77 protein-coding genes, 1 tRNA gene and 1 pseudogene (1 of these 79 running past the window's edge) are annotated in these 115,343 nt (G+C 70.7%); 53 read left to right on the forward strand and 26 right to left on the reverse strand.

Translation table 11 applies throughout. The features are described 5' to 3' along the window. The first annotated feature begins 737 nt into the window (after positions 1–737). The 22 genes and pseudogenes from IFT90_RS06025 (at position 738) to IFT90_RS06130 (ending at position 23,527) form a co-directional block, all read left to right on the forward strand. Positions 738–1,718 (forward strand): hypothetical protein, encoded by a 981-nt coding sequence (locus IFT90_RS06025; RefSeq protein ID WP_199861729.1) that lies wholly within the window; start codon positions 738–740, stop codon positions 1,716–1,718. Then, on the forward strand, positions 1,711–2,715 hold the full coding sequence (locus IFT90_RS06030) for an HAD-IIA family hydrolase (protein WP_371812152.1): 1,005 nt from the start codon (positions 1,711–1,713) through the stop codon (positions 2,713–2,715). The genes IFT90_RS06025 and IFT90_RS06030 overlap by 8 nt, the downstream gene beginning before the upstream one ends. Position 2,716: 1 nt before the next feature. Then, positions 2,717–2,932 carry a hypothetical protein gene (locus IFT90_RS06035; protein ID WP_207106316.1) on the forward strand — a complete coding sequence of 72 codons (216 nt, stop codon included), beginning with the start codon at positions 2,717–2,719 and terminating at the stop codon, positions 2,930–2,932. 8 nt (positions 2,933–2,940) lie between these two features. After that, positions 2,941–3,786 carry an SAM-dependent methyltransferase gene (locus tag IFT90_RS06040; RefSeq protein ID WP_192042248.1) on the forward strand — a complete coding sequence of 282 codons (846 nt, stop codon included), beginning with the start codon at positions 2,941–2,943 and terminating at the stop codon, positions 3,784–3,786. Positions 3,787–3,791: 5 nt separating this feature from the next. Further along, positions 3,792–4,715, forward strand: coding sequence for an NAD kinase (locus tag IFT90_RS06045; RefSeq protein WP_371740959.1), 924 nt, complete (start codon positions 3,792–3,794; stop codon positions 4,713–4,715). Continuing rightward, the gene (recN, locus tag IFT90_RS06050) at positions 4,712–6,421 is read left to right on the forward strand and encodes a DNA repair protein RecN (protein WP_192041472.1); all 1,710 of its coding nucleotides are present in this window, start codon (positions 4,712–4,714) and stop codon (positions 6,419–6,421) included. The genes IFT90_RS06045 and recN overlap by 4 nt, the downstream gene beginning before the upstream one ends. Before the next feature lie 140 nt (positions 6,422–6,561). After that, the gene (locus IFT90_RS06055; RefSeq protein WP_192041473.1) at positions 6,562–8,307 is read left to right on the forward strand and encodes a CTP synthase; all 1,746 of its coding nucleotides are present in this window, start codon (positions 6,562–6,564) and stop codon (positions 8,305–8,307) included. 3 nt (positions 8,308–8,310) lie between these two features. Next, entirely contained in the window at positions 8,311–8,883 is a 573-nt protein-coding gene (locus IFT90_RS06060) for an NUDIX domain-containing protein (RefSeq protein WP_371740835.1), read from the forward strand. A gap of 34 nt (positions 8,884–8,917) precedes the next feature. After that, positions 8,918–9,841, forward strand: a complete 924-nt coding sequence (locus tag IFT90_RS06065; protein WP_192041474.1) for a site-specific tyrosine recombinase XerD — start codon at positions 8,918–8,920, stop codon at positions 9,839–9,841. 94 nt (positions 9,842–9,935) lie between these two features. After that, the gene (locus IFT90_RS06070; RefSeq protein ID WP_192041475.1) at positions 9,936–10,835 is read left to right on the forward strand and encodes a ParA family protein; all 900 of its coding nucleotides are present in this window, start codon (positions 9,936–9,938) and stop codon (positions 10,833–10,835) included. After that, complete coding sequence (locus IFT90_RS06075; protein WP_192041476.1) at positions 10,819–11,676, forward strand: segregation/condensation protein A; 858 nt, start codon at positions 10,819–10,821, stop codon at positions 11,674–11,676. The genes IFT90_RS06070 and IFT90_RS06075 overlap by 17 nt, the downstream gene beginning before the upstream one ends. Then, positions 11,666–12,292: an SMC-Scp complex subunit ScpB gene (gene scpB, locus IFT90_RS06080; RefSeq protein ID WP_192041477.1), complete on the forward strand. Its 627-nt coding sequence runs from the start codon at positions 11,666–11,668 to the stop codon at positions 12,290–12,292. Before IFT90_RS06075 ends, scpB begins: the two co-directional genes overlap by 11 nt. Further along, positions 12,282–13,064 (forward strand): annotated as a pseudogene (locus tag IFT90_RS16865) (pseudouridine synthase); the annotation flags it as partial. The gene scpB and the pseudogene IFT90_RS16865, both read left to right, overlap by 11 nt. 1,355 nt (positions 13,065–14,419) lie before the next feature. Beyond that, complete coding sequence (locus tag IFT90_RS06090; RefSeq protein ID WP_192041478.1) at positions 14,420–15,607, forward strand: prephenate dehydrogenase; 1,188 nt, start codon at positions 14,420–14,422, stop codon at positions 15,605–15,607. Then, positions 15,604–16,437: a (d)CMP kinase gene (gene cmk / locus IFT90_RS06095; RefSeq protein ID WP_199861731.1), complete on the forward strand. Its 834-nt coding sequence runs from the start codon at positions 15,604–15,606 to the stop codon at positions 16,435–16,437. Before IFT90_RS06090 ends, cmk begins: the two co-directional genes overlap by 4 nt. Positions 16,438–16,445: 8 nt before the next feature. Beyond that, positions 16,446–17,954 (forward strand): ribosome biogenesis GTPase Der, encoded by a 1,509-nt coding sequence (gene der, locus IFT90_RS06100; RefSeq protein WP_123545333.1) that lies wholly within the window; start codon positions 16,446–16,448, stop codon positions 17,952–17,954. A 143-nt stretch (positions 17,955–18,097) separates the two neighbouring features. Then, positions 18,098–18,445 (forward strand): hypothetical protein, encoded by a 348-nt coding sequence (locus IFT90_RS06105; RefSeq protein WP_192041479.1) that lies wholly within the window; start codon positions 18,098–18,100, stop codon positions 18,443–18,445. A 59-nt stretch (positions 18,446–18,504) separates the two neighbouring features. Further along, a complete protein-coding gene (locus tag IFT90_RS06110; RefSeq protein ID WP_192041480.1) occupies positions 18,505–20,238 on the forward strand; it encodes a hypothetical protein in 1,734 nt (577 codons plus the stop codon). Continuing rightward, positions 20,235–20,765 carry a hypothetical protein gene (locus IFT90_RS06115; protein WP_192041481.1) on the forward strand — a complete coding sequence of 177 codons (531 nt, stop codon included), beginning with the start codon at positions 20,235–20,237 and terminating at the stop codon, positions 20,763–20,765. The genes IFT90_RS06110 and IFT90_RS06115 overlap by 4 nt, the downstream gene beginning before the upstream one ends. A 34-nt stretch (positions 20,766–20,799) precedes the next feature. Further along, on the forward strand, positions 20,800–21,405 hold the full coding sequence (locus tag IFT90_RS06120) for a hypothetical protein (RefSeq protein ID WP_371812155.1): 606 nt from the start codon (positions 20,800–20,802) through the stop codon (positions 21,403–21,405). A 25-nt stretch (positions 21,406–21,430) separates the two neighbouring features. Then, positions 21,431–21,874: a MarR family winged helix-turn-helix transcriptional regulator gene (locus IFT90_RS06125; protein ID WP_133737342.1), complete on the forward strand. Its 444-nt coding sequence runs from the start codon at positions 21,431–21,433 to the stop codon at positions 21,872–21,874. A gap of 111 nt (positions 21,875–21,985) precedes the next feature. After that, positions 21,986–23,527 (forward strand): MATE family efflux transporter, encoded by a 1,542-nt coding sequence (locus IFT90_RS06130; protein ID WP_192041482.1) that lies wholly within the window; start codon positions 21,986–21,988, stop codon positions 23,525–23,527. A gap of 207 nt (positions 23,528–23,734) precedes the next feature. Here IFT90_RS06130 and IFT90_RS06135 read toward each other — a convergent pair whose 3' ends face one another. Further along, positions 23,735–24,187, reverse strand: a complete 453-nt coding sequence (locus IFT90_RS06135) for a helix-turn-helix domain-containing protein (protein ID WP_192041483.1) — start codon at positions 24,185–24,187, stop codon at positions 23,735–23,737. A 54-nt stretch (positions 24,188–24,241) separates the two neighbouring features. On the opposite strand from IFT90_RS06135, the gene IFT90_RS06140 reads away from it, so the two are divergent. After that, complete coding sequence (locus tag IFT90_RS06140) at positions 24,242–25,438, forward strand: MFS transporter (RefSeq protein WP_192041484.1); 1,197 nt, start codon at positions 24,242–24,244, stop codon at positions 25,436–25,438. 282 nt (positions 25,439–25,720) lie between these two features. Here IFT90_RS06140 and IFT90_RS06145 read toward each other — a convergent pair whose 3' ends face one another. The 3 genes from IFT90_RS06145 to IFT90_RS06155 all read right to left on the reverse strand — a co-directional run bounded on the left by IFT90_RS06145 (position 25,721) and on the right by IFT90_RS06155 (position 28,876). After that, on the reverse strand, positions 25,721–26,503 hold the full coding sequence (locus IFT90_RS06145) for an ABC transporter permease (protein ID WP_371812289.1): 783 nt from the start codon (positions 26,501–26,503) through the stop codon (positions 25,721–25,723). A 188-nt stretch (positions 26,504–26,691) separates the two neighbouring features. Next, complete coding sequence (locus tag IFT90_RS06150; protein WP_192041485.1) at positions 26,692–27,819, reverse strand: aliphatic sulfonate ABC transporter substrate-binding protein; 1,128 nt, start codon at positions 27,817–27,819, stop codon at positions 26,692–26,694. Between the two features lie 142 nt (positions 27,820–27,961). Next, a complete protein-coding gene (locus IFT90_RS06155; RefSeq protein ID WP_192041486.1) occupies positions 27,962–28,876 on the reverse strand; it encodes an ABC transporter ATP-binding protein in 915 nt (304 codons plus the stop codon). A gap of 200 nt (positions 28,877–29,076) precedes the next feature. On the opposite strand from IFT90_RS06155, the gene IFT90_RS06160 reads away from it, so the two are divergent. The 17 genes from IFT90_RS06160 (at position 29,077) to IFT90_RS06240 (ending at position 67,163) form a co-directional block, all read left to right on the forward strand. Continuing rightward, positions 29,077–29,153, forward strand: a tRNA-Pro gene (locus IFT90_RS06160). Between the two features lie 700 nt (positions 29,154–29,853). Next, entirely contained in the window at positions 29,854–32,730 is a 2,877-nt protein-coding gene (locus IFT90_RS06165; RefSeq protein ID WP_244644829.1) for a helicase-related protein, read from the forward strand. Positions 32,731–32,732: 2 nt separating this feature from the next. Next, positions 32,733–37,382 carry a DNA methyltransferase gene (locus IFT90_RS06170; RefSeq protein WP_192041487.1) on the forward strand — a complete coding sequence of 1,550 codons (4,650 nt, stop codon included), beginning with the start codon at positions 32,733–32,735 and terminating at the stop codon, positions 37,380–37,382. Then, complete coding sequence (locus IFT90_RS06175; RefSeq protein WP_192041488.1) at positions 37,382–43,810, forward strand: DEAD/DEAH box helicase; 6,429 nt, start codon at positions 37,382–37,384, stop codon at positions 43,808–43,810. The genes IFT90_RS06170 and IFT90_RS06175 overlap by 1 nt, the downstream gene beginning before the upstream one ends. Positions 43,811–43,812: 2 nt before the next feature. Next, positions 43,813–46,005 carry a 3'-5' exonuclease gene (locus IFT90_RS06180; protein WP_192041489.1) on the forward strand — a complete coding sequence of 731 codons (2,193 nt, stop codon included), beginning with the start codon at positions 43,813–43,815 and terminating at the stop codon, positions 46,003–46,005. Positions 46,006–46,049: 44 nt separating this feature from the next. Beyond that, the gene (locus IFT90_RS06185; protein ID WP_199861732.1) at positions 46,050–47,885 is read left to right on the forward strand and encodes a DUF262 domain-containing protein; all 1,836 of its coding nucleotides are present in this window, start codon (positions 46,050–46,052) and stop codon (positions 47,883–47,885) included. Then, positions 47,878–50,157, forward strand: coding sequence for a DUF262 domain-containing protein (locus tag IFT90_RS06190; RefSeq protein ID WP_192041490.1), 2,280 nt, complete (start codon positions 47,878–47,880; stop codon positions 50,155–50,157). Before IFT90_RS06185 ends, IFT90_RS06190 begins: the two co-directional genes overlap by 8 nt. A gap of 177 nt (positions 50,158–50,334) precedes the next feature. Then, a complete protein-coding gene (locus IFT90_RS06195; protein ID WP_192041491.1) occupies positions 50,335–51,462 on the forward strand; it encodes a hypothetical protein in 1,128 nt (375 codons plus the stop codon). 131 nt (positions 51,463–51,593) lie between these two features. After that, the gene (locus IFT90_RS06200) at positions 51,594–51,788 is read left to right on the forward strand and encodes a hypothetical protein (protein ID WP_192041492.1); all 195 of its coding nucleotides are present in this window, start codon (positions 51,594–51,596) and stop codon (positions 51,786–51,788) included. A gap of 251 nt (positions 51,789–52,039) precedes the next feature. Further along, positions 52,040–57,628: a DUF3320 domain-containing protein gene (locus tag IFT90_RS06205; protein WP_192041493.1), complete on the forward strand. Its 5,589-nt coding sequence runs from the start codon at positions 52,040–52,042 to the stop codon at positions 57,626–57,628. A gap of 445 nt (positions 57,629–58,073) precedes the next feature. Then, on the forward strand, positions 58,074–59,678 hold the full coding sequence (locus IFT90_RS06210) for an ABC transporter substrate-binding protein (protein WP_192041494.1): 1,605 nt from the start codon (positions 58,074–58,076) through the stop codon (positions 59,676–59,678). Beyond that, the gene (locus IFT90_RS06215) at positions 59,675–60,772 is read left to right on the forward strand and encodes an ABC transporter permease (RefSeq protein WP_192041495.1); all 1,098 of its coding nucleotides are present in this window, start codon (positions 59,675–59,677) and stop codon (positions 60,770–60,772) included. The genes IFT90_RS06210 and IFT90_RS06215 overlap by 4 nt, the downstream gene beginning before the upstream one ends. Beyond that, complete coding sequence (locus IFT90_RS06220) at positions 60,769–61,695, forward strand: ABC transporter permease (RefSeq protein ID WP_192041496.1); 927 nt, start codon at positions 60,769–60,771, stop codon at positions 61,693–61,695. The genes IFT90_RS06215 and IFT90_RS06220 overlap by 4 nt, the downstream gene beginning before the upstream one ends. Further along, positions 61,695–63,881: an ABC transporter ATP-binding protein gene (locus IFT90_RS06225; protein ID WP_244644830.1), complete on the forward strand. Its 2,187-nt coding sequence runs from the start codon at positions 61,695–61,697 to the stop codon at positions 63,879–63,881. Before IFT90_RS06220 ends, IFT90_RS06225 begins: the two co-directional genes overlap by 1 nt. Before the next feature lie 167 nt (positions 63,882–64,048). Then, positions 64,049–64,336, forward strand: coding sequence for a hypothetical protein (locus IFT90_RS06230; RefSeq protein ID WP_192041497.1), 288 nt, complete (start codon positions 64,049–64,051; stop codon positions 64,334–64,336). Further along, entirely contained in the window at positions 64,333–66,423 is a 2,091-nt protein-coding gene (locus tag IFT90_RS06235) for a CocE/NonD family hydrolase (RefSeq protein WP_371812156.1), read from the forward strand. Before IFT90_RS06230 ends, IFT90_RS06235 begins: the two co-directional genes overlap by 4 nt. Then, positions 66,420–67,163, forward strand: a complete 744-nt coding sequence (locus tag IFT90_RS06240; protein ID WP_371812157.1) for a TetR family transcriptional regulator C-terminal domain-containing protein — start codon at positions 66,420–66,422, stop codon at positions 67,161–67,163. The genes IFT90_RS06235 and IFT90_RS06240 overlap by 4 nt, the downstream gene beginning before the upstream one ends. 260 nt (positions 67,164–67,423) lie before the next feature. Here IFT90_RS06240 and IFT90_RS06245 read toward each other — a convergent pair whose 3' ends face one another. Continuing rightward, positions 67,424–69,940 carry an FN3 domain-containing metallophosphoesterase family protein gene (locus IFT90_RS06245; RefSeq protein ID WP_192041498.1) on the reverse strand — a complete coding sequence of 839 codons (2,517 nt, stop codon included), beginning with the start codon at positions 69,938–69,940 and terminating at the stop codon, positions 67,424–67,426. A gap of 305 nt (positions 69,941–70,245) precedes the next feature. Here IFT90_RS06245 and IFT90_RS06250 point away from each other — a divergent pair, with 305 nt between their 5' ends. From IFT90_RS06250 to IFT90_RS06260, 3 genes are all read left to right on the forward strand, one after another. Further along, positions 70,246–71,085, forward strand: coding sequence for a MerR family transcriptional regulator (locus IFT90_RS06250; protein WP_192041499.1), 840 nt, complete (start codon positions 70,246–70,248; stop codon positions 71,083–71,085). Then, positions 71,082–71,813, forward strand: coding sequence for a GPP34 family phosphoprotein (locus IFT90_RS06255; protein ID WP_192041500.1), 732 nt, complete (start codon positions 71,082–71,084; stop codon positions 71,811–71,813). Before IFT90_RS06250 ends, IFT90_RS06255 begins: the two co-directional genes overlap by 4 nt. A gap of 127 nt (positions 71,814–71,940) precedes the next feature. Further along, entirely contained in the window at positions 71,941–72,675 is a 735-nt protein-coding gene (locus IFT90_RS06260; RefSeq protein ID WP_197980368.1) for a small multidrug efflux protein, read from the forward strand. 300 nt (positions 72,676–72,975) lie between these two features. Here IFT90_RS06260 and IFT90_RS06265 read toward each other — a convergent pair whose 3' ends face one another. The 3 genes from IFT90_RS06265 to IFT90_RS06275 all read right to left on the reverse strand — a co-directional run bounded on the left by IFT90_RS06265 (position 72,976) and on the right by IFT90_RS06275 (position 75,449). Then, positions 72,976–73,926 carry an NAD(P)-dependent oxidoreductase gene (locus IFT90_RS06265; protein WP_192041501.1) on the reverse strand — a complete coding sequence of 317 codons (951 nt, stop codon included), beginning with the start codon at positions 73,924–73,926 and terminating at the stop codon, positions 72,976–72,978. Then, the gene (locus IFT90_RS06270) at positions 73,919–74,563 is read right to left on the reverse strand and encodes an RraA family protein (RefSeq protein ID WP_192041502.1); all 645 of its coding nucleotides are present in this window, start codon (positions 74,561–74,563) and stop codon (positions 73,919–73,921) included. The genes IFT90_RS06265 and IFT90_RS06270 overlap by 8 nt, the downstream gene beginning before the upstream one ends. Positions 74,564–74,624: 61 nt before the next feature. Further along, a complete protein-coding gene (locus tag IFT90_RS06275; RefSeq protein ID WP_192041503.1) occupies positions 74,625–75,449 on the reverse strand; it encodes an IclR family transcriptional regulator in 825 nt (274 codons plus the stop codon). 140 nt (positions 75,450–75,589) lie between these two features. Here IFT90_RS06275 and IFT90_RS06280 point away from each other — a divergent pair, with 140 nt between their 5' ends. Genes IFT90_RS06280 through IFT90_RS06300 form a run of 5 tightly spaced genes read left to right on the forward strand, consistent with a single transcriptional unit; the run spans position 75,590 to position 80,955 of the window. Continuing rightward, positions 75,590–76,591, forward strand: a complete 1,002-nt coding sequence (locus IFT90_RS06280) for a Bug family tripartite tricarboxylate transporter substrate binding protein (RefSeq protein ID WP_371812159.1) — start codon at positions 75,590–75,592, stop codon at positions 76,589–76,591. Next, positions 76,588–77,187: a tripartite tricarboxylate transporter TctB family protein gene (locus tag IFT90_RS06285; RefSeq protein ID WP_199861733.1), complete on the forward strand. Its 600-nt coding sequence runs from the start codon at positions 76,588–76,590 to the stop codon at positions 77,185–77,187. The genes IFT90_RS06280 and IFT90_RS06285 overlap by 4 nt, the downstream gene beginning before the upstream one ends. Continuing rightward, a complete protein-coding gene (locus IFT90_RS06290) occupies positions 77,187–78,743 on the forward strand; it encodes a tripartite tricarboxylate transporter permease (protein WP_192041505.1) in 1,557 nt (518 codons plus the stop codon). The genes IFT90_RS06285 and IFT90_RS06290 overlap by 1 nt, the downstream gene beginning before the upstream one ends. Continuing rightward, the gene (locus tag IFT90_RS06295) at positions 78,740–79,996 is read left to right on the forward strand and encodes a CaiB/BaiF CoA transferase family protein (RefSeq protein WP_371812160.1); all 1,257 of its coding nucleotides are present in this window, start codon (positions 78,740–78,742) and stop codon (positions 79,994–79,996) included. The genes IFT90_RS06290 and IFT90_RS06295 overlap by 4 nt, the downstream gene beginning before the upstream one ends. Then, entirely contained in the window at positions 79,993–80,955 is a 963-nt protein-coding gene (locus IFT90_RS06300; RefSeq protein ID WP_371812161.1) for a citryl-CoA lyase, read from the forward strand. Before IFT90_RS06295 ends, IFT90_RS06300 begins: the two co-directional genes overlap by 4 nt. 231 nt (positions 80,956–81,186) lie before the next feature. On the opposite strand, the gene IFT90_RS06305 is transcribed toward IFT90_RS06300, so the two are convergent. The 9 genes from IFT90_RS06305 to IFT90_RS06345 all read right to left on the reverse strand — a co-directional run bounded on the left by IFT90_RS06305 (position 81,187) and on the right by IFT90_RS06345 (position 96,876). Continuing rightward, entirely contained in the window at positions 81,187–84,870 is a 3,684-nt protein-coding gene (locus IFT90_RS06305; protein ID WP_192041506.1) for an ATP-binding protein, read from the reverse strand. Beyond that, entirely contained in the window at positions 84,867–85,742 is an 876-nt protein-coding gene (locus tag IFT90_RS06310) for a DUF4194 domain-containing protein (protein ID WP_192041507.1), read from the reverse strand. Before IFT90_RS06310 ends, IFT90_RS06305 begins: the two co-directional genes overlap by 4 nt. Further along, on the reverse strand, positions 85,739–87,403 hold the full coding sequence (locus IFT90_RS06315) for a DUF3375 family protein (RefSeq protein WP_192041508.1): 1,665 nt from the start codon (positions 87,401–87,403) through the stop codon (positions 85,739–85,741). The genes IFT90_RS06310 and IFT90_RS06315 overlap by 4 nt, the downstream gene beginning before the upstream one ends. A gap of 196 nt (positions 87,404–87,599) precedes the next feature. Continuing rightward, complete coding sequence (locus IFT90_RS06320; RefSeq protein ID WP_192041509.1) at positions 87,600–88,562, reverse strand: DUF4380 domain-containing protein; 963 nt, start codon at positions 88,560–88,562, stop codon at positions 87,600–87,602. Further along, on the reverse strand, positions 88,559–89,734 hold the full coding sequence (locus IFT90_RS06325) for a zinc-binding dehydrogenase (RefSeq protein WP_197980371.1): 1,176 nt from the start codon (positions 89,732–89,734) through the stop codon (positions 88,559–88,561). Before IFT90_RS06325 ends, IFT90_RS06320 begins: the two co-directional genes overlap by 4 nt. 3 nt (positions 89,735–89,737) lie before the next feature. Beyond that, a complete protein-coding gene (locus IFT90_RS06330) occupies positions 89,738–90,787 on the reverse strand; it encodes an ABC transporter permease (protein WP_192041510.1) in 1,050 nt (349 codons plus the stop codon). Between the two features lie 14 nt (positions 90,788–90,801). After that, positions 90,802–92,346 (reverse strand): sugar ABC transporter ATP-binding protein, encoded by a 1,545-nt coding sequence (locus tag IFT90_RS06335; RefSeq protein ID WP_192041511.1) that lies wholly within the window; start codon positions 92,344–92,346, stop codon positions 90,802–90,804. A gap of 81 nt (positions 92,347–92,427) precedes the next feature. Continuing rightward, the gene (locus tag IFT90_RS06340) at positions 92,428–93,441 is read right to left on the reverse strand and encodes a substrate-binding domain-containing protein (RefSeq protein ID WP_197980372.1); all 1,014 of its coding nucleotides are present in this window, start codon (positions 93,439–93,441) and stop codon (positions 92,428–92,430) included. Between the two features lie 9 nt (positions 93,442–93,450). Then, positions 93,451–96,876 carry a DUF5107 domain-containing protein gene (locus IFT90_RS06345; protein ID WP_192041512.1) on the reverse strand — a complete coding sequence of 1,142 codons (3,426 nt, stop codon included), beginning with the start codon at positions 96,874–96,876 and terminating at the stop codon, positions 93,451–93,453. Positions 96,877–97,004: 128 nt separating this feature from the next. On the opposite strand from IFT90_RS06345, the gene IFT90_RS06350 reads away from it, so the two are divergent. Continuing rightward, complete coding sequence (locus IFT90_RS06350) at positions 97,005–97,871, forward strand: AraC family transcriptional regulator (RefSeq protein WP_192041513.1); 867 nt, start codon at positions 97,005–97,007, stop codon at positions 97,869–97,871. A gap of 202 nt (positions 97,872–98,073) precedes the next feature. Continuing rightward, positions 98,074–101,493, forward strand: a complete 3,420-nt coding sequence (locus IFT90_RS06355; protein ID WP_371812162.1) for a TM0106 family RecB-like putative nuclease — start codon at positions 98,074–98,076, stop codon at positions 101,491–101,493. Positions 101,494–101,586: 93 nt separating this feature from the next. On the opposite strand, the gene IFT90_RS06360 is transcribed toward IFT90_RS06355, so the two are convergent. The 3 genes from IFT90_RS06360 to IFT90_RS06370 form a co-directional block, all read right to left on the reverse strand. Next, on the reverse strand, positions 101,587–102,069 hold the full coding sequence (locus tag IFT90_RS06360) for a very short patch repair endonuclease (RefSeq protein ID WP_192041514.1): 483 nt from the start codon (positions 102,067–102,069) through the stop codon (positions 101,587–101,589). A 109-nt stretch (positions 102,070–102,178) separates the two neighbouring features. Then, positions 102,179–102,478, reverse strand: a complete 300-nt coding sequence (locus IFT90_RS06365; protein ID WP_192041515.1) for a hypothetical protein — start codon at positions 102,476–102,478, stop codon at positions 102,179–102,181. 173 nt (positions 102,479–102,651) lie between these two features. Further along, positions 102,652–103,008 (reverse strand): hypothetical protein, encoded by a 357-nt coding sequence (locus tag IFT90_RS06370; RefSeq protein WP_192041516.1) that lies wholly within the window; start codon positions 103,006–103,008, stop codon positions 102,652–102,654. 193 nt (positions 103,009–103,201) lie between these two features. Here IFT90_RS06370 and IFT90_RS06375 point away from each other — a divergent pair, with 193 nt between their 5' ends. Then, a complete protein-coding gene (locus IFT90_RS06375; protein WP_192041517.1) occupies positions 103,202–103,555 on the forward strand; it encodes a hypothetical protein in 354 nt (117 codons plus the stop codon). Between the two features lie 176 nt (positions 103,556–103,731). Here IFT90_RS06375 and IFT90_RS06380 read toward each other — a convergent pair whose 3' ends face one another. The 4 genes from IFT90_RS06380 to IFT90_RS06395 form a co-directional block, all read right to left on the reverse strand. Then, a complete protein-coding gene (locus tag IFT90_RS06380; protein WP_192041518.1) occupies positions 103,732–105,519 on the reverse strand; it encodes a DEAD/DEAH box helicase in 1,788 nt (595 codons plus the stop codon). Between the two features lie 147 nt (positions 105,520–105,666). Beyond that, on the reverse strand, positions 105,667–106,464 hold the full coding sequence (locus IFT90_RS06385; RefSeq protein ID WP_199861735.1) for an excalibur calcium-binding domain-containing protein: 798 nt from the start codon (positions 106,462–106,464) through the stop codon (positions 105,667–105,669). A 158-nt stretch (positions 106,465–106,622) separates the two neighbouring features. Next, entirely contained in the window at positions 106,623–108,458 is a 1,836-nt protein-coding gene (locus IFT90_RS06390) for a threonine/serine exporter ThrE family protein (protein ID WP_244644832.1), read from the reverse strand. 10 nt (positions 108,459–108,468) lie between these two features. Next, positions 108,469–109,137: a T6SS immunity protein Tdi1 domain-containing protein gene (locus tag IFT90_RS06395; protein WP_192041519.1), complete on the reverse strand. Its 669-nt coding sequence runs from the start codon at positions 109,135–109,137 to the stop codon at positions 108,469–108,471. Between the two features lie 122 nt (positions 109,138–109,259). Here IFT90_RS06395 and IFT90_RS06400 point away from each other — a divergent pair, with 122 nt between their 5' ends. Then, positions 109,260–110,378, forward strand: coding sequence for an SDR family oxidoreductase (locus tag IFT90_RS06400; RefSeq protein ID WP_192041520.1), 1,119 nt, complete (start codon positions 109,260–109,262; stop codon positions 110,376–110,378). Between the two features lie 198 nt (positions 110,379–110,576). Here IFT90_RS06400 and IFT90_RS06405 read toward each other — a convergent pair whose 3' ends face one another. Both IFT90_RS06405 and IFT90_RS06410 read right to left on the reverse strand, forming a co-directional pair. Then, positions 110,577–110,972 (reverse strand): hypothetical protein, encoded by a 396-nt coding sequence (locus IFT90_RS06405; RefSeq protein ID WP_192041521.1) that lies wholly within the window; start codon positions 110,970–110,972, stop codon positions 110,577–110,579. Positions 110,973–111,055: 83 nt separating this feature from the next. Further along, a complete protein-coding gene (locus IFT90_RS06410; RefSeq protein ID WP_192041522.1) occupies positions 111,056–114,655 on the reverse strand; it encodes a DEAD/DEAH box helicase in 3,600 nt (1,199 codons plus the stop codon). A 195-nt stretch (positions 114,656–114,850) separates the two neighbouring features. Between IFT90_RS06410 and IFT90_RS06415 the strand changes: the two genes are divergently transcribed. Next, positions 114,851–115,343 carry the 5' portion of a beta-phosphoglucomutase family hydrolase gene (locus IFT90_RS06415; RefSeq protein ID WP_192041523.1) on the forward strand. It continues 377 nt past the right edge of the window, so 493 of the gene's 870 nt are visible here — the first part of the coding sequence; its start codon is at positions 114,851–114,853; the stop codon falls past the right edge of the window.

Genomic DNA, 115,343 nt, shown 5'->3' on the forward strand with positions numbered 1-115,343 from the left:
CGATGGTACTGCAAGGGGGACCTTGTGGGAGAGTAGGACACCGCCGGACTCCTTTTGAAAGAAGAGCCCCTCCACTGGAGGGGCTCTTCTTGTTTAACCCGTCAGTGGCCGACAGATGCTGGCTCGCCTCGGGCCCATCCGTTGGTAGTCTCGTACCTCGGCCGCAGCGAGCACCTCTCGTCCTGGCCGATCGACTTCCGGGGCACGAGCCCCCACAACACAACAGCTGCCTGCACGACAGAACGAGGAGCATCTCCGTGAGCGACCGCGACGACGACCGACCCGACCGACCCCGACGAGACGCGTCCTCCGGACGTGACGGCGGTGCACGGGGGGAGCGGCCGTCGGGTCGCTCGTCGGGCGGCGACCGCGGGGCCCGAGGCGACCGGCCCCAGCGCGGTGAGCGTCCTGCGTACGGGGACCGTGCCTCCTCGGGTCGGCCGCAGGGTGGGGGAGACCGGCGAGGCGGTCCCTCGACCGGCGGTCGTGCGGGCTCGACCGGCGGTCGTCCCTCGACCGGTTCCGGTCGTCCCTCGACCGGTTCCGGTCGTCCCTCGACCGGTTCCGGTCGTCCCTCGAGTGGTGGGCGTCCGTCCACCGGTGGCGGCGGTCGGACTTCGACGGGTGGTGGGCGTCCCTCCACCGGTGGACGTCCCTCGAGCGGATACCAGGGGAACCGCGAGACGCCTGAGGATCGCGATCCCTACGGCCTGAAGTCGGTCCGGCCGGCGCAGGAGGTGGCGCACGTCCCCGACGACGTCGAGCCCCGCGACCTGGACAAGGTCGCCCGCGGCGAGCTGAAGACGCTGAGCAAGGAGAACGCCGACTGGGTCGCGAAGCACCTCGTCATGGCGGGGCGCCTCATCGAGGAGGAGCCGGAGGAGGCCCACAAGCACGCGCTGTCGGCCGGTCGTCGCGCTGGTCGCATCGGCGTCGTGCGCGAGACGATCGCCATCACGGCGTACACGGTGGGGGACTACGCGCTGACGCTCCGCGAACTGCGGACGTACCGGCGCATCACCGGCCGTGACGACCAGCTGCCGCTGATGGTGGACAGCGAACGCGGGCTGGGGCGTCCCGAGCGCGCGCTCGAGCTGGGGCGCTCGGTCGACGTCTCGACCCTCGCGCCGTCGGTGCGCGTGTCGCTCGCCATCGCGATGAGCGGTGCCCGGCTCGACCTCGGCCAGCCCGACGCGGCGCTCGGCGAGCTCGAGATCCCGCAGCTCGACCGCCGGCGCGCGTTCGAGTACAGCCCTGCCTTGTTCGACGCCTACGCCACCGTCCTCGAGGACCTCGGTCGCGACCGGGACGCCGAGGAGTGGCGCACGCTGGCCGAGCGGGCCGACGCGGCGCTCGAGGCTCACCACGGCGACGACGACCGGGAGACCGTCGAGGTCGTCGAGGAGGAGCTCGAGCTCGACGAGTCGTGGGGCGCTGAGGACGAGTCCGTGTCGCTCGAGGAGCCTGCGGCGGACGACGTGGCCGAGACAGACGGGGCATTGGCTGCCGATGAGGAGCCTGCTGCCGTTGAGGAGCCTGCTGCCGTTGAGGAGCCTGCTGCCGTTGAGGAGCCTGCTGCCGTTGAGGACCCTGCTGCCGATGAGCAGCCGGTCCCCGCCGATGAGCAGCCGGTCCCCGCCGATGAGCCTGCCGGCGACGACGAGCCCGTTGGCAACGACGAGCCCGTCACGGACCAGGAGCCCGAGCACCGTGGCTGACGGCCCCACGCCCCTGGACGGCGTGGACACCGTCCTCGCGGACCTCGACGGGGTCGTCTACCGCGGTTCCGTCGCGATCGACCACGCCGTCGAGAGCCTCACCGCGGCGGCCGAGACCCACCGGGTCGGCTACATCACGAACAACGCCTCGCGCACCGCGGCGACGGTGGCCGCGCAGCTGAGCGGCTACGGGCTGCAGGTGACCGCGGACGACGTGGTGACCTCCCCGCAGGCGGCCGTGCGCCTCCTCGTCGACGCCGTGCCGGCCGGCTCGACCGTCCTCGTCGTCGGGGGAGACGGGCTCACGTCCGTGCTCGAGGCCGAGGGGTTCCGTGTCACCCGGTCCGCGGACGACGAGCCCGCGGCCGTCGTCCAGGGCTTCAGCCCCGAGGTCGGCTGGTCCGACCTCGCCGAGGCCTCGTTCGCCCTCGCGGCGGACATCCCGTGGATCGCGACGAACACCGACTGGACGATCCCCCAGGAGCGCGGCACAGCACCCGGCAACGGCACGCTCGTCAGCGCCGTGCACACCGCCGTCGGCCGTCTGCCCGTGACCGCGGGCAAGCCCGAGACGCCGATCTTCACCGCCGCCGTCGAGCGCTTCGGCGCCACGACCGCGATGTTCATCGGCGACCGGCTCGACACCGACATCCTCGGCGCCCGTCGTGCCGGGCTCGTCTCCGTGCTCGTGCTGACCGGCATCGACGGCGCCAAGCAGGTGCTCGCGGCCGAGAAGGGCTCGCGGCCCGACTTCATCGTCGGCGACCTGCGCGAGCTGAGCCAGCCGTATCCCGAGATCGTCGAGCACGACGAGGACGACGTCCACGTGGTCACCGTGCGTCAGGCCCGCGTCGCCGTCCGCGGCGGCGTCGTCCGGGTCCTCGCGGCCGGTGGCGACCCCGTCGACCTGCTGCGCGCCGGGGCGCACGCCGTCTGGGGCACCGGACGGGCGATCTACGGCCTCGACATCGACCCTGCCCTGCACCCCGGTGAGTAGGGTGGACGACACCATGCAGCAGGAGCCGAGGACAGTCGACACGACGTCCGACGAGGAGGCGACGGCCGAGTTGGCAGGCCGCCTCCGGACGATCGAGGCCCTCCCCCTCGACCAGCGTGCCGTCGCGTTCGGCGCCGTGCACGACGAGCTGCGGGTCGCCCTCGAGGGCACGAGCGGGGACACCGGTCAGACCGACGACAGCCCGGGTGGTCGGTGACCGTCCGCATCGAGGAGCCGGAGGACGCCGCCTCGTCCGCCGAGCAAGCGGAGCGGTCCGGTCAGCGCCTCGACGCGGCGCTCGCGTCTCGGGGGCTCGCGCGATCCCGCACGCACGCCGCCCGCCTCCTCGCCGACGGCCTCGTCACGGTGAACGGATCGGGCGCCGTCAAGGCGTCGACCCGCGTGGCCGAGTCGGACACCGTCGAGGTGGCCGGCCTCGACCACTACGTGAGCCGCGCGGCTCACAAGCTCCTCGCGGCGCTCGACGCCTTCGACGTCGACCCGAGCGGTCGCACGGCGCTCGACGTGGGCGCGTCGACGGGCGGCTTCACGCAGGTGCTGCTCGAGCGGGGCGTCGACCACGTCGTCGCGCTCGACGTCGGACACGGTCAGCTGTCGCCGTCGATCCGCAGCGACCAGCGCGTCACGGTGGTCGAGGGCGTGAACGCGCGCTACCTCGAGGCCGACCAGCTGCAGGGCCTCAGCGACCGCGCCTCCTCGATCGACCTCGTCGTCGCCGACCTGTCGTTCATCTCGCTCACGATGGTGCTGCCGGCGCTGGTGGCCAGCGTGCCTGTGGAGAGCGACTTCGTGCTGCTCGTGAAACCGCAGTTCGAGGTGGGACGGCAGGGCATCCGAGAGGGAGTCGTGCACGACGCCCGGCTGCGGAACGAGGCCGTCACCGGAGTCCTCTGGGCTGCCCATGACCTGGGCCTCGGCACGGCGGGGATCATCCCCTCACCGATCGTCGGGACGGCGGGCAACAAGGAGTACGTCGTGCGGTTCTCGGCTCGCCACGGGTCGAATCCGACAGAATGGCTCGGCAGGTCCGAGAGCACGACGGGAGCGTGAGACAGATCGACACGACGACACGGCACGTCCTCGTCGTCTCCCACACCGGGAGACGCGACTCGCTCGACGCCGCCCTCGAGGTCTGCGCCCTCCTGGTCGGCGCGGGCGTCGTGCCCGTGCTCTCGCGTGACGAGTGGGACGACATCAAGACCGCGGCGCCCGACATCGAGCCGGTCGACATCCTCGGCGAGGACGTCGCGCTCGACGCCCTCGAGTGCGTCATCGTCCTCGGCGGCGACGGCACCATCCTCCGGGCCGCCGAGCTGGTCCGGGGCACGCGTGCCCCGATCCTCGGGGTCAACCTCGGCCACGTCGGGTTCCTCGCCGAGAGCGAGCGCGACGAGATGGCGTACGCCGTGTCACGCGTCGTCGCGCGCGACTACGACGTCGAGGAGCGCTTCGCCCTCGACGTGCGCGTCGTCGAGGGCTCCGAGGTCGTCTGGCGCACCTGGGCGATGAACGAGGCGACCGTCGAGAAGGCGTCGCGCGAGCGGATGCTCGAGGTCGTCATCGAGGTCGACGGGCGGCCCCTCTCGTCGTTCGGCTGCGACGGGGTCGTCATGTCGACGCCCACCGGGTCGACCGCCTACTCGTTCTCCGCCGGAGGCCCGGTCGTCTGGCCCGAGGTGCAGGCGCTGCTGCTCGTGCCGCTGAGCGCCCATGCCCTCTTCGCCCGTCCGCTGGTCGTCGGCCCCGACTCGACGCTCGCCGTCGAGGTGATGAGCCGCACCGACGGCCGCGGCATCCTCTGGTGCGACGGACGCCGCGAGCACGACCTGCCGCCCGGCGCCCGTGTCGAGTGCACGCGCTCGGACCAGCCCGTGCTGCTGGCCCGCCTGCGACAGGGGCCGTTCACCGACCGCCTCGTCGCCAAGTTCAAGCTCCCCGTGACCGGCTGGCGCGGCCCCGAGCAGGGAGACGCGTCGTGATCGAGGAGATCGCGATCCGCGACCTCGGCGTCATCGGCCGCGCGACCCTGCCCCTCGGGCCGGGCTTCACCGCCGTGACCGGCGAGACCGGCGCCGGCAAGACCATGGTCGTCACCGCGCTCGGACTGTTGCTCGGACAGCGCGCCGAGAGCGGCATCGTCCGCTCGGGCAGCACCCAGGCGGTCGTCGACGGCCGGTGGGTCGTCCCGGCCGACGGCGCCGTGGTCGAGCGCGTCCGCGACGCCGGGGGAGACGTCGACGACGGCGAGCTCTTCCTCAGCCGCGTCGTCTCGGCCGAGGGCCGCAGCCGGGCCGTCGTGGGCGGTCGGTCCGCCCCGATCGGCGTGCTGGGCGACCTCGCCGACCACCTCGTGGTCGTCCACGGGCAGTCCGAGCAGATCCGGCTCAAGTCGGCGCAGGCGCAGCGGGCGGCGGTGGACGCGCACGGAGGTGCGCCCCTCGCTGCGGCTGCCGCCTCCTACCGGGCCGCGTTCGAGGCGTGGACGGCCGCCCGTGACGAGCTCGCCGAGATCACCCGCGACCGCGACGAGCGCCGTGCCGAGGCCGACGCGCTGCGCGCCGCCATCGACGAGATCGAGGCGGCGGCTCCCGTGGCCGGCGAGCTCGACGAGCTGGACGCGACGGCCGACCGGCTCAGCAACTCCGAGGACCTCCGGCTCGCCGCCGGCCTCGCCCACGAGATCCTCTCCACGGACGCCGTCGACGGCACCCGCGACGTCCTCTCGCTCGTCGAGGAGGCGCGGCGGCAGGTCGAGCGCGTCGCCCCGCACGACCCCGCGCTCGCGCCGATCGCCGACCTGCTGGCCGAGGTCAGCGTGCAGGTGTCCGAGTCGTCGTCACGCCTGTCGAGCTACCTCGGCGGCCTCGACGCCGACGCGGCGGGCGACCTCGAGGCGGTCCAGACCCGTCGTGCCGAGCTGTCGTCGCTGCTGCGCAAGCACGGTCCGGGCCTCGACGACGTGCTGCGGCTGCTCGACGAGGGCAGCAGGCGCCTGGTCGAGCTCGACGGCGACGACGACCGGCTCGCCTCGCTCGACGACGAGGTGGCGCAGTTCCGGGCCGAGGCCGAGACCAGGGCCGGGGTCCTCAGCGACCTGCGCCGCGCCTCCGGTGCCGACCTGTCCGAGCGCGTCAGCGCCGAGCTCTCCGCGCTCGCCATGGCCGGTGCCGAGATCGTCGTCGAGGTCACCCCGCGCGACGAGCTCGGCAGCACCGGTGCCGACGTCGTGTCGCTGCTGCTGCGCCCGCACCCGGGCAGCGAGCCCCGGCCGCTCGGCAAGGGCGCCTCGGGAGGCGAGCTCTCGCGCGTCATGCTCGCCCTCGAGGTCGTCATGGCCGGGTCGAGCGACGTGCCGACCTTCGTCTTCGACGAGGTCGACGCCGGCGTCGGCGGGTCGGCGGCGATCGAGATCGGCCGTCGGCTGGCCGCGCTGTCCGAGCGCGCCCAGGTCATCGTCGTGACCCACCTCGCGCAGGTCGCCGCGTTCGCGACGAACCACCTCCGCGTCGTGAAGGACGCGTCGGGCGAGGTCACCGCGAGCAGCGTGCAGCAGCTCGAGGGCGACGAGCGGGTCGCCGAGATGGCCCGGCTGCTCTCGGGGCTGCCCGACAGCGCGAGCGGGCTCGACCACGCCCGCGAGCTGCTCGAGCTCGCGGCGGCCGGCCGCGCCGTCACACACTCGTGACAGGCAGCGGTGGCCGACCGGCCTCGCGTGACATAGGATGGAATCCCGTGGTGAACGTTGAGAACTCGGGCCTTGATTCCTCCTCGATCGACGGAGGTGGGCCTTCTGAGTCTCCTTCTGCGGGTCGCAGCAACCCCAGCGTGACGAAGCACATCTTCGTCACCGGCGGCGTCGTGTCGTCGCTCGGCAAGGGCCTGACGGCCGCCAGCCTCGGCAACCTGCTCACGGCGCGCGGGCTGCGCGTGGTCATGCAGAAGCTCGACCCGTACCTCAACGTCGACCCGGGCACGATGAACCCGTTCCAGCACGGCGAGGTGTTCGTCACCGACGACGGCGCCGAGACCGACCTCGACATCGGCCACTACGAGCGGTTCCTCGACATCGACCTCGACCAGGCCGCCAACGTGACGACGGGCCAGGTGTACTCGACCGTCATCGCGAAGGAGCGTCGCGGCGAGTACCTCGGCGACACCGTCCAGGTCATCCCGCACATCACGGACGAGATCAAGCGCCGCATGCGCCAGCAGGCCGAGGGCGACGTGGCCCCCGACGTCATCATCACCGAGGTCGGCGGCACCGTCGGCGACATCGAGAGCCAGCCGTTCATCGAGTCGGCTCGTCAGGTGCGCCACGAGCTGGGGCGGAACAACGTCTTCTTCGTGCACGTCTCGCTCGTGCCCTACATGGGCGCCTCGGGCGAGCAGAAGACGAAGCCGACGCAGCACTCCGTCGCGGCGCTCCGCTCGATCGGCATCCAGCCCGACGCGCTCGTGCTCCGCAGCGACCGCCCCGTGAGCGAGGCGAACAAGCGCAAGATCGCGCTGATGTGCGACGTCGACGAAGATGCGGTCGTCAACGCGAAGGACGTCGCGAGCATCTACGACATCCCCTCGATGCTCAACGAGCAGGGCCTCGACTCGTACATCATCCGCCACCTCGGCCTGGCCGAGAAGGCGGGCGAGGTCGACTGGTCCGGCTGGCAGACCGTGCTCGACGCGGTGCACCAGCCGAAGCACGAGGTCACCATCGGCCTCGTCGGCAAGTACATCGACCTGCCCGACGCCTACCTGTCGGTCACCGAGGCCCTCCGTGCCGGTGCCTTCGCCCACCAGGCCAAGGCGAAGCTCGTCTGGATCCCGTCGGACGACTGCGAGACGCCCGAGGGCGCCGCGGCGGCGCTGTCGCAGGTCGACGGCATCTGCGTGCCCGGCGGCTTCGGCATCCGCGGCATCGAGGGCAAGCTCGGCGCCCTGAAGTTCGCCCGAGAGAACGGCATCCCGACGCTCGGCCTCTGCCTCGGCCTGCAGTGCATGGTCATCGAGTACGCCCGCGACAAGGCCGGCCTGGCCGGCGCCTCCTCGTCCGAGTTCGACCCCGACACCGAGTTCCCGGTCATCGCGACGATGGCCGAGCAGGTCGACATCATCGCCGACGGCGACCTGGGCGGCACCATGCGACTCGGCCTCTACCCGGCCGCCCTCCAGCCCGGCTCGCTCGCGGCTGAGCTGTACGGCTCCGAGCTGGTCGACGAGCGCCACCGCCACCGCTACGAGGTCTCGAACCAGTACCGCCAGCAGATCGCCGACGCGGGACTCGTGTTCTCGGGCACGTCGCCCGACGGCACCCTCGTCGAGTACGTCGAGCTCGACCGCGCCGAGCACCCGTTCTACATCGGCACCCAGGCGCACCCCGAGCTGCGGTCGCGCCCCAACCGCGCGCACCCGCTCTTCAGCGGCCTCGTCGGGGCGTCGCTCGAGCGCCAGAACTCGAGCCGCCTCTTCGCGGACGAGGGCGACGACGCGAGCGAGACCCGTGCCGACGCGGTCGCTGCGGCCGTGGACACGGCCGACGGCGCTGCCGAGGCCGCTGCCCCCGGGCGGTCCTGAGCCGTGGCCGACTCCGAGCTGCTGCGGGACGAGCCCGCCGACCCGACCGTCACCTCCTCCGAGACGGTCTTCGAGGGCGCCGTCTGGAACGTCGTCCGCGACGTCGTCGACTACAACGGCTCGCCGATGACGCGCGAGTACGTCGCGCACACCGGTGCCGTGGCGGTGCTCGCGGTCGACGAGCACGACCGCGTTCTGGTCATCAAGCAGTACCGGCACCCGATCCGCACCCGCGACTGGGAGCTGCCCGCCGGCCTGCTCGACGCCGAGGGCGAGTCGAAGCTCGACGCGGCCAAGCGCGAGCTGGCCGAGGAGGCCGACCTCGAGGCGACCGACTGGGACGAGCTCGTCTCGTTCCACACCACCCCCGGGGGCAACGACGAGATGGTCACGGTCTACCGGGCCACCGGCGTGACCGCGACCGCTGCTGCTTTCGACCGCACCGACGAAGAAGCAGACATCGAGAAGCGCTGGGTCGCCCTCGACGAGATCGTCGACGGCGTGCTCGCCGGGCGCCTGCACAACTCCATCCTCAGCATCGCGGCCCTGGCCGCGACCGTCGCCGCCCGCCGCTGACGACGCGGCGGCCGGCGGTCGGGACGAGCGGACGATGACCTCGATCGAGGAGGCGGTAGCCCGCTACCTGAGGCACGTCACGGTCGAGCGCGGCCTGTCCCCGAACACCACGGCCGCCTACCGGCGCGACCTCGTGCTCTGGGCGGCGCACCTCGAGGAGGCGGGACGCGCCTCCGTCGAGGAGGTCGCGCCGGCGGACGTCGCGGCCTTCCCGGCCGCGCTGGCGACCCGTGCGGACGACCCGCTGCGCGCCTCCAGCGTGGCCCGGGTGCTCTCGTCGGTGCGGGGCCTCCACCGGTTCCTGCACGAGGAGGGGCTGGTCGCCGTCGACGTCGCGGCCGGCGTCCGCCCGCCGAAGCTGCCCTCGCGCCTGCCCAAGGCCATCTCGGTCGCGCAGGTCGAGGCCCTGTTGGCCGCGACCGACGGCGACGAGCCGGCCCGCGTGCGCGACAAGGCGCTGCTCGAGCTGCTCTACGCGACGGGCGCCCGCGTGAGCGAGGCCGTGGCGCTCAACGTCGACGACGTCATCGACGGGGGAGACGTCGTGCGGCTGTTCGGCAAGGGCGGCAAGCAGCGGATCGTGCCCGTGGGCAGCTTCGCGCGGCGGGCGCTCGACGCGTGGCTCGTGCGGGGCCGACCCGAGTTCTCGGCGCGCGGCGACGCGACGCCCGCGCTGTTCCTCGGGGCGAGGGGCGCCCGGCTCTCGCGCCAGAGCGCCTGGCTCGTCATCCAGGCCGCGGCCGAGCGCGCCGAGCTCGACGTCGACGTCTCGCCGCACACCCTGCGGCACTCGTTCGCGACGCACCTGCTCGAGGGCGGCGCCGACGTGCGAGTGGTGCAGGAACTCCTCGGGCACTCGTCCGTCGCGACGACGCAGATCTACACGCTCGTGACGGCGGACGCCCTGCGGGACATGTACGTCACGGCCCACCCGCGGGCCCTCCGACCTGCCTCCTGACCAGGCACTACCTTCATCCGCCGCATGAGGCTTCCTGCCCGCGGGACGGGCGCGTCAGCCCGGCCGGGCCGAGGGCCGCCGGTACCATCGACGTGTGAGCACCAAGTCGACCTCGAGCACGCCCGCCCTCTTCGAGAGCGCTCCCGCGACCGTCCCCGCGAACGGTCCCACCGGTCGCCCGCGCACCGAGTTCGCCGTCCCCGAGCCCCTCGACGGCCACGGCCCCGCGCGCATCATCACCCTCTGCAACCAGAAGGGCGGCGTCGGCAAGACCACGACCACCATCAACCTCGGCGCCGCGTTCGCCGAGTACGGCCGTCGCGTGCTCGCCATCGACTTCGACCCCCAGGGCGCCCTCACCGCGGGTCTCGGCGTGCAGGCGCACGACCAGCCCACGATCTACGACCTCATGATCGGCTCCGTCAAAGATGCGCACGACGTGATCGTGCCGACCCGCGTGCACGACCTCGACGTCATGCCCGCGAACATCGACCTCTCCGCCGCCGAGGTGCACCTCGTCAACGAGGTCGCCCGCGAGCAGATCCTCGCCCGCATCATCCGCCAGGTCAGCGCCGAGTACGACGTCATCCTGATCGACTGCCAGCCCTCGCTCGGCCTGCTGACCGTCAACGCCCTCACCGCGGCGCACGGCGTGCTCATCCCGCTCGAGTGCGAGTTCTTCGCCCTGCGCGGCGTGGCCCTGCTCGTCGAGACGATCGAGAAGGTCCGCGACCGGCTGAACCCCGCCATCACGCTCGACGGCATCCTGCCGACGATGTTCGACTCGCGTACCCTGCACAGCCGCGAGGTGCTCGAGCGGGTCGTCGACGCGTTCGGCGACGAGGTGCTCGAGACCGTCATCGGCCGCACCGTGAAGTTCCCCGACGCCTCGGTCGCCGGCATCCCCATCACCCAGTTCGCCCCCGAGCACCCGGCGGCGCAGGCCTATCGCCAGCTGGCCCGAGAGCTGATCGCGCGTGGTGCCGCAGCCTGAGGCCCCCGCCGTCGTCGCCGACCCGAGCGGTGCCCCCGATCCCGCAGCCGGTGCGTCGGCGCGGGGGTTCGAGGTCGTCCTCGACAACTTCAGCGGTCCGTTCGACCTCCTGCTGACCCTGATCGGCAAGCGCGAGATGGACGTCACCGAGGTGGCGCTCAGCGCGGTCACCGACGAGTTCATCGCCTACCTGCGCACCGTCGACACCGACGAGGACCTCGACCAGGCCAGCCAGTTCATCGTCGTCGCCGCGACCCTGCTCGACCTCAAGGTCGCCGGCCTGCTGCCCCAGGGCGAGCTCGTCGACGCGGAGGACGTGGCGCTGCTCGAGGCGCGCGACCTGCTCTTCGCCCGGCTGCTGCAGTACCGCGCCTTCAAGCAGGCGGCCGAGTGGTTCGCCGAGCGCGGCGCCGTCGAGTCCCGCCGCCACCCCCGCACCGTGCGGCTGGAGGAGAAGTACCGCGTCACGACGCCCGAACTGGTGTGGACGCTCTCGCCCGACGACTTCGCGGCGCTCGCCGCCTTCGCGCTTACTCCCCAGGCCGTGCCGACCGTGGGCCTCGACCACCTGCACGCCCCGCTCGTGAGCATCCGCGAGCAGGCCGCCTGGGTCGTCGCGATGCTGCGCCGCGCCGGGGTCGCCACGTTCCGCGAGCTCGTGGCCGACGTCGACCAGAAGGGCGTCGTCGTCGCGCGGTTCCTCGCGCTCCTCGAGCTCTACCGGCACGGATCGCTGAAGTTCGAGCAGGTCGAGCCGCTCGGCGAGCTCAGCGTGCGCTGGGTGGCCGAGCACTGGACCGACGAGGCGCTGGACTCGCTGGGGGCCGACTATGACGGCTGACGCGACGACCGCCTCCTCGGCTCGCCGCGCCGTCGACGACGGGCCGCGCCACCGCACCGACGACGACCGCGCGACCGCCCGGGCGCTCGAGGCCGTGCTGCTGGTCGCCGACGAGCCGCAGTCGCTGCTCTCGCTCGCCGCCGCCGTGGGGCGACCGACCGCGGAGGTGCGCCGTGCGGTGGCCGACCTGGTCGCCGACTTCGACGGCGTCGACGGCACGCGCCGGCGCGGCTTCGAGCTGCGAGAGGTCGGCGGGGGCTGGCGGTTCTACGTCCGGGAAGAGCTGGATCCCGTCGTCCGCGATTTCGTGCTGACGGAGAACCCGTCCAGACTGTCGCAGGCGGCTCTCGAGACGCTGGCGGTCATCGCCTACAAGCAACCCATCACCCGGAGCAGCATCGCGCAGATCCGCGCGGTCAACGTCGACTCGGTCGTCCGTACACTGGTGGGTCGCGGCCTGGTCACGGAGTCGTCCACCGACCCCGAGACCGGCGCCCTCACCTACGAAACGACGGATCTCCTGTTGACCCACCTCGGCATCGCCTCGCTCGACGAGCTCCCGCTGATCTCCCCGCTCCTCCCTGACGGATCCGGAGGATTCGACGATGTCATCTGACCCCACCACCACCCCCGACGACGACCTGCCCACGGGCGAGCGCCTGCAGAAGGTCATGGCCGCCGCGGGCGTCGCCTCGCGCCGCGTCTCCGAGGACCTGATCGCCGCAGGACGTGTCACCGTCAACGGCAAGGTCGTCACCGAGGCCGGTCGCCGCATCGACCCCGAGAAGGACAAGGTCGTCGTCGACGGCGCCGCGGTCCAGCTCGACACGACGCGTCGCTACGTGATGCTCAACAAGCCCGTCGGCGTCGTCAGCACGATGAGCGACGAGGCCGACCGCCCCGACCTGCGCCAGTTCACCTCGGACTTCGAGGAGCGCCTGTTCAACGTCGGCCGCCTCGACGTCGAGACCAGCGGCCTGCTGCTGCTGACGAACGACGGCGAGCTCGCCCACGTGCTCGCGCATCCGTCCTTCGGCGTCACCAAGACCTACATCGCCAAGGTGCGCGGCGTCGTCACGCCCGCCGTGCTGGCGCAGCTGCTCGCCGGCGTCGACCTCGAGGACGGCCCGATCGCCGCCGACCGCGCCACCGTCGTCGCAGGAGGCGCGGGCCTGTCGCGCTCCGCCGACTCGTCCCTGGTCGAGATCACCCTGCACTCGGGGCGCAACCGCATCGTCCGCCGCATGATGGAGGAGGTCGGCCACCCCGTCATCGACCTCGTGCGTCGCTCCTTCGGGCCGCTGCACCTCGGCACCCTCAAGGCGGGCCACGTCCGCTCGCTGAACAAGACCGAGCTCGGTGCCATCCTCACGATCGCGCGCGACGCCTCGCCGTCGCCGAAGGTCGACTCCGTGCCCACGATCGAGAGCGGCGACGCTCCCGTCGACGAGGCCGACGTGGTCGAGGTCGCCCTCGACGCGGACGAGGTCGAGAAGGAGTTCTACGACGAGGACGACGACGAGTACGACCCCGAGACCGACGCCCGCGACGCCCGTCGCCGCGTGCCCGGTGCCGGTCCCCGTGCCGGCGTCGGCAAGGGCGACGCCCCGGTGTCGCGACGCGCGGAGGTGCGGCGCGAGCAGGCAGGACGCCGCGAGCAGGGCGCAGACCGCGGCGGGCGCCCCGTGCGTGACGACCGTGGCGGACGCCCTGAGCGCGGCGGCTACCAGGACCGTGGCGATCGTGGGGGCTACGCCGCTCGCGAGGACCGTGGCGGCTACGCCCCCCGCGCCGACCGCCCGGGCTCGGGCGCTCGCGGCGGAGCTGCTCGCGACGACCGTGGTGGACGCCCCGAGCGTGGCGGGTACCAGGGTCGCGACGACCGTGGCGGGCGTCCTGCCGGTGGCGGGTACCAGGGTCGCGACGACCGGCGTGACGACCGTGGTGGACGCCCCGAGCGTGGCGGCTACCAGGGTCGCGACGACCGTGGCGGGCGTCCCGCTGGTGGCGGATACCAGGGTCGCGACGACCGTGGTGCCCGTCCCGAGCGCGGTGGCTTCGTGTCGCGTGACGACCGTGGCGGACGCCCGGACCGCGGCGGCTACGTGTCCCGCGACGACCGTGGCGGCGCTCCCCGTGGTGGAGACCGCCCGCTGAGCCCCGGCGAGGAACGCGCCGCCGGCTACCCGAACCGCGACCTGCCCAAGGACCCGCGCACCGGCCGCCCCTCCGGCGTCCGTGCCGGCGGACCCGGATCCGGCCGCGGCGGCCGCGAGGACCGCAGCGCCCGTGACGGCGACGACCGCGGCGGCTACCAGGGTCGCGACGACCGTCGTGCACGTGACGACCGCGGTGGACGCCCCGAGCGCGGCGGCTACCAGGGTCGTGACGACCGTGGCGGTCGCCCGGCGGGTGGCGGCTACCAGGGTCGCGATGACCGTGGTGCACGTGACGACCGCGGTGGACGCCCCGAGCGCGGCGGCTACCAGGGTCGCGATGACCGTGGTGGTCGTCCTGCCGGTGGTGGCTACCAGGGTCGTGATGACCGTGGTGGTCGTCCTGCTGGTGGCGGTTACCAGGGTCGTGATGACCGTGGTGGTCGTCCTGCCGGTGGTGGCTACCAGGGTCGTGACGACCGTTCCGGTCGCGACGACCGTGGCGGACGCCCCGAGCGCGGCGGCGACCGTCCGTTCCGTGGCCGCCCCGACGACGGGGGACGTGGTCCCCGCGGGGGCGGGCGTTCGTGACCGACCCGACCCGCGCCTCCTCGACGGACCTCAGCGTCGCTGACGCGAGCACGGGCTCGGCACGCCCCGGTGCGACCGTCGACGACCTCGTCGGCGGCACGCGCCGTCTCGACGGCCAGGTGCGGATCGTGGGCTCCGGCCTGCTCGGCACGAGCATCGGGCTGCGGCTGCGCGAGCACGGCGTCGACGTGATCCTCGACGACGCCTCGCCCGCGGCCCGCAGCCTGGCCGTCGACTACGGCGCGGGTCGCGTCGCCGCCGAGGGCGACGCCCCTGTGCTCGTCGTCGTCGCCGTGCCGCCCGACGTCACCGCCGAGATCGTGCACCGCGAGCTCGACGCGTTCCCGGAGGCGCTGGTCACCGACGTCGCCTCGGTCAAGGTCGCGCCGCTCGACGAGCTCCGTGCCCGCGGCGCCGACGTCTCGCGCTACATCGGCTCGCACCCCATGGCCGGTCGCGAGCGCGGCGGCGCCATCTCGGCCCGCGCCGACCTGTTCGCCGGCCGTCCGTGGGTCATCGCCGGCCACGACGACATCAGCTACCGCCGCGCCGCGGCCGTCGAGGACCTCGCCCTCGACCTCGGCGCCACCCCGATCGAGATGACGCCCGAGGAGCACGACGCGGGCGTCGCCCTCGTCAGCCACGTGCCGCAGGTCGTGTCGAGCCTCATGGCGACGCGTCTGCGCGACGCGACCGACGCCTCCCTGGGGCTCGCCGGCGGGGGAGTGCGCGACGTCACGCGCATCGCCGCCAGCGACCCGGCCCTGTGGGTGCAGATCCTCGGCGCCAACGCGTCCCGCGTCGTGGAGGTGCTGCGTGACCTGCGCGACGACCTCGACGGCGTGATCGCGGCGCTCGCCGACCCCTCGGCCCCGGGCGCACGCCGCACGGTCGCCGAGGCCATCGGTGCCGGCAACACCGGCGTCGCACGCCTGCCCGGCAAGCACGGGCAGTCGACACGGTTCAGCTCGGTCGTCGTCATCGTCGACGACGCCCCGGGCCAGATCGCCCGCCTGCTCGCCGACATCGGCGACATCGGCGTCAACCTGGAAGACCTGCGGCTGGAGCACTCGCCCGGCGCGCAGGTGGGACTCGCGGAGGTCAGCATCGTGCCCGAACAAGAAGAACGACTCGTCGCCGAGCTCGAGGGGCGCGGCTGGACCGTGTCCGGGGCGTTCGCATGAGCGCCGAGGGCACGACCGGGCCCGTCGGCTCGGCTGGCTCCGCAGGCTCGCCCGTCGAGACCGACCTCGAGCGCACCCCGGGCGAGCACGGCGTGGGCGGCCCTGCCGGCGAGGCGCACACCGCCGAGCTGCGCGAGCGGACCGCGGAGGCGGTGCACCGGCACGTCGTCGTGGCCGTCGACGGCCCGGCCGGCAGCGGCAAGTCCAGCGTGAGCCGCGCCTCCGCCTTGGCCCTCGGCTACGACTACCAGGACACGGGCGCGGCCTACCGCGCCTTCGCCCTGCACGCGCTCGACAGCGGCGTCGACCTCGACGACCCGGACGCGGTGATCGGGGCGCTGCCCTCGTTCGCGTACGCGATCGAGATCGACCCGGCCCGCGCCTCCTCGGTGACCGTGGGAGGCGCGGACGTCACGGACGAGATCCGCACGCCCCGCGTGACCGGCGCCGTCAGCCACGTGGCCAAGCTGCCGGAGGTGCGGCGCTTCATGGTGGACCTGTTCCGTCGCATCATCGCCTCGACCGACCGGCCCGGCATCGTGACCGAGGGCCGCGACATCACCACGGTCGTGGCGCCCGACGCCCAGGTGCGCATCCTGTTGACGGCGAGCGAAGAGGCTAGGATGGCCAGGCGTTCCGCCGAGGTCACCGGGCAGTCCGCCGAGGAGACCGCTCGGCAGCTGTCGACCCGCGACCGGCTGGACAGCAAGGTCGTCGACTTCATGACCGCCGCCGAGGGCGTGTCGACCGTCGACTCCACCCATCTCGACTTCGACCAGACGGTGCAGGCCGTGGTCGAGCTCGTGCGAGCGAGCACCCCCACACGCTAGGAGCCTCCATGGCAGACGACGACAAGTACCCCGAGCTCGACGACCAGATGGTCGGCCGCATCCAGGCGATGCCCGACGAGGACGCGGAGCAGCGCGCCCGCGCCCTGCGTGCCGGTCTGTCCGACTACGAGCTGGACGACGAGGACGTCGACGTCCTCGAGGGCGGCGAGTGGGACCCTGACGCCCTCACCTACGCCCCGGCCCTGCCGGTGCTCGCCATCGTCGGCCGACCGAACGTCGGCAAGAGCGCCATGGTCAACCGCATCCTCGGCCGCCGCGAGGCCGTCGTCGAGGACAAGCCGGGCGTCACCCGTGACCGCGTCTCGTACAAGGCCGAGTGGGGCGGACGCCGCTTCACCCTCGTCGACACCGGCGGGTGGGAGCCCGACGCGATCGGCATCGACAAGTCCGTCGCCATGCAGGCCGAGATCGCGGTCGACCTGGCCGACGCCGTGCTGTTCGTCGTCGACGTCAACGTCGGGGCCACGTCCACCGACGAGCACGTCGTCCGCATGCTGCGTGCCTCGCACAAGCCGGTCATCCTGGTCGCCAACAAGAGCGACGACGCCCGGAAGGACCTGGAGGCGGCCTCGCTCTGGACCCTCGGCCTCGGCGAGCCGTTCCCCGCGTCGGCCCTGCACGGCCGCAACGTCGCCGACCTGCTCGACATGATCATGACGAAGCTGCCCGCCGTCTCGACGGTCGCGAAGGAGGAGATCGGCGGACCCCGCCGCGTCGCCATCCTCGGTCGCCCGAACGTCGGCAAGAGCTCGCTGCTGAACAAGGCTGCGGGCGAGGAGCGCGTCGTCGTCAACGAGCTGGCCGGCACCACCCGCGACCCGGTCGACGAGCAGGTCGAGATCGCCGGGCGCATCTGGACCTTCGTCGACACCGCGGGCATCCGCAAGCGCGTGCACCTGCAGCAGGGCGCCGACTTCTACGCGTCGCTCCGCACCTCGGCCGCGCTCGAGAAGGCCGAGGTCGCCGTCGTCGTCATCGACGTCACCGAGCCCATCTCGACGCAGGACCTGCGCATCATCGACCTCGTGCTCGAGTCGGGCCGCGCGCTCGTGCTCGCCTTCAACAAGTGGGACCTGCTCGACGACGACCGTCGTCGCTACCTCGAGCGCGAGATCGAGCAGGACCTCGACCACGTCTCGTGGGCGCCTCGTGTCAACATCTCGGCCCGCACCGGTCGTCACCTCGAGAAGCTCGTGCCGGCCCTCGAGCTCGCGCTCGAGTCGTGGGACACCCGCATCCCCACGGGCAAGTTCAACGCCCTGCTGGCCGAGCTCGTCGCCGAGCACCCGCACCCGCTGCGCTCGGGCAAGCAGCCGCGCATCCTGTTCGGCACCCAGGCGGCCAACCGCCCGCCGACCTTCGTGCTCTTCACGACCGGCTTCCTCGACCCGCAGTACCGCCGCTTCATCACGCGTCGCCTGCGCGAGATCTTCGGCTTCGAGGGCACCCCGATCACGGTGAACATGCGCGTGCGCGAGAAGCGCAAGCGCCCGTAGCTCGTCTCTCCCCCCGCCCCCTGTGGGCAGAACGCCCGGTTGTGGATCCGTCCACGGCCGGGCGTTCGGCGTTGCTAGGGTGATGTCCCACGAACTGCATTGACATATCGGTGCTGCAGTTCGATACGGACGGAGGGCGAGGCATGACGGCGACGATCGACGTGGACCTGGACGAGCTGGAGGCGATGGCCGCGGCGGCGCGGGCGGCGGGAGACGGGCTGCCCTTCTCGCACGTGCTGACGGGTGACTGCTCGGCGGCGCTGGGCTCCGCGGGCGTGGCCGCCGTGCTGGGCGAGGTGACGGTGCACCTGGCCCGACGCGTCGACCTCGCGCTCGAGCTGCTCGGGCGGCTCGCGTCACTGCCGGCGGACTTCGCGGCGGGGATGCGGGCGGTGGACGACGGGCTGGCAGCTCAGGCAGGTGGCGGCGCGGCCGGTGCCGGAGGGCACGGGGTCGGTCGGCCCGGCGTGGCCGTCGAGGTCGGCCGGTGATCGTGGACGAGCTCGACCCCGGCAGGGGCAGTCCCGCTGAGGTCTCCCGTCTGGCGAGGGTGAGGCGAGAGAAGCACGACGACCTGGGTCTCGCCCTGCATCGCCTCGAGGCGTGCCTGCGCTGGGCGGCGACCGACTGGCGGGCCGAGGCCGGCTCGGCCTTCTGCGACACGGGCGAAGTGCTCGTCGCCGAGCTCACGATCCTGATGGACGCCGTGGAGCAGCACGGGGTCGCCCTCGAGGCGTACGGCGTCGAGGTCGGCGACATCGCCGCGGTGCAACGGCTGCTCGCGCGTCGGCGGGTCGAGGTCGCCGAGTCGCTCCGCTGGACCGCCGACTCGCTCCTCGTGCTCGAGGCGGAGGAGGCGGCGTCACCGGCCTTCGGGACCGGGCGCCGTGACTTCGAGGCACGCGCCCTCCGTCGCGCCGAGCAGGCCGACCACGACGAGCTGGCCTCGGTCGGGCGTCGGTGGGCCGAACTGGTCGATCGTCGGGACGCGGCGGACACCGCCTGCATCGCGGCCCTCTACGGGGCCGCGGCCACCAGCGACTTCGAGAGCGCCTCCTCCGACATCCGAGAGGCTACGACGTCGGAGCAGGCGCTGCGCCGCCTCGACGGCCTCTCCGTCGTCGACCTCGCGCTCCTGTTCGCCGAGAACCCGCTCCTCGCGAAGCTGATCGCGGAGGCCTCGCCGGAGGCGGTGCGGGAGTGGTGGGACTCGCTCGCGCTGCTGCGCCCCCTCCAGGGCGACGGCCTGTCCGGGGCGCAGCAGGCCCTGCTGCTCGCGGTGCCGTGGCTGATCGGCAACCTCGACGGCGTTCCGCCGCTCGCGCGCATCAAGGCCAACGCGTCCACGGCAGCGGGACAGGTGGTCGAGAACCAGCGGATGATCGACGACATCGCCCGACACCCCCTGGACGACCCTCGGGCCCGGGAGCTGATCGCGGAGCTCGAACAGGAGAACGCGTACCTGCGGGGTGCGGCGGCTGTCCCGCCGAGGGTACAGCTCTACACGTACGACCGGGCCGCCGACCGGATCGTCGAGATGCTCGGGAAGTGGCCTGTCGCGGGTGCTCCTGAGCGCGTGTACACGTACGTGCCGGGCACGTCAGCGCAGATGAAGGACTTCTGGAAGACCGGTCCGGGCCCACAAGACCTGTCGGGCAGGCTGATGGCGGACGACGGGGTGGACAGCGTCGCGTTCATCTACAAGGACGGCAGGTTCCCGGGCGGGGGCGACCAGGTCTTCCCTGCAGAGCGGAAGAGCCTCGTCGCGGCCCTCGCCCAGGCGAACTCCTCGCCGTTCGCCCGCGAGTCGGGGGAGCGGCTCGCGTCGTTCCGCGCGGGTCTCGACGTCGGCGGGGCAGCGGCCGGGTCGCCTGCTCCACGCTCGGTCGGGATCGGGCACAGCTGGGGCACGGCGAACATCCTCGCCTCGGAGCTGGCGGGCGCCCGGTTCGACCACGTGGTCTCGCTGGCCGGCGCGGGTGTCGTGCCGGAGTGGGCAGGCTCTCCCGGCACCGAGTACGACTCGTTCCGGTACGACGACGCACTCGGTGTCGTGCAGGCGACGGGCATCGTGTACCGACACCGCAACCCGCAGTACCTCGGCGAGTTCGAGCAGCACGAGTACGACAGCTTCGCGGATCGTGCGATGGAGTGGAACTCGCCGGCCATCCTCAGGCTCGCGGCGCTGCTCACGAACCACGCGCTGATCGCGTCGGACGGGCCGGGGAACGACGAGGTGGTCTCCGACATCCTCGACGAGCTCAAGACCCTGGACCCGCTGTGACGCGCGCCCAGGTCCGCCGAGCAGCGACAGCGGGGATCGTCCTCCTCACGATCGTGCTCGGCGGGTGCGCGGTTCCGCCGTTCGAGCCTCGACGACCTGCACCCCCGCTCTCGCAGCAGACGCTGGTCGAGGTCGAGCAGGTCGTCAAGACCATCGAGGTCGAGCTCGCCTCGTTCGTGCCGGACGAGGTGACGGTCGCGATCGAGGAGAAGAGTCGCGGCTCGGTCATGGGTTGTGCGCCTGGCGGCATGAGCTGGGGGAGCTCCACCGTCGTCCGGGTGGCGGAACAGCCGGATCTGGGCGGCGTCGAGGCGGCCGTGCTGAGCAGCTGGGAACGCGCCGCCGACTTCGACATCGAACTGACCCAGGGGCCGACGGGGGACCCCCGCTTGGTACTGAGGAGCGCAGAGCTCGGCAACTACCACTTCAGGCAGTTCGACGACAAGGTGCAGGTCCTCTCCTTCTCGACGTGCTTCGCGTACGACGCGGAGCGCGACGGCCACCGCTGGGAGATCGCGGCGGAGTGACGGGCCAGCCCGTCGGATGCGGCACGATGGGGTGGTGCGGACGGTGCGAGGCGGGGTGGTCGGGCCCCGGGACGGTGTGGACGCGACCAGCGCCCTCAGCGACTCCGCCGACCGGCTGTGGAGGCGCCTCCGGCTGGACAGGATCGCGGGAGGGCGTCAGGCCGAGCACGTCATCCACGAGGACATGCGGGAGCACCCGCGGACCGTCCGGGCGTTCATGGGCATCCGGTGGCTGCTGCTCGGCGAGACCGTCGTCGGGCTCACCGCGATCTTCATCGCCGCCGTGCTGTGGAGCCGGGGCGAGCACGTGCCGTGGGCCGTGTGGTTCCGCTCGACCGTGGTGCTCTTCATCACGGCGTCGCTCTACGTCTTCGCCTGGCGGGCGCAGCTCGGCTACTGGTGGGCGTACTCGCGGCTGAGGCTGTTCAGCCGGATCTTCCCGATCGTGACGCTGATCGTCGCGACGATCCCCGGGCTCTACCCCGGCTGGATGGTCGTCGAGCAGATCGTGTTCTCGTTGCTGATGATCGGCATCGGCGACCTGCTGACGACGGACCACATGCGGGCGGCGTTCCCGCGACCGGTGAAGGTGAAGGACGCCGACGAGGTCGCCTCTCACCGGCGCCGCGTTGACAGTTAGATAGCTAACAGTTAGAGTCCTGAACATGGATGAACCCGAGGGCATGCGCACCACCCCGCTCGGACTCGTGCGCTGGATCGCCTGGGCCCAGCGCAAGGGCGGGGAGGACTGGGTGCGCAGCCGCGATCTCACTCCCGAGCAGGCGTTCGTGCTCGGGTACCTCGTGCAGACCCCCGGGGTCATCCAGCGTGACATCGCCGAGATGACACGAACGAGCCCGGCGAGCGTGTCGAGCCTCGTCCAGGGACTGGAGCGCCGCCTCCTCGTCGAGAGACGCAGCGAGGACGGCGACGAGCGCCGCAAGCGCGTCTACGCCACCGCCGCGGGGGCCGAGCTCGTCTCGGGCTTCACCGAGGCGATGGCCGAGGTCGACGACGCCATCCTCGCGCCGCTCGACGACGACGAGCAGGCCCAGCTGCTCGCCCTGCTCACCACGATCACCGCGCAGCTGGCCCCGCCGCGCCGGTGACCGGCGGCGGGGCGTCCTGACGGGCGCCGCGCCTCCTCCCGTCCGTTCCACCCCCTCGCCGTGCCGGCGTCCGTCGGCGCGCGCTCCAGCCTGCCCCGGAGAGGAGCAGCCATGGACTCCGTCGAGCCCTCGTCCACCACCACCGCCACAGCCGGCACTGCCGTCACCGACGCCGTCACCAACGCCGTCGGCACCGCCGACAGCACCCGCGTCTCCGGCGCCGCCGTGAGCGATCCGCCCTCCGCGCCGGAGCCCGGCACCGACCGCTGGTACCTCTCGGCCGCGCCGATCGTCCGGGCCCTCGTGCACCTCTGCGTGCCGATGGCCGCCGCGCTCATCGTCGGCGCGCTGTACAACGTCGTCAACGCCGGGTTCATCGGCTCGCAGCGCGACACTGCGATGCTCGCCGCCGTCACGTTCGGCACCCCGCTGCTCGGCCTCGTCATGGCCGTCGGCGGAGTCTTCGGCGTGGGCGGCGGAGCGCTGATCTCGCGGCTGCTCGGAGCCTCCGAGACGGACCCGTTGAAGGCGCGCGAGATCAAGCACGTGTCGGCGTTCGCGCTCTGGGGCGCGGTCGGGACGGGAGCGGTGCTGGGAGCCGTGGGGCTCCTCCTGCTGCCCCAGCTCGTCGCCGTGCTCGGCGCCGACGAGGCCGCCCGAGCCGAGACGACGAGCTACGTCGCCGTGATGCTCGCCTTCGTGCCGGTGCTCGCGGCCGCGTTCTGCCTTGAGCAGATCGTCCGGGCCGGGGGAGCGGCCCGCCAGACGATGATCGGCCTGATCATCTCGACGGTGGCCAACGTGCTGCTGGACGTCGTGTTCATCCTGGTGCTGCACTGGGGCGTGGCCGGCGCCGCGCTCGGGACGGGGCTCGCGAACGCGGTCGCCGTCGCGTGGTTCGCGGTGTGGCTGAGCCGGCACGGCGAGCACGTCAGCCTGGCTCCGCGCTGGGTCACGCTGGCGCGCCGCGTCACCGGGCCGGTGTTCTCAGTGGGGGCGAGCGAGCTGCTGCAGGCGTCGTTCCTCATCGTGACGTCGCTGGTGCTCAACCGCCTGGCCGCCGCCTACGGGGACGGGGCGCTCGCCGCCATGGGCGTCGCGGTGCGCATCGCCCAGGTGCCCGAGTTCCTCGTGATGGGGATCACCCTCGGCGTGCTGCCGCTGCTCGCGTACTCGTTCGGCAAGGGCGACGGGGCTCGTCTGCGGGCTGCGCTCCGCACCTCCGTCGTGGCGGTCGCGCTGGTGATCGGCCTGTTCGCCGGTGTCGTGTTCGTGTTCCGCGAAGCCGTGTTCGGCGCGTTCTCGGCCGACCCGTCGGTGCTGGCGATCGGCGTGACGATCCTCACGGCGCAGCTCGTCGCCGCGGTCGCGAACGGGTTCACGGGGCTGCTGACGTCGCTGTTCCAGGCGACCGGGCGCGCCGTGCCAGCGATCGTGCTGTCGATGGGGCAGGGAGTGCTGTTCATCCCGATCGTGCTCGTCGGCAACGCGGTGTTCGGGCTGGCCGGGATCGTCTGGTCGCTGACGGTGAGCGAGGTGCTCGTGCTCGTCTTGGGCGTGGGGATGTGGCTCGCAGTGCGCGGGTCGATCGCGCGCGGGGTGGCGGCGAACCGCGTTCCGTTCACAGAACCGCGAAGCAACGCGGTTCTTTGATCGGAACCCGGTTCGTCGCGCCGGCTGCGCCGCTCTCGGGGGCGCGCCTGGCTGCGCAACGGCGTGGCACCCCGTAGTGGACCATGCACCCCGCCGTGTCGGGGTGCATGGTCCACTCGGGGGTGCATCGGAGGCGCGGGCTGGGTGCGGAGGAGGTGCGGGCCGGGTGCGGAGAAGGCGCGGGCCGGGCGGCGCAGGAGGCGCGGGTCAGCTGCCGACGCGCGGCAGCATCTCGACGGCGGCCGGGTCGACGACGTGCCCGGCGGCGGTGACGAACGCGACGCGCACGGGCTCGCCGGAGTCGGCGGCGGTGAACGCGCGGGCGGCTCCGTCGGGGTGGGGGTCGTGCTCGTCGCCCCAGGCGGCCAGCGCGGCGAGCACGGGCGCGAGGTCGCGGCCGGCGTCGGTGAGGAGGTACTCGACGCGTTCGCGGGCTCCGTCCTCGCGGTAGGTCGAGGGCTGCAGCACCCCGGCGGCGACGAGCGACTCGAGCCGGGCCGTCAGCACGTCGGGCGACAGGCCGAGCCGCGCGCGGAACTGCGAGAACCGCGTGTGGCCGAGCAAGGCCTCGCGCACGACGAGCAGCGCCCAGCGCTCGCCGAGCACGTCGAGGCTGCGGGCGATGCCGCAGCGCGGGTCGAGGGGAGTGCGAGCTGCCATGCGGCCACCCTACCTCGATAGGCTTTTCGTATCCAGGGTGCTAGCGTCGCGCTCATGCCCCACGCTCAGCGCCTCGCGTTCTGGACCTGCGCCTCCGTCCTCGCCCTCGCCCTGTGGACGAGCGGCGCCGCGACGCCGGTCTACCCGCTCTACGCGACCGACTGGCAGCTCACGCCGTTCGTCACGACCGCGATCTTCGCCGTCTACCCGCTCGTGCTCGTCGTCGTGCTGCTCGTCTTCGGCAGCTTGAGCGACACCATCGGACGCCGGGCGAGCATCCTGCTCGGAGTCACCGCCTCCATCGTGGGGGTGCTGCTCTTCGCGCTGGCGCCGAACGTCGGCTGGGTGCTGGTCGGACGGGCGTTCATGGGCCTCGGCGTCGGACTCTCGCTCAGCCCGGCCACCGCCGCCATGATCGACATCGCCGGGCCGGTCAACTCCGCCCGCACCGGAGCCATCAGCACCGCCTCCACCGCCGTGGGCCTCGTCTTCGCGACCCTGCTCGGCGGCGCGCTCGTCCAGTACGCGCCGGAGCCGCTGCACCTCACCTACTGGGTGCTGCTCGTCGTCGAGCTCGGGGTGCTCGCGCTCGTGTGGCGCCTGCCCCGCGACCGGGACGCACAGGCCGGGCGGTGGCGGCCACGGGGGCTGAGCGTGCCGCGGGGGCTCCTCGGGGCGGTGGGCGCCGCAGCCGTCTGCGTCAGCGCCTCCTACGCCCTGGGTGCGGTGGTGCTGTCGCTCGGTGCGGAGATCGGGACGACGCTGATCGGCAGCTCGAACGCGTTCGTGACCGGCGCGATCATCGCGTTGTCGATGGTCGTCATCGCGGTCGTGGCGCTCGCGTCGCGGCGGGTGCCCGTCGTGATCGCGGTCGTCGTGGCGGCGGTCGCGACGGCGGCGAGCTTCACCGCGCTGGTGCTGGCCGCGGCACAGCAGTCGCTCGCGTTGTTCCTGGTGTTCTGCGTGCTGTCGGGGGTCGGCTACAGCTTGTTCTTCGCGTCGGGGCTGGGGATCGTGTCGCGGTTCGCTCCCGAGCACCACCGTGCCGGGACGCTGTCGGCCGTGTACCTCGTCGCGTACCTGGTGCAGGGGGCGACGGCGCTGTGGCTGGGCGCGCAGGCGACCCGTGAGGGGCTCGAGAGCGCGGTCGACGTCGGGGCTCCGGCGATCGTGGGGCTGGCGCTCGCCGCGATGGTGGCGGTGGTGGTCGTGATGGGCGGGCGGCGCCGGCGCGAGCGGGCCGCCGCGTAGGCGCGCGCGGGCTGCGTAGGCGAACGCGCGAGTCGTGCTGGCAGCGCAGGAGGTGCGGTCCGGGCAGCCCATTGCCACCGTGCCGTGTGCGCCGTTCCGGACAAGATGCCGCGCTCTGCGGCGTCACCTTGTCCGGAACGGCGCAGTGCAGTGCCGGAGGCGCGGGCCGGGCACGCAGGACGGGTGCCGCTGGCACCGAACCGCGTTCCGTTCAGAGAACCTCGTTGCAAGGTGGTTGTCTGAACGGAACGCGATTCTTCGGTGCAGGAGGCGCGGGCCGGGCTAGCGCCAGCGGCGGAGGAGCACGCGCTGGGCGGCGTTGAGGACGAAGTCGGTCAGCGTCCCGAGCAGCGCGAGCAGGATGATCGCGAGGAACATGCGGTCGACGCGTCCGTTGTACTGCGAGTCGGTGAGCAGGAAGCCGAGTCCCATCGACGACGCGATCAGCTCGGCCGCGACCAGGAACAGCCACGCCTGGGCGAGTGCGAGGCGCAGCCCGGAGACGAGCGACGGGATCACCGCCGGCAGCTGCACCGTCGTGAAGAGCGAGACGGGGCCGAGTCCGTACACGCGGCCCGCCTCGACCAGCTGGGGGTCGACGTGGCGGAGGCTGCCCGCCACGGTCGTGAAGACGGGGAACGCGGCGCCGATCGCGATGAGGGTGATCTTCGAGTCCTCGCCGATGCCGAGGTAGAGGATCAGCAACGGCACCCACGCCAGCGACGGCACGGCCCGCACCGCGGCGATCGACGGGGCGAGCAGGGCCTCGCCGACCCGCGAGAGGCCGACGACGGCTCCGAGCACGATGCCGATGCCGGCCCCGATCGCGAAGCCGATCAGCACGCGCTGCACGGAGATCGCGACGTACTGCCCGAGCAGTCCCGCCTGCGCCAGCTGCACGCCGGCCAGCCAGACGTCCGACGGCGAGGGGAGGTTGTAGCTCGGCACGTCGACGACCTCGGTCGCGAGCACCCACGCGAGCAGGACGGCCGCGGGCAGGATCGCCCCGAGCAGTGCCAGACCGCGACGCGGACCGCGGGAGGTGGGGGTCGAGCCGACCCGCACCTCCTGCGGTCCGCTGCTCGCGCTGGCACCGCTGCCGCTGCGGCCGCCCCCACGACCGTCACGACCGCTGCTGCGGCCGCCCGCACCGTGGCCGTCGCGACCGCGGCGCTCGGCCGCCTCGCGGCTGCGCTCGACGACCTGGCGGGCGTCCGCCTCCTTCTCGTTGCCGCTCAGCGGGTACGCGTCGGTCACGAGGCGTCGGCGTCCTTGGCGAAGGTGTCGTCGAAGAGGGTGTCGAGGGCGTCGTCGACGGCGTCCTGCGAGGCGACGTCGCCGGACTCGACGAGGATCGGCCCGACGGTCTCGAGCACGTCGGCCTGCGCGGCTCCGGGGACGGGGTCGACGTCGAAGTGGGTGCGGTCGAGCACGGTGCTGGCGACGGCCGGGTCGATGCCTGCCACTCCGGAGAGGATCGTGGCGGTCTCGTCGGGGTTCTCCTCGGCCCAGGCGCGGGCCTTCTCGTACGAGTCGACGACGACCTGGGCGACGTCGGGCGACTCGGTCAGGAACGACTCCGTCGCGTTGAGGAACCCGTAGGTGTTGAAGTCGACGTTGCGGTAGAGCAGCTTGGTGCCCGACTCGGCCTCGCTGGCGGCCATGATCGGGTCGAGCCCGGACCAGGCGTCGACGCTGCCGTTCTCGAGGGCGGCGCGGCCGTCGGCGTGCTGCAGGTTCTCGATGGTGACGTCGCTCGCGCTGAGGCCGGCCTCGTCGAGCGCCTGCAGCAGGAAGAAGTAGGGGTCGGTGCCCTTGGTCGCCGCGATCGTCTTGCCCTTGAGGTCCTCGACGTCGGCGATGTCGCTGTCGCCGGGGACGACGAGCGCCGACCACTCGGGCTGCGAGTAGATGTCGATCGTGTGGATGGGGGAGCCGTTCGAGCGGGCGAGCAGCGCGGCCGAGCCGGCGGTGGAGCCGACGTCGACGGCTCCGGCACGCAGCAGCTCGTTGGCCTTGTTGGAGCCGGCCGACTGGGTCCAGGTGACCGCGACGTCGTCGCCGAGGGCGTCCTCGATGAAGCCCTGGTCCTTGACGATCAGGCTGAGCGGGTTGTAAGTCGCGAAGTCGATGTTGAGTGTGTCGGTGCTCCACTCGCCGCTGGACGCGCTCGCGTCGCCGCCCGCGGCCTCGGCGGGCTCGCCCTGGGCGTCCTCGCCGGCGACGCAGCCGGTGAGCGCGAGGGCCGCGGCTGCGCCCAGGGCGAGAGCGGCGAAGGAGGTGCGGCTGCGGCGGGCGGGGGAGGTGCGGGTCGTGGTGGTGGTGATGCTGCGGCCGGTCGTCGTGCCGGTGGTGTCGGTCGTGTCGGTGTCGTGCGTCATGGTGTCGTCTCCGGTGCTGTGTCGGGGATGGCGTGGTGCTCGAGGTGTGCGGTGCGGGGGAGGTGCGTCTGCTGTGGCTGTTCCGTCACGGGACGGATCAGGCTGTGGCGTGTCCGCTGTGGCTGATCCGTCACGGGACGGATCAGGCCCTGGCGCGGCCGGTGAGGCTGGCGTGGCCGGTGGCGCTGGCGTGGCCCGCGGGGACGCGGTGGACGCCGAGGCCCTCGAGCAGCTCCTGGCGGAGGACGGCGAGCTCGGGGGCGTCGCGGTCTCGACGGCGGGCTCCGGGGACCGTGACGATGCGCTGGATGCTGGTGGCGCCTCCTGCGGTGTCGGTGTGCGTCGGGTCGGCGCTCGCCGAGTCGGGCTCGTGGGCAGGCTGCTGGCTGAGGTCGGCGAGCAGGACGATGCGGTCGGCGAGGTAGAGGGCCTCGTCCACGTCGTGGGTGACGAGGACGACCGTGGTGGGGAGGGCGTCGTGGACGTCGAGGAGCAGGTCCTGCATGCGGAGGCGGGTGAGGGCGTCGAGGGCGCCGAACGGCTCGTCGAGGAGGAGGACTGCGGGCTGGCGGGCGAGGGCCCGGGCGAGGCTGGCGCGCTGGGCCATGCCGCCGCTGACCTCGCGGGGGCGGCGGGCTCCGGCGGGCCCGAGGCGGACGAGGTCGAGCAACTCGGTGAGGCGGGCGTCGCGCTCGAGCTTCCTGAGCTTGGGGGAGCTGCTGCCCTTTCTCGGCTTCGGGAGGCCGAGGGCGACGTTGTCGCGGAGGGTGCGCCAAGGGAGCAGGCGCGGCTCCTGGAAGGCGACGGCGCAACGCTGGTCGGCATGGCGGGCGGGGTGGTCGCCGATCCGGACGGCTCCAGTGTCGGGCTGGTCGAGTCCGCCGAGCTGGCGGAGCAGCGTCGACTTGCCGCACCCGCTCGGCCCGAGCACGGCGACGATCTCGCCCGCGGCCACGTCGAGATCCACCCCGTGCAGCACCGGCCGGTCGAACCGTCGGCCCACTCCGCGCAGGGTCAACGGCAGAGCGCGGGAGGCGGTCGTCGAGGAGGCGGGCATGTCCCGACGGTATGGCGGGGTGGCAGCTGCTGTCGCGCGAGCTGTAACCCGGCGCAATAGTGGTGGGTCAGGCCGATCGGCATTCGTCAGTCGTTTTCCCTCATCTACGTGTACTTCCGACGTCCCGAGATCGGCTATGCTGTTCGAGTTGCCTCGGTCGGGGCAACACCAAGAAGTTGGTTGCTCAGCAACCAAGTTCTCGGGCTGTGGCGCAGCTTGGTAGCGCACTTGACTGGGGGTCAAGGGGTCGCAGGTTCAAATCCTGTCAGCCCGACCATTGCTTCATTGGTCACGTCCGAGTGGCCGGTTCTATGGTTCTGTAGCGGCTAGCTTCGGACTGTGAACTTCGCCAGATCCTGAGCGACGCATGAGTTTTGCGGGGGCGTTCAGGCGTCGTTGGCAGGCAGCGCTGCAATCCCAAGCCGGCTGCACATACCATCACTGAGATGACTTCAGAAGTTACGCCGAATGATGTCGCTCGAGAGCTGCGGGTAAGCGCGAAGCGCGTCCGCGCCATTCTTCGCCGTCTCTATGGAATCCTTCCTCCCCATGAGAGGCGTTGGGTCCTGAATGGTGACCAAGTGTCCGCTGTACGGGCTGAGCTCGATCGGAAGTAGCCACGGTCGCGGGCTAAATTCGTTCGGGGTTTTCGCTATTTTGTCGATGGCGCCGAGATCGCGATTGGTCCAGGCAATACCCCGTCTTAGGTAGCGCCGCACTCGCGGAGCCGATGCAGGTCCTGCTCTGGGCACGAGCACGCATGAATGACGATCCCCGGTGTTGAGGTTACTAGTGCCCAATTGGGGCGGGTGTTGTGCTCCACCGTCATTTCACTGGATGGGCGGCCCCAGTGCGAGGCAGACACGCGAGAGTGCCCAATTCTGTAGCTAGAGTGAGTTAGTAGGCATTCGGGGGATAGGCGCTACGCGCAGGTAACCCGCTGACCCGCCTCGTTCTACCCGAGAAGGAACGCGCACTTGCCCGATAGCTTCACTACGCTTCCCGACCTCGCAGTTGCGCCGGGATCCATCGTCCTCGTGCGCGACGCGACGTGGATGGTCACCAGCACCGAGGCCACCACATCGGGAACGCTCGTGCGCGCGCAGGGTCTCTCCGAGCTTGTTCGTGACACCACGGCCAGCTTCTACAGCGGCATCGACCGCATCGAGCCGCTCGACCCAGCCGAGGCCGAGGTCGTCGCCGACACCTCGTCGGGGTACCGCACCGCGAAGCTCTGGCTCGAGGCCACGCTTCGCAAGTCGCCGGTGCCGCTGAACACCCCCGAGCTCACTGTCTCGACCCAGATGCTCGCCGACCCGCTCGATTATCAACGGTCGGCCGTGCGCAAGGCTCTCGACCCGGAGAACCTGCGCCCCCGGATCCTTATCGCCGACGCCGTGGGGTTGGGCAAGACGCTCGAGATCGGCATGATCCTCTCCGAGCTCGTGCGGCGGGGCCGCGGCGAGCGCATCCTCATCGTCACGCCTCGACACGTGCTCGAGCAGATGCAGCACGAGATGTGGACCCGCTTCGCGCTACCGTTCGTACGCCTCGACTCCGTCGGCATCCAGCGCGTGCGCCAGAAGCTCCCCGCCACCCGCAACCCGTTCAGTCTCTACAAGCGCGCCATCATCTCGATCGACACACTCAAGCAGCCGAAGTACCGTGCCCACCTCGAGAAGCACAAGTGGGATGCCGTGGTGATCGATGAGTCGCACAACATCACCGGCGCCACGCTCAACAACCAGCTCGCTCGTACGCTCGCGCGCAACACCGAGGCCCTGCTGCTCGCCTCGGCGACACCGCACAACGGCCGCAAAGAATCGTTTGCCGAGCTCATCCGCCTGCTCGAGCCCACGGCGGTCGGGCCGAACGACGAGATCATCGAGTCTGAGGTGAGCAAGCTCATCATCCGCCGTCACCGTCACAGCGAGGAGGTGGCCCGCGAAGTCGGCTCCGACTGGGCACTTCGGATGCCTCCGCAGAACTTCCTTGTGAGCGCATCGGCGACTGAGAACGCCATCGCCGACGAGCTCTCCAGCGTCTGGCTTCACGGGGGAAAATCGCCCTACTCGGGCGACAACGCCTCCCTCTTCCCATGGACGCTCGCAAAGGCCTTCCTGTCGTCCCCCGCCGCTCTCGACGAGACCATCCGGGAACGCATGCGGAAGGTCGCGGCGAAGTCGACGACGCAAGAGACGGCCGAGCACGACGCACTCGAGCGACTCGCAGCACTCACGACAGGTGCGCTCGCCGGCACCTCCGCCAAGTACGACAAGCTCATCGATTACCTGCGCAGGATCGGAGTGGGCAAGGGCAAGCCCGAGCGTGCGGTCGTCTTCTCCGAGCGTGTGCCCACGCTCCACTGGCTCCGCGACAAGTTGAAGAAAGATCTTGGCCTCAAGGACGACGAGATCAAGATCCTGCACGGTCAGCTCAGCGACGTCGAGCAGCAGGCCGTGGTCGAGAGCTTCAAGCAGTCGTCGTCGCCGATCCGTGTGCTCATCACTGGCGATGTGGCCTCCGAGGGCGTCAACCTGCACTCGCAGTGCCACGAACTGATCCACTTCGATATCCCGTGGAGCCTCATCCGTATCGAGCAGCGCAACGGCCGCATCGACCGCTACGGTCAGACGCACCGCCCGCAGATCACTACGCTCCTGCTCGACCCGGAGAACGACGAGTTCTCCGGCGACGTGAGGGTGCTGAGCCGCCTCATTCAGCGCGAGACCGAGGCACACAAGACTCTCGGTGACGTTGCCTCGCTGATGGGTAAGTACGACGCCGGGGAAGAGGAAAAGGCTATCCGCAGCGCTCTGGCCAAGGGGATGAGCCCCGAAGACGTCGTGCCCGACTTCGACGACATGGTCGCTGAGCTCGACCCGGTCGCCGAGCTGCTGCGCAACATGGCATCGGGTGGCGCAGCCGCTACTACTTCCGCCGTCGAGGTTGCCGTGTTCGGCACCGGTCTCTATGCAACCGACGCCGATTACCTGCGCGAGCTCGTTTCCGAGATCTTCATCGAGCCGTCAGAGTCGATCAAGAACAACGGCGTCGGATGGCAGGACCTCACGTCGCACGGCATCGTCGCTGTTACCCCGACGCGCGATCTGAGCCAGCGGCTAGAGGTGCTGCCTCAGTCCTACCTCACCGATCGCAAGGTCACCGAGACGTTCAAGATGGTCGTCACCGCGCAGCAGGGGAGCAAGCTGCTGCAGGATGCCCGCGACAACAAGGCCAGCACCTCGCTTTGGCCCGAGGCGCACTACCTCGGACCGATCCACCCGGTGCTCGAGTGGGGCAGCGACCGGGCGATGGCCAAGCTCGGCCGCAACGAGATCTTCGCCGTGCGCGGCGACGTCGACTCGCCGACCGTACTGCTGCTCGCCACTCTGACGAACCGTCGCGGGCAGGTCGTCGCGGCATCGCACATCACCGTGGAGTTCCCCGACCCGAGCTCGACCACCGGATTCGCATCTCCGCACGAGACCGCTCGCGAGGCGCTCACCCAGCTCGGGCTCTCGAGCACCAAGCTCGTGAACCCCGGAGCGGTCGACGTCACCGATCTGCAGCCCCTCGTGCGCGCGAGCGTCGGGTTGGCATCTGGCTACGCCCGCTCTCATATGGACGCGGCGACCGACGAGATCAACGCGCGCATCGGGCGCTGGTCGAGCCGCCTCGAGCAGTGGACCGACGAGGCCGATGTGCTCGCGCAGCGGAGTGAACTCAAGATGAGGCGTGTCTCGGTGAACGAGGAGCGGGAGATCACGGAGCAGATGAAGCCTGATCAGCAGCTGGTGCGCCCGCTTCTCATCGTGGTCCCGAACGACACCCAGGTCAGTGAGGAGAACTAGCCATGGCCCACGAATCGATCGTCGTCGGCGAGGGCTGGCTCAGCGAGCACTTCTTCACAACCGATGCGAAGTCGCAGTCGTTCTCGGCGCGCGTGCTTCAGCGCCGCAAGGAGTGGGACGAGCTCGACGCCGACGAGGTCCCGTCGCCGCGAGCACGATTCACGAAACTGCGTGGTTCGCTCGCCGCCGACCTCGCGACACTCGCACCGGGGGCAGGCGACGATACGATCGTCGAGCGCACCTACGAACCGCTGCGTAAGGCACTCGGCTTTCTCGACGGCGGCCTGCATCTCGAACGCGTTGGCTCGCTGCTGAGAGTGTCCCTGCCGGGTCTCATCGACTCGTCACCTCTCGCGCTTATCGACGCCCGCCCGCAGGAGACCCTCGAGGATCTGCTGGTCAAGGATGCACCGACGCTGCTCTCCCCCGTCGCGCTCGACGACGACGCGCACGAGATCACCTCGGTCGCCCGTCTGCTTTCCGCCCTCTTCGTCGAGACCGGCGCGCCGACCTTCGCCCTGGTCTTCGCCGGGCGCTGGATGCTGCTCGCCGAACGTGAGCGGTGGGCCGAGGGCCGCTACCTCGCCGTCGACGTCCAGCTCGTCGCCGACCGCAACGACACGAAGCGTGGCGGCGAAATCGATCGTGCCCTCGCGTGCCTGTCGGCCGACTCGCTCGCTCCCGACGCCGAAGGCGACATCTGGTGGACGGGCGTGCTCGAGGAGTCGATCAAGCACACGGTCGGTGTCTCGCGGGACCTGCGAGAGGGCGTGCGGCTCTCGATCGAAATCATCGCGAACGATGTCGTCGCCCGGCGGAGAAGAACAGGGCTCCACGCACTCCCCTCCTCGGAGGCGCAAGTTCTCGCCAAGCAGTCGCTGCGATTCCTCTACCGCATCCTTTTCCTCCTCTATGCCGAGGCCTCGCCCGAGCTCAAGGTGCTGCCGATCGGCGCGGCCGAGTACGAGGAGGGCTACAGCCTCGACCGGCTCCGCGAGCTCACGCTCGTCACCCTGGCAACCGAGGCGGGCGAGTACGCCACCCACCTCTACTCGTCGCTCCGGACGCTGTTTGACCTGGTCGACCAAGGCCACGCCCCCACCACTGACGACGACCGGCGCGACGGGCTGACCTTCCAGAGCCTTCGCGCCGATCTCTTCCTGCCGAGCGCCACGGCATACATCGACGAGGTGGGGCTGAGCGACGCCGAGCTGCAGAAAGTGCTCGCGCACCTTCTGCTGAGCAAGGAGCAGAAGGGCCGCGATCGCGGCTTCATCAGCTACTCCGATCTGGGTATCAACCAGCTCGGCGCGGTGTACGAGGGGCTCATGTCGTACACCGGCTACTTTGCTGAGACCGATCTCTACGAGGTGGCCCGCGACGGCGACGCCTCGAAGGGCTCGTGGATCGTGCCCGTCGAGCGCTCGGAGGGAATCGCGGAGAAGGACTTCGTTGAGACCACGAACCCGGTGACCGGTGAGGCCCAAGCGGTACTCCACCCAGCGGGAACCTTCGTCTACCGCCTCGCCGGCCGCGAGCGCCAGCAGTCGGCGTCGTATTACACGCCCGAGGTGCTGACTCGCTTCGTCGTGTCACAGGCGCTCGAGGAGCTACTCGACCAGGGCGGCCACACGACGACCGCCGACGAGATCCTCGGCCTCACCGTGTGCGAGCCGGCCCTGGGCTCTGGAGCGTTCGCCATCGAAGCGGTGCGTCAACTCGCCGAGCAGTACCTGCGTCGCCGCCAGGTCGAGCTCGACGAGAAGATCGACCCGGATGATTACCCTCGCGAGCTTCAGAAGGTGAAGGCCTCGATCGCCCTTCACCAGGTCTACGGGGTTGATCTCAACTCGACCGCCGTGGAGCTCGCCGAGATCTCGCTCTGGCTCGACACCATGTCGGAAGACCTCCAAGCACCGTGGTTCGGCCTCCACCTCCGTCGCGGCAACTCCCTGATCGGCGCCCGGCGCTCCGTCTACAGCCGCGACCAGGTGAACTCGAAGGCGTGGCAGAGGGCCGTTCCTCGCGATGTCACCCTGGCAGAGCTCAGGTCGAACCTCGAGTCGGGTGCCCTCGCCGGTCAGACGGCGGGCGCCGTGCATCACTTCCTGCTCCCCGCCGAGGGCTGGGGCGGTGCGGTCGACGCTAAGGAGGGGAAGGAGCTGGCACCGGATGCCCTCACGGAACTGAAGACGTGGCGCAAGCAGATCCTCATGAAGCCGACGAAGTTGCAGCTCGACAAGCTAGTCAATCTCGCTTACCGTGTCGAAACACTGTGGCAGTTCGCCCTGCGCCGATTGGAGATCGCCGAGCACGAGATCCGCCGCGCGATTCCCCTGTGGGGCGCGATAGATGCTGCAGATGAGGCGATCCCGCACGTCACCCGTGAGCAGATCGAGCAGAAGCTCGCCGACGCGAATGGCGCATATCAGCGACTGCACCGGGTGATGGACGCCTGGTGCGCCATGTGGTTCTGGCCGCTCACACCGACCCTCACAGACGGTGTGACGCCGCCGACATTCGAGGAATGGATCGGCGGGCTCACGGCTATCCTCGGAACCCACTTCGAGACGAGCAAGCGCGCAGCCCTGCAGGGGCAGACAACCCTGGGGCTCCCGTCAGGCTGGTCAGAGCTCGGCGATGCCGAGGATGTGGAGTTCGGATACGCCGGAGCACTGTCGATCTCGGACGCGATGTCGGCGCACCCCTGGCTCGCCGTGAGCGAGCGCATCGCTCAGCATCAGGGTTTCTTCCACTGGGAGCTCGACTTCGCGACGGTGTTCGCGCGAGGCGGGTTCGACCTGCAGGTCGGAAACCCACCCTGGGTGCGTCCCCGATCGGACGTCGATGCTCTGCTGGCGGAGGGCGACCCGTGGTGGCAGCTTGCGGTCAAGCCGACCCAGGCCCAGGTCGCGACCAAGCGCGCCGAAACTCTCGCTCTCCCCGGGATGCCGGATCTGCTCGTCGACGGCACTTCGGATGTCGCCGCGCTCGCGGCGTTCGTCGGCAACGCCGTCAACTACCCGCACCTCGCGGGTCTGCAGCCCGATCTGTACCGCTGTTTCATGGACCTGACCTGGCGCAACGGGAGTGGTCGGGGAACGGTCGGACTGATCCACCCCGAGACGCACTTCACCGACGAGAAGGCCGGACCCCTGCGAGCGGCCACCTACCCCCGGCTTCGACGCCACTGGCAGTTCGTGAACGAGCTATCGCTGTTCGAGATCCACAATCTTGTTTCGTACGGCGTCCATGTCTACGGAAGCGAGCAACCCGCGCCTAGCTTCGACATGGCGACGTCGCTGTACCACCCGGACACCGTTGCACGCTCCCTTGTGCACGACGGCTCCGGTGAAGAACCCGGGCTAAAGGACCACGACGGCAAGTGGGACCTCCGTCCGCACCGCAACCGCATTACGACCGTGACGGATGAGACGCTCGCCACATGGCACGCCGTTCTCGAGGACGTGGCGACGCCCATCCGCCAGTCACGGATGGTTTACGCCGTGAACCGTGCGACGGCCGGGGTGCTCGCAAAGCTCGCGAAGAGCAAGCGGATCGGCGACCTCAGCCTTCAGTTCTCTGCTGGGTGGCACGAAAAGAACGACCGCACCAAAGGCTATTTCGACGTCGAGTGGGGACCAGTGAGTTCGTGGGGTGAGGTGATCCTGCAAGGGCCGCACCTCTTCGTCGGCAACCCGTTCTACAAGTCGCCGAACGAGTCGATGTTGAACAATAAGGACTGGTCGCCCGTCGATCTCGAGACACTCGCACCCGACGCGCTCCCGACGACGTCGTACAAGCCCGCAGTAGAACGGTCCAAGTACGACGCGGCGTACACACACTGGGGCCGGGAAAAAACCCCCGCCCGCAACCGCTATCGAGTCGCCTGGCGGAACATGGCTGCGAACACCGGCGAGCGCACGCTCATCCCTGCGATCATTCCGCCTGGCGCGTCTCACATTCACGGCGTGACCTCACTTGGAACAGCGACCAACGTCAAGAGCCTTGTCATCGCGGGCTCAAGTATGCAATCCCTAATACTCGATTTCATGGTGCGGGTCGCACCCAAGTCGACTATCTCGCCTTCTACTGTGGCGCGCTTGCCACTACCAAATGGTGTGCACACGGAAAGACTCGCACTCCGCGGCCTGCGGCTGTCGTCGTTGACAGCAGGTTGGCGTCAGCTCTGGGAGGACGTATTTGACGAGGAGTTTCATCGGGATGCCTGGGCAGGAGGCCTTGATTATCCTGGGCGGCCCAACATCAGTGACGTTCTTGCATCATGGACCGATACGACGCCGCTGCGTCGGGCGTCGGACCGTCGACAGGCGCAGATCGAGATCGACGCGCTGGTGGCACTCATGTTGGGTGTGACTGCCGATGAGCTATGCACAATCTACCGCACGCAATTTGCCGTCCTCCATGGCTACGACCGGTCAATCACCATGTTCGATGCAAACGGCCGCTCCGTCCCGGGCGCGATGGTCATGCTATGGCGCGACCGCCGCGATACTTTAAGTGTCGAAGAACGCACGGTGTCCCGTGGCGGAGTTGATGTCGTGCTCGAGCACCCTTTCATCACCATGGATCGGGAGGAGGACATGCGGGCCGCCTACACACATTTCCAGAAAATGGAGAAGGACGTCTAATGAGCGCACTTCTACCCACCCTTCAAGCCGCCGAGGTGCGCGAAGGCCTTGTCGATTTCCTTACGACCACGTTCGCGCTTTCCGACAACGAGGCACAGTCGGCGCTGGACCGGTTCCTCCGCGACCCACACGACGGCATCTTCAAGGGGCCGTACGTGCGCCTGCGCCTGCCGTTCCGCGAGGCCGCCGAAGGGTGGGCGCGCCTGATCGACGGATTCACTCTTCCCTTCCCGCCTTACGGGCACCAAGCCGCTGCGATCGAGAGGCTGAGTAGCGGCAACCTCAGCGCGTCGAAGCCGCGACCTCTGCCTACCCTCGTCACCACGGGAACTGGGTCGGGAAAGACCGAGGCGTTCCTCTACCCGATCCTCGATCACGTGCTGCGCGCAAAGCGCGACGGCGTCACCGGGATCAAGGCGCTCGTGCTCTATCCGATGAACGCCCTGGCGAACGACCAGGCGCGTCGCCTCGCCGATCTCATCACGACGATGGAGAGCCTGGGTGGGGTCCGCGCCGCGATGTACACCGGACAGGACGGTCCAACCCGCAGCCGGGTCACCCATGACGGGTTGATCACCGACCGTGACACTATGCGCGCCGAGGCCCCCGACATCCTTCTCACGAACTACAAGATGCTCGATCAACTGCTGCTGCGGCCGGCCGACCAGACGCTCTGGAAGCAGAGCGCGACGAGCCTTAGATACCTCGTGCTCGACGAGTTCCATAGTTACGACGGAGCACAGGGCACTGACGTGGCGATGCTTCTTCGTCGCCTCGGCATCGCCCTCAAGCGGCACTGGCCCGAAAAGGGTCGCATAGAGCTCGGCATCGACGAAGCGGCTACCTCCCGCCCGCTCGGTCTAATCACCCCCGTCGCGACATCGGCGACTCTGGGCGACAAGGGCGACCCGGCCGCGATGATCCAGTTCGCCCGCACCGTGTTCGGCGACGAGTTCGACGAACAGAGCGTGGTGACCGAGACCCGCAAGTCGTTCAACGAGTGGTCGGGCGACAGCGTCGAGCGGATGACCGCGCTCGGACTTATGCCGCGCTTGGTCGACTCCCTCGTGATGGCCGAGCTCGCGACATCGCTCGATGGGCTCGGCGACGACGCCCGGGTCGGCGCGGAGATCGCCCGCGCAGTCTGCAGCTCGCTGTACTTGACCGCCGACGGAGGCAGTGCCGACGGCACATTCGCCACGGGCGACGACGAGCTCATGCTGACGGCCGTGAAGGCGCACCCGATCGTGCGCAACCTCTGCGCCGCCGCATCCGATGCGACCTCGCTCACCCAGCTCGCGTCGACCGTCTTCACGGCGAGCCTGACCGCCGCCGAGTCAGCGACGGAACGTGACCGCGCTCGCGAATCGTTCCTCGTCAGTCTCGTTGCGGCGCTGAGTCACATCCGCACGAAGTCGGGACGCGAGGCGGCGTCGACGGATCTCCACCTCTGGATCCGCGCGCTCACGCGAGTCGACCGATCGGCGAGCCCCACCGTGGCGTACTCGTGGTCGGACGACGGCGACGTCTCGCTCTCAGCAGACGTCGATCCGTTCGCGAGCGAGGATCGCCCCGAATTCCCGGCGATCTACTGCCGTCATTGCGGACGCAGCGGGTGGGGCGTGCAGCTCGGACCGGTAGGGCTCGATCTAGATCTCGACGACGTCGACATCCGTCGCAAGCACCTTGAGAAGAACGGGCGGTTCCGCTCGCTGATCTTCGCTCCACGCGAGGCCGATCGCAGCGAACAGCTCGTCGCCGCCGGCAATGATCCGGTCGAGGGCCTCTTCTGGTTCAACGTGCGACAGCGTCGCCTCTCTATCGATGCGGGCGAACATGACGAGGCCGACATCGCCGGCGGCTGGGTGTTGCCGGTGCTCACCCTCGGCGGCGAGACCGCCGACGTGGACTCGGCCAACGACGTGTGCCCGAACTGCCAGAAGACCGATGGCATCCGCTTCCTTGGGAGCGCGATCGCCACGCTGCTGTCGGTGAGCATCACCACCATGTTCGGCGACCGCCACCTCGACAGCGGCGAGAAAAAGGCCCTTGTCTTCACCGACAGCGTGCAGGATGCGGCGCACCGCGCCGGCTTCGTGCAGAGCAGATCGCACGTGTTCAGCCTGCGCAACGCCATCCGCGAGTCGATCGGTGATCAGGCGCTGAGCCTGGACGACCTCGTCGAGGCACTGATGCGTGACGCCGGCGACGATCGATTCCGCCGGCATCGCCTACTCGCCCCCGAGATCGTCGACACCGAGAACTTCCGCAGGTTCTGGTCGAGCGAGACGGCCCGCACCGTGCCGGTGCACACGACGCGGCGGGTGCGCACGCGATTGAAGTTCGACGTCGCCATGGAGTTCGGGCTACAGTCCCGCGTCGGGCGCACCCTCGAGCTCACCGGGAGCGTCGCCGCCCAGGTGGATGCCGGCCCGGCCTCGCTCCTCGAGACGCTCGGACGCGCAGCGATCACTGGGTTCTCTACCCCCGTCGGTCTCGAGGACGACTTCGATGCTCGGATCGCCGCGGATGTGGTGGTGCGCTGGGTGCGAGGCGCCCTGGAGCGAATGCGCGAGCGCGGTGCCATCGAGCACGACTGGTTCCGCAAGTACATCGAGAGCGACGGCGATCGCTTCTCGGTGTGGGGCGGACGCCCGCGCGGGCAGGGGATGCCCGCGTTCCCCCGAGGCCGGGACGCCCCGGGATACCCGCGATTCGGGGCCGCCGTGCTCGTCGCGAAGGGCAGGAAGGAGACCGGCCTCGACTCCGGCTCCTCGGCGCAGAGCTGGTACGCGCGATGGACTGCGCGCAATCTCCGCGTCTCGCCGTCCGACGGCGCCAAGCTAGCTCGCCTCCTGTTCGCTGAGCTCGAAGGTGCGGAGATCGTCCACGCGCGAGCCGTCGGCGCGGGCGGTGCGCAGGCCTACTCGATCGACCCGTCGAAGATCGTCGTCGGGCCTATCGCGCTCGACGCCCTGATATCCGGCGCGCACACCCTGGTCTGCAACACCTGCCAGACCCCGGTGCCCGGAACAGCAGAGGTCGTCGCCCAGTTCCACCACGGCCCCTGCCTCGCCGCACGTTGCGTCGGGCGCCTCGAGACCTCGACGGGCGGGACGAACTATTACCGCTCCATGTACGACGACGGTGACATGCGCCGGGTGGTCGCCCGGGAGCACACAAGCCTGCTCGACGACAAGGTGCGCCTCGCCTACGAGAACGGGTTCAAGGAGTCGATCAACGAGCCGGACGCACCGAACGTGCTCGTGGCGACGCCCACCCTCGAGATGGGAATCGACATCGGCGATCTCTCCGCCGTGTTCCTCGCCGGGCTGCCCAGGTCTGTGGCGTCGTACCTCCAGCGCGTCGGTCGCGCGGGGCGCCTGACCGGGAACTCGATCACCCTTGCGTTCGTGCTCGGGCGTGGCGATCAGCTGCCTAAGCTCGGTGACCCCACCTCCGTGATCAACGGCCAAGTGCGTCCGCCCGCCACCTATCTTGATGCCGAGGAGATCCTGCAGCGGCAGTACACGGCATCGCTGATGGACCGGCTCTCCTCGGCGGGCAAGCTGCTCGACGTCGACGACGCGCGCAGCGTGCTCGCCTCGACCGACCCAGACTCGTTGCTAGCCCGGGTCATCGATGATGGCGAAGCACATGCATCCGATCGACTCGCCGCGTTCTTGACGACGTTCGACGGTCTGAGCCGATGGGCCACCGACTCGCTGCGTTCCTGGGCGACGCCGGGCGAAGACGCCTGGTCGAGCGGTCTCGCGGCGACGCTCACCATGGCCAGCTCGGTGTGGAACGCCGAGGTGGAGACGCTCACGATTCGCCGCAAAACGATCGCCGATTCGCTGGACGATCTGAAGGCGAAAGCGGCACATCCCGCTCACACCGACGAAGACGCGACGGCGCTCCGCGCGGCGAACGCCTCGTACAAGATGGTCATCCGCCAGCTGAAGGAACTTCGGTCGGAGCGGTGGGTCGGCGCGCTCGAACGTTTCGGGGTGCTGCCGAACTACACGCTCCTCGACGATTCGGTCCGACTCGACGTGGCCCTGAGCTGGCTCGACCCGGACACGCAGGAGTTCGAGCACGACGGCATCACGTACGAGCGCGGCGCGGGCATCGCCATCAACGAACTCGCGCCGGGAGCCCACTTCTACGCGCAGGGCGTGGAGATCGAGATCGATGCCGTCGATCTCGGCAATGAGGGCGCCGGGGTGCAGACCTGGGTGTTTTGCCCCGCCTGCGGGTTTGCCACCGACCTCGCGGGATCCAGCCAGGCCTCGGTCGCCTCGGCCTGCCCGCGTTGCGGCAGTAAGGCAATCGCCGACACGAACCAGCTCATCGACGTGGTGGAGCTCACACAGGTCTCGGCCGAGGTCCGTAGGGACGAGGCGACGATCGGCGACCGCTCGGACGAGCGCACCCGCGAGCGATTCACCGTTCAGGTCGCCGCCGACATCGATCCGGCGAAGGTGATCACCCAATGGTATGTAAAGAACTCCTACTTCGGCGTCAAGTTTCTCCGGGACATGACCATCCGATGGATCAACATCGGCAAGACGGTGGCGTCGGGCTCCCCTCTCATGCTGGCCGGCACCGAGTTCGCCGCCTCCTACTTCCGGGTCTGCGAGGCCTGCGGCAAGCTCGATCAGCGCGGCCACACCAACTCGGCGCGTGAGCACCGCGCGTGGTGTCGCCATCGCACCGCCAAGGTGGAACACAACCGGCACGTCGCACTCACGCGAACACTCGTGACCCAGGGGATCGTGCTGCGGCTGCCGCCGGCCACGACGATCGGCGACAGCCTCGCTATTCCGAGCATCTCGGCCGCGATCCAGCTCGGACTGAGCGAAGTGATCGGAGGCGACCCCGATCATCTTCGTCTGACCAACGTGGTCGACCCCGTACTCTCCGATGGAGGCGACAACGTCACGTCTCTCCTCATCCACGACTCTGTGCCGGGGGGAACGGGCTACCTGGCCGACCTCGCCGACAAGGACCGCATCCGCGAAGTGCTGATCAAGGCATACGAGCGCGTACTCACCTGCGAGTGCCGTGACGAGGGCCGCAACGCCTGCCACCGCTGCCTTCTCCCGTATGCCCCGGGCGGCGGCGTCGATCTCGTTTCTCGCGCGAGTGCCGAACGACATCTCCGTACCCTGATCGGGATCGATTCAGAGGGAACCTACTTGCCGTGGGACGTCACGGACACCGACGTGCCGGGCGGCGTGGGCGAGCCCCCGTTGGAAGGCTGGTTTCGCAAGGTCTTCATGGACCGCGCGAAGTCGATCGGCGCCACCGTTAAGGAGAAGCCTGGCGCCTGGGGCAACACCGTGCAGGTCACCATCCCGGGCACCAACATGGTATGGCAGCTTAAGCCTCAGATCTCGGTCGGCTTTACCAAGCCCGACTTTGTGCTCGAGCCCACATACGGTGGCGCGATGCCCATCGCGATCTACACCGACGGGCGCGCGTTCCATGCGTCGCTCGCCCACAACCGGATCGCCGACGACGCGGTGAAGCGCCGAGCCCTGCGCGACGAAGGGTACCTCGTCATGGCGCTGACCTGGGATGACGTGAAGCGGGCCGATGAGGGAACGCCCGAGCCGGCGTCGGTCTGGTTCGACAAGGCTCACGCAGGGCTCTTCGTGAGCGCCCTCGGGCTTTCCCCCAGCACGCTGGACCACATCGTCGCGAACCCGATCAGCCAGTTGATGGAATGGATGCAGGATCCGGGTGGAGCGCTAGCACGATGGCGCAAGGTCGCTGAGGCGCTGCCAACGCTTTTGACGTCGCCGAGGGGCAAGTGGGTGACCACGGATGCAGAGTCACTCGTGGAGGACGCTGTAGCCGTTCTCGACGGGGTCGAACTCGCCTCCAGCACGACGGGCACCTCCTGGGCGGTCGCGCTCGAGCACGTTGTGCTGTTGGCCACACGTGGCGCGTACGGCACTGATGCCGTGCTGCTGCTCGACGACCGCGGAACGGCCGTGGGAGGCACGACCCACGCTGATTCGTGGCGCACGTGGCTGCGGTTGAGCAACCTGCTCGGCGCGCACGACGCGCACCATGCACCGGTTATCGGTGCGAGATCTGAGTCCCTCACCGTCGGACCGGTCGACGTGACGCCGACCCCGGTCGTCGCGATCGAATGGAGCGAGCTGCTCGAGTTCGCCGACGGCGCTGAGCGCGACCTCTTGCTCGCCCTGTCGGAGCTGAAAGGCATGCCCGTGCCGGAGCAGGGCATCGAACTCGACAGCGGTTCGCCGATCGCGTTGGCGTGGCCCGCAGTGAAACTTGCCGTCGTGTTCGACGAGGACACGAATCACCTCGACGAGCTCGCCTCCGCGGGGTGGACCGTGATTCCGAGTGACGTCGTCGCCATCCAGACCGCCTTAGCCGAAAGCAGCAAGTAACCATGCCTCAGATCGTCATGTCGAAGCTCAAGGGACAGAAGCACGACAAGCCCGTACAGGCGAAGATCATGACCTTCCTGATGAAGCTCGCCGAGGATGACACGACACTCGGGCTTCACATCGAACCGATGCAGAGATCAGCGGATGCACGCGCACGAACCGGCCGCGTCGACGGGAGCCTGCGTGCGGTTCTCTATCGCCTCGACCCGCCGAACGGCGAGGTCACCTACGTCTATGGAGGCACGTGGCAGCACGACAAGGCGATTGAGATCGCGCGTACACGTGTGCTGCAGATAAACCCGATCAATGGCATCGCAGAGATCATCGACGCGGGAGCACCCGAGGCCGGCACGACCCCGGTCATCCCGATCGTGCAGCTGACCGAGCCGCAGGTGGCTTCGTTCCTCACCTCTGCTGGCTACCTGCGCTCGGACCTGACCGACGAGCTCGGGTTCGACGCGACCACGGCAGATCTGCTGATGCGCGCGAGGAGCAACGAGGACCTCCTGGCGTTCGGCGAGGGCCTCTCCAACCAGTGGCAGGTCGATGCTGTGCTTGGTCTCGCTGTCGGTGACTCCGTGGCGAAGATACTGACTTCCCTGGGTGTAGAACAGCCACCGACCGAACCGGTGCAGTCCGACGACCAGCGACTAAAGGAGGCGCTGCTCCATCCCGCCGCGAAAATGCAGTTCACCTTCATCGAGAACAATGACGAGCTGCGGCGGGTCGTCGAGGGCGGCGACTTCGGAGCGTGGCGCGTGTTCCTGCATCCAGAGCAGCGCACCTATGCAACCAAGCCTTACTCCGGCCCGTTCCGTCTCTCCGGAGGGGCGGGCACCGGCAAGACGGTCGTGCTCCTCCACCGCACCCGCGAGATGTGGAAGGAACACCCCGACGCCCGCATCGTGCTTACCACCTTCACGACGGCGCTCTCGGCCGCCCTTGTGCGGGATCTGGAGAGGCTGGATCCGGACATCGGCGTGTCCTCCGGTCTCGGTGACAAGGGAGTGCTTGTCCGCGGTGTCGATGCTCTTGCTGCGGCCGTTCGCTCGCGCGCCGGCGCGGCCTTCAACGAAGCGGCCGCCGACGTATTCGGTGCGCCGATGGAACCGCGCACCACGGTCGTGTCGAACGACAGGGGATGGCGGGAGGCTATCGACGACGCCGACCCCGCGACTCTCCCCGCATCGGTGCGTACGACGTCCTTCTTCGAGGGCGAGTACCTGCAGGTGATCCTGCCGAACCGCATCACCAGCCGGGATCAGTACTTCGCGGTGAAGCGACCGGGCCGAGGAGTGGCGCTCGACCGACGCAAGCGCGCGGCGGTCTGGGCGATCGTTGAGCAATACCGCCAGACGTCGAGGCATCTCAGCACCCTGAGCTTTGCCGAGGTCGCGGCGGTCGCATGCGCGTACCTCGACCGACAGCCTCACCGGATCGTCGATCACGTGCTGATCGACGAGGCTCAGGACCTCACTCCGGTGCACTGGCAGCTTCTGCGCGCGCTCGCTCAGCCGGGGCCGAATGATCTGTTCATCGCCGACGACGTGCATCAACGCATCTATGGATACCACGTGGTCCTCTCGCGTTATGGGATCAAGATCACCGGCCGCTCGAAGCGCCTCACGCTGAACTACCGCACCACGCAGCAGAACCTCAAGTACGCGCTGGGGGTGCTGTCGGGTGCCGCCTACGTCGACAGCGAGGAGAATGAGGAGTCGGATGCCACCTACCGTTCGGCTCGCAGCGGCCCGCACCCTCGCGTCCTGGACGCGGCATCACCATCGGCCCAGTTCGACGGAATCGCAGAGGAGGTGAAGTCGTGGGTCACGGCCGAGGTCCGCCCCGAGACGATCGCGATCTTGGCGCGCTCGAACAAGCAGGCGTCGGATGTGAAGACCCAGCTCGCCGATCGCGGCGTCGAGTTGTCGTTGTCGCATTCGGGTGAGCCCTCGACTGACAAGCCCGTTGTGATGACGATGCACAAGGCCAAAGGGATGGAGTTCTCCCGAGTCATCCTCTTCGACGTGTCGGAAGGGTCGATCCCGAATCCGATGATCACGAAGGGCGTAGCTCCGGAGGAGCTCGATGACGTGTACCTCCGAGAGCGCTCATTGCTCTACGTCGCGGCTAGTCGCGCGCGCGACGAGCTCGTGGTGTCGTGGCAGGGCAAACCTTCAGAGCTGCTCAATTAAGTGTCAAACAATGTCATCACTCAGACATGAGTACCTTTATGGGCATGCCTGCGAAGATGCAGCGGAAGAATATGGCGCAAGCGGATACTTTCTCGGGAAGAGTAGAGCAAGACCACGCAAAGATGAAACACGACGGGGGGAAATGCATGATTGACGCGCTTTCAACAGCTACCGCTCTGCGCGAGAGGTTCGTCGGTGACATCGATGAATCGTTCTGGGTGCCCGCGTATCAGCGAGGCTACAGATGGAGTCCCCAGGACGTTGAAAAACTGCTTGACGACATCTGGGAGAGCGAGGGAAGCCCGTACTATCTGCAACCGGTAGTCGTTAAAGCGATGGTCGACGGGCGGTGGGAGCTGATCGACGGGCAACAGAGGCTCACGACCGTCTATCTCGTTCTCCAGTACATGCACCACGAGTCCCTCCAGGGTTCGGCCCCCGCGTTCTCTCTGCAGTACGAGACCCGTCCCGAGATGGCAAGGCTCATCAAGGAGCCAGCACTCATCGGCGTAGACGCCAACATTGATGCCTTCCACTTGTCGAATGCCTACCGCGCGATCGAAGAGTGGTTCGATGCGCACAAAGGACGGCGCCAGTTCGCCGCGAACAAGATCTACGGCTACTTTTTCGAGTCCGTGCGCTTCATCTGGTACGAGGCGCCGGCGAAGGTCGACTCGGCAACTGTGTTCACTCGGCTCAACGTAGGCCGAATTCCGCTCACGGACGCAGAACTCGTCAAGGCGCTGCTCCTGGCAAAGGCGGGCAACAACGAGTCGACGCAGGGACGCGACTATGAGATCGCCGCTCAATGGGACGCTATGGAACGCGAGCTCCGAAGCGCTGAACTGTGGGCCTTCGCGACGGGGGGCAGTCGAGATGATTCGTCTCACATCAGTCTCTTGCTGGACGTTATCTCGTCAGAGACAGAGACGGGCAATGTGACTCCATTTCAAACCTTCGAGGAACTACGCTCTGCCATTGAGACCGATTGGCGCGCGCTGTGGAACAGGGTGCTTGATCTGCACTCCACAGTCGTTGGCTGGTTCGAGGACGGCGACCTCTTTCACCGCATCGGTTTTCTCATCGCCACCGGTGACCGTCTCACCGACATAGTGTCGTTCAGCAAGGGCCTGAAAAAGTCAGACCTCGACACGGCACTCATCGAGCGAATCCGTGAACGCCTCGGACTCTCAGCAGAAGCCGTTCCCGATCTCTCTTACGAGCGTCGGAGCGTGCAGCGCACCGAGACGGCCCTGCTGCTGATGAACGTCGAGAGCGTGCGTCGCAGGGGAAGTCAGAGCGAGCGTTACTCGTTCCATGAACACGCTGCGGGCAAGTGGTCGCTCGAGCACATCCACGCGCAGAACGCGGAGCGCTTGAATCGTGAGGACCAGTGGCGGGACTGGCTGCAGCTGCACCGAAGCGTCCTGGACGGTGTGGCGATCATCGATCTCCAGGAGCGCGAATCGATCAAGGTCCGAATCGATGACGCACTGGCAAGGCCGAAGGTAACAGAAAGCAATTTCCGTGCCATCGAGACCGACGTCCTCCGAACCCTCGGCGGAGAGGCGGACGTGGACATGCACGCGATCACGAACCTGGCTCTTCTCGACGCAGGAGCCAACAGTGCCTTGGGCAACGCGGTCTTCGAAGTAAAGAGACGCGAGGTGCTTCGCCTTGACAAAGTGGGTCGGTTCATACCGCCGTGTACTCGCAATGTCTTCCTCAAGTACTACACGCCTGACGCGAGTCAACAGCTTCACTTCTGGGGACCCGCGGATCGAGAGGGATATCTCGTAGCGATCATCGAGATGCTCACGCCGTATTTATCGTCCGCGGCGACGGATGTCGATGAGACGGGCGACGACTCCGATGACTGAGACCAGCAAGCTCGTCGCGTTCGCCCACCTCTTCGAGCCGGGGGCAGGGACGCAACCGATCAACAGGATCGAGATCCCCTTGATCCAGCGAGACTTCGCTCAAGGGCGTGATGATGCGCCGACTCGTCGCATCCGCAGCAACTTCCTGGACGTATTGGCCGGAGCGCTCGTAGGGGAGAGCACGACTCCTGTCGAGCTGGACTTCATCTACGGCGACGTCACGAGCGACGATGGCGTCCTGCGACCTCTTGACGGACAGCAGCGATTGACCACCCTTTTTCTGCTCCATTGGTATCTCGGCTATAGCAAGGGACTCGACGTGCCGAGCCAGCCGTGGGCCACCTTCAGCTACGCCACTCGAGCCAGTGCTCGACTCTTCTGCGAGCGGATCGTCGAGCACGCGCCGCCCCAAGCAGTCGGTGATCCGTCGTCGTGGATTCGTGATCAGGCGTGGTTCCAGTACGTGTGGAAACACGACTCGACGATCGCGTCGATGCTGACGATGATCACGGCTCTTCACGATCGGTTCGCCGAGGTCGACGTGAAACTGGCCTGGGATCGACTCACGGACCACCACCGGGCCGCGATCCGATTCCACCTGCTGCCGATACCCGACATGGGCTCGCCGGAAAAGCTCTACATCAAGATGAACTCGCGCGGGAAACCCCTGACTGACTTCGAGAACGTGAAGGCGCAGCTCGAGAGCCATCTCGACGAGGTCGATCCGGGCCGCTCTTTCGCTCATAAGGTTGACGGGGCATGGACGGATTTCTTCTGGCCTTACAGGGGCGAGGATGGCCTCGTCGACGGGGGAATGCTGAGGTACCTAGAGTTCGTCATCGAGAGCGGCGAGTGGCGTCGGGGGATCGCCCCTGCTGAGACCGTGGATGCTAGGGCGCGAGAGCTTCTTACGTCAGACAGCGACGGCCGCGCTAGTTTCGACCAGTTGTTCGCTGCCTTCGACACTTGGGTCGGCGCGGACATCGACGCCTATTTCGACGACCTGTTTGCCACGTCGCGAACGAAAGCCATCAACAATCGGGTACCCCTCTTCGGCGGGGAGGCTCGGACCAACTTGTTCGAGGCGTGCATCCAGACGTTCGGCGAGACGCGTGGGGCGACACGTGTCTTCACGTTCGGCCAACAATTGCTCCTCTCCGCGGTCGTTGCATACCGCGCCGGGCGTTCAACCGAGGTCGATGCCCGACTGCGGCAGCGAATCCGGGTCATCAGGAATCTGATCGACGCATCGGAGAACGAGATCCGGATCGATCGCATGCCCGCCCTGCTCGCCGAGGTCGAAAGTCTCGCGCTCAACGGGCTCGTCGGCGACAGAACAGCTTTCAATCGTGCTCAGTTCGACGACGAGCACGCGAAGGCGCAGTTCATTGAGGAGAACCCGCATCTCGAGGGCGTCGTCCGCCGTCTCGAGGACCATCCGTTGCTTCGGGGATCCCTCGTGGCTTTCGAGCTCAATTCAGCCTTGCTCGAAAAAAGGGCCGATGCGTTCCTCTTGGCATTCGAGTCGAAGAGCACTTGGACCGCTATGACTGGTGCGTTGCTTGCGGCCGGGCGGTATCCAAGGGCGAGAGACGGCCGAGCTCGGTCGTTCCAGTTCGGAGTGGGGGCTGAGGGGCTGGCCACAGCGTGGAGAGCCGTGCTCGGCACAGGCACAAGGGAGTCGGCGGCCCCCCTGCGCGAGGCGCTCAATGCGGTCCTGGACAACGTCGCGCGGTCGTCGGACACTGCTGAAGCGCTGACCGAGGTCAAGGACGACAAGCTTGCGCAGTGGGAGAGAGCGCAGGAGTTCTCCTGGCAGTACTACGTCACGAAATACGAGGTCATGCGGGAGGGACGGTCGGGAATCTACTTCGGTCTCGACGGTGCACTCGGCTACCGACTCTGCATGCTCGAGCGCACTCAATTGAACAGCTACTACAGGGATCCGTTCCTCTCAGCCATATACGACCTCGCCGGTGTGGGCGGCGAGGTCGACGAACCATGGTTCACCGGCTATGAATGGAACGACCGCTGGTTGACATTGCGGCGCAGCGGCGCTCGTTTGAGAGCCCTTGAAGCCGAGTTCGTGCTCGACCCTCCCTTGGACGACCGTTTCGCTGACACCTTCCTCACGGCCGCGGCCGAGACGGGCGCACGCGACGGCGTCATTCCGATCCCACAGAGTGTCTCCGCGGGTGAAGCGATCGACTCGGTCGATCGCGTCCGCCGAGGGGCCGAGCTCCTGCAAAGCCTCGTGAGGGCCGGATTATGACGGCCATCATGGGCCCTTGCACATGTCATGCTGATCTGGTGTTGTCGATGAGACCGGTCTTTGACGGGCACTTCAACAAAGGCATTTCCCACCGGCGTGGCCAGCGCAGCTTCGACTCGGCGTTGGGTGCTCGGCGTGGCATTGTAGGGAATCCTCCAACCCGAACGAAGGAACCCCATGGCGCAAGCAGCTGGCGGCGAAACCCCCATAGATGACGTAGGTGATGAGTCCGCAGTCAGAGCCGTCGAAGCGGAGCGCGACAACCTCCGCGAGTTCATCAAGGAGCTGAGCGGCGACGACATCAAGACCGGTGGCTGGTTTACGAAGCTCATCGCGCGCGCGCTTACGACCTATACGGACAAAGCGACGTGGGAGTACTTCCAGGACAAGTACCAGGGTGTTCCGGCCGACGCCATCGTTGACCAACGGATCAAGATGGCGTCTCGCTATGCAGCTCTGGAAGGCGGTCTCTCTGCAGGTGCCTATACCGCAGCGATTGTCGCGACCCTCGGCAGCCTGGGAGGAGCGAGCCCCGCGACGGTGCCGGCCGCGGTAAGTACGCTCGTCATCGACCTGGCGTTCGTCACGCAGCTGCAGCTCCGACTCGCTTACGACATCGCGGTGCTCTACCGAGTGCCTGTCGACGTTCGTGACCCTGACGATCTGTGGAAGCTGATACGCGTGGCCTTCACCATCAAGAGCGGCGAGGTGGCGCGCGAAGGCGTGCTAAAGATTGTCCCCGCCATGGCAAGGCCCTTGATCAAGCGCTACTACGCGAAGGGGGCTCTCACGGCGGGACGAGGGTTGCCGTTTGTGGGCAAGTATCTGCTTCAGCGCAACGTGATCAAGGTGGGTATTCCGCTCGTGGGCGTTCCACTCGCCGTCGTCCTGAATCGCTATACGACCATCATTGCGGGCCGCCATGCCCGTGCGGTTTACCGCAACGAAGCTCGAGTTGTCGAAGCGGCAACGAAGATGGCGAAAAAAACTAAGCATCCCCAGTTGTTGCTCTGGGTCGCTTGGCTTGTCGTTAATGTGGACAAGAAAATTAGCGATGAAGAGGCGCTGCTGATGCGGCATCTCGTCTCCTTAGTCAAGGAACACCACGACGTGTTGGATGAAGCGCTGCGCGAGGTCGTTGACATCGATACGGAGGAGATCCTTGGTCGGTTGGAGGTGGAAGGCGGCGACCTGTCGGACGTCATCGCGGCCGCTGAGTGGGTCGCTGCCATCGACGGGGAGCTGAACAAGCACGAGGAGCGGCTTCTCGCCGAGATCAGGAAGCGCGCCTTACGTCCGCTTTGATTGGGTCTCGAGTCCGCCAATCACTGCCCGGTGCGGCTTCCGAGTCCATGGTGCGTTGGGTAGCACGCGCGGTGTGGCGAATGTCGCCGATATCGAAGTCGTTGGTCTGGCGCCCCGCCTGAACTCACGCGTTGTTCCTCGTGTTCGACCCCTCCTATGACCTCGTCTGGGCGAGGATTCTCACCGCAGCCGAGGTCCGCGCGATCGGGCGCCGGGTGGAGCAAGCGAACTCGAGTCTTATAACGCTGCTGAGCGTCCCTGCGGCTGGTAGGGACGTGACCGCGCTGCTGACCATGGCCGACAACCACATCGACCACCCGGCCTGACCCCCCAGTAAAGGTGCTTCGCTACCGCGCCAGGTCGACGACCTTGGACAGCGCCGCGAAAACGCTTTCATTCGCTTCGGCCTGCGCGAACGACTGGCCGGCCGGCTGGACCGTGCGGAAGCACGCGGTACCTGTGGCCGACCGCAAGATCATGTCGACGTCCCCGCCTTCTTGCCCCTTCACACCCGGGGGCACGGTGACCCAAAGATCAGGCGGTAGCTCGTGGAGCCCTCGGAGCTCGATCGCTCCCTGTGGAGTACACCTTGACTGCCTCGGCCAGCGTGGCGAAACCGGCGGCGATTCGACCGTCACCATCGCTCCACCCTGATACGTTCGCTCACATGCAGGGGAAGGCGTCGAATGCGGACGAACGAGTTCGAGTAGCGATCAAACAGTGGCGAGATTCGCTCGTGAATCTTTCCGGGCGAAATCGGCTCCTTAACTACCGGCCGACTCGCTCATCGACGATCGAGTTCACTCGTCACTGCGGCAGCGAAGTCTATGAGCGCATCACCGCCGATCAGCTGACGTACACCCTAGGCATCCGCCCGCCAGCCGAGGTCACTGCGGTCGACGCGTCGGACGACCAGGCCTCTTCCGAAGCACTTGAGCAGGCCGTCTTAAGCCAACTTGGTGACTTGGTTGACCCCGACCAATATCCAGACCATCTGTTCGCTGACAAGACGCAGCGCGACGTAGACCGAGCCCTCCGGACCCTCGCCAGTACCTCCAAGCGGGAGTTCATCGACAAGGGGCTTCACACTTTGTACGTCGCCCTGGGAGAACTTCGCTGGCTCGAGGACTCCGGTGACAGCCGGCGCAGTCCGTTGCTACTTGTGCCTACCGAGCTGAGTTCGCTGGGTCCGCGGGAACGCATGTCGCTCGCTCCATCGGACGATGACATTGTCGTAAACCCAGCCCTGGCGTTGATGCTTTCCGATCAATACGGGATCCAGATCCCGGATGCCGAGGACGTGCTTCCAATCCTCGACCAGAGCGGTTTCGCAGGTGTCCTTGAGATGTTCCGTGGGATCGAGTGGCCGGCGGGTTGGGTTGTCGACGATTTTGCAGCCCTCGGCGTTTTTGCGTTTGCCAAAGAAGCTATGTACCGAGACCTCCTTGATCACGAGGACGTTATCGCCAGTTCCGAGCTCGTCCAGGCCCTTTCCGGTGGAATCACAGCGGAAGCTTCAGAATTCCTCTTCGAACCGCACGGAGACAAGGACATTGATGACGTCGCTCCGCCGGAGACTGTGCCGCTTGTGCTCGACGCGGACGCGAGTCAGCGTGCTGCAGTCCAGGCTGCTGTGGCAGGCAGGAGCTTCACCCTCGACGGCCCCCCCGGAACCGGCAAGAGCCAGACCATCTCGAACATGATCGGCGGCCTAATCGCGGCTGGCAAGAGTGTGCTCTTCGTCTCCGAAAAGGCCGTCGCGCTTGACGTGGTTCGGAATCGTCTGACTGAAAACGGACTTGGAACGTTTTTGTTTGAGCTGCATAGCAGCAAGGCCGTCCGCAAGGACGTTGCAGCTCGGCTCGGCGACGCGCTCTCCTCTGCGCCCGTCCCACCAGTCGGGATGTCAGCCTTGAAGCTGGGCCAGCTGCGCGAAGCTCGCCAAGCGCTAACCGACTACGCCATAGCGGCGAACGAGATCCGTTCGCCACTCGACCTGTCGTTCCATCAAGCCCTCGGTCAACTCGAACAGGTTCGCACCGACGTGTTCGGACCGCGCCGATCAGAAAGCGCTGAGCCCCTGTCCGCCGCTACCCTCGCAGCCATCACAGACGCTGCAGGGCGGCTGCAGGAGCAGTGGCCCCTCGCTACGCAGGGCGACCGCTCGATCTGGTATGGCTTCCGCCATCAAGGACCCGTCGAGTATCAGTTGCGCCAGCTTGCGCAGAGTCTCGAGCGGCTACAACCTTTCCTGCACGAGGGAGCTGCGTTGCGCGCTGCCTTCCAGCTGGATTCTCTCGACGACCTCGCACGTATTACACAGCTCGTCGACCTGTGGTTCCAGGGAGCCGATTTCCACGTAAGCCCGTGGCTCGACGTGGATGACATTGATGAGCTGACGGCCGCCGTTACGGATTATGAACTTGTGACGCGGCGGCAAGTCAGCGTTGAGAGCGTCCTCGTTGAAAGTGCGGGGCCAGATTGGGACAGTCTCCCACCTCTTGCATTAGAAGAGATACCGGCTCTGGATGACATCGTCGAACAGCTCCCTGGCGTGGGGCCTTTCGCCTCCGGCGAATACGCGATGGCTACGGCGCAGGCCCTGCGCGCTGCCTCGGAGGCAGCCGACCAAGTTGTCGCCCTCTCGAGCGAGCTTGCCGAGACAGTTGGGGCGCTGCCGCCCGGGACGGCTGGTGAAGCCGGCATGCTTGTGAACGCGGTGCATGCCCTGTTGTCAATGCCCCAGCTGCAGGCATCGTGGCTTTACGACCCAACCGCGCTGTCGGAGGCCGAGGCGGCGGCGTCGAACGCACGCGCCGCGCAAGAGGCCCTCGGCCACGCCGAGCATGCGGCGAGGGGCGCTTTCAACCAGAACGTGCTCGAGATTGATCTCAGCTCGGTCGAGGCGCTCGCCTCATCGAATAAGGGCCTTCTAAAACGCTTCACCGCAGACCACAAAACCCTCCGGTCGCAGCTAGCGACCCTCTCCTCAAGCGACTGGAAGTCTGCAGTCGACGCTCTCCCTCTGGCACGCACCTGGGCCAACGCCAATAGAAGAGCCACGGCCGAAGTTCTCTACGCTCAGTCGCTGATCGGGCCTGCCGTCAAAACGGACTGGACTACTAGCTGGCAGAGTGTCGACCAGTATCTGAGGACTTCGCGGACCGCTGCAAGCGTGCCCTATCGAGATCGTGGGGCCACGGAACGGGCGTTGGCCAGCCGATTGGCGCCACAGCAACTGATGGCGGACCTCGGACGTGCGCTCGAAGAATGGGAGTCAGTTCACAAGGCCTGGTTGGAACCGCTGTTAGTGCGAGATCCGTCCTTTGCGGAGATTCAGAGGACTTTCACCGAGCGGTCGGCGTCTCTGGCACCCATCATCTCTGTCGTGAACGCTCAGATAAGCGTTGTTGGGCACGCGTTCTCGGTTCGGGACCACTTGAAGGTGGCCCAAGCACGAATGGAGCACGTATCAGCTGTTGAAGCGTCCAACGCAGCACGTGACCGAGTCGAACGAGCCGCACCCAATTCTGTGGCTGGTGCAGCTGCATCTTCAGCAGGAGCCGCCAAAGCATCACGGCATCTGCGCTGGGTGAAGAGCCTGCTCATGGCGGCCCCTAACTCGAAGTCGATGCCCTCGCGCTTGACAAACGATCAAATTCGGGCGCTCCAGCGAGCATCACCGCTGGTCGGCGCGGCCGCGCCGTTCGACCGCTATCGACAAATCCGGGACGAAGTTGTCGATTGGTTTGATGAGCAGCGACAGAGCGAGCTCCGCCACGATCTCGAGGAACCGGCGACTGCCGTCGAACTTACGGCGGCCTTTCTCGCGTCCGTCGAGGAGATCGACGACTGGCACACGCTCCGGTGGGCCCGCCATGCACTCGACGCGCATGGGCTCGGCTCAGCGATTGAGCATGCTATCGAGCAGGACATGCCCACAGACCAGGTCGCTAACTTCCTCGTCTCAACGTCACTGCGCGGCTGGATCGACAGTCAGCTTGCCGAAGACGACCGTCTTGGCGCGACCGACCGTCTCACCCGCGACGACCTAGTCGACCGATTCCGAACCCTGGACGCCGAACTTTCCAGTAACGCGGTCACGCAGATCCTTACCGCAGGCGCCGCGCGCCGCCCCCGATCGTCTCTCGGCCAAGCTGCTGTCATACGGAGAGAAGCGGAGAAAAAGCGCAAGCACATTGCGGTCAGAGATCTCATCGCAGAGGCACGCGATGTCATTCTCGCCTTGCACCCGTGCTTCATGATGAGTCCCCTGGCGGTCTCACAGTTCCTCCCGCCAGAACAGCTCTTCGACGTCGTCATCTTCGACGAGGCCAGTCAGGTCCTTCCTGCAGACGCAATCAACTGCATCTACCGCGGCGCCGCGCTCATCACGGCCGGCGACCAGAAGCAGCTCCCACCCACCTCGTTCTTCGAGATAGCGTCCGAGGACAGCGACGAGGGTGACGAGAACGACGTCGCAAAGGATTACGAGTCGATTCTCGATCTGATGAAGTCGAGCGGCGCCTTCACGCCACAGAGCCTTCGCTGGCACTACCGCAGTCGACATGAACACCTGATTGCCTATTCAAACGCATCGTTCTACGACTCTCGCCTCATTACTTTCCCCGGGGCAATCGCGGAAAGCAGTGACGCTGGCGTCCATTTTTTGAAGGTTGCGGGTGTGTACCGGCGATCGGGCGGCCGTGACAACCCGATCGAGGCAAAGCACGTTGCGGAGCGTGTGATGCACCACTTCACGACAAGGCCTGACAAGTCCGTCGGCGTCGTCGCGTTTTCCACGGCCCAACGCGACGCGATCGAGAGCGCCCTAGAACTCGCCCGTGCCGCTCGTCCAGACCTTGACCACCATTTCGACGATGACCGGGTGGCGGGTTTCTTTGTTAAGAGTCTCGAATCAGTGCAGGGCGATGAAAGAGACGTAATTATCTTCTCGATCGGCTACGGTCCGGACGAGCACGGCAAGGTCTACCGGCAATTTGGACCGATCGGCCGTAGCGGCGGCGAGCGTCGACTGAACGTTGCAATCACCCGGGCCAGGGAGCTTGTGGAGGTGGTCAGCTCTATGAGCGCCGCCGACATCGGCGAGGTCAGTGCGGTTGGAACGCGACACTTGCGGCGCTATCTGGATTTCGCTGAACGCGGCACGGCGGCCCTTGCAATGGAACTTGGGCCGGCCGGTCTGGACACGGAGTCGCCTTTTGAAGATGCGGTTCTTGCTTACGTGCAGAGCCTCGGCTTCGACGTGCAACCGCAGGTCGGCGTTGCGGGATATCGCATCGACCTTGGCGTCAAGCACCCGAATAAGCCGGGTGCGTTCATGCTGGGCCTCGAATGCGACGGTGCGATGTACCACTCGAGCCGTGCCGCACGCGATCGTGATCGCCTCCGGCATAACATCCTCGAGAAACTTGGATGGCGAATCCACCACATCTGGGGAACTGCTTGGTACCGGCACCCCGACCGAGAGAAGGAACGGCTCCGGACCATACTCGAGACTCTGGCCAGCGGATCCGTCGGTGGTCGCCTGGCCGCCAACACACTTGAAAAATCCGCGCCTGTCCTGGTCGAAACGGTGCCGGCGGACCTCGATGCACCGCCGGATTGGCTGGAACAATATGACGTCGCGAGCGAGCCTAGAATCTCGCGCAACATTGACCTCGGCGACGCGTTAAACGCATACCAGCTCGTGAACTTCGTCCGGAATGTTGCCCGCACGGAGGCACCGCTCCACATTGACGTTCTCTCGCAGCGTGTGCGCGAACACAGTACTTACGACCGCATCGGCTCTCGGATTCGCACCACTCTGGTTCTCGCAGTGGCGCAAGCCGGGCTCGAGTTCGATGGGGCATTTATTCGGCACAAGCCACCCCTACAGGTGCGCGTCCGGCGAAATACGCAAGAGTTCTCGCGCCCAATTGAGCACGTGCCCAACGAGGAACTCGAGAGTGCGATTGAACTTCTCGTAACGGACGCGGTCGGTGTGCATCGGACAGAAATCGTGGCGCGCACGGCGCTTACATTCGGATGGCGACGCTCTGGCTCGGACATCCGCTATCGAGTCGAGTCTTCGGTCGATGCGCTCCTCGAGCAGGGGCGGCTCATCGAGTCGTCAGACGGACTGCGCATCGGCAACCAAAGTTGACGTTTCTGCAGACCTCGCCGACGCGTGCTGAAATGCTCTGTGCACTGGGTCGCGAGCGACTGAGCGGGCTGGTAGCACTGGTAGGTAGGAGGAAAACGTAGTTGGCTCGGACCTGAGGTGTGCAGCGATCGCGCGGATGGAACCTCCTCAGTCGAAGATCGCGGCCTGGTCACAAAAGCACTTTGCCCTAGGAGCAAGCACTTCAGGCCGCCGTCCCTGCTCTTCGTGACTTCGATGCTCCTCGTGGCGTGCCGCGTGTAACGAGTGCGTGAAGCTTCGGGGGCGGGAGGGGGAGGGCGTGAGCCACGCCGAAGGCCCGTAGCTGCGGGGATCGCGGGGTGCAGAGTGCGCACGCAGGCGCCGCCTCCTACGGTTTGACGGCCTCGCGGCGGGGCCGCGCGTCCCTTATCGTTCAGCGGAACGATAAACGGAAGGCCATCCCCGCATGACACCGATCGTCCCTGAACACCGATCCGGCCTGAGCCGGCGCACCGTGCTGGCCGGCGCCGCCGGGCTCGCCGGGCTGGGCCTGCTCACCCTGTCGGGCTGCACGCCGGCACGGAGCAACCCGACCATCCCCGAGGCCGCCGCCGTTGGCACAGCGAAGAGTGGCGGTCGCCTGCGCATCGCCCGGCCCGCCGCCTCCGCCGCGGAGACCCTCGACTCGGCCAGCTCCCTCTCGGCCTACGAGTACCTCGGCGCCCTCTACAACCGCCTCGTCAAGCTCGACGAACAGGGCGTCACCGTGCCCGACCTCGCGGAGGAGTGGTCCGCCACCCCCGACGGCGTCACCTGGACCTTCCGCCTGCGCCAGGGCGTCACGTTCCACGACGGACGTCGCTTCACGGCCGCCGACGCCATCTACTCGATCGAGCACATCCTCGACCCCGACACCGGCTCGCCCCAGGGCGAGGTGCTCGCCGCCATGATCGGCCCCGGCAGCATGAGCGCCCCCGACCCGCTCACCCTCCGCTTCGAGCTGCTCACCGCCAACGCCGAGTTCCCCTCGCTGCTGACGGCGTACCAGTGCTACATCGTCCCCGAGGGCAGCGCCGAGGCCGGCGACCCGAACGGGATCGGCACGACCGGCATCGGCACGGGGCCGTTCAAGTTGAGCAGCTTCGAGCCCGCGGGGACGGGCAGCATCGAGGCGTTCGAGGACCACTTCGCCGGACGTCCGGTGCTCGACGGCATCGACTTCTACTCGATCCAGGACACGACGGCCCGCGTCAACGCTCTGCTCGCCGGCCAGATCGACCTCATCTCGCAGACCAACCTCGACTTCGCCACCGCCCAGGTCGTCAGCGCCTCGAGCACCGCCACCGTCGCCCGCTCGGCCAACGCGCAGTGGTACACGATCCCGATGCTGTTCACCTCCGCCGAATTCAGCGACCCGCTGGTCCGCCAGGCCATGAAGCTCGCCTACGACCCCCAGGCCATCGTCGACACCGCCCTGCAGGGCACCGGATCGCCGGGGTGGGACAACCCCGTGCCTCCCACCCAGGCCGTCTGGCTCGACGAGCAGCGCCAGCACGACCCCGAGAAGGCCCGGGCACTGCTCAAGCAGGCTGGCCGCGAAGGGTTCCGCACCGAGATCTACACGTCCAGCTACGAGTCGGTCTTCACCCCGATGGCCGTCGCGTACCGCGACCAGGTCAAGGAGGCGGGCATCGATCTCGTCGTGCGCAACGCCTCCTCGGATTCCTATTACACGCAGATCTGGATGCAGAAGCCGCTGATGGTCAGCTACTGGTTCACCGGCCGCCCGATCGACCAGCTGCTCAACCAGATCTTCCGCACCGGCTCGTCGTACAACGAGAGCGCCTGGTCGAACCCCACCTTCGACGGGCTGCTCGACTCCGCCCGCGCCGAGATGAACGACGACCGTCGCCGCATGCTCTACCAGGACGCCCAGCGCGTCATCGTCGAGGACTCCGCCGACATGACGCCGATGTTCGGCGACCGACTCGTCGGCCTCGGGCGCAACGTCGTCAACTACCGCGAGTACGGCTTCGAGTTCGACTACCTGCAGATCGGACTGCGCGCATGAGCACCGAGATCACCACGCCGCCGGGTCAGCCGCAGCCGGGTCAGCCGCGTCCGTCGACGGACGCCGAGAAGCAGAGCCGAGGAGGCGCCCCCTCGCCCCGAGGAGGCTCCCGACCCGGCAGCGCGGCCGTCACCACGGCCCTGCTCGTGCTGCGCCGGGTCGGCACCGCCCTGCTCACCGTGCTGCTCGCCTCCTTCTTCGTGTTCTTCGCGGTGCAGGCGCTGCCCGGCGACGTCGCGCAGCAGCTGCTCGGCCAGGACGCGACGCCCGACGCGGTCGCCGCCCTGCGCGAGACGCTCGGCCTCGACCAGAACGTCTGGGCCCGCTACGGCCAGTGGCTCATCGGCGCCAGCCACGGCGACTTCGGCATCTCTCTGGTCAGCGGGGCTCCGGTCGGGCCCGACCTGCTCGTCGCGTTCCGCAACAGCATGCTGATCGCGGTGCCGGCCCTGCTCGTCGGCGTCACGCTGTCGCTGACGCTCGGCGTCGTCGCCGGCGTCCGTCGCGGTCGCCCGAGCGACCACGCCATCTCGCTGATCAGCCTGGTCGTGATGAGCGTGCCGGAGTTCATGGTCGCGACGATCCTCGTGCTGCTGTTCGCTGTCGCGATCCCGATCTTCCCGGCCGTCGTGCTGCGCGGCGACAGCGCCACCGTGACGGAGCTGCTGCCGAGCGTGTGGCTGCCCGCCATCGTGCTGACCCTCGCCATGGCGGCCTACATCGTCCGGACGGCACGCTCGTCGACCATCGACGTGATGGCCTCGGAGTTCGTCACCACCGCCGAGCTCAAGGGCCTCTCGACCCGCCAGGTCGTCTGGCGCCACGCCGTGCCGAGCGCCTTGCTGCCGACGCTCAACGTCGTCGCCCTCAACGTCGCGTGGCTGCTCGGGGGAGTCGTCGTCGTCGAGAACGTCTTCAACTACCCGGGCATGGGCAAGCTCATGCTCGAGTCGGTCTTCAACCGCGACCTGCCCACCATCCAGGCGATCGCCGTCGTCAGCGCGCTCGTCTACGTCGTCTGCAACCTCGCCGCCGACCTGATCGCCCTCGCGCTCGACCCGCGGCTGCGCACCCGACGGAAGGCCCGCTCATGAGCACGATCACGCCTCCTCCTGCCTCTGGTCCTGTGTCGCCTGCCGGGCCTGCTCCGATCGCGACGCGGCTGCGCTCGGTCTGGACCGGTCTCGGCAGCAGCATCAGTGCCTCCTCGGCCCTCGGCATCGGACTGGGGCTCATCGCGCTGCACGTGCTGCTCGCCGTGCTCGCCCCGCTGATCTCGGGACACGACCCCGTGATGACCGACTCGACCGCCGCGCTGAGCGGTGCGAGCTGGTCGCACTGGCTCGGCACCGACCAGTACGGCCGCGACATCCTCTCGCGCACCCTGCACGGCGGTCAGTACGCGCTGCTCGTGACGTTCCTCGCGACGACGATCGCCGTCGGCATCGGAACGGTGCTCGGCTGCGTCACCGCCTACGCCGACAACTGGTTCGACGAGGTCGTCATGCGCATCGTGGATGCGTTGCTCAGCGTGCCGTCGATCCTCGCGCTGCTCGTCGTCGTGACCGTGTTCGACTCGGGGCTGTGGGTCATCGTGCTCGCCGTCACCGTCGTCTACGCACCGGCCGTGACGCGCGTCGTCCGCGGAGCCGCCCGCACTGTCATCACCCAGGACTACGTCACCGCCGCCCGGGCCCGCGGCGAGGGAGCGCTCAGCATCGTGTTCCGCGAGATCCTGCCGAACGTCACCGACGTGGTGCTCGTCGAGTTCGCGATGCGCGCCTCCTGGATCGTGCTGCTGATCTCGACGCTGTCGTTCCTGGGGTTCGGCGCGAACCCGCCGACTCCCGACTGGGGGCTCATGGTGCAGGAGAACCGCACCGCCCTCACCGTCGTGCCGCTCGGGACCCTCGCCCCGGTCGTCGCGCTCGCCACCCTCGTGATCGGCCTCAACCTCAGCGCCGACGGACTCAGCAAGACGCTCGGCGTGGACCGCGCGCAGAAGGGGGCGATCTGATGACCGCTCGTGAAGCCGAAAGCCGAGGAGGCGCGGGTGCGGTCGACGAGACCGCCCGCGACCTCGTCGTGCGCGTCGACGACCTCTCGATCTCGTACTCCGCCGGACGTCGCGAGGTGCCCGTGGTGCGCGGCGTCAGCTTCGACATCGCCGCCGGTCGCGCACTCGGCCTCGTGGGCGAGAGCGGCAGCGGCAAGTCGACGGTGGCGCGGACGCTGCTGGCGCACCTCCGACGGGGCTCGCGCATCGTCGGCGGCAGCGTCACGGTGGCCGGTTCCGACGTCTTCGCGCTCGACGAGCGGGCCCGGCGTGCCCTTCGCGGCGGCACCGCGGCACTCGTCGCGCAGAACGCCGGACAGGCGCTGACTCCGTCGATGCGCGTCGGCCGCCAGCTGCGCGAGGCGCTCGAGAGCCACGGACTGCCCGGCGGACACGAGCGCGTGCTCGAGCTCGTCCGGCACGTGCGGCTGCCCGACCCCGAGGGCATCGTGCGGCGGTACCCGCACCAGCTCTCCGGCGGACAGCAGCAGCGGATCGCGATCGCGATGGCCGTCGCGGCGCGTCCCAAGCTGCTGGTGCTCGACGAGCCGACGACCGCGCTCGACGTCGTCACGCAGTCGGCCGTGCTGGAGCTGATCCGCGACCTCGCCGTCGAGCTCGACATGGCGATCCTGCTCGTGAGCCACGACCTCGGCGTCGTCTCGAGCATGGCCGACGAGATCGCCGTCATGCGCGACGGGGTCGTCGTCGAGCACCGGGCGACCGCGGACCTGTTCGCTGACCCGCGCGACCCGTACACGCGGGAGCTGCTCGCTAGCATCCCGCGCGTGGGCGGGTCTGGCGCTGACGCTGCTGACGGGTCGGACCATGAACCGGGTTCCGAACCAAGAACCGCGATAAAACGCGGTTCATCGTTCGGAACGCGGTTCTTGGAGCGCGTGAGTCGCGTGGTGGGCGGTGCCGGGGACGGCGCCGCGCCTCCTGCGGGTGAGTCTGCTGGCGGCGCTGCCGGCGCTGCGTGCGCCGCGGGCGCTGCGAGTGACCTGACGCGTTCCGGACACCATGACGCGGCACAGCGCGGCACGTTGTCCGGAACAGGGCATGAGGGAGGTGCGGGTCGCGCTGCCGGGACCGGGCACGCTCCCGGTGCGGTGCGGGGGACCAGCGTCCCCGGCGGCGATGCACCCTCGAGTGGACCGGACACCTCGTCGTTGCGGGGTGCATCGTCCACGACGGGGTTCGAGGGAGGTGCGGGTCGCGCCGACAGCGCTGATCGCGCCGCCGAGAGCACGGGCACCGAGCACGCGGAGGCGGTCGTCGTCGCACGCGACCTGGTCGTGCGGTACGGGCGCGGGCTGCCTGCGGCCGTCGACCGGGTGTCGCTCGAGATCGGGCGACGGGAGACGCTGGCCGTGGTGGGGGAGTCGGGGTCCGGCAAGTCGACGCTCGCGACGGCGATGGCGGGGCTGATCCCGGCGGAGTCGGGGTCGTTCACGTTCCGCGGCGCGGACGGCGTCGAGGGCGACCTCACCCAGCCCGTCGCCCGGCGGACGGCCGAACTGCGGCGGTCGGTGCAGTTGGTGTTCCAGAACGCGGACACGTCGCTCAACCCTCGTCGCACCGTCGGAGCCGCGATCGCTCGGCCGCTGACGCTGTTCACGGGGCTCACCGGCTCCGCGCGGGCCGATCGCGTCGCCGAGCTGCTGGTCGAGGTCGGGCTGTCGCCGGACTTCGCCGCACGCCTGCCGGCCCAGCTCTCGGGCGGTCAGCGCCAGCGCGTCGGCATCGCCCGGGCGCTCGCCGCCGGCCCCGAGCTGATCATCGCCGACGAGATCACGACCGCGCTCGACGTGCGGGTTCAGGCGGGGGTGCTCGACCTGCTGACGGGACTCCGCGACGAGAAGGGGCTGAGCTGCCTGTTCATCAGCCACGACCTCGCCGTCGTGCGCGGGGTGGCCGACCGCGTCGCCGTCATGACCGGCGGACAGATCGTGGAGGTCGGCCCGGCCGACGCCGTGTTCTCGGGCCCGAGCCACCCGTACACGCAGACGCTGCTCGACGCGACGCTCGACCCGGGCACCACCGAGCTGCCGAGCGTCGGTGACGGACGCCCGCGCTGGCGCGACGCCGACGGCTGGGACGACCACGGCGACGGACACCGCATCAAGCGCTGGGAGGCGATGTGAGCACGGGCGGCAGGAGCAGCAGCGACGTGAGCAGCAGCGACGTGAGCACGGACGACCGGGGCAGGCATGACACCGACAGGGGCGACTCGACCGTGCGCGGTGGTGGGCCGAGGACGCACGGCCGAGCCAGTGAGGCCGCAGATCGGGGCGTGGCGAGCAGGGGCTCCGTGAGGACCAGCGTCCACGGAGGCCCACGCCTGCTCGACCGAGCCAGGGACGAGGAGGCGGAGGGCGGCATCGCCGCCGAGGAGCACATCCTGCACCGCCTGCGCGAGCGGGAGCGCGAGCAAGCCCGGAGCCGAGCAGGCGCAGGAGGTGCCGGTCAGGGCCTCGATCCCGGTCGCGGTCGCACCGACGGGCCGGGCCCCGACGGCACCGACGACGACGGCACCGACGGCGACGGCACCGACGGCACCGACGGCGACGGGCACCTCCGCGACGGGGGCGTGTCGTGAGCGACCAGGGCGACCCGGGCGACCAGGGGCGCCAGGGCGACCGGTCCGCCGGTCGCGACCCGCGCCTCCTTTGCGATCCCGAAGTGCTGCACGAGGTCCACGTGCGCGACGAGTGGGTGCCGCTGCCGGACGGCACGCGGCTGCACGCCCGAATCTGGGCGCCGCGCGTCGAGCACCCGGTGCCGGTGCTGCTCGAGTATCTGCCGTACCGGCTCGACGACTGGACGGCTCCGCGCGACAGCGAACGGCACCCCTGGTACGCGGCGCGGGGGTACGCGTCGGTGCGGGTCGACATCCGGGGCACGGGGTCGAGCGACGGGCTGTTCGACGACGAGTACTCCGCGCAGGAGCTCGACGACGGCCTCGTCCTCATCGAGTGGCTCGCCGCCCGGCCGTGGTCGACGGGCGCGGTCGGCATGTTCGGGATCTCGTGGGGCGGGTTCAACGCGCTCCAGCTGGCCGGTCGCGCGCCGGCCGCGCTCAAGGCGATCGTCACGGTGTGCTCGACCGACGACCGGTACGACAACGACGTGCACTACATGGGCGGCGCGGTGCTCGGCATCGACATGGCGGCCTGGGGCGGGACGATGTTCGCGTTCAACTCCCGCCCACCACGGCCCGAGGTGGTCGGCGCCGACTGGCTCGCGCAGTGGCGCGAGCGGCTCGAGCACAACCGGCCGATGACTCCCACCTGGCTCGCCCACCAGGAGCGCGACGACTACTGGCGGCACGGCAGCGTCTGCGAGGACTACTCGTCGATCACCGCCGCCGTGCTCGCCGTCGGAGGCTGGGCCGACCCGTACCGCGATGCGGTGCTGCGGCTCGTCTCGAACCTCGACGCACCCGTCAAGGGCATCGTCGGGCCGTGGTCGCACCAGTACCCGGACCGCGGGCTGGCTCCCGGACCGGGCATCGGTTTCCTGCAGGAGACCCTGCGCTGGTGGGACCGCTGGCTGCTCGACGAGCCGAACGGCGCCGACGACGAGCCGGTGCTGCGGGCCTGGATCAACGACTCCGAGCCTCCCGCGACGTTCTACGCCGAGCGGACCGGCCGCTGGGTCGCCGCCGAGGCGTGGCCGTCGGAGGCGACCTCGGCTCGGGTCGAGTCGCTCGAGCTGCTCACCGGCGGCGAGCACGGACCGCTGTCGGTGCGCTCGCCGCAGAGCACCGGCCTCGACGCCGGACGCTTCTTCCCGTTCGGCAACGCCACCGACCTGCCGCCCGACCAGCGCGGCGAGGACGGCCGCTCGGCCTGCTTCGACCTGCTGGTCACGGAGGCGCCCCTCGACCTCCTGGGGAACGTCGTCGTCGACCTCGCGCTGACGAGCGACCGGACGTCGGCCACGGTCATCGTCCGGCTCTGCGACGTCGCCCCTGACGGCAGCTCGACGCTCATCACCCGGGGGGTCCTGAACCTGAACGCGCGCCACGGGCGAGAGCAGAACGTCCCGATGGAGGCGGGGGTCGAGGAGGAGGTGCAGGTCGCGCTGGTCTCGACCGGGCATTCCTTCCCGGTCGGCCACCGCCTCCGGGTGGCCGTCTCGTCCGCCTACTGGCCCTGGATCTGGCCGCATCCCGACGAGGCGACCCTCACGATCGACCCGCGGCACAGCTCGGTGACGCTGCCCGTCTGGACGCGGGGCGGCGACGACGGGGTGCGCTTCGAGGAGCCGACCCGCGCGACGCCGCTCGCCGTGCGGGCGCTGCCCCCCGCGTCGGACCTGCCGCAGCGCAGCGTCTCGCACGACGTCGGCACGGGCGAGTGGGTGCTCGACGTCGACCCCGGCTACGGCGGCGGACGCGCCTATCCCGACGGGCTCGTCTTCACCGAGGACAGCCGCGAGACCTATCGCATCACCGACGGCGACCCGTTGTCGGCCTCGGCGGAGTCGCGCTGGGCCATCGGGCTCGAGAAGCCGTCGTGGCGGGCGTGGCTCGAGACGACGTCGCGGCTGACGGCGACGCGGGACGAGTTCGTGGTCGTCAACACCGTCCAGGCCTGGGCTCGCGACGGCGGGCCGGAGGCGCCGGTCGTCGTCGTCGCGGAACGCCGGTTCGAGGACCGGGTGCCGAGGACGTCGGCGTGAGCGGGGTCGGGGACGGGAGCGGCGCCTCCTCTGCTGCGGGCGTGTCTGCGGGTGCGGCTCTCGCGGCGGGCGGCGGGCGGCAGAAGCCGGCCGTGCGGCGGGCGCTGATCGTGGAGGCGGCGCGCGGCGTCATCCTGCGCGAGGGGCTCGGCGGCACGCGGCTGCGCGACATCGCGGGGGAGGCGGGCGTCTCGGTGGGCACGGTGACCTACCACTTCGAGAGTGTCGCGGAGATCCTGAACGAGGTGGTCGTGCTCGAGACCGCCCGGTTCTACTCGTCGATCATCGAGGCGGTCGACGCCGAGCCCGACCCCGTCGCCGGCGTGCGGATGCTCGTCGAGCCGCTCTTCGCCGCGACGGACGCGAGCGACGAGCACTGGCGGCTCTGGTCGGACTATTGGACGGCCGTCGCGCGGAAGCCCGCGGTCGCCGCGGAGTACGTCGAGCGGATCCGCGTCTGGGAGGCGTGCCTCACGCGGACGCTGCGGCGCGGGGCGGAGTCGGGCGCGTTCCCGGCGCTCGGGGCCGGAGCTGGGGCTGGGGCTGCTGGACGGGCCGGGGCCGGAGCCACTGGGCCGGACGGCGCCGATCGTGCGTCGGAGGTGGCGCTCAAGCTGGCCGCCTACAGCGACGGGGTCGCGACGCAGCTCGCGCAGAAGGCCCCAGGGCTGAAGTCGGAGCTGGCGCTGACGTGGATGTGGACGTTCCTCGGGCACGAGACGGGCGCCTCCTTCGCCTGAGGTCCTCCGCAGGATCCCGAACCGGCACGAAGCGCTTTCGCAACGGCTCGCGAGGGCCGTCCGTGCCGGTTCACCGCCGCACGGACGGGTGGAAGGCCCCGATTCGGCCCTCCGCGCTGCGTGAGGGCCGAATCAGGACCACTCGAACTCGAAGCTGAGGTCGTTTCATCCGGGGGTACCGCGAGTGGTCACGAACTGTCGTTCCCCGAGGCAAGGAAGGACACTTCGTGACCACTCGACGGTGCCGAGGGCCGGTCGGGCTACGCGCGGCGGCGGTGGCGGGCCCTCACGACGAGCGCGAGGCCGGCGAGCAGCACGAGCAGCGCTCCTGCGACGAGGGGGAGGGCGTCGCTGCCGGTGAAGGCGAGCGCGCCGTCGGCCCGGGCCGTGTCGGTCGAGCCTCCGGCCGACGTGCCCGCACCCGTGCCGGCTCCGGAACCGGCACCGCCGGCACCCGGCGTGCCCGGGAGCGGGTCGGAGGCGGCCGTCAGCTCGAAGGTGCCCCAGGTCTCGGCGCCCGTGGCGTCGGTCTGGCCGACGAGGGTGTGGGTGCCGGCTCCGAGGCCCTCGGGGAGGCGCAACGTCAGCACTCCGTCGTCGTCGCTGGGGTCGTCACCGAGGTAGACGGGCTCCGAGTGGACGAACCAGTCGAGCGCCGCACCGGCGAGACGACGTGGGACGGTCGCGGTGAGCGTGCCCTCCGCCTCGTCGACGGCGGTCACGACCAGCGTGTGCGTCGCCTCCGTCAGCTCGGAGAGCGGCACCGCCGTGGGCTCCTCGTGACCGCTGCCCGGGTCGACGGGAGGCGTGGTCGGGTCGACCGGAGGCGTGGTGGGGTCGACCGGCGGGGTCGTCGGGTCGGTCGGGTCGACGGGAGGCTCCGTCGGGTCGGCCGGACGCGACAGCGTCACCTCGTCGACGACGGTCATGTCCGCCGTGCGGTACGTCGTCATCGCGATGGAGTCGGCCGTCACCTCGACGTTGGTGAAGTTCGGCGTGTACTCCTGGTTCTGCACGGCGCTGAAGTCGAAGTCCTGCGACTGGATGTCGTAGTACTTGCTGCCGCTCGACGAGTTCGCCGTGACGTAGAGCACCTCGTCGCCCTCGGGCGTGACCGTGCCGTCGACCGGCTCGTCGGTGTGCACCGGCGTCGTGCCGCTCATGAGGTAGCTGCGGACGTACACGTGGTCGTGGCCCATCAGCACCAGGTCGACGTCGAGCTCGCTCATCACCGGGGGCAGCTCGGCACGACGCGTGACGATGTCGCCGTCGGTCGCGTGCGAGGCGACGCTGTAGACCGAGTGGTGGAACGTGACGATGGTCCAGCGGGCCTCGTCGCCGTGCTCGGCGATGACCTTCCGGGCGAAGTCGGCGTGGCCGGCGTCGTCACGGTCGTTCGAGTTGAACGAGATGTAGAGCGTGTCCTGGTAGATGAACCAGTAGTCGCCACCGGCTCGGTTCGCGTCCGGCCGGCCCGCCGTCTCGCTGACGTTCGGCATCGCGAAGTGCTGCTCGTAGGCCTTGCTCGCGACGTCGTGGTTGCCGATGTTCGTCGCGAACGGCAGCGACTTCGTCTGCGACGGCGCGAGGAACCCGTCGTACTGCAGCTCGTTCGACGCCGTGTTGACCTGGTCGCCCGCGCTCAGCACGAAGCTCGTGTCCGGGAACTCGCCCGACGCCTTGCCCATGGTCTCGACCCAGCCGGCCGTGTCGGCGACCGTCTCGCCGGCGCCGATCTGCGCGTCGCCGATGAACAGGAAGCCGTAGTCGCCGGTCGCCTGCGTCTCGAACGTGTACGTCTCCGACCAGCCGTCGGCGTCGCTGCCGACGCGGTAGCTGTACGAGGTGCTCGGGACGAGGCCGGTCAGCGTCGCGTGGTGCCAGTTCTGGCCGTCGGTCGCCACTCCGCTGGTAGAGGGGAACGAGGAGGCGCGGGCCGGGAAGGCACCGTCCGTCACGTCCTTCGTCAGCGCGAGCTGCGCCTCCTCGGCGCTGGTCGAGTCGGAGTACCACGACACGGCACGCTGCGACTCGTCGGCCCCGATGTTGAGGAACACGTCGCTGATGGTGGCCTCGGCGCTCGCCGAGACGGGGGTGAGCGAGAGGAAGTCGAAGTAGATGTCCGAGCTGGTCGAGCGGTCCTGGTAGAGCGCGACCGAGACGGTGTTCTCGCCGGCGTGCAGCAGGGCCGGGTCGATCGTGAACGTCGAGCGGTCGGGGTCGCCGCCGCCGTCGCCCGCGTAGCCGACGTTGCCGTCGTGCTCGGCGACGCGGGAGTCCTCGTAGCCGACGACCTTCGTGCCGTTGACGTAGACGACGAGCGCGTCGTCGTAGACGACGTCCGCGGTCAGGGACTTCCAGCCCGCGAGCTGGTCGGCGGTGAGGTCGAGGGAGCTGCGGAAGAAGTAGGTCGGCACGTCGACGGTGCCGCCCGGGAGGTACTGCTGCAGCAGGGTGTCGACGGCGTAGCCGCCGCCCATGCCGGTCGCCTTGCCGCCCTTGGCGCCGAAGCTGCCCTGGGCGTTCTTCCAGGCGGAGTCGTCGAAGTCGTCGGCGGTCCAGCTGAGGGGGTCGGTGCTGCCGCCGGACGGGTCGACCCCGGTCTCGAGGTAGCTCCACGCCGTCGACTCGGTGGTCAGCAGCGGGACGGCGTCGTCGGCACGGGCCGACGTGACGGTGCTCGTGGCTCCGACGGCGGTGGCCGTGACGAGCAGGAGCGCCGCGGCGACGCGGGCGCGGTGGCGCGGGCGTCGTGCGGCGGTGGGGGTGGTGGTCATCCTGGTCCTTCGTGATCGTGGAGGCGCCGCCCCTCGTTCAGGGGCGGGCCTCGGGCATCAGAGCAGGGAGATGTGGACGACAGGTGTAGCCAGGGTGACATGTATCGCCGACGGGCGTCGTCGTCGAGTGGTCAGGAACGGTTCTCCTCCGGTCGGCGGAGGACCGTTCTCGACCACTCGGCTGAGGGCGGGCTCGACCGGTCGGCGACTTCTCGGGGGATCGCTTGACCCTGCCCCAGGGGCATGGTTTCTACTCGTAGTAGTCGGCGACGAGCGCCGGCGACGACACCGACGAGGAGGCGACCATGGCCTGGAGTACCCGCCAGCTGGCCGAGATGGCCGGCACCACCGTCAAGAGCGTCCGCTACTACCACCAGCTCGGGTTGCTGGAGGAGCCGTCGCGCCTGAGCAACGGATACAAGCAGTACGAGGTGCGACACCTCGTCCGCCTGCTGCAGATCACCCGGCTCACCGACCTCGGCGTGCCGCTGGCGCAGATCCAGGCGGTCGGCGGCGCGGGTGACGACCCCGACGCGGCTCTGCGCGTGCTCGACTCCGAGCTGGAGGCGACGATCGAGCGGCTGCAGCGGATCCGCGGCGAGCTCGCCCTGATCATGCATCACCGCTCGCCTGCCGAGCTGCCCGCAGGGTTCAGCGAGGTCGGTGGCCACCTCAGCGAGGCCGACCGGGCGCTCGTGATGATCTGGTCGCGGGTCTACGACGAGTCGGCGATGGACGACCTCCGGACGATCCTGCGGGATGAGCCCCGCACCTCCGACGACGACGAGTTCGACTCGCTGCCCGCCGACGCCGACCGGGCGGCCCGACGTCGCCTCGGTGCAGCGCTGGCGCCCGGCATGGGACGGCTCTTCGAGCAGTACCCGTGGCTGGCTGACCCCGGCGACCAGGCCCTGCGCGGCAGCGCGTCGGCCACCGCCACCGTGGGTGCGGCCGTCACCGAGCTCTACAACCAGGCGCAGCTTGAGGTCCTCTACCGCGCGTACCTCGTGTCGGCCGGCAAGTCCGACGACCTGGAGGCGCTCGAGGCCGCGCTGGACGCGGCGGAGGGTGCCGAGGGCGTAGCGCCTGCTCCTGCACCTGCTCCTGCACCTGCTCCCGAACACGACCCGAGGACACGACCATGACCGAGACCGACCCCACCACCACCTCTCTCGACACCTCGCCCCTGCTCGCCGAGGACGTGCTCGTGCTGCTCTTCGACCCGGAGTCGGGCACGATCCGCTCGGAGGGCACGCCGCTGCTGCACACCCTGGCGGGCGCCGTGCTCACCGAGCTTGCCCTCGACGGGTCGGTCACGGTCGACGAGCACGGCTCGGGTCTTCGCGGGCGACTCGTCCACGCCGTCGAGGGGCGTGAGCCGGCCGACCCGCTGCTCGCGACCACCTGGCAGCGCCTCGCCGACAAGCCGACCGACCTGCGGTCGCTGCTGCTCGAGATCGGGCCGCGGCTGCGCGGGCCGGTGATCGACCGCGTCGTCGAGCGCGGGACGCTGCGCCGCGAGAGCCGCAGGACGCTCGGGTTCATCCCGACCACGGCGCTCGTCGACGGCGGCACCGGGCGACGGGACGAGCTGCTCGACCTCGTGCGGCCGGTGCTGCTCGACGACCAGGAGCCGTCGCCGTGGTCGGGCGCGCTCGCCGCCCTGCTGTCGGCCAGCGGCGCGCTGCCCGCGCTGCACCACGACCTGCCCTGGTCGGGCGCGTTGTACACCCGCGGTCAGCAGCTGCAGCGCGGGGAGTGGGGTGCCGCCGCCACCGGCGAGGCCGTCGCCGCCTCGGCTGCCGCGGTCGCCGCCGCCGTGCTCTCGAACTCGCTGTTCGTCAGCGTCGTGCTGCCGTCGCTGCGGGACTGAGCCGCTGCTCGGCCTCGCACCCCTCCTCCTGCCCTTCCTGCTCTTCTCTCCTCTTCTTTCCTTTCCTTTCCTTTCCTTTCCCTTACCCCTTCTTCCCGTCCTGACGACCCCACCTCTGGAGACCGCCATGTCCCACTTCGTCCTCAGCGCCTCCTCGGCTGCTGGCACCTCGGCCGCCACGAACTCCGGCGGACCGTTCGCCTGGTTCCAGGACCTCGTCGGCCAGGTGCCCGAGATCGTGCAGCCGCTCGTCATCGCCCTGGCCGGTGCCGTCCCGTTCATCGAGGGCGAGGGAGCGTCCGCGCTCGGAATCATCGGCGGCGTGCACCCGGTCGTGGCCGCCCTCGCCGGGATCGTCGGCAACCTGCTCTGCGTCGTGGTCGTCGTGCTGCTGGGGTCACGGATCAGGGAGGCGCTGGTCCGGAGACGTGCCGGTCGCGGCGCGCCCGTGGCCGGGGCCGCGGATCCGAGCCCGTCGGCCGCGGGCGTTGGTGTCGGCACCGCTGCGACCGGTGGCGGTCCGGTCGCCTACGCCGCTGCTCCTGGGTCAGCGGGGGCCGCCGCGTCGACTCCGGCTGCCGGGGCAACTCCGGACCCTGTCGCGGCCGGGTCGGTCGAGGCGACGGAGGCGGTGCCCGAGAAGAAGGGCAAGGCTCGGCTGCGACGCTGGCTGGTGAAGTTCGGGGTGCCCGGGGCGAGCCTCCTGGCCCCGCTGGCGCTGCCCACCATGTTCACGGCGGCCACGTTCGTCGGGTCGGGAGTCTCCAAGGGCTGGGTCATCCTCTGGCAGGCCGTCGCCATCGTGGTCTGGACCACGCTCATCACGCTGCTCGCCACCGGTCTGATCTCCGCGATCGGCTAGCTCCCTCTGCTTCCCTTCCTCGCTGGGCCGGTGAACCGGCAGGAAGTGCTCTCGACGGGGCTTGAGAAGTCACTTCCTGCCGGTTCACCCTTAGCAGGAAGGTCGAGAGGCCCTAGATCGACCTCTGGAGGGGCGGGGAGGTCGGTTCGGGGACTCTCGTCCAGCGCCGGTCACCCGCGCGGGGGTCGAGTGGTCAGGAAGTGCTCTTCATGGGGTCGAGGACAGCAGTATCTGACCAGTCGGACGGTGAGCCGACAAGAAGTGCTCTCGAAGAGGCGGCGGGCAGCACTTCCTACCGGTTCAGCGCGGCGGGAGGAGGGATCGACGGAGGTGGGCGGCGGCCTCGTGGCCGACGCGGGACATCGCCTCGCGGGTCTGCCCGCCGACGTGCGGGGTGAGCACGACGTCGGGGCGGTGCCGCAGGGAGTGGTCGCCGGGCAGGGGCTCGACCGAGGTGACGTCGAGGCCGGCTCCCGCGAGGTGACCGGACTCCAGGGCGGAGACCAGCGCCTCCTCGTCGACGATGCCTCCGCGGGAGGTGTTGACCACGACTGCCCCCGCGGGGAGCAGGGCCAACTCACGGGCCGAGAGGAGGCCGCGGGTCGCATCGGTGAGGGGCACGTGGACGCTGAGGGCGTCGGAGGCGCGGAGCAGGTCGTCGAGACCGGCCGGCTCGGCCCCGGCCTCGCGGATCGCTTCGTCGTCGAGGTGCGGGTCGTGCGCGACGACGCGCATGCCGAGTCCGTCGCGGGCGATGCCGGCGACGAGCTGCGCGATGCGGCCGTAGCCGAGCAGGCCGAGGGTGGCTCCGGCGAGCTCACGTCCGGTCATCGACGCGCGCTCGACACCGGCGCCAGCATCGCCACCCGCACTCGCGAGTGCCGGGCCGAGCCCGCGGCGCGTGATCATCAGCAGGGCGACGGCGAGCTCCGCGACCGATCGGCTGTTGGCTGCGGGCGTCGTCGTGACCTCGACGCCGAGCTCGGCGGCGGCCGCCACGTCGACCGTGTCGAGCCCGACCCCGTGCCGCGCCACGATCCGCAGTCGCGGGGCCTCGCGCATCATCGCCCCGTCGACGCGGGCGGTGCGGAGCAGGACGCCCTGCACCTCCGGAGCGACGTCAGCCCAGGAGGCGGCCGTCGCGCCCCAGCCGAGGCGCACGTGGGCCCACTCCGCCAGGGATGCCACGACCGCGTCGTCGATGGGCCGCGGCACCCAGACGACGGGCCGGGCGGTCGGTCCCTCAGCCACGCGGCACCAGCCGCCGGTTCGCCTCGCGTCGCTCGCCCTCGCCGCGCAGCAGCTCGTGCGTCGCCGCGACCACGCCGTCGACGCGACCCGCGGGCACGATCGCCACGCCGTCGTCGTCGCCGACGACCCAGTCGCCCGGAGCCACGGCGACCCCGCCGACCGCCACGGTCTCGCCGAGCCGGTACGGGCCGGTCTTCCACGGTCCCGCCGGCGTCACGGCCCGGGCGAACACGGGGACGCCCACGCGCTCCAGCTCGACCACGTCGCGGGCGGCCGCGTCGAGCACGATGCCGCCGACGCCCAGCGCGAGCGCCTTCTCGGCGACGAGCTCGCCGATCAGCGCCCGCGTCTCGTCGCCGCCGCCGGAGACGACGAGGATCTCGCCCCTCCTGATCTGCTCGAACGCGGCGTGCAGCCCGGCGTTGTCGCCGGGGCGGGTCCAGACGGTGAAGGCGCGGCCCGACAGGGCTGCCCCGCGCCAGAGCGGACGGATGCCGTCGGCGACGCCGAAGCGCTCCATCGCGTCCGAGATCGTCGCGACGGGCAGCTCGGCCGCGGCGGGCCAGGCGGTGGGGGAGGCATCCCCCGGTGCGGGGGATCCTGCGGTCTCGGGCTGCTGCGGGTCGGGCTGGGGCATCGTCGCTCCTGTCGGTCGGGGTGGCGACCCGCGGCGACGTCGCCCGGGCCGGGGGCCTGGGTCAGTCGAGGGCGGGCGGCAGCCCGGTGCGGGCGATGTCCGAGGAGGCGGCCTGCAGCGCCCCGAGGAAAGCCGCGGTCGCCTCGTCGGTGAACCGGCTGGTCGGGCCGCCGAGCGCCAGCGCCACGGGCTGCGCTCCGTCGCGGCTCGGGACCGGGACCGCCATGCCGCTGTTGCCCGGCTCGCGGACGCCGTGCGACAGCGACCACCCGGCGGCCCGGGCCTGCTCGACGCGGGCGACAAGCGCCTCCTCGTCGACGTCCTCGGCAGCGGACCCGACATGCGGGCCGGCCCCGGATCCGGACGCGGCACTGGCACTCGACCCGGCGACTGCAGCGGCCAGCGCCGCGACCTCGGCGCCGAGCTCCTCCGGCGCGACCGAGCTCAGCAGCACCATCCCGGCGGCGCCCTTCCACAGCGGCAGCTCGTCGCCGACCTGGACGACGTGCCGCAGCGAGTGCGGGCTCGGCGACTGGGCGACGACGACGCGGGTCGTGCCGCTCCGCACGTAGAGGCTGACGGTCTCGCCCGTCTCGGCGGCCAGCTCGGCCATGCGTGCGGCGGTCGCCTCGGGCACGGTCCAGGCGGCGGCGGCGAAGGCGCCCCAGCGGATGAGGCGGGTGCCGACGGCGACGCGGCCGTCGGCGACGTGCTGCAGCATGCGCTCGGCGACGAGGGTCTCGACCAGGCGGAGGACGGTGGTCCGGGGCAGTCCGGACGCCCTGACGAGCTCGCCGATCGACAGGGAGGTCCGCTCGGGCGTGAACGCCTGCAGCACGTCGAGGGCGCGGCTCACGGCACGGACCCCGCTCGCTTCCGTGACCATCGCCGACCTCTCGTCCCGACCCGCACCTCCGGACCGTCCTGTGCGGTCCGCCTTGCACGATGTCTCGACGCGAAGCTACCATCAGGCGGACACAGACATCCACCTAGTGGATGCCCGTCCGACGTCACAAGGGAGTGAACGTGGCCAGACCGAACGACAAGACGCGACGCCGCCTGCTCGGGGGAGTCGGCGTCGCCGTCACCGCCGCGCTCGTCGGCTTCGCCGCCGTGGACGCCGGGGACGGCACCGCGGGAGCCGATCCGAGAGCCAAGCTGACGGTGATGGCCCCGGCCGCGCCCGGCGGAGGGTGGGACCTCGCGGCCCGGGAGGCGCAGCAGGCGCTGCGGGCCGCCTCCATCGTGAACAACGTCCAGGTGGTCAACGTGCCCGGCGCGGGCGGCACCATCGGCCTGACCCAGTTCGCCGACTTCGACCCCGACCCGACGACCCTGATGATGACCGGCACGGTCATGGAGGGCGCGATCACCGTGCAGGGGTCGGCCGTGAACCTCGAGGACACGACGCCGATCGCCAAGCTCGCCGAGGACTACGAGGTCTTCATCGTGCCCGAGGACTCGCCCTACGAGACCATCGACGACTTCGTCGAGGCCTGGCAGGAGGCGCCCTCCAGCCACGCGATCGGCGGCGGCGGGCTGGGCGGCACCGACCACCTCCTCGCGGGGCTGTTCGCCCGCGAGGTCGGCGTCGACCCCGGCGAGATCAACTACGTCTCGTACCCGGGCGGCGGCGAGGTGCTCACCGCACTGCTGTCGGGCACGGTCGAGATCGGCGTCAGCGGCTACAACGAGTTCAGCGACCAGATCGAGGCCGGCAACCTGCGCGCCCTCGCCCTCTCGGCCGAGGAGCCCGTCGACGGGATCGACGCCCCCACCTTCATCGAGCAGGGCATCGACGTGAACCTGCCGAACTGGCGCGGCATCGTCGCCCCGGCCGGCATCACGACCGCCGAGCGGGACGAGCTCGTCGCGATCATCGACGAGATGGTCGCCTCCGACGAGTGGCAGGACACCCTGCGCCGCAACTCGTGGGAGCCGGCGGTGGTGACCGGCGACGACTTCGTCGAGTTCATCGCCGAGGACCAGGCCCGTGTCGACGCGATCATCGAGGAGCTGGGCCTGTGAGCGGCGTCATCCGGACCGTCTCGGTCACCCGCCGCGCCGTGGTCGTCGCCGACGGCTTCTGGCGCCGCCGCACCGGGCTGATCGTCCCGGCGCTGATGCTCGTCATCGGGCTCGCCCTCGTGGTCGGGACCCTCACGATGGAGGTGCCCGCCAACACGGCCCCGCCCGGCCCGCAGGTCTTCCCCTCGCTGATCGCCGCGCTCGTCATCGTGCTCGCCGTGCTGCTCGCGGTCGACGTGCTCCGCAAGCCGGAGTCGGAGAGCGTCGAGGTCGCGCAGCCCGCGGCCCCCGGCCAGCCCGACGACGACCTCGTGCTCGACGAGGAGGGAGAGCCGCAGGCACTCCGCCCGACGAGCAACCACCGTGCGCTGCTCGGCGCGCTGCTCACCGTCGTCGTGTTCATCGCGGCGCTCACCCCGCTCGGCTGGCTGCTCTCGGGCGCCCTGCTGTTCTGGGGCGTCGCCCGGGCGCTGGGCAGCCAGCGGCCGCTCTTCGACATCCCCCTGTCGCTCGCGATCTCGTCGATCGTGCAGCTCGCCTTCTCGGCCGGTCTCGGCCTCAACCTGCCTCCGGGCGTCCTGGGAGGGATCCTCTGATGGAGTCGCTCGCGAACCTCGGCGACGGCTTCGCCACCGTCCTCACGCCGATCAACATGCTCTGGGTGCTCATCGGCGCCGTGCTCGGGACCGCGGTGGGCGTGCTGCCCGGCCTCGGCTCCGCGATGGCCGTCGCGCTCCTCCTGCCGGTCACCTTCTCGCTCGACCCGATCGGCGCCTTCATCATGTTCGCCGGGGTGCTCTTCGGCGGGCTGTTCGGCGACTCGATCTCGGGCATCCTGATGAACACGCCGGGCAACAGCACGGCCATCGCCGGCACGATCGAGGGCCACAAGATGGCCACGAGCGGCCGGGCCGCCCAGGCGCTCGCCACGTCGGCGATCGGCGCGTTCATCGGCGGCATCATCGCGTCGATCCTCGTGGTGTTCTTCGCGCCGCGGCTCGCCGAGCTGGCCACCCTGTTCGGGCCGGCCGAGTACCTCGCGCTGGCGGTGTTCGCCTTCGTGGCGATCTCGGCGGTCGTGACCGAGTCGGTCGTCCGGGGCCTCGGCGCCCTCGCGATCGGCCTGGCGATCTCGGTCGTCGGCATCGACGGCATCTCGGGCGCCTCGCGCTTCACGGCCGGCGTGCCCGAGCTGTTCGACGGCATCGACATCGTCGTCATCACGGTCGGCCTGCTCGCCCTCGGCGAGGTGTTCAGCGTCGCCGCCCGCCGCGGCTCCCGCGACGAGACCCAGCTGCTGCGCTCGACCGGTCGCCTCTGGCTGTCGCGGCGCGAGCTGCGGCTCGCCGCGCCCGCCTGGCTGCGCGGCACGGCGATCGGCATCCCCTTCGGGATCATCCCGGTCGGCGGGGCCGAGGTGCCGACGTTCCTCGCCTACGGCACGGAGAAGCGCCTCGACGCACGTCGCAAGTCGCCGATGTTCGGCCGCGGCGCGATCCAGGGCGTCGCCGGACCGGAGGCGGCCGGCAACGCGACCGCCGGCACCGCGATGGGCGCGCTGCTGGCGCTCGGCCTCCCCACGTCGGCCACCGCGGCGATCCTGCTGGCCGCGTTCCGCCAGTACGGCCTGCAGCCGGGACCGCTGCTCTTCGACCGCGCGCCGGACCTCGTCTGGGCCCTGCTCGCGAGCTTCTTCGTCGGCATGGTCGTGCTGCTCATCCTCAACCTGCCGTTCGCTCCGCTCTGGGCGAAGCTGCTGAAGGTGCCGCGCCACTACCTCTACGCGGGCATCACCGTCTTCGCGATGCTCGGCGTCTACGCGACGAGCAGCAAGATCCTCGACCTGGCGCTCGTCACGGTGATCGGGCTGATCGGTTTCCTCATGCGTCGCTACGGGCTGCCCGTCGCGCCGATGCTGATCGCGATCATCCTCGGCCCGCTCGCCGAGACGGAGTTCCGCCGGGCGCTGCTCGTCAGCGAGGGCGACCCGTCGATCCTCGTGTCGAGCGGGATCACGGTGACGCTGTACGTGGTGCTGGTGATCGCCGTCGCGGGTGCCGCGTTCACGAAGATCCGGGCGCGGCGTCGGGCGGCGCGCGGCGGCGCCGCCTCGGGTGACGCGCTCGACGCCCGGGAGAAGGAGAACGCGTGACCGACGCCCCACCCGCAGGTTCGACCGTGCCTGGGTCTGCGCCTGCGCCTCGCCCGCTCGAGGGGATCCGCGTCCTCGACATGACGAACGTGCTGGCCGGGCCGTACGCGGCCTACCAGCTGGCGCTGCTCGGAGCGGACGTGATCAAGGTGGAGACGCCGAGGGGCGGCGACCTGGCCCGCCAGCTCGGCGCGTCTGCGGAGCTGAACGGGCGCCTCCTCGGCATCTCGTTCCTGGCGCAGAACGCCCAGAAGCGCTCGTTGACGGTCGACCTCAAGACCGAGGGAGGCGCGGAGGTGCTCCGCAGGGCGGTCGCGGAGTCGGACGTGCTGCTCGAGAACTTCCGGCCCGGGGTGCTCGAGCGGCTCGGCTTCGGCTGGGACGCGCTCCGCGCGATCAACCCGCGGCTCGTCTACGCCGCGATCTCGGGCTTCGGGCAGACCGGGCCGCTGCGCTCGAAGCCCGCCTACGACCAGATCATCCAGGGCAGCTCGGGGATGATGAGCGTCACCGGCACCCCCGACACCGCGCCGCTCCGGGCCGGGTACCCGATCGCGGACACGCTCGGCGGGCTCGCCGCCGCCTTCGCGATCTCGTCGGCCCTGCTCGGGCGGGAACGGACAGGAGTCGGCTCGGTCATCGACGTGTCCATGCTCGAGACGGCCGCGACCGCGATGGGCTGGGTCGTCTCGAACCACCTCGTCGCGGGCACCGAGCCGCGTCCGCTCGGCAACGACAACGGCACGGCTGCCCCGTCGGGGACCTTCGCGACGGGCGACGGCGCCCTCAACATCGCCGCCAACAAGCAGGAGCAGTTCGAGCTGCTCTGCGGCGTCGTCGGCCGCCCCGACCTCGCCGCCGACCCTCGGTTCGCCGAGCGGGAGGCGCGCAAGACGCACCGAGCGGCGCTCACCGCCGAGCTCGAGGCGGCTCTCGCCTCGCGGTCTGCGCTCTCGTGGGAGGAAGCACTGAGCGACGCCGGCGTGCCGGCCGCCGCCGTGCTCACGGTCGCCGAGATGCTCGACAGCCCGCAGGTGCGCGACCGGGAGCTGGTGCACTCGCTGCCGTTCCCCGGGGGAGCCGACGGCGACGACCCGCTGCGCGTCATGGGGCACGGGATCCGAATCGACGGGGTGCCGGGCAGGCCCACCGTGTCGCCGCCCCTGCTCGGGGAGCACACGGACGAGGTGCTGGCCGAGCTCGGGTACGACGCGGCAGAGATCCGGGCGCTGCACGAAGGAGGTGCGGTGTGAACGCGGGTGGTGCGGGTGCGGGTGCGGGTGCTGGTGCAGGTTCAGGCGCGGGTGCTGGTGCCGGTGCCGCCGCTGCTTCGCTCGAGGAGCAGCTGGCCGCCGCCCAGGCCGAGAACGCCCGGCTCGAGGCGCGGCTCGCGTCGACGACGGCGTGGTGGTCGACCGCGATCACGAAGATCGAGCCCGGCGTCATCGAGCTGCGCGGCTACCCCGTGCAGCAGCTGATCGGGAACGTCGACTTCATCAGCACGGTGTGGCTGATGACTCGCGGCGAGCTGCCCTCCGCTGAGCAAGCCGCCCTGCTCGAGGCCGCCCTCGTCGCGAGCGTCGACCACGGACCGCAGGCACCGTCGATCGCGAGCTCCCGCATGGCGGCGACCTCGGGCGTCGGCCTCAACTCGGCCATCGCAAACGGGGTGAACGTGCTGGGCGACACCCACGGAGGCGCGGGTCAGCAGTGCGTCGCGCTGCTGAACGAGATGGTCGCGGCGCACGAGGGTACCGGTGGGTCCGCCGGGGCAGGCGGGCTGGGTGCGGGGCGTCCTCTCGACGAGCTCGCCGCCTCCCTCGTGGCCTCGTACAAGGCGCGGGGCGCCTTCGTGCCGGGCTTCGGCCACCGGTGGCACCCGCGCGACCCGCGTCGGGACCCGTTGCTGACGCTCATCGAGCGGGCACGCGACGACGGCGTCGTGGCGGGCAAGCACCTCGCAGCCGCGCTCGCGATCGAGGACGAGCTGGCGGCCAAGGACGTCCCGATGAACATCGACGGGGTCTCGGCCGTCGTCTATGGCGAGCTCGGCATCGAGCCCGAGCTCGCGCGTGGCCTCTTCGTGCTGTCGCGGTCGGTCGGCATCCTCGCGCACGCCTGGGAGGAGTCGCAGTCCGGCCAGCGCATCAAGGGCCCGCTGCCGAAGGGCTTCCTCGCGGACTACACGGGCCCGGCGACTCGCGACGTCTGACGTCGGCGCCCTGCGCGCGATTCGACATTCGCCCCCCCGAGACGATCGAGTTGCCCCGGATCGTCGCCTCGTGCCCTGCGAAGTAGCAGTTCGCGGCAAGTCGCTCAGGGCGTCCACGCGCGAGGCGTCCACGAGGTGTGCGCTGCCGAGTGGTCGGAAACGGTCCTTCCCGCGCAGGGGGAGGACCGTTGCTGACCACTCGGCGGCCCGGGCGGGCGGAGGCGGGCCGGGCTAGCCGAGCAGGGCAGGGTCGAGGCCGTGGCGCTCGACCTCCATCGCCTCGCGGATCGTGAGCGGCCAGATGCGCGAGAGCTCGGGGCGGGTCGGGTCGCTCGAGATGTAGGCCACGCTCTCGACGTGCTGCTCGAAGGCGGCGACCTTGTCGCGCGGGGCTCCCACGACGAGCTGGAACCCGAGCGAGCGCAGGGCCGACAGGGCCCGACCGGTGTACTCCGTGTCGGCCTTGACGAAGCCCTCGTCGAGCACGATCGGCGCGTAGGTCGGCACCCGGTCGGTGCCGTCGCCGAGCCGGAACCGCAGGGCGGCGCCGAGCACGAACGCGATCAGCTCCTGGCCCTCGCCGCCCGACTTGCCGGCCACGCCCTCGTGCACGATCTGGGTGCCGTCGGCCCGCGTCTCGATCGCCCGGAACTGGAAGTGCTCCCGCGCGTCGAGCACCCGACGGCGCCACGCGTCGCCGACCTTCGAGCGCTCCTCGAGGTGGGCGAGGTCGCGCCGGAGGCGGAGGAACCGTCGTTCGACCTCGGCCGGTTCCCGAGACGGGGCGGCTGCACCGGCCGTGGCCGCGCCTCCTGCGCCTGCGCCCGCGCCGCCTGGGCCTGAACCTCCGCCCGCGTCCGGCGCATTCGCCGACCCGCGCCCGTCGCCCAGGTGCTCGCGCAGGGTCCGCCGGAAGTCGGCCAGGTCGCTGTTCGACACGGGACGCGGCTCGATGTCGAGCGTCGACCCCTCGCGGAACTCGATCGCCCGTAGCGCCTCCGAGATGGGGCGGACGCCGCGCCGGATGACGTGGCCGTCCTCCTCGATCTGCACGAGCAGTGCACGGAGGCTGTCGCCCATGTCGCTGCCGGCCTTCTCGAGCCAGCTCTCCTTGGCGTGCGGCAGGTCGTCGTCGACGAGCCCGCGGTGGATCGCGAGCACGGCGGGCAGGCTGTCGATCGTCGCGTCGATCCCGGCGTTGCGGTCGAGCTCGAGGTAGCGCGCGAAGACGAGCTCGAGGGTCAGCTCGTGCTGGCCCCGCTCGCGGTCGTGCGCGTCGATCTGCGACCGGAGCTGGGCGGCGGCGTCACGGCGCGACCGCTCGACGTCGGCCGCCTCGCGCGGCGCGGTGAAGGGAAGCGTGCTGAGCAGCGCTCGCTCGTGGTCGTCGAGCGGGTCGGCGCCGTGCAGGGCGTCGCTGAACGCGTCCTCGATGTCGACCAGGGTCGCGTGCGTCTGCTCGAGCTGGTCGAGCACCTGCTGCATCTCGGCCCCGCGGCGGACCGCCTCGAGCCTGGCCTCGTCGTGCTCGGCCGCGGCGGCCTGCAGCGTCGCGACCTCGGGACGCTCGAGGGCGACCCGCTCGAGCTGGCCGCGCAGGTCGTCGAGGCGGGCGCGAGCCGGGCCGGCGTCGACGTCCGACCAGCTCGTCTCGACGGCGCGCTCGATCGTCTCGACCACGCGGCGTCGGGCACCGGCGACGGTCTCGGCCGCGTCCCACTCGGCACGGGCGGCGTCGAGGGAGCGGGTCAGCTCGTCGATCTCGTCGCCCAGCTCGGCGACGCGGGCGGCGTTGTCGAGGCCGATCCACGAGCGGATCCGGCGGTCGTCCTTCGTGACGCGACGACCGCCTCCGGTGCGGAGGCCCGCCCGGGTCACGGCTCCGCGAGCGCCGTCGGGCTGGGCTGCGTCGAGGTCGTCGGCGCCCTCGACGCAGAGCACGCTGCGCTCGGCGACGAGCTCGTCGTGCAGCCAGCCACGGAACGGGCTCGCCTCGTCGAGCACGAGCATCGACGGCACCGTACGGGCGATCGGTGCGAGACGCGGCGTGAGGCCCGGGGTCGCGGGCACGAGGGTGACGCGGCCGCGCATGTCCTCGGCGTCGACGAAGCGGCGGACGGCCGCGAAGTCGTCCGAGTCGACGAGGAGGTGCGTGGCCAGCTCGCCGAGGACCCGCTCGACCGCGGTGCTCCAGTCGCGGTGCTCGGGGGCGACCTCCATCAGCTCGCCCGCGTAGGGCAAGCGCGAGACGGGCACGCCCGTGCCGTCCGCGATGCGACGGCGGCGCTCGACGGCCTCGTCGGGGACGTTGCTGCGGCGGCGCTCGAAGGACTCCTTCTGGCGCTGGCGCTCGCCCACGGCACGACGCGTCTCGGCGATGCGGGCGGCGAGCTCGCCGCGCAGCTCGTCGTGCTCGCGGCGGGCGGTCTTCTCCTCGGCGGCGAGCGACGAGGCGCGACCGCGCAGGGTCTCGAGCTCGTCGGCCGAGGTCGGCACGGCCTCGCCGACGCCCTCGAGCGGCGCGGCGAAGCGCCGGTGCTGCGCCTCGACGCGGGCGAGCGCGTCCTCGGCCCAGCGCACCTGCTCGCGGAGGGAGTGCGACGGGTCGCCGCCGAGATCGGCGATCTGTGCGAGGGCCTGCTCACGGGCACGGAGCGCGACCTCCTCGTCGTCGGCCGCGCGCCTCCTCGTCTCGGTCGCCTCGCGCTTCGCGAGCTGGACGCGGTCGACCTCGCCGCCCACCCAGTCGCCGACCTTGCCGGCCAGCCAGACGCGCAGACGGCTCGGCTCGGCGCCGGGCTCGTCGCCCTCGGCCAGCAGCCGGCGCTTCGCCGTCGCGTCGTCGCCCGCGGCCTGCCACTGCTCGGCGAGGGCGGGCACGGGCTCGAGCACCTCGAGCTTCTTGCGGGTCGTCTCGAAGACGTCGTAGAGCTGCGAGGCCTCGCGGTAGGTCACGAGCGTCGTCTCCCAGCGGCTCAGGGCCTTGGGCTGCGTCAGCACGAACTGCGTGAAGAGCTCGTCGATCGAGAAGACGCCCTTCGACGCCTGGGCACGACGCAGCAGCGTCAGCGCCTTGAGCTGCGACTCGTCGCTCCCGCCGATGCCGAGCACGCCGCAGAGCCGGACGCGCAGCTCGGGCTGCGAGTAGGTCACGAGGTCGTGCGCAGGGTCGACGAGGCGGCTGAGCGAGCTCTTCGTCAGCGGGGAGGTGCTGGTGGGGTCGCGGCGGGCCTCAGTGAGGCGGCTGAGGTCGAAGCGGCCGCGGACGAGCAGGTAGACGGTCGACTGGGTGACCTCGTCCTGGCTGGACGTCTCGGGGCCGATCCAGGCGAGGCGGACGGCGGTGAGGGTCTCGCCGAGCTCGGTGCTCCAGGTGATGGCCGAGCCGCTCGCGAAGGCCTCGCCGAGCGGGCGGAGGAACCGCGTCGTCGTCTGGTCGGAGGCGGCGTCGCGCACCTCGTCGGTCTTGCCGCGGGCGTAGCTGTAGACGGTGCGCTCGGAGCGCTGGCGGGAGTCGTCCCGGGCAGCCCGGTTGAACTCCTGCGGGTTCGGCATGATGACGGCGCTCATCGCGTCGAGCACGGTCGACTTGCCCCGCCCGGTCGGGCCGAGGATCGCGATGCCGCCGCGCCCGACGGGCATGCGGTGCAGGCCGGCGTAGCTGCCCCAGTTGAGCAGCTGCACGAGCTCGATGCGGTACTGGCCCGAGTGGAACATGCCGAGGTCGGGAGCGTCGTCGGGGGCGACGTCGACGTCGAGCGCGGGGGTCTCGGGTGTCGAGCCGCTGGTCCCGGTCGTCCCGGCCGTGACAGCGGGGCTGGGCGCTGGTGTGCCGACTGCGGCGGCCGGGGTGGCCGGGCCGGCCGGGGCAGCCGAGGAGGCGGCGGTCGCGTCGGCGGGGGAGGCGGGGGTCATGCCGGGTCTGCTTCCGCGTCGCGGGGGAGGTCGAGCGGGAGGTCGAGGTCGAGCGCCACCGCCGTGGGGTCGGGGGCGTGCTCGTCGGCGTCGGGCTCGTCGAGCTCCGCACCGACGTCGAGGCCGCTGCCGGTCTCGGAGTCAGCATCGAGGTCGGCGTCCGGTTCGGCCTCGTCGAGGTCGAGACCGGCCTCGAGGTCGGGACCGACCTCGACGTCGGGACCCGCGCCTCCTGCGGCGTCGAGGTACACCTGCTCGAGGTGCGCCAGCTGCTCGGGCCTGACCAGGGGGACGATCGCGGGCGAGACGGTGAAGAGCTGCGGGTCGTCGGGCTCGGGCTCGAGCAGGTCGCGGGACACCATCGCGGCGATCGCGGCGTCGACGCGGCGGTCGGCCCGCACCTCGTCGCGGCCCGTGTCGTCGTGGAAGCGCCCGAGGAACTCGGCGACCTGGTCGCGGGAGACGACGACGGCCTCGTCGTCGCCGTCGGTGTACGCGTGCTCGCGCCGCAGGAACACGAGCAGGAACGACGCGTCGCGCGACAGCGGCTTCTCGCGGCGCAGCAGCACGGGGGCGTCGTCGCCGCCCGACTGGCGCTTGAACGCGACCTCGTGGCGGTGGTCGACCTCGAGGTCGAGGAACAGCTCGGACAGGCGGGCGCGGATGTCGGCCTCGTGTGCCAGGAGGCCGGCCCACGCCTCCTTCTGCCTCGCCCGCGAGACGAAGCGGTGGGTCAGCAGGGTGACGAGCGCGCGACGGCCGGCGAGGGGGAGCGTGCCGGGGGCGGCGAGGACGTCGGCGGGATCGGCGGCATCGGCTTGCGGTGCGGCGTCCTCGACCTCGGGCGTCGTGTCGACGGGGGCATCGGTCATGAGGGGTCTCCCTGGAGGTGCAGCGGGGAAGCATCGTCGGCGGAGGCGGCGCCTGCCGACGCAGCGGAGGACGGCGCCGTGAACACGAGGCGCGGCAGCACGACCTCGCGGCCCGTGCCTCCCTCGTCGGCGGTGAGCACGACGGACTCGCGGTCGTCGGTGACGACGCCCCGGTCGACGGCGAGGTCGAGCATGCTCAGCACGAGGCCAAGGCGGCGGAACTCGGGCTCGGTGGCGAGCCACACGTCGGTGCTCGACACCTCGGCACGCTCGGCGAGGAGCCGGTCGAGCGTGCCCGAGACGGCGGCGGGGCTCGTGCCGGCGGTGAGGCGCAGCGCGACGCGGTCCGCCTCGGGCAGGGCGAGGTCGCCCTCGGTGACCTGCACGTCGACGGTGGGCCGGCCGCGCTCGCTCCAGAGCTGCAGCTGGGTGAGGTCGACGGCGTCGAGGGGGCCGAGTCCGAGCACGTCGGCGGGCAGCACGGCGGCTCCCGGCCGCTGCTCGGCCCAGGCGGCACCCGCGTCGAGGGCACGGTCGGCGAGGGCGAGCAGCCGCTGGTGCCGGTCGGCGCCCGAGCGGCCGAGGAACCGGCGGAGCGACGACGTCCAGCGGCCGTACGTCTCCTGCACGGCCTGCTCCTCGGCGAGCAACGACGAGATGAGCTGCTCGAGCTGGGCGCGCTGGCGCTCGCCGATCTGGGAGGCGGCGTCCGGCTGGGCGAGGACCGTCTCGATGTCGGCACGCATCTGGTCGACCTCGCTCGACGACAGCATCTGGGCGAAGCCGCGGTACGCCCGCCCCTCGGGCGTCTGCTCGAGCAGGTCGTTCTCGCGGAGGTACTGGTCGACGAGCGCGCCCTTGCCGAGGTCCTCGCTCGCGGCACGGCGGGCGACCTCGCGGTGCCGCTGCTCGACCATCGCGCTCAGCTGACGGAAGTCGGCGGGCAGGGACGCCGTCAGCCGGACGACCTCGTGCAGCTGACGGCTCAGCGCGTCGAGGGGGACCGGCTCGGTGCCGTGCTGCTCGATCCGGTCGCGCCGACGCGTAAGGTCGGCGAGCTGCGCGTCGATCCGGCCGAGCTGCGACTCGACGCTCGGGTCGGCGAGCCCGGCCAGCTGCCGGACGGCGTTCGCGATGCTGCCGAGGCGCGCCTCGCTGACGGCGTTGTCCGCCTCGACGAGCTCGCGCACGATCCGCAGCGCCCGGAGCGCGTGCGGCGAGAGCCGGTACTCGGCACGGGCCGTGTCCGCCGAGGAGGCGCGGGTGCGGACGAGCCACCGGGCGTCGACCCAGCTGCGGCAGTAGTCCGCCGGGGTGGCGCGCGTCTCGGGTGCGGGGCCGTCCGGGGCCGGCGCGGGCGGCGCCTCCTCGGCGGGGTGCTGGTCGTGGGCCGGCTGCTCGGTGCTGTTCTGCTCCGTGTTGTTCTGCTCAGCGCTGTTCTGCTCGAGGGCGTCGGCGACGCGCTGGTGGAACCAGTCGGCCGAGACCGGGCCCTCGGCCTGCTCGAGGTGCTCGGAGAAGAGGGGGACGACCCACCGGCTGTTCGTGCTGCGGAGGAGCGCCCAGGTCGGGTCCGCCTCCCACACGTCGCGCACGTCGTCGCGGGTGAGGGGGCCTCCGGGAGCTGCCGCCTCGGGGGCGGGGGCTGCTGTCTCGTCCACCGTTCGTCCCCTCCTGAGCCGTGCCGACCGTGCTCGATGTCGACGGACGACGATACCGTGCGCGGGCGGCGGGCCCTGCCTCGGCGGGTCCCCGTCGTCGCCGGCGGGCGGGCGCCCACCCGCCGCCGGGCACGGTGACCCGCCGCACTGCACGGCGACCCGCCGCACGGCACGGGAACCCGCCGACCGGACGAGATCAGAGCCGCGCGGTGCTCCACTCGACGTCGAGGGTCGCCGTCGCACCCGGAGCCAGGGTCGTCAGCGGTCCGAGCACCTCGAGCTCGACGAGGTGGGCGGAGGGGTGCAGGCCCTCCAGCGACTCGATCGGGGCGGCGGTGGGCCGCTGCAGCCAGACCTCGACCTTCGAGCCTCCGTCGGGCCACGTGCCCGCCCCGTCCGGCGCCGTCGCGAGGCCGATCTCGAGCCCGTCGGGGCCGTGCAGCTCGACCGACCCGGACGCGTCCGGGTAGCCTCGCTTCGCGACGCCGGTGCCGAGCGGCAGGGCCACGTCGCGGCCGCGGCGCGTGCTGTGCAGCTCGCCCTCGTACGTGCCGAGGTCGAGCTCGACGGCCTCGTTGACGTGGGGGACGACGACGACGGCGTCGCGGGCGGCTCGGCCGTCGGGCCCGCCGGTGTCGACCTGGCACACCTCCCAGATCGCCCAGCGCCGGCTCGTCCCCGAGGTGTTCGTGAAGGTGACCCGTTCGGTGAACGACGACGTGCCGTCGAGGAGGCGGAACTCGCGGACGACGCGGAGCCCGGTCCGCGGGTCGTCGCCGCTGGTGAGCGTCACGGTCGCCTCGGCGTCGTCCGCCTCCCACTCTGCCGTCCACGGACCCGAGTCGAGGACGGGATCGGGCGGGCCTGCCCACTCGTCCGGCCCCGACCACCCCTGCGGCGCCGGCCAGGTCTTGGAGCCGCCGAGGTTCGCCCAGGTGTCCATGCCGCCGTCGCTCGCGGGCCAGTCGGCCACCGGCACGAGCGGCACGAGGTCCGCGCCGACGAGCTCGGGGTTCTGCCAGAGCAGCTCACGGCCGCCCGCGACGAGCGACAGGAGCCGCCCGCCTCGGGTCGGCGCGAAGGCCAGGACCAGCTCGTCGGTCGTGACACGGAGGAGGGGCAGGTCGGCCCGCCCGGTCCGCTCGACGACGACCGTCACGAGGCGGCGTGCCCGACGGTCGTCGTCCGCGACGCGGGCTCCTCGCGCACGGGAGCGCCGTCCGGCACGAGCACGACCTTGCCGGTCGCCCCAGCGGCCGCGATCCGGTACGCCTCGTCGGCGTCGCCCAGCGGGAGGCGGTGCGACACCACGATCTCGGGGCTGAGGCCGCCCTCGGCGATCATCCGCGCGACGTCCTCCATGCCCTGCAGCGACGTCACCCACGAGGCAGTGAGGGTGAGCTGCTTGTGCAGCAGCGTGTCCGAGACCTCGGTCTCGAGCCGGCCGCCCTCGCCCAGCAGGCCGACGCGGCCCCACTCGGCCGCCGCCTCCACCGCGGTCGACCGGCCCGGCGTGCTGCCCGAGCAGTCGACGGCGACCTGGCAGCCGACTCCGTCGGTGAGGGCCAGCACGGCCGACACGGCGTCGGCGTCGGCGAGCACGACGTCGTCGACGAGGCCCGTGGCGCGGACGAACTCGATGCGCTCGGGTGAGCGCTCGACGCCGATCACGCGACGGGCGCCGAGCATCCGGCCGAGCATGGCGGCCGCCAGGCCGACGGGCCCGAGGCCCACGACGAGCAGGTCCTCGCCGCCGTGCACGCCCGTGCGGCGGAGGCCTTCGTACGCGGTGCCGAAGCCGCACGCGATCAGGGCGCCGTCGACGTACGAGAGGCCGTCGGGAAGCGGCACGCAGGTCGACTCGTCGACGAGCACGTACTCGGCGTGGCCCCCGTCGCGCTGCCAGCCGTACGAGGCCTTGTGCGGCTGGTCGGTGCAGCTGATGAAGTAGCCGGAGCGGCAGTTGCGGCACCGGCCGCAGCCCTGGATGTGGTAGACGATCACGTCGTCGCCGACGCCGAAGCGGGTCACGCCCGGCCCCGCCGAGACGATGCGCCCCGAGGGCTCGTGCCCGGCGACGACGCCCTTGTATGCCGGCGCGCCGTCGAGGCCCTTGTGGGTCTTGTAGCCGCCGTAGATGAAGCCGATGTCGCTGCCGCAGATGCCGCTGGCGCCGACCTGCACGAGCACCTGGCCGGGGCCGGGCGTCGGCACGTCGCGGGTGCGCAGCTCGGCGGTGCGGTCGCCGGGCAAGAACACGCCCTGCATGGTGTCGGGCAGCGACGAAGAGGTGCCCGTCGCGCCGGCGGGGGAGGGTGCGGTGGTGGTCATGGCCTAGCTCTCTTCGATCGACCCGCGCTTGCGGGACAGGGTGACGTTGAGGAGGACGGCGAGCACGATGATGACACCGCGCACGACGCTCTGGAGGAACGAGTCGACGCCGAGCAGCACGAGCCCGTTGCCGATCAGGGTGATGAAGATCACGCCGAGGAACGTGCCGACGAGGCTGCCGCGCCCGCCCGACATGGCCGTGCCGCCGATGACGACCGCGGCGATCACGTCGAACTCGAGGCCGTTCGCCGCGCCGGCGTTGCCGGAGCCGAGGCGGGCGGCGAGCAGGACGCCGCTGAGCGCGCCGAGCATGCCCATGATCGCGAACAGGATGACGCGCACCCGGGCGACCTTGATGCCGGCCAGGCGTGCTGCCGCGGCGTTGCCGCCGATGGCGAAGACCGAGCGGCCGAAGGCGGTCTTGCGGGCGACGAACGCGAAGACCAGGAACGCGACGATCATGATGACCGCCGGGGTCGGCACGCCGACGATCGTGCCGGTGAGGAACGGCATCACCGGCTCGTCGAGCGGCAGCGGAACGGGCAGGGCGTCGGTGCCGAACTGGCCGAGGCCGCGCAGCACGCTCCAGAGCCCGAGCGTCGCGATGAACGACGGCACGAGGAACCGGGCGCGCAGCACGCCGGCGAGAGCGCCCCAGCCGGCCCCGACCACGAGGGTGATGAGGATGGCGAGCAGGGCCGGCAGGCCCCACTGCGTCATCGCGACGGCCACGATCACCGACGACAGGGCGACGGCGGGGCCGGTGCTCACGTCGATCTCGCCGGCGATGATCACGAGGGTCATGCCGGTGGCGGCGATGCCGATCAGGGCGGCGTCGCGGAGCAGGCCGCTCTGGTTCGCGATCGTGAAGAAGCCGACCGCGTTGAACATGAGGTAGAGGTACAGCAGCACGATCGCGACCAGCAGGCCGACGATGTTGACGAGGGTGGTGTTGCGGCGGAACGCGTCGCGGACGCGGCCGAGGGCGGAGTCGCGGGGCGCGCCTCCTCGTCCCGGGGCCGGGGCGGTCGTGGGGTCGAGCGTGGTGGTCATCGGGTCGTCCTTCTCTAGCTCGAGACCATGCAGGCCTGGAGCAGCACGGGCAGGGAGATGTCGGGGGCGCGGAACTCCTCGCGGAGCCCGCCGTCGCGGAGCACGAGGACGCGGTCGCAGGCGAGCGGCAGCTCTTCGATCTCGCTCGAGACGAAGACGACGAGCTTGCCGGTGTCGGCGACGGCGCGCATGATCTCGTAGATCTGCGCCTTCGCCTCGACGTCGACGCCGCGGGTGGGCTCGTCGAGCAGCAGCACACGGCTGTCGGCGTGCAGCCAGCGGGCGATCACGGCCTTCTGCTGGTTGCCGCCGCTGAGGGTGCTGATCGGGCGCGACAGGTCGTGCGCCTTGATGGTGAGCTTCTCGGCGAGGGCCCTCGTGGCGGTGGCGATCGAGCCGGCCGACAGCGCGCCTCCTCGGCTGACCTTCGCGAAGTCGCTCATGACGATGTTCTCGTCGATGCCGAGACCGGGCACGACGCCGCGGCCCTTGCGGTCCTCCGGGGTCATGCCGACGCCGAGCGCGAGCATGCGGGAGGCGGTGGGCCGGTCGACGACGGAGCCGGCGATCGCGATCGTGCCGGCCGCGGCCGGGCGGAACCCGGCGATGGCCTGCAGCAGCTCGGTGCGGCCCGAGCCGAGCAGCCCGGCGATGCCGAGCACCTCGCCGGCACGGCCCTCGAAGCTGACGCCGCGGAGCTTCGGCGCCACGTCGAGGTCGGTCACGCTGAGCAGCACCTCTCCGGAGGTCACCGGGCGGGTGGCGACGGCGCGCTCCTCGGGGTCGGCGCCGATCATCAGCTCGATGATGTGGGCGGTGTCGCTGCCCGCTATCGAGACGGTCTCGACGACCTTCCCGTTGCGCATCACCGTCGCGGTGTCGGCGATCTGCCGGATCTCGTCCATCCGGTGGCTCACGTAGAGCACGGCGACGCCCTGCGCGGCGAGCCGCTTGACGGTGTCGAGCACGAGGTCGACCTCGGCGGCCGCCAGGGCGCTGGTGGGCTCGTCGAGGATGAGGAGGCGCGGGTCGTCCTGCAGTGCCCGCCCGATCTCGACGATCTGCTGCTGGGCGAGCGTCAGCCCGGCCACCTCGGCGTGCACGTCGATGTCGGCGCCCAGGCGCGCGAACGTGGCGCGGGCCCGCTCGACCATGGCGCGCGTGTCGATGCCGAACCGGCCGCGGGGCCAGCGGCCCATGGCGAGGTTCTCGGCGACCGTCACGCCGGGGACGAGGCTGAGCTCCTGGTAGCAGGTGGCGACCCCGGCGGCGGAGGCGGCGGTCACCCCGCCGTCGCCGAGCGGCTGACCGCCGAGCAGCACCTCGCCGGTCGTCGGGGTCTCGACGCCGCTGAGCAGGCGGATCAGCGTGGACTTGCCGGCGCCGTTCTGGCCGAGCAGGGCGCGGACCTCGCCGGCGTGGACGGCGAAGTCGACCCCGTCGAGGGCGGTGACGCCGGGGTAGACCTGGCTGACGCCTCGGGCCTCGGCGATGGGCGCGCCGCGATCGCGCTCGGGATCGAGCGGCACGGCCGGGGTGGCGGCTGTCGACTCTGACAAGGGGATCCTCCGTGGATCGGGTGGTGGAGAGGGGGAGCGGACGAGGAGGAGCCCGACGGGTCGCCGTGCTCCTCCTGCCGATCAGGGGAGGCCGTCGGGGTGGGTCTCGGACCAGCCTGCGGCATCCGCCGGCAGGTACAGGTCGATCGGCGCGGCGACGACCTTCTCGTCGGGCGTCTTGCCGTCGATCGCGTCCTGGGCGGCGGCGAAGGCGAGCTTGCCGGCCTCGATGCCGCTGATGTCGACGACCGCCTTGAGCACGGAGCCGTCGGCCAGCTCAGCCGCGATGTCGGACGTCATGTCCGAGCCGAAGACGGCGACCTGGCCGGTGAGGCCGCGGGTCTGGACCGCCTTGTACGCACCCACGGTCGCGCCTCCTGCCTCGCCGTAGAGCCCGTCGAGGTCGGGGTTCGCGCTGAGCATCTGCTCGGCGGTCGAGACGGCCGTGTCGACCTCGGCGCCCTCCTGGTTGGCGACGAAGACCGTGCCGGGCAGCGCGGCGGTCAGGGCTTCGGAGAAGCCCTTGTAGCGCTGCTGGCAGACCTCGTACTGCTCGCAGTTGATGACGCCCATCTTGGGTGCCGTGATGCCGGCCTCGGTGAAGTAGGCCGCGGCCTGCTTCCCGAGGTCGCCGCCGAACTTCAGCGGGTCGCCGAGCACCCAGGCCGTCACGTACTGGTCGACGGCGTCGTCGCTGACGCAGGTGTTATAGCAGATCACCGGGATGCCGGCCTCGCTCGCCTGGCGCACCGCGGGGACGCTGCCGTCTGTCGAGACGGCCGACATGATGATGGCGCTGACGCCGGAGGAGGTCAGCGTGTTCATGAACGAGCTCTCCTTCGAGACGTCGCCCGCCGAGGTCGACTCGAGGAAGTCGACGTTCTTGGAGTCGGCGTCGGCCGCGTCCTGCACGCCCTTCTTCACGCCTCCGTAGAAGCCCTGCGAGTCGAGGTAGAGGGCGCCGATCCGCTCGGCCCCGCCCTCGCCGCCGTCGGCGGTCGGGATCGAGCAGCCGGCGAGGGCGGCGGCGGCCGCGAGCAGCGCGGCCGCGGAGAGGACGCGGCGTCGCGTCCTGGTGCGTGTCGTCATGGTCATGGTTCCTTCCTAGGGGCGACCGGCGTCGTCGCCGGTCGTGATCGCGGGGGCGGTCGGGTCGGGTGTGGAGACGGGGGAAGCGGGGGAGACAGGGGAGGAGCGACGCGGCAGGTCGGTCCCGAGGTCGGTCCGCAGGTCGCCGACCACGTCGCGGAGCCGCTGCACCTCGGCGTCGCGCACGTCCTGCGGGTCGTCCTGGAACAGCAGCATCGTCGGCAGCGAGGTCGCGAAGTAGTCGACCTCGGCCGGGGTCCCGGCGAGCTCGTCGACGAAGGCGTCGAACCGGGCGAGCAGCGCACGAGCCTCGCCGTCCGCGCCGAGGCGGGTCAGCGCGGTGACGGCGGCGGCGCTCCGCTCGGTGAAGGCCTGGGTCGCCATGCCGGCGAAGTCGCCGGTGGCGGCCGCGGCCTGCTGCCAGGCGGCGCGAGCCCCCTCGTCGTCGCCGAGAGCGGACAGGGAGTCGCCGAGGGCGAGGTGCAGCCCCGCCGTCGTCTGGAGGGGATGACGTGCCTCGCCCAGGCTCGCCGGGGGCTCGAGCGCGGACTCGACCCGGGCACGAGCCTCTGCGGCGTCACCCGCCGCGAGTGCCTCGCCGGCGGCCGCCAGCTGGGCTGCCTCCCAGACGCCGAGCACCTGGCCCTCGCCGCCCTCCCAGGGCTGGAACCGACGTGCCGCCACTGCGGAGATCGCGTCGTGGTGCCGGCCGACGAGGGTGAGCAGCCGGGCCCGGACCACGCTGAGGTCGTCCCGCTCGTCGACGAGGTCGGGACGCAGCTCGAGGGCACAGAGGCGGTCGGCCGGGGCTGTGCCGCGGCGCTCGGCGAGCTGGTCGGCCTCGAACAGCAGCCGGGAGTCGTCGGGACGACGGCGCCGGGCGGCCTCGAAGTGCGTCGCGGCCAGCTCGGGGTCGTGCTCGACGTTGTAGGCGGCGATGCCGAGGTTGCGCTCGGCGACCGCAGCCTGTGCGTCGTCGACGTCGCCCAGGAGCGCCCGACGCCAGGCGTCGGCGGCGTCGGTCCCACGGCCGTGGGCGTAGAGCCAGCTGCCCAGCAGCGACCAGGCGAGGCCGTCCGTGGGGACGACCTGCACGGCCTCGACGAGGACGGCGACGTCGTCGAGCCGGGAGGGGAGGCAGCGGGTCGCGTCGACCGCGCGCAGCGCGACGAGCGCACGACGGGCCTCGTCCGTGCGGCCGGCACGGGCCAGCAGGGAGGCGCGATGGTAGCCGAGCAGGGGACCGACGTTCACCTGCCCCTGCGCGGTCCGGGGGAGCTGCGCCTGGGCGAGGTCGAGCACCGAGAGGGCCTCATCGAGCCAGCCGGCGGAGCCGTACTCGAGCGCCACGTCGAGCAGGGTGGGAGCGTCGTCCGAGAGCACGCGGCCCGCCAGGTGTCGCGCCCACTGGTCGAGCGGGTCGAGCGCCAGCGTCTCGTCGAGGAGCGCGTCGGCCTCGTCGCGCCGGTCGAGCGCGCGGAGGACGAGGGCGAGGAGGTCACGTGCCTGCAGGTTGTCGGCGTCGCGTCGCAGCACGTCGCGGAGCAGCGGCTCGGCCGCGGCCGGGTCGGAGCGTCCGAGCAGCCGGGCCCGGGCCAGCGACGCGGGGGCCGCCCAGGCCGCGTTCCAGGCGGACTTGGCCAGCGCCTCCTTCGCCTCTGCGGTGCGGCCGAGCCGTGTCAGGGTCAGGCCGAGACGGTAGAGGGGCTCGCCGTCGGCCGGGTTGGGCGCCCAGGCGAGCTGCCGCGCGACCGCGGTGCGGAGCAGGGCGAGGGCCTCGTCGTAGCGGGCCGCGTCGTGCAGCCGCGTCGCCAGGGCGACGTTCACGCGCACGTCGCCGGGGTCGCGGCGGAGGGCCTCGCGCCAGTACGGCTCGGGCGAGCGCGTCGCGTGCCGGTACTGCTGCAGGTACTGGCCGACGAGGAACAGCTCGTCGACGGTCGCGACGTCGGCGGGCGCGGGCGGGGCGACGGCGGCGGCCGGGGCGGCGTCCGTCTCGTCCGTTCCGTCTGCGTCGCTCGCGTCGGCCGCTCGCGCCTCTGCGTCGAGCTGCGCGAGGACGTCGCGGCCGTCGACAGCCACGAGGAGGCGCCCGTCGGCGCGGGCCTCGACGACGAGCTCGTCGAGCATCGTGCCGGCGGGCAGGGGGCGGTCGAGCACGGCGGGCAGGCCCGGGGCGACGGAGGCGCGGTGCCGGTCGAGCACCGAGCCGTCGCGAGACAGGACGACGACGTCGACCTCGTCGTGGACGTGCGTCACAGCGAGCCCGACGCGGAGCACGGGGGCGCCGTCGCTGCTGCCGGCGCCGACGAGGTCGACGCGCATCGCGGCGTCCCGCGTGGCCTGGTGCGCGGGCCCGATCTCCGTGATCGGGTACCAGAACTGGCTGAAGGTCTTGGTCTCGCCCGGGGCGAGGAACGAGAAGTCGGGCTGGTTGTCGGTGTAGACGCCGGCCATCAGCTCGACGTAGGGGCCGTCGGAGTCGGTGAGGTTGTCGTCCCAGGCCCAGCCGAAGGGCGCGTCGCCCCAGGTCCACTGCTTCTTGCCGGGGGAGATCGCCCGGTCGGCCCAGTGCACGAAGCCGGCACGGCGGCCGTGGTCGTAGCCGCCGAAGAAGTCGTCGTCGGTCGCGGTGACCATGTACGAGGTCGGCACGGGGATGTTGCGGTACCAGTCGAGGCGGTCGGCGTCGGGGCGGTCGGCGTCGACGCGGGCGGGGTAGTCGACGCCGTAGTACTCGCCGGCGACCCGGGGGAAGTCGACGACGGCGCGCTTGGCGTGGTCGGCGACGTGACGGACGTCGGTGGGGAAGAACGACTGGTAGTCGTCGCCCACGGCGGCGGCGACGTTCGCCCACCAGAGGAACGTCTGCGTCTCGTCGCTGCGGTTGAACAACCGCACGCGGGCCTCGATCAGCGAGGAGTCGGGCCGGAGGCGGATGCCGTGCATGCCCTTCATGCGGGCGAACGGGTCGTGGTCGGAGCACCAGACGGTGACGGCCCCGTCGGCCTCGCGCTCGATCGACACGTCGGTCGGCAGGAACGTCGCGGGGCGGTGGTGCTGGGGCCAGTTGAACTCGACGCCGCCGGAGATCCACGGACCGGCCAGGCCCACGAGGGCGGGCTTGACGACGTTGTTCCGGTAGAAGATGTCGTAGTCGGCGGTCTTGTCGTAGGCGACGTGGATCCGCCCGCCCAGCTGGGGCAGGATCACGAGGCGCAGCCACGGGTTCTCGAGGTGGACCGCGTCCCAGGCATGCGGCTGCTTCTCGGGCTCGATGCTCTCGTGGAACGGCAGCGGGAAGACCCGCCCGGACGATCCTTGGTAGACGCGGGAGTCGAGGAAGGCCGGGTACCGGTCGGGCTCGCCCGGCAGGTACGTGTCGACGACGAGGGGCTCCGACCAGGCGGCGACGCCTGCCGAGGCCTGGTCAGCGGGCACGGGGGGAAGAGTCAACCTTGACTCGGCGGTGAGCATGAGGCCAGCGTACGGAGGCGGGCGACGCCTCCGGAACGCCCGATCCTGCGGCATGCCTGGACGAAACCACGATTCGCATCCATGATGGCGGGATGACCATCGAGGACGGCTTCCCCGGGCAGCGCCTGCTCGTCATGCCTCGCCCCCGCGTCCGGGCGGCCCTGGCACGGCCCGGCACGTCGCACCTCGTCGTGACCGACGCCGGGTACTTCCCCGAGGCCAGGGCGCACGGGATGGCCCGGCCGGAGGGGGTGCCGCAGAGCGTCGTGCTCGTCTGCGTCCGCGGCGCCGGCTGGTGCGTCGTCGACGGCATCCGTCACGAGGTGGCCGCCGGCCAGGTCGTGGTGGTCCCGCCGGACGCGCCGCACGAGTACGGCTCGGGCGACGCGTCGCCCTGGACGTTGTGGTGGCTGCACCTCGACGGTCGCGACCTCGCGGAGTTCCTCCGGGTGGCGGGCCTCTCGTCGTCGGCTCCCGTGCGGCAGCTGTCGGACGTCTACAGCGTGGTCGCGCTCATCGAGGAGGTGGTGCAGGCGATGGAACGGGACCAGACGTTCGCCAGCGTGCTCGCCGCCTCCGGCGCCGCCTGGCACCTCATGGCGCTGCTCTGCTCGGAGCGTCGCGTCGGCAGCCCCCGCGAGTCCGCCGTGGAGCAGGCCCAGGAGTACCTGCGGCAGCACGTGACGGAACGCGTCTCCGTCGACGAGCTCGCCGCGCTGGCCCGGCTCAGCCCCTCGCACTTCGCCGCCCGCTTCAAGCAGGAGACGGGGTCGACGCCGCTCCGCTACCAGACGCAGCTCCGCATGGCGCGTGCACGGGAGCTGCTCGACACGACCGACCTGCCCGTCGGGCTCGTGGCCGACCGCGTGGGCTATGTCGACCCCTTCTACTTCTCGCGGCAGTTCCGGGCCGTGCACGGGCTCACGCCCGTCGCGTACCGGGCCCAGCGCAAGGGCTGAGGCACCGGGTCGGGCTGCCGACGGGCGGGCGGACCGGCGTCCCGCCCGACCTGCCGCCCGGCCTGCTGCCGAGCCTGCTGCCGAGCCTGCTGCCGGGTCGTGTCGGCGGCGGCCGCTACGGTGTCGAGCACGCCCCGCGACGCTCGTCGCCCGGCCGGACCTGCACGAGGAGGCCCCCATCTACATCGCCGACGACACCGTGGTGACGAGCCCCACCGACCTCACGACCTGGGCCGCGTGCGAATGGGCGTTCCTGCGCCGGCTCGACGCGAAGCTCGGGCGGATCGACGCGGTGGTCGACGAGGTCGACGCCATGCTCGATCGCACGGCACGGCTCGGCGACGACCACGAGGTGCGGTTCCTCGCGCAGCTGCGGGCGACCCACGACGTCGTCGAGTTCGAGCGGCCGTCCCGCGACGAGTACCCCGCGGCGGCGCGGGCGGCGGCCGACGCGATGCGGGCCGGGGCCGACGTGCTCTACCAGGCGACGTTCTTCGACGGGTCGTTCATCGGGTTCAGCGACTTCCTGGTGCGGAACGACGCCGGCGAGTACGAGGTGTACGACACCAAGCTGGCCCGGCACGCGAAGATCCCCGCGCTGCTGCAGCTCGCCGCCTACGCCGAGCAGATCGAGGCGCTCGGCATCCGGGTGGGCGCGCAGGTGCACCTCGTGCTCGGCGACGGGTCGCGGTCGACCCACGACCTGGCCGACATCTCGCCCGTGTTCCGGGCCCAGCAGGCGCAGCTCCGGGCCGTGGTCGCCGAGCGGGTGCGCGCGACCGAGCCCCTGGCCTGGGGCGCCCCGGGCGTCACCGCGTGCGGCCGTTGCTCGCAGTGCTCCGCGCAGGTCGAGCGGCACCGCGACCTCGTGCTGGTCGCCGGGCTGACGCTCACGCAGCGCTCCCGGCTGAACGACGCCGGCGTGCACAGCATCGACGAGCTGGCGGTCAGCACCGGCGGCGTGCCGGGCGTGGGCGGCGCGGCCCTCGCGCGCCTCCGGGGGCAGGCGCAGCTGCAGCTGGCGAGCGAGCACGGCCGACCCGAGGTGCGTCTCGTCGACGCCGGGGCGCTCGCCGCGATCCCTGCGCCCGACCCCGGCGACGTCTTCTTCGACTTCGAGGGCGACCCGCTCTACACCGAGGGCGACAGCAGCGTGTGGGGCCTCGACTACCTCTTCGGCCTCGTCGACCAGGAGGCGCGGTTCACCGCGTTCTGGGCGCACGACCTCCGAGAAGAGCGACGTGCGCTCGTCGCGTTCCTCGCTTACCTGCGCGAGCGGCGGGCGGCCCACCCGGGCATGCACGTCTACCACTACGCCTCCTACGAGCGGACCCACCTGCTGTCGCTGGCCGCCCGCCACGGCGTCGGCGAGGAAGAGATCGACGACCTCCTGCGCGACGGCGTGCTCGTCGACCTCTACCCGATCGTCCGCAAGGCGCTGCTCGTCGGCTCGCGCAGCTACTCGGTCAAGAAGCTCGAGCCCCTCTACATGGGCGCCGACCTGCGCGACGACGCTGGGGTCGTGAACGCCGCCGACAGCATCACGGCGTACGTCGAGGCGATCACTGCCCTCCGCGCCGGCGACCCCTCGGGTCAGGCCCGGCTCGACCAGGTCGCCGACTACAACGAGTACGACTGCCGCTCGACCCTGCGGCTGCGCGACTGGCTGCTCGGCTTCGCCGCGACCACCGACGTCGACGCCTCGGACGACCTGCTGCCGCTCGTCGACGACGAGCGCGTCAAGGCCGAGCCCGACCCCGTCTACGTCGAGCTCACCGCCCTGCTGGCCGACGTCGACCCGCTCGACCGCGACGCCGACCAGACGGCGCTCGCGCTCGCGGCGGCGGCGATCGACTACCACCGGCGCGAGGCCAAGACGTTCTGGCAAGAGCACTTCGACCGCCTGCGCGGCCCGGTCGACGAGTGGGGCGACACCCGTGACGTGTTCGTCGTCGAGCGTGCCGAGGTGGTCCGCGACTGGGAGAAGCTGCCGCGGGCCCGCACCCTCTCGCGCGACCTGCGCCTCGTCGGCTCGCTCGGGCCGGGCAGCCGTCTCAGCGCGGGCGGTCCGTCGCCGCACCTCGTCTACGACGCCCCGCTGCCGCCCACCGTCCGCGCGGCCGGGCCCGGCCTCCGCGGGGCGACCGCCCGCGCGACGGTGCTCGACGTCGACGCGGACGGAGACAGCGTCGCCCTGCTCGTCAAGGAGTCGCTGGCGAGCGGCGGAGAGCCGCACCACCAGTTCCCGCTCGCGCTGACGCCCGCCGCACCGCCGCGGGCGGCCCCGCAGCCCGAGGCCATCTCGGAGTGGGGCCGCGCCCTGCTCGACGAGCTGCCGGCGATGCGACCGGACCCGGCGCTCGACCTGCTGCGCCGGGTCCCGCCGCGCGGGGGAGTCGCGCCCGTCGTCGGCGACGACACCGTGGCGGCCGTGACCCGGACGCTGCTCGGGCTCGACCGCTCGTACCTCGCCGTGCAGGGCCCTCCCGGCACGGGCAAGACCTACGTGGGCTCGACCGTCGTCGCCCGCCTCGTGAGCGAGCACGGCTGGCGCGTCGGCGTCGTCGGGCAGTCGCACGCGGTCGTCGAGAACTTCCTCGACGCGGTCGTCGCCAAGGGCGTCGACCCGTCGCGCGTCGTCAAGGTGCCCAAGAAGGGCACCGACGCCGAGACGCTGGAGGCGGCGGCCTGGACCCCGGTCAAGGACGGCGCCGCGGTGGCCGGCTTCCTCGCCGGGGCCGGCGAGACCGGCGGCGTCGTCGGCGGCACGGCGTGGACCTTCGCCAACGGCGACACGATCGCCCGCCGGTCGCTCGACCTGCTCGTGGTCGACGAGGCCGGGCAGTTCTCGCTGGCCCCGACCATCGCCTCCTCGGTGGCGGCCCTGCGCCTCCTGCTGCTCGGCGACCCGCAGCAGCTGCCCCAGGTCAGCCAGGGTTCGCATCCCGAGCCCGTGGACGAGTCGGCGCTCGGCTGGGTGGCCGACGGACACGACGTGCTGCCTGCCGAGCTCGGGTACTTCCTGTCGCGCACGTACCGGATGCACCCCGCGGTGACGGCGCCGGTGTCACGGCTCTCGTACGCGGGGCAGCTCGAGTCGCGCGCTCCGTCCCGGCTGCTCGAGGGCGTCGAGCCGGGGCTGCACGTCGCGCCGGTCGTGCACGCGGGCGACACGACGTCGTCGGTCGACGAGGCCGAGCGGGTCGTCGACCTGGTCCGAGACGTCGTCGGCCGCCGCTGGACCGACGAGCACGGCAGCCGCTCGCTGACCGATGACGACGTGATCGTCGTCGCGCCCTACAACGCGCAGGGCGCGGTGATCCGCGAGCTGCTCGACCGAGCGGGCTACGCCGGCACGACCGTGGGCACGGTCGACCTGTTCCAGGGCCGGGAGGCCGTCGTCGCGATCGTTTCGCTCGCCGCGTCGTCGGCGGCCGACATCCCGCGCGGGCTCGACTTCCTGCTGATGCCGAACCGCCTCAACGTGGCCATCTCGCGGGCGAAGTGGGCGGCGTGGCTCGTGCACTCGCCTGCGCTGGCGTCGTCCATGCCGACCTCGATCGCCGGTCTCGGGCTGCTGTCGCGGTTCATCGAGCTCGTCGAGGGCGGTGCGCACAGCTAGCCGGGCGGCCAGCCGGGCTAGCCGGACCAGCTACCGGGTCAGTCGACGCGAACGCGACAGAACGACGCGGAAGACCACGTCGTCGTGTCGCTCTCACATCGCCGGGCGCCTCGCGGCGGCGGCTCGGGCGCGCTGCGCGGCGACGAGGACGGCCTCGACTGTCGCCAGCGCGACGTCGGCGGGGTCGTGCTCCCAGACGCGGACGACTCGCCAGCCCGCCCTGGTCAGTTCGGCGTCGTGACGGGCGTCGCGCTGCCGGTTCGCGAGCAGCTTCGAGTGCCAGTACGTCGCGTTCGCCCGGGGGAGATGGGTGTGCGCCGGGCAGAAGTGCCAGAAGCAGCCGTCCACGAAGACGGCCACCAGGAGGCGCGGGAACAGCAGGTCGGGCCGGCACCGGCTCACGCCCCGCACCGGCCGGTCGACGAAGTAGCGCCAGCCGCGGGCGTGCAGGGCCCTCCGCAGCAGCCACTCGGGCTTCGTGTCGCGGCGGCGGATCCGGCTCATCCGCAGACGCGTCGCCGCGTCCGAGTCGAACTCGTCGGTCGTGGGTCGCCCTGGGTGCGACGAGGAGGGCATGGATGACGACGCTAGGGCGAGGAGACGCCCGACCCCACCCGGGCGGCGTCGCCTGTGGACACTCGACGGCTGCGTCGCTCGGAGGAGGAACGGCAGGCCAGAACCGGCCTCAGGGGCCGCCGAGCAGGACGCCGACCAGCCAGACGCCCGGCAGCACGAGCATGACGATGGCGACGTCGACGACGAGCAGGGCGACGTCGACGGCCTCGTGCTCCGACGGCTCGCTCGAGGGGAGCACCGTCGTCACCGCAGCGACGGCTCCGACCGCACCCGCCGTCGGCACCGTCACCGCCAGCGCCGTCGCGGCGACGATCGGCCCCGGCACGGACCACGGCACGCTCACGAGCAGGATCGCCGCAGTGACGCCCACGAGGCCGCCGAGCACGGCGACGACACGGGCGACGCGCACACGGCGACGCCTTGCCGGAGACGGCGCCGGCGACGGCGGGGGCGTCGGGGAGTCCATGCCGCGCAACGATACAGACCGGTCGGATCATGCGACACCGGGCTGCACGAGTCTCCTCCCCGGGGCTGAGCCGCCCGGCCAGAGCGCCGTCGAGGCGCCGGGCCGAGTCGCGAGCCTCAGTCCTGCGGCTTGGGCGCCACCACGAAGAACAGCACCCCGGAGACGACCACCGTCAGCACCGCGACCACCAGCAGCGGCGACGACACCCCCGACACGAACGAGGCGCCGCCCGACGCCGACGTCACGAGCCGGCCGATGAGCAGGGCCGCGGTCGCGAGGCCGGAGCCGAGCAGGCCGACGCGAGCCAGGTCGTGCAGGCGACGGGCGTCGTCCGCCGTGGCGCGCCTCCTCTGCCTCGGCACGAAGAGCACGACGGCCAGCACGGCCACGGCCAGCGGCACCACGGCTCCGAGCGTCAGGGCGAGCTGGACGATGCCGAACAGGGCGGGCACGCCCTCGGGCTGGGTGTTCACGGCGGTCCTCACGGGATCGGGGCGGAGCAGGCAGGCGCGACGAAGGTCGCGTGACCATCTTGCCTGGTCGTCTCCCGCACCTGCTGACCGGGGCCGAGGAGGCGCGGGTCGCGCTCCTGGGCTCGCTCACGGCTGGACGGCAGACGTCGCCCAGACGACGTCGCTAGGGTCGCTGCGACGAGAGGGGGGTCGTGTGTTCGACGCCACCGGCCTCATGGGCCTGCTGCTGATGATCGTGGGAGTCCTGCTCCTGGCGGTCGCGCTGCCGCTCATCGGGTCGTTCCTGCTCGACGGGCTGATCCAGATCGTGCGTGGGGACGGCCTCCGGGTCTTCGGGCTCGCTGCCGTGCTGTCGCTCGTCACGGCCCTCGTCGGGGTCGCTCTGCTCGTCGGCGCCCGGCAGGTCACCGACGACATGGTGTCGCTCGGCATGCTCGAGAACGGGCTCAGCGGGCTCCTGTCGGTGCTCGTGCCCGCGATGGTCGTGCTCGCCGTGATCCAGTTCGTGCGGCGCCAGGTGCGCGCACGTCGCCAGCGCGCCGCGTAGCTTCCTGCACGGCCCGCGCACGCGCCGTACCTCCTGCCCTCAGGCCGGCTCTGTGGCTCTCGCGCTGGTCAGGGCAGGGGAAACACCCGAAAAGGGACAAGGCACCCTCGGGCCCGAAGGTGTCTTGTCCCTTTTCGCGTATCCAGCGCAGGAGCCGGCCGGCGCGGCCGCAGCGCCTAGTAGCGGGGCTTGCGGTCGCGGTCGCGGTCGCCGTCGCGACGGGGCGCGCCGCCGCTGCGACGGTCGGGCTTGATCTCGATCAGCGTGCCGCTGATGCGGGTGTCGGCCAGGCGGTCGAGCATGTCGCGGCTGATGTCCGAGGCGAGCTCGACGATCGAGAAGTCGGGACGGATCTGGATCGCTCCGAAGTCGTCCCGGCTGAGGCCGCCCTCGTTGGCGAGGGCGCCGACGATCTGACGGGGCTCGACGCGCTGACGACGGCCGACCTCGATCCGGTAGGCGGTCATCGGCTTCGAGGTGCGGGGGCCGCGCTCGGCACGGTCGCCGCGGTCGGAGCGCCCGCCACGGTCGTCGCGCGAGCCGGATCCTGCGCCGCGGTCGTCGCGGGCCGGACGATCGTCACGGCGAGCCGGACGCTCGTCGGCGGGGTCGAGCAGCAGGGGCGTCTCGCCCTGCGCCACGACCGCGAGGGCGGCGGCGACGTCAGCCTCGGGCACGTCGTGGTGCTCGACGTAGTGGCCGATGATGTCGCGGAACGCGCTGATGCGCGCCTCCTGGGCGAGCGCCTCCGTGATCTGGTCGTCGAAGCGCGCGAGGCGCGTGACGTTGACGTCCTCGAGGGTGGGCAGCTGCATCTGCGTGAGCGGCTGGCGCGTCGCCTTCTCGATGGCGCCGAGGAGGCGGCGCTCACGGGGGGTGACGAAGCTGATCGCCGCACCGCTGCGGCCGGCACGGCCCGTGCGGCCGATGCGGTGCACGTACGACTCGGTGTCGATGGGGAGGTCGTAGTTGACGACGTGCGTGATGCGGTCGACGTCGAGGCCGCGGGCGGCGACGTCGGTCGCGACGAGGATGTCGAGCTTGCCGCTCTTCAGCTGGCCGACCGTGCGCTCGCGCTGGGCCTGGGCCACGTCGCCGCTGATCGCGGCGGCCGTGTAGCCGCGGGCACGCAGCTTCTCGGCGAGGGTCTCGGTCTCGCTCTTCGTGCGGACGAAGATGATCATGCCCTCGAAGGCCTCGACCTCGAGGATGCGGGTGAGGGCGTCGACCTTCTGCGGGTACGACACCATCAGGTAGCGCTGGGTCGTGTTGACCGAGGTCGTGGTCTTGGCCTTGACCGTGATCTCTTCGGCGTCGTTGAGGTACTGCTTCGAGATGCGGCGGATCTGGGGCGGCATCGTCGCGGAGAAGAGCGCGACCTGCTTGTCGTCGGGGGTGTCGGCGAGGATCGTCTCGACGTCCTCGGCGAAGCCCATCTTGAGCATCTCGTCGGCCTCGTCGAGCACGAGGTACTTGAGCTCGCTCAGGTCGAGGGTGCCCTTGGCCAGGTGGTCCATGATGCGGCCGGGCGTGCCGACGACGACGTGGACGCCGCGGCGCAGCGCGCTCAGCTGGACGCCGTAGGCCTGGCCGCCGTAGACGGGCAGCACGTGGACGCCGCGCATGCCGCTGGCGAACTGCTCGAACGCCTCGCAGACCTGCAGGGCCAGCTCGCGCGTCGGCGAGAGGACGAGGGCCTGCGGCTTCTTGGCCGAGACGTCGAGTCGGGACAGGATCGGCAGCGCGAAGGCAGCCGTCTTGCCGGTGCCGGTCTGGGCCAGGCCGACGACGTCGCGTCCGCCGAGCAGGGTGGGGATGGTGGCCGCCTGGATGGCGGAGGGGGTCTCGTAGCCGATCTCCTTGATCGCCTTGAGCACCTGGTCGCTCAGACCCAGGTCCGAGAACGTCGGACCGATCTCGGGTGCATCGGCGTCGATCGTGTCGTTCTCGGTGGTGTCGCTCATCCTGCAAGGGTAGAGGACTGCGGCTGCTCCCACGGCCGCTCGGCGCTGGCGGGTCGTCGAGACGCGCCCGGCGAGGCAGGTCAGGCGCCGCCGGTCGGGCCGGCCGGAGCCCGAGCCGCCCGTCGGGCACCTCCCGTCGAGGCGCCCCTAGTTCTCGCAGCCGACCCCGTCTCCGTCTCGATCGAGATGTGATCCGTAGCCGGGTCCGCCGGCGTAGACCGGAGCCGCACCCGCGGCTCGGGCCTCGGTGCAGTTCTTGTAGTAGGCGGATGACGGGGCGGCGGGGGCTGGTGCTGCAGCACGAGCGGCAGCGGCGGCCTGCTCTGCCGCGACCCGCTCGGTTTCTGCCTGTGCAGCTGCAGCGGCCGTTGCGGCGGCCTGCTCGGCGGCGACGCGTTCGGCTTCAGCCTGCGCGGCGGCTGCGGCCGCTTGCTCAGCCGCGACGCGTTCGGCTTCTGCCTGCGCGGTGGCTGCCTGTTCGGCGGCGACGCGGTCGGCCTCGGCCTGTTCCGCGACCGCTGCGGCCTCGGCTTCCCGAGCAGCCTTGGCCTCGGCTTTCGCAGCTGCTTTCTTTGTGCTGTCGGCATCCGGAGAAGACGCTGCTGCGAAGCCTGCTGCTTCGGACGACCCGGTTGCCGTTGCCGTCGCGTCCGACGCGGGCAAGAGGGTCGCCCCAACGCCTGTCGCGATCAGGGACAGCGCAAGGACTCCGGCCGCCGTCTTGCGAGAGCGAAGGAAGAGGGGGCCTCCTCGGCCCGTGATCACCGTGAACAGGGCGAAGAGGAGAACGAAGAGGCCTGCGAAGACCAGGAAGCCGGGAACTCCGCTGGTGGCGATCCCTACGACGAGGAACATGGCCACGAACAGGCCCAGGAGGACCAGGAGGACGACTTGCAAAGGGGAGCGTCGTCGACCGGGGGGACGGGAAGGGGTGTGCTGTGACATGACGCTCCTGAGCGATCCGCGGGTGGTCGGGTCCACCCCTAGTGAAGATAACTCAGCATCCGACGTCCGCCAACCGCGGTGGCACCCCCTTTCGGGGGTCGATTGACACTAGATGCCCACGAGCGCATCTCGGTGACAGGCGCCGCTCGCTGCACCCGTCAGGCGCCGGTGGCCGGGCCTTCCGAACCACCCGCGCCTGCCGAGCCGGTCGTCCCCGGCGCCGGCGTCTGCGGGCCGACGATGCTGATGGGCGAGGTGTCGAGCCGCTCGGACTGGACGACGACGCGCTTCACCCGGCGCCGCAGCGAGCGCCGCGCGCCGGGGGTGGCCAGCAGGCTGCCGAGCACCAGGCCGGCGCCGATGGCGAGCGTCGTCGAGACGGAGCCGACCACGTCGAGCGCTGCTCCGCCCGTGCCCGCCATGACGTTGAGCAGCGCGGAGGCGACGGCGAGCGACGGCAGGAGCGAGCCGCAGAAGGCAGGCACGGCGATGGCCGTCGCCGAGACGCGCAGGCGCGCCGCGATGACGGTGCTGAGCGCCCCGAGCAGGGTGGCCACCAGGAACGTCGCGCCGAGCAGGGGCACCTCGAGCTGCTTCAGGCACCACAGGGTGACGGTGCCGACGAGGGCTACGCCGATGGCGACCGGCACGACGCGGGCGTTGGCACCCTGCGTGACGGCCGTCGCCGACGCGGCGAAGAAGGTCGTGACGAGGAGGAGCCAGATCGGCAGGGTCCGGAGCGTGATGTCGGTCGGGTCGACCTCGATCGACAGGCCGGAGGTGAGGGCCAGCCCGCCGGGGATGCCCACGGCGATCCCCGCCACGATCAGGGCGATGATCAGCGCCCGGGACAACGCCATCGCGCGGAAGCCCGAGATGGCGTCCTGGGCCCAGGTGACGATCGTCACGTGGGGCAGGATCAGCACCACCACGGCGGCCACCATCGCGGCGGCGCTGCCGGCGCCGACCGCGCCCGCCCAGATCGCGAGCGACCCCACGGCGGCGACGCTCGCCGACTGCAGGGCGACGATGAAGAAGTTCGGGATGCCCTTGCGGGTGAGCCAGCGCCCGAGGACCATCGCGCCGACCATCAGGACGAAGGCCCCCGCCGCGCCGGCGAGCGAGCCGCCGGCCTGCAGCGAGACGGAGACGCCGAAGAGGCCCATGGCCGCGTCCGTGATCCAGGTCGGCCAGCGCGGGGGAGAGCGCAGCACCGTGACCAGCCCCTCGACGGCGCTCGTCATGTCGCGTTCGTCGTGCAGCAGCTCGTCGACGATCTGGTAGACGAGCGAGAGCCGGTGCAGATCGCTGCCCTCGGCCGCGACGACCCGCATCTTCACGAGGGGAGGGCCCTCGACGGGCGTGTACTGCACCGTGATCGCGGTGCCCGTGATGTCGAGCTCGAGCGGGGCCAGGTTCCACTTCGTGCCGACCGCGACGATCGCGACCTCGACGGTGCGGACGTCGGCGCCCGAGGCGAGCATCACCTCGCCGAGGTCGAGGCAGAAGTCGACGATCTGACGCGGCGAGTAGAGGTCGCCGAGGTGGCCGTGGGCGGGCGTCGTGCCCTCGTAGATCGTGCCGCGCAGGCGGGCGCGGACGTCGCGCATCTCCTGCGCGTCGACCCGACGACGGCGGACGCGCGCCGGACGCGGTGCCGGGGGCGCCTTGGGCGCACCCCGCCCCGACGCCTTGGCCGGGGCCTTCGGCGGCGTCCGGTAGGTGGGGATCCAGGGAGCCGCAGGGTCCCGGGTGGTCCCCGGCACCTCCTGGTGCGTGCCCTGGCCGGCGGGGCTGCTGCCGGGCACGTCGGGGGCGGTCCCCGGGGCGCCGACGGGAGCAGACCCGTCGGCGGCGGGTCCCGCCTCGGGCGCCGCAGGTCGCCTGGGCGGCGGGTCGTACGCCCGCGGGCCGTCGGCGAAGCCAGGCGTGCCCGCCCGGGTCGGCGTCCCGTCGCGGTCGGCAGGTCGGTCGGAGGCGGGGCGTTCGGACATCGGGACGAGTCTAGGCAGGCGCGCCCGGCGAGTCGCTGCGACCGTCGGCGACCGGCGCGTCCCCCGCGGACTCGGCCTCCGCCTCCTGCGCCCGCTGCCGGGCGAACATCTGCGGGACGATCCTGAGGAACGTCCAGACGTCGCCGCGGTCGTAGCTGTCGGGCGACTCGTCGCCCCCGAGGAACGGGTACGGCACGGGCACGTACACCTGGTCGGGACCGAGGGGACCCGTGCGGCGGGCGACCTCGTCGAGGTGGGGGCGGCGGAGGACGAACTCGTCGAAGCCCTCGTCGGACAGGACCATGGCGTCGAAGTGCTCGAGGGAGTCGAAGCGGCCGTAGTCCTTGAACGCGTCGCGGAACGGGTGCAGCACCCCGAAGGTGCCCTGCCGCCGGTCGTGGAGGAACACGTGCCCCAGGTGCGAGTAGCCGACGACGTCGGTATACGAGCGGTGCAGCCCCTCCCAGCCGGGCAGGTCGCCGACGGGCCGGGGCGACGGGAGGAGGTGGTAGCCGGGCGAGCCGGACGCGGGCTCGGCCCCGGGCCCGGAGGCGGGGTCGGCAGCAGGCGCGGCCACCAGCTCGGGCGCCGGCCCGGCGGGGGTGCTGGCAGGCGCGCTGTCGGGTGCGACCGCGGTGTCCTGGGGGCTCGTCGTCGAGCGCCGGAACGGGTTCCTCATTCGCGTGAGCTTAGGGGGACCGCGCGCGCCCGTCGAGAGCTGACGAGAACTCAGGAGGTGGTCCGCCCGAGCGCAGGACCCACCTGCGGGAATGCACAGGCGCCGGGCCGGTTGCACCACGGATGAGCTCTGCCGACACCACTTCCCCTGACCCCTCGACCACCTCCACCTCCGCCCCGCGCACCGCGCTCGTGGTCGGTGCGAGCGGCATCACCGGCACCGCGCTGGTCGAGCGCCTCACGGCGGACGGCTGGGACGTCCTCGCGCTGTCGCGCCGCGCCTCCTCGGCCCCCGGCGTCCGCGGCATCGCCGCCGACCTGCGCAGTGCTGACAGCCTGCAGGAGGCGCTGGCCGGCGAACGCCCGACCCACGTCTTCTTCACGGCCTGGTCGCGCCAGGAGACCGAGGCCGAGAACATCGCGGTCAACGCGGGCATGGTCCGCGACCTGCTCGCCGCCCTGGCGCACGCGCCGGTGCAGCACGTCGCCCTGGTCACCGGCCTCAAGCACTACCTCGGCCCGTTCGAGGCGTACGCCGCGGGCGAGATGCCCGACACGCCGTTCCACGAGGAGGAGCCCCGCCTCGACACCCCGAACTTCTACTACGCGCAGGAGGACGAGGTCTTCGCCGCCGCCGCGCGCCAGGGCTTCACCTGGTCGGTGCACCGCTCGCACACCGTGATCGGCTACGCCGTCGGCAACGCGATGAACATGGGCCTCACGATCGCCGCGGCGGCCGCGCTGAGCCGCGAGCACGGGCTGCCGTTCGTGTTCCCGGGCAGCGAGACGCAGTGGAACTCGCTCACCGACATGACCGACGCCGGCCTGCTCGCCGACCACATGGTCTGGGCGTCGACCGACCCTGCCGGCGCGGACGAGCCGTTCAACGTCGTCAACGGCGACGTGTTCCGCTGGCGCTGGATGTGGCCCCGCCTCGCCGCGCACCTCGGCGTGGACGCGTCGCTGGTCTCCGGGCCGTCGGGCGCGCCGCAGCCGCTCGAGGTGCAGATGGCCGGTCGCGAGGACGACTGGGCGGCGCTCGCCGCACGTCACGGCCTGGTCGAGCCGGACCTCGCGCGCGTCGCGTCGTGGTGGCACACCGACGCCGACCTCGGCCGCGAGATGGAGGTCGTCACCGACATGGGCAAGAGCCGCGAGGCCGGGTTCGTCGGGTTCCGCCGCACCGAGCGTGCGTTCACCGAGCTCTTCGACCGGTACCGCGCGGCACACCTGGTGCCGTAGGGCGGCTGCGCCGCGCCCGCGGGGCCCGCGGGCTCTCCGGACTCCACACCGGCTCGGGACGTCTGACGCGCCGCGGGACCGCAAATGCCGACCGTCGCACCCGCAATAGTGGTTTTTCCGGGTGGTGGAAGCCAGATGCGCTGCCGATGGTCGGCATTTGCGGAAGGCGGGCTAAGTCGAGGAGGCGCGGGCCGGCGACTAGGGGAGGCGCGGGTCGTCCGCCGGGCCGTCGGACGCGTCGTCGAGGCGGGGGGCGCCCTCCGCGAGGGGCACGTCGTCCGCGTGGGCGAGGATCGACTGCGCCGTGGCGCCGAGCACCACGGTGGCGTCGACGCCGCGCGCCTCGGCCAGGGCTGCGCTGAGGCCGGCCGCGAGGCTGCCTCCAGCGGCTCCCAGGGTCGAGACGACCGCCTCCTGCTGTTCGGTCAGAGGCTCGTCGGCCTGCTCGGCGATGACCTCGCGCAGGTTGTCGTCGCTGGCGTCGAGCGCCTCGTCGTCGCCCTGCGTGATGGCGGCGGCCTGGGACACGATCGCGAGTGCGAGCTCTGCGGCGTCGCGCTCGGGCGTGCGGTCGGTCGGTGTCGTCTCGTCCATGCGGCGACCGTACGCCGCACTCGCGAGCGATCGTCAGGCAGCTCGGAGGCAACGTGCGTCGGACAGCTCGGAGGCAGCGCGCGTCAGGCGTCGAGCAGGCCGCGGATGTCGTCCGCGGTGAGCGACGAGCTGAAGACGGCGTCGTCGTCGACGACCGCGTCGAAGAGGGCGGCCTTCTTGCGGCTGAGCGCGAGGACCTTCTCCTCGATCGTGTCGTTCGCGATCATCCGGTAGACCATCACCCGCTTCGTCTGGCCGATGCGGTGGGCGCGGTCGACCGCCTGCGACTCGGCGGCGGGGTTCCACCACGGATCGAGCACGAAGACGTAGTCGGCCTCGGTCAGGTTGAGGCCGACCCCGCCGGCCTTGAGGCTGATGAGGAACACCGGCGACCCGCCCGAGCGAAACCGCTCGATCACGTCGGCCCGGCGCCTCGTCGACCCGTCGAGGTACTCGTGGGCGACCCCCCTCTCGGCGAGTCGGTCGGCGACGCGTGACAGGAACGACGTGAACTGGCTGAACACGAGCGCACGGTGCCCGCCCGCGACCACGTCGTCGATCTCGTCGAGCAGCTGGTCGAGCTTCGCCGAGGGCACGTCGTCGTAGGCAGGGTTCATCAGCACCGCGTCGAGCGCGAGCATCCGCAGCAGGGTGAGCGAGCGGAACACGATGAACCGGTTGCGGTCGAGGTCGTCGATGAGGTCGAGCAGCTTGAGGCGCTCCCGCTGCAGGAACGCGTCGTAGAGCTCGCGGTGCGCGGGTGCCAGGTCGACGCGGAGCACCTGTTCCTGTTTCTCCGGCAGCTCGGGTGCCACGAGCTCCTTCGTGCGCCTCAGCATCAACGGGCGGATCCGACGCCGCAGCGCCTGCAGCAGCTCGGGGCGCTCACCTGTCGCGATCGGCTTCAGCCAGTCGTCCGAGAAGCGGACGCTCGTCGAGAGCAGCCCGGGCGCGACGATGCGGAACAGGGCCCAGAGGTCCAGCAGGCCGTTCTCGAGCGGGGTGCCCGTGATGGCGATCGTCACCGGCACGTCGAGGTCGACGGCGCACCGGTGCGTCTGCGACTGCGGGTTCTTCACGTTCTGGGCCTCGTCGAGCACCAGCGCCGCCCACGAGTGCGCGGAGTACGCCGCGAAGTCGAGACGGAACAACGCGTAGGAGGTGACCACCACGTCGGCCTCGGCCGCCGCCTCCCGCAGGCTCCCGCGGCTCTTCGCCTCGGTCTCGGTGATCGTGCGGACCGTGAGGCCCGGGGTGAAGCGCGCGGCCTCGGCGGCCCAGCCCGAGACGACGGAGGTGGGGGCGACGACGAGGAACGGGGCAGGCGTCGGGGCGTCGGGCGAGTCGCCGCCGCCGGAGGAGCCGGCGCTCGCCGCTGCTGCTGCTGCTGCCGCTGCCGCTGCGGTTGCCTCGGTCTCGCGGACGTGCGCGACCAGCGCGAGCGTCTGCAGCGTCTTGCCGAGCCCCATGTCGTCGGCGAGGACCCCGCCGAGCCCGTGCTCGTACAGGAACGCCAGCCAGCGGAAGCCCTCGAGCTGGTAGGGCCGGAGCGTCGCCGTGACCGACATGGGGACCGACACCGACGAGGCAGCGGCCACGACGCCGGCAGGGCCACGGTCACCGTCGTCGGCGCCCTCAGCGCCGTCGGCACCCTCGGCCGCATCGGCCAGCGCGAGCAGCCCGCCCACCGTCCGCCGCCAGCTCTCGGCCTGCACGGTCGCGTCGGCGAGGTCGTCGAACTCGGCCCAGAGCCCGGCTTGGTAGCGGCTGATGCGCGGCGTCTCGACCTCCCACTCGTCGAGCGAGGTCGCCTCGTCGATCAGGCGCTTGAGCTCGTCGAAGGCCGGGTGCGTCAGCGAGAGGTACGACTTGTCGACGAGCAGCATCTTGCGCTGCCGCTTGGCCAGCGCCGTGAGCAGCGGGACGAACGGCACGGTGCGCCCCTCGATCGTGACGAGCACGCCGAGGTCGAACCAGTCGCGCTTGTCGGTCTCGATCGTCGTCACGGTCAGGTGCGGCGCCTCCGTGAGCTCGCGGTAGTCGGGGCGCTCCCCGACGACGTCGACGCGGACGTCGCGTCGAGCCTCGAGGTCGGGGAGGCGCGCGTGTGCGAACTCGGCCGCCGCGACCCCGCGGAGCCTCGTTCCCCGGGCGGGGACCCCCCATGACTCGACGTCGGGCACGACGACCCCGGGTGCCGGCGCCGCCGAGCCGAGGGGCACGACGCGGCCCGCGACCTCCCAGTGCCAGGCGAGCGTGAGGCTGTCGCCCGTGCCGAACGCGGCCGTCAGCACGAGCTGCGGCGGCAGCACCTCGGGGAACACGACGGAGTCGTCGCTGCTCGTCACCGCCACGGCCTGCTGCAGCGAGGGGTAGAAGTCGCGGAGGAACTCGTCCGCGTCGTCGGCGGGCACGACGACCTCGCGCGCCGACGTCAGCAGCCGTCGCTGCTCGTCGCCGAGCGGCACCGGCGTCGGCGCGAGCACGATCGACAAGGAGGGGTCGGGCGTCACGAGGTAGACGCCGTGGTCGGCCACCGTGCCCGTCTCGTCGCCCGTGCGCAGCGCGCCGTCGACCGTCACGCCCGCCACGAGGACGAGGCCCCCGTCGTCGTCGCGTCGAGCGTCGACGCTCACGCGGGCGCTCGAGGCGACGGTGACGTCGGTGCTCCGCTTGCCCGTCACCAGGGCGATCCCGAGCCGGTCGGCCTCGTCGAGCAGGGGCCAGAGCAGCGGACTGGAGAAGTCGTCGAGCATCAGCCAGTCGCTCTCGCCCGGCACGTAGGCCGCGTGCACCGAGCGGTGCAGGGCCGCGAACTGGCCGAACCAGGCGTGCACGTCGGCCGCGATCTGCAGCCGGTTCATCTGGTACGGCAGCGACGTCCACGTCAGGTCGCCCCGCACCCAGTTGCCCGTGCGGCTGAGGCTGACCGGTCGCACCCCGAGACGCCAGGAGGCGCCCGCCGGCCCGCCGGGGGAGGCCCCCGTCACCAGCCCGCCCCCACCCGTCCCGCCCCGGCCCAGCCCGCCCGAGGCACGGTCGTGCGCGTCGACGAGCGGTGCGGGCGAGGGGGCGTCCCACCGGCTGCGCGACGGTCGTGCCCGCGGTCGACGCTCGAAGAGGAGGCCCATCCGGGTGGTGCGGGCGTCGACCGGCCGCGGCGGATCGGTGAGCTGCGACAGGCGCGAACGCCAGTCAGAGGAGGAGGAGGGACCCGTGCCGGGGCCGGCCGCGGTCGAGATCGAGGCCCCCGCGGCACCGCCGGAGGAGGCGACCGTCTCGTCGTCGCCGGCGATGCCCGTCGACCAGCCCGCGCCTCCGGCGGTCGAGGCGGCCTGCACGAACCCCGCCCCGGGCGTCAGCACCCGTGCGTTGTTGGCCAGCAGCGCGGCGGCGACGTGCTTGCAGTCGCCGCCGAGCGGGCAGCTGCACTCGCTGCTCGTGGGGCGACCGTGCTCGCCGCGGCCCGGGGCGAGGACGACGCGGCACCGGTAGGGCGCGGCAACGCTGCCGCGCACCTCGGCCGTGAGCGCCTGCCCCTCGACGTCCCACGAGGAGGAGAGGACGTGGTCGTCCCTCGCGTATTCCTTGGCGCGGGAGAAAGCGCGAGGCCCGACCAGGCGGATGACGTCGACGGCGTCGACCAGGGGCGCGGGTGCACCGGGCTCCGGGGACGCGTTCATGACCCCATGCTGTCAGGTGCCGACGACATCGACGCCGTCCTCGTCCAGGCCTCGGCGCGCCCGGTCGGCGGTGCCCTGCGCGCCTCGTCGTCGACGAGCTCGCGCTGGTGCCAGACTTGTGACGCACCACGGGCCGTCGTCGCCCCGGGGCGCTCCGAACGCCTCTGACCGACCCCCTCCTCCAAGGACCTGTGCATGGCCTCCACCCTCCCGCGCGACGCGTCCCGCCTCGGCGAGCTCGGCGCGCTCCTCTTCGACCTCGACGGCGTGCTCACGCCCACGGCCGAGGTGCACATGCGCGCCTGGTCCCGCCTCTTCAACGACTGGTTCTCGGCGCACGGGCTTGACCCGTACACCGACGCCGACTACTTCGAGCACGTCGACGGGCGCCCCCGCTACGACGGCGTCCGCGCGATGCTCGCCGCACGCGGCGTCGAGCTGCCCGAGGGCACGGACGACGACAGCCCGGACGCCGAGACCGTGCGCGGCCTCGGCAACCGCAAGAACGCCGTCTTCGCGGCCGAGCTGGACGAGAACGGCGTCGAGCCCTACCCGGGCAGCGTCGAGTTCCTCGACCGCGCGATCGCCCTGGGCGTGAGGGTCGCCGTCGTGTCCAGCTCGCGCAACGCCGTGCCCGTGCTCGTGGCCGCGGGCCTTCGCGACCGCTTCGATGTGATCGTCGACGGCG

Origin of the sequence: Frigoribacterium sp. CFBP 8766, from assembly GCF_014841435.1 — a bacterium.
Classification (GTDB): Bacteria; Actinomycetota; Actinomycetes; order Actinomycetales; family Microbacteriaceae; genus Frigoribacterium.

Coding starts and splice junctions, on each gene's coding strand:
- IFT90_RS06310 (WP_192041507.1), bottom strand. CDS start 85,742: ATGACCGATGCCCCCGTCGACACGACGCCCGAGGTCGAGGACGCCGCA.
- IFT90_RS06215 (WP_192041495.1), top strand. CDS start 59,675: ATGAGCACCGAGATCACCACGCCGCCGGGTCAGCCGCAGCCGGGTCAG.
- IFT90_RS06220 (WP_192041496.1), top strand. CDS start 60,769: ATGAGCACGATCACGCCTCCTCCTGCCTCTGGTCCTGTGTCGCCTGCC.
- IFT90_RS06135 (WP_192041483.1), bottom strand. CDS start 24,187: ATGGCAGCTCGCACTCCCCTCGACCCGCGCTGCGGCATCGCCCGCAGC.
- IFT90_RS06290 (WP_192041505.1), top strand. CDS start 77,187: ATGGAGTCGCTCGCGAACCTCGGCGACGGCTTCGCCACCGTCCTCACG.
- der (WP_123545333.1), top strand. CDS start 16,446: ATGGCAGACGACGACAAGTACCCCGAGCTCGACGACCAGATGGTCGGC.
- IFT90_RS06350 (WP_192041513.1), top strand. CDS start 97,005: ATGACCATCGAGGACGGCTTCCCCGGGCAGCGCCTGCTCGTCATGCCT.
- IFT90_RS06305 (WP_192041506.1), bottom strand. CDS start 84,870: ATGACCCCCGCCTCCCCCGCCGACGCGACCGCCGCCTCCTCGGCTGCC.
- IFT90_RS06410 (WP_192041522.1), bottom strand. CDS start 114,655: ATGAACGCGTCCCCGGAGCCCGGTGCACCCGCGCCCCTGGTCGACGCC.
- IFT90_RS06340 (WP_197980372.1), bottom strand. CDS start 93,441: ATGACCATGACGACACGCACCAGGACGCGACGCCGCGTCCTCTCCGCG.
- IFT90_RS06400 (WP_192041520.1), top strand. CDS start 109,260: ATGAGCTCTGCCGACACCACTTCCCCTGACCCCTCGACCACCTCCACC.
- cmk (WP_199861731.1), top strand. CDS start 15,604: ATGAGCGCCGAGGGCACGACCGGGCCCGTCGGCTCGGCTGGCTCCGCA.
- IFT90_RS06180 (WP_192041489.1), top strand. CDS start 43,813: ATGCCTCAGATCGTCATGTCGAAGCTCAAGGGACAGAAGCACGACAAG.
- IFT90_RS06405 (WP_192041521.1), bottom strand. CDS start 110,972: ATGGACGAGACGACACCGACCGACCGCACGCCCGAGCGCGACGCCGCA.
- IFT90_RS06275 (WP_192041503.1), bottom strand. CDS start 75,449: ATGGTCACGGAAGCGAGCGGGGTCCGTGCCGTGAGCCGCGCCCTCGAC.
- IFT90_RS06170 (WP_192041487.1), top strand. CDS start 32,733: ATGGCCCACGAATCGATCGTCGTCGGCGAGGGCTGGCTCAGCGAGCAC.
- IFT90_RS06260 (WP_197980368.1), top strand. CDS start 71,941: ATGTCCCACTTCGTCCTCAGCGCCTCCTCGGCTGCTGGCACCTCGGCC.
- IFT90_RS06385 (WP_199861735.1), bottom strand. CDS start 106,464: ATGTCACAGCACACCCCTTCCCGTCCCCCCGGTCGACGACGCTCCCCT.
- IFT90_RS06190 (WP_192041490.1), top strand. CDS start 47,878: ATGACTGAGACCAGCAAGCTCGTCGCGTTCGCCCACCTCTTCGAGCCG.
- IFT90_RS06225 (WP_244644830.1), top strand. CDS start 61,695: ATGACCGCTCGTGAAGCCGAAAGCCGAGGAGGCGCGGGTGCGGTCGAC.
- IFT90_RS06065 (WP_192041474.1), top strand. CDS start 8,918: ATGACCTCGATCGAGGAGGCGGTAGCCCGCTACCTGAGGCACGTCACG.
- IFT90_RS06130 (WP_192041482.1), top strand. CDS start 21,986: ATGGACTCCGTCGAGCCCTCGTCCACCACCACCGCCACAGCCGGCACT.
- scpB (WP_192041477.1), top strand. CDS start 11,666: ATGACGGCTGACGCGACGACCGCCTCCTCGGCTCGCCGCGCCGTCGAC.
- IFT90_RS06175 (WP_192041488.1), top strand. CDS start 37,382: ATGAGCGCACTTCTACCCACCCTTCAAGCCGCCGAGGTGCGCGAAGGC.
- IFT90_RS06395 (WP_192041519.1), bottom strand. CDS start 109,137: ATGAGGAACCCGTTCCGGCGCTCGACGACGAGCCCCCAGGACACCGCG.
- IFT90_RS06250 (WP_192041499.1), top strand. CDS start 70,246: ATGGCCTGGAGTACCCGCCAGCTGGCCGAGATGGCCGGCACCACCGTC.
- IFT90_RS06185 (WP_199861732.1), top strand. CDS start 46,050: ATGCCTGCGAAGATGCAGCGGAAGAATATGGCGCAAGCGGATACTTTC.
- IFT90_RS06255 (WP_192041500.1), top strand. CDS start 71,082: ATGACCGAGACCGACCCCACCACCACCTCTCTCGACACCTCGCCCCTG.
- IFT90_RS06270 (WP_192041502.1), bottom strand. CDS start 74,563: ATGCCCCAGCCCGACCCGCAGCAGCCCGAGACCGCAGGATCCCCCGCA.
- IFT90_RS06195 (WP_192041491.1), top strand. CDS start 50,335: ATGGCGCAAGCAGCTGGCGGCGAAACCCCCATAGATGACGTAGGTGAT.
- IFT90_RS06140 (WP_192041484.1), top strand. CDS start 24,242: ATGCCCCACGCTCAGCGCCTCGCGTTCTGGACCTGCGCCTCCGTCCTC.
- IFT90_RS06155 (WP_192041486.1), bottom strand. CDS start 28,876: ATGCCCGCCTCCTCGACGACCGCCTCCCGCGCTCTGCCGTTGACCCTG.
- IFT90_RS06325 (WP_197980371.1), bottom strand. CDS start 89,734: ATGACCACCACCGCACCCTCCCCCGCCGGCGCGACGGGCACCTCTTCG.
- IFT90_RS06245 (WP_192041498.1), bottom strand. CDS start 69,940: ATGACCACCACCCCCACCGCCGCACGACGCCCGCGCCACCGCGCCCGC.
- IFT90_RS06380 (WP_192041518.1), bottom strand. CDS start 105,519: ATGAGCGACACCACCGAGAACGACACGATCGACGCCGATGCACCCGAG.
- IFT90_RS06360 (WP_192041514.1), bottom strand. CDS start 102,069: ATGCCCTCCTCGTCGCACCCAGGGCGACCCACGACCGACGAGTTCGAC.
- IFT90_RS06390 (WP_244644832.1), bottom strand. CDS start 108,458: ATGTCCGAACGCCCCGCCTCCGACCGACCTGCCGACCGCGACGGGACG.
- IFT90_RS06210 (WP_192041494.1), top strand. CDS start 58,074: ATGACACCGATCGTCCCTGAACACCGATCCGGCCTGAGCCGGCGCACC.
- IFT90_RS06125 (WP_133737342.1), top strand. CDS start 21,431: ATGGATGAACCCGAGGGCATGCGCACCACCCCGCTCGGACTCGTGCGC.
- IFT90_RS06105 (WP_192041479.1), top strand. CDS start 18,098: ATGACGGCGACGATCGACGTGGACCTGGACGAGCTGGAGGCGATGGCC.
- IFT90_RS06330 (WP_192041510.1), bottom strand. CDS start 90,787: ATGACCACCACGCTCGACCCCACGACCGCCCCGGCCCCGGGACGAGGA.
- IFT90_RS06150 (WP_192041485.1), bottom strand. CDS start 27,819: ATGACGCACGACACCGACACGACCGACACCACCGGCACGACGACCGGC.